Raw genomic sequence first — 112,983 nt, 5'->3', positions numbered from 1 at the left:
ACATCCCCGTCAGGGCCTCGTCACGCACACCCGGATGCCGGGCCAGGAGGCCGAAGGTCAGCAGGTTGTGCGTCTTGCCGCCGCCCATCGCCTGCTTCAGCAGGAAGACGCCGACGTCGTTCTTGCCCTCCAGTCTTTTGAAGCCCTGCTCCAGGAGGTCGCGCATCCCCTCGGTAACGTAGTTCTCGCGGAAGAAGTCGTGCGGATCGATGCGATTTTCGGTCAGATCGATGAGGTCGAGCACCGTGTCGCGGCGTTGCACATCGAACACCGACGGACGGGGCGTGACCAGGGAAGACAAGGAGATGTTCACAGCGGTTCCATTTGACACCAAGCCGGGGCACAGGGACGTCACAGGTGCGGCCTTCGGGTTGACCCTCCCCGCCCGTGGCCAGACACCATGGGGCCCCTTTCCCAACCATCAGTCGCCACATCACAGCATCGTGCGGCCGCTCCCGCAGCGGCCTTCGGGTCAGGACCCAGGGTTGGCCCGGCACAGGGAGAGACTGCTCGGGCCTGCCTTCCATCAGGCGATCTGGCACGCGTCTTCCCCCGTGCCGGGGCGACTGCGTCACAGGCGCCGCGCTGGAGAAGGAACTTGACCCGGTCTATTGCTTATGCCGGCCGGGAGCAGTCACCCGTTGCACCTGCACCACCGTCCCCGATCGCCGGGAGGCCAGGGTAGGCTCAGGGTGTGCGCTGCCACAGGCGCCGCCGCCAGGTTCAGGCCCTTCCGCGCGGCCTGACCCCCCTCCGGCTGCACCTTCCTGCGGCTCTGGACTGCCCGGACTGCGGGCCCTGGTCACCCCGCTGGAGTGAAGAGCGCCTGACGCCAGCGTTACAGCAGTGGCTGAGGGATCCTCTGCAGCGCGCCCTGCCGGTGGACACCGTGGCCCACCTCGCCGGGCTGTCACCCGCCCGGCTGCTGGTGCAGCAAGGACCAGCCACGCCCCAGCCGGCCGCTGGCCGATTGGGGAACCGCGCGCTCGTCTACGACGAGCTCTGGACCGCCCGGCGGGTCTGGTCCATCCTCGCCACGCCGGCAGGGCAGTTGATTGACCTCGCGGTCCTGGACCGGCGTACCTGGCAGGCCCGGGAAAAAGGAGCGGCAGACGCGCACCTGTTCCGGCGGGCCGAGACGGTGCATGACGCGGCCGCGCGGCAGGCGGTCCGGCTCCTCCGGGCGCACCCGGGACCGGACGGGCGGCAGGTCGCGCTGCACGTCGAGTACCCGGCCCTGCTGCAGGCCCTGCGCTGGCGGCCCGCCGCGCAGCCTTACACCGGCCCGCTGGACGACCGGACCGCGCTGAATGAGCACCGCTTCCGCTTCACGGCCGCGCCGTATGTGGTGCACGAATACCCCCGGCGAGGCTGGAGGGAGGTGCTCAGGACGGTCCGGGCGGCGCGCCTCGGGTCCGAGCAGGAGTTCGCGGCGCTACTCGAGCTGCCGCTGACGCAGTGGACCGCGCACCCGCTGTGGCAGCGCCTGAGGGCAGCCGGGCCAGGCGGCCAGAGTGCCGAGCATTACATCATGAGTGAGCTGCTCCGGGACGCCCTCCTGCTCAGGCGCCTCCTGCAGGGCCGACACGCGGAGGTCCGTGCCGCGCTGGACGGCGCGGAGGATCTGGTGCCCCGGCAGGAAGATGCCAGCCGACTGCTTGGCGCCCTGTTCGCCCGCCGGCCAGGGCTGAACACCAGCGGGGGCAAGCTTTCACCAGCGGCGCTCAAGCGCGAGCGGTTCTGGGAAATGCTTGACGTGGTGCGGCCACTTCTTGAGACCACCCTGGCCTTCCCTCCCCTGGCCACGCCGCGCCACCCGCAGCTGCGCCATGAGCTGGCGACACTCCTGAGAGACGCGCTGCACCTGAGTGCCCCCGACCAGCGTCTCCGGACCTTGGCGGCTCTACAGGCGCAGGAGGCGCTCCGAGGACGGGTCTGGCTGCCAGCCGGCAGGACGAGCCGAAAGCGCACATGGCGGACCTAGCTGTCCTTTGGGGGACTGCAGGGACCGCTGAATCAGGCCGTGCAGGTGTGACCTCGGCGGCAAGGAAGGAGCAGGGGACTTGCCCCTGCCACCTCCGCTCGGATAGCGGGCACGGTGTCGCCTCTGAGGTCGTCGGGCTGGGTGAGGCGAAGCCATTGCAGGAAGGTCAGGGCCACCATACACAGCACAGCGTGGTGATGTAGACCGGGCCAGGACCGGCCCTCGAAGTGGTCCAGCCCAACTTCGTCCTTCAGCTCTCGGTGGGTCAGCTCACACGCCCAGCGGAGAAAGGTGACTTCCACCCACCGCGACAACGGCGTGTCAGGGGGCAGAGTGCAGACGGAGTATTTGCGCTCCTCCCCTCGTTGCTGTTCCCCAATGATCCAGGCGGCTTGACCCGGCAGATGTTGACGGCGAGCGTATTCCTCCCCGTCGGCCAGGCGAACGTACTCAGCCGCCAAGCGTTCGGAGAGCGGGCCTTTGGTTCCATATCGCCACACCAGGTGCGGCCATGCAGCACCCGCCAGCACTTCTTCTACCGACGGTCGATCCTCGGACGGGGTCGAGTGCGCCGGTTTCCTGCCCCGGAAGGGCCGAGGGATGGGGATCAAGCGAACGTCCCTGGGATGGACCGTCTGCGTGCGGGTGATGTCAACCGACCACAGCGGTCCTCGCTCGGTGAGGGCTGCCGAACCTATGCCAAAGGTGACGCATCCGATCCAGCTCTTTCAGGGCCAGTCCGCACTTGGTCTGTAGCGGCTGGTGTACCAACGGCATCTCCGCCACCCCAAGCCCAGCGGGAACACTGATCCACTCCTGCAGCAAGAAGAGCCGTAGGGCGAGCGGAACCGGTAAGTCGTGCTGGGCCAACGTCAGGAGACGAGGCGTTGCAAGCGGGTCATCTTCCCGACCTGCCCAGAATATTGACGTGGGACGCCAGCAGACTTGCTGCCGAATTTTGTCAAGCACGTGTCGCCGCCGGTCAGCACGCCGCCCGTACCGCCGAGCATCTGCTACTGATCTTTGCGTAAATATGTAGCATATCCGTGTGACCGTGCCTCCCTGGCGGCCCAGCCGCCTCACCCGCAGTCAACTGGAAGAACGACGGCTCGCCGCTCAACCCGCCCTGAATGACCCTCGTCGCACAACCCGCGATCTGGCAGACCAGTTCGGCGTCGCTGAAGTCACCATCCGCGCTTGGCGAGCCCGGCTCAGACGGAACGGCGAGGAAGCGCTGCGCGCTTCCCGCGCCACCGGCCGACCCGAAAAGCTCACCGCCGCACAGCAGGAGGAGATCGGCCTGATCCTCGATGGTGATGCCCGATCACATGGCTTCGACACCAGCGGGTGGACCACACCGAAAATCCGGCATGTCATCGGCGTGACGTACGGCATCTGGCTCGATCGCGCGCACCTTTCCCGGAAACTGAAACGCTGGGGGTTCTCGTATCAGCGGCCCGCGGGGCGGGCCGTGGAGCGCAACGAAGACGACATCGCCACCTGGGTCCGCATCCACCGTGAGGCGCTGGGAAAAAAAAGTCACTGAGGGCGCCACGCTGGTGTTCTTGGATGAGAGCGGCTTCAGTCTGAAAACGACGAAGGTCCGTGCCTGGGGCCGGTGTGGACAGACCCCCATCATCCCGACCAGACTTCGCTGGGAGCACCTGTCCGTGATCGGTGCCATCACCACGGGCGGACAGTTTCTGCACCACACGCACCGCGGCGCGGTGCGTTCACCGCAGGTCGTGGACTTTCTCGAGCATGTCTTGCGTCACGTGGCCGGCGAAGTCGTGGTGGTGCTGGACCGGGCCATGATCCATCGATCGAAGGCCGTCCAGGCGTTCGTGCTCCTGCACGAACGCCTCTCTCTGGTCTACCTGCCGCCCTATGCGCCGGAACTGAATCCGATTGAGTTGATCTGGGCGGATCTCAAGCGGAACGTGGTGGGGAACTTCTGCGCAACATCGGTGACAGCGTTGAAGAAGCGATTGACAGTCGGGTGGCAGCGCATTCGGCGCAAAGGTTTGCCACTCGCCTTCATCCGAGGGACGCCCTTCTCGGCATCGTTACTAACTTAAGCAAGTATCAGTAGGTCCGTTGAGCAAGCAGGGGTTTTAGAAGCACGGTCAGCCAGGGGCTGCACACTTTCCCGGTGGACCGTGCCGCACCATTCACGAGGGTCGGGGACCCCCACCCCGAGACTTTGGGCAATTGGCCGTTCCAGACCCCGAGACTTTGGGCAATTGACCCCGAGACTTTGGACAATTGGACCAAGCTTGACCCCGAGACTTTGGCTCAGGAGTTGCACCTGCATAACGACGGGGAAGCGCTCCCAGCCGAGAAAATCTGGGAGTGTCTACGTCACAGATTCTGGGGGAGCGCGTCCGCATTCTGGCAGATGAGTTCCTGGCCGTTCCAACCACGTCCTACCAACAGCGCAGCCTGGAGGCTGCGCTGTCGATGTTCCTGGACACTGCCACCAAAACGGCGTTGCACCGCGCTGAGTTGGTCAGCAAAAGTGCGCTGAGCCGCCTCCTGAACGAGTACCCCTGGGATACGGCACAGGGTTGGGCCATCTTGCAGCGCGCCCAGTGGGACGCGCTGCTTGTCGCGGCCCGACGAAAACACCGCCCACTCCTGCGGCTGAGTGTCGACCTGACCAGCATCGAAAAAAAGGGCAGCACGCTGCCCTTCGTTCGCGTCTACAACGAGGTTCACGGCATCCATCTGGTCGTGTTGTTCGCCGAATACGGAGCGGTGAAGTTTCCCGTGGGGTACCGGGTCTACCGGGGCAAGGGGACAGCGACCCCAGTGACTCTGGCACGAGAACTTCTGCGAACCGTCCCAGACGCGATCCGTCGTCGATTCCGGATTCGCGTGTTAGCAGACAGCGGATTCGAATCCGCTGTCTTCCTGGATGAAGTCAGGCAGCTGGGCTTCGAGTTTGTGGTGGGCGTTCGGTCAACCCGGCGGACGATGCACCCAGGCGAGGTCACGGTGGCTGACTGTCCGCATGGAGGCTACATCGAATTGAAGAACTGGCCGCATGACCCGCTGGTGCTGGGTCGCGTCGACCGTGGAGACCGGGTGTTTCACGCGGTTTCTTCGGAACTGATGGAAGGCGACGAGGTGGTCGCCGAGGGGGCAAAGCGGTGGAGTGAGGAATCGTTCTTCAAGGAGGGCAAGCACCAGTTTGGTCTGGCGCAGTTCGCATTGCGAACTGCTGTGGGCCTGGATCGCTGGGTCCTGCTGGTGTTCCTGGCCTGGACACTGGCCATCCTGCACCGAGAGACCGGGATGACCCTGGAGGCGTGTGCTGCTCTGGCACTGATGACGGTCATCTGACTACTCTTCAAAACGGGTGACGGGCAGCAGAAAGTCGGCTCCTGTACGGTGTTTCTGCGATGAAAACCCCTGGGAGCCGACCCCCCACGATACCTTGCAGACTGCCCTGCGGTCTGCCTTTCCTCTTGATGCCCGCCGCCTGGTCGTCTTCACGGCCTTGGTCCTGGCGGTCATCCAGGCTCGTACGGTGGTCCTGTACAGCCTCAAAACCCACGTCACGTTGCCAGGCACGCTCACGGCCCGCTACCAGCGGCTGTGTCGCTTCGTCCAGTTTTCCTTTCCGGAGGGTCTCTTTCCCCGCTTCGCCCTTTCCTTCCTGCCAGAGGGTCCCTTGGACCTGATCTTAGACCGGACGAACTGGAGATTCGGCCAGCAGGACGTGAACATCCTGCTGCTCTCTGCAGTCTGGAATGGGTTCAGTCTGCCCCTGATGTGGACGCTGCTCCCACATGGTGGGGCGAGTGATTCCCGAACCAGGGAATCACTCGTGGCGCGCTTCCTGACCCTCTGCCCAGATCGGCCGGTCCGGTGCCTCCTGGCCGACCGCGAGTTTATTGGGCAGCACTGGTTCCGCTTCCTCGATCAACATGGCATCGCGCCCTGTATTCGACTCCCGGCACGCGCCACCATCGGCCAACACCGTCTGCCCGTGTGGGCCGTCTTCAAGAAGCTCCAGGTCGGTGAAGTCAGGGTCTGGCGGCGCCAGACCCTGATCTACGGGGTATCGCTTCGCGTCGCCGCGACGAAGAATGCGGCTGGAGAAACGCTTTACCTCGCGTACCGGGGTCACGTGGGGCCAAATCTTCGACGATACGCAGGGCGCTGGCAGGCAGAGAATCTGCACTCTGCCTTGAAAACCAGGGGCTTCAACTTGGAGGACACGGGCCTGACCCGCGCGGAGCGGGTGTCCACCCTATTGACGGTGGTCAGCGTGGCGTTCATCTGGGCCTGCGTGACTGGGGAGCTGCTGGCAAACAAGAAGGACGTACAGATCAAGAAACACGGACACCGTGCGGTGTCCGTGTTCCGGCTTGGCCTCGACCATCTCCAAGACCTGCTGCTGCACCCGTCCCCGTCGTCCTGGCGTACCCTGACGACTCTCATGCCGCGTTTTGAAGGGTAGTCAGGTTGCACCCACCAGGAGCCAATGCCGCGGCTGGGGCGACATCACGGGCCGTGAGTGAGTGGCGAACCCAGCACGGGACATGATTCAGACTCAGGCATCACCAGTGGGGAAGACCACCTCGGGGTGTAGGGCGGACCATGACCGGCTGTGCATGCGGACCAGGTCACCGTGGACAGGGCGGCCCAACCCGGACGACATCACGGAACGGTGAATGTTCGGGAGTGCGTCATGCTCGGGTACTGTCTCACGTCCCGGCATCCTGCCTCAGGAACGCCAAATCGACGCTCCGCTCCCTGGAAGGATGGGACGCCGTTGAGAAGGAAAGAGAAGTGACCTGTGAAGACCGAATCACCTCCCTGCCTGGTGCCGCAGCGAGTGGGTGCGCGGGGGACGCCGGGAACCGCCCGACCAGACGTGTTCGGGTCCGCAGTCAAGTCCAAGTGACTCGTGTGCGGGGGCTCCGGGTCGGAGGCCATCCCTGTCTCAGCGGCGCTTGTGAGGCCGGGAGCGTGCGGCGTCTCAGCGGTAAAGCCGGAACGCGACCCGGCGGGCGTTGGTGTACTCGCCGTAGGAATTGACGCAGGACAGGGTGAAGCGGCTCACTGCCGCCTTGACTTCTGCGCCGTCGGCCTGACCACAGCGCTCCTCGAGGCGGCGCAGGGCGGCCTCCGAGACGGTCGTCCCCGCTGCAAAGGTCATGGCTCTGGACAGCAGCGGCGTGAGGTAGGACCCTGGGTACAGGAGGCCGTCCTGGGCTCCCGACTCGAAGCCCACCGACGTCACCACGTTGTTCACCCGGATCACCGACAGGGTGGGCCCAGCTTCCGGGATTGCGCCTGGCCGTGTGGGGTGCTCCGGGGCCAGCGTGTACCGGAAATCGACCACGCCAGCGCCCAGCGGCTCGCGGGAACTGAGGCTGCACCGGTACTGACGGCAGAAACTGCTCTCGAAGAACGAACCCGTGGTCCCCAGCAGTGGCGCGGCACTCGCGGCGGAACCCAGGGACAGCAGCAGCAGGGCAACAGGCTTCATGACGGTTCCCACCCTACAAGACGAACGCCCGCGTGCTCGACGCACATTCGCCACCTTCAGTCCGGCTCGCCTCGAGGAGAGGACCGGCGGCCGAGGTCCCCGTGACGATTCGTTCAGAGGGACGCGGCTACAAGGGATGGATGTCCAGCCCCGCCACGCCGAACAGCTCCAAGCCTCCCCGCAACATGTGGAAGACGGTGGGGCTCGTGGTATTGGGCCTGTTCGTCCTGAGCCTGGTCCTGACGTACTGGGTCGGCTTCCTGCTGCTGCTGCTCGCTGCCGTGGCGTTGGGGAGCGCCTTTACGCCCCAGGGAATGGGCAGGCGGCCCCTCCTGCTCGGGGTGGGGGCCATCTTGCTGGTCGGGAGCCTCTGGGGATTCAACAGCACGCGCCAGCAGTTGCGGGCCGAAGAACGTGCACGGGTCGCCCAGCAGCAGCGCGAGGACGCCGCGGCCGCCCTGGAACGTGCGGCCGAGGAGCGGCGCGCCGAAGCCGAGCGAGAACGGATCGATGCCGAGTTGGATGCCGAGGACGCTGCCGGAGCGTCCTCCGGGTACACGTCACGCTCCACCTTCGAGACGGCGTGCATGAACCTGGTTCGGCAGCACACGGACGGGGAAGTGACGTCCGCGCGCTCGACCGAGTTGGACGGGGCATATGCGGCGGGCGTTCAGGTGGATGGGGGCGCAGAGAAGTACGGCTGCGCGATGGACGCGGCCACGGACGAGATCATCCTGATCAACCAGTCACGCTGAAGCGAATGCCCGAGGAGGACAGGCCCGGGGAGCGGCCGACTTGCGGCTCCTCTGGCCTATCCACGCCCATGACGACTCGCAGGCGGAGTGGCGACGCCACCGTGCATCCCGTGGTGTGGCAGGGGCAGGCGGTGGGCAACCGGAGTCTGGCCACTGCTATACCGGACGGTGGGCGAGCCTGAGCGGATGCTCCGCGCCTTGCACGCCTTCTTGCGGTACCGGGTGGACCACAGGTGCCCGGACGGGTGGCTCTCCACCCGGTGGAACCATGTGCACGCGCAGACGGCCCTCAGCCTAGAGACGTTGCCCTCCCGATGCGACCTGTATCTGCGTTCAGCCCCGACCCACCTCGGCAGGCGTGCGTCCGGCTGCCGAGGTGGGCACAGCCTGCGTCGGGGTCGGCGCCCCCGTCATGGGCACCGGCCGCCGCTTATGGTGCTCCCCTCATGTGTCGGTGGCCGCCGGCCGTATCACCCAGTACAGCGTCTTCTACCTGTAGAGGTCGACCACCACGGGCGTCTCGTCCACCAGCACGACGCGAGTGTGAGAAAATCCTCATTTGAGACAGGCCTCCCTTATACTGAGCGGCATCCATACACCTGCCACTCCTGAAGGAGGCTGGAAGCACGATGAAGTCAGTCTCGTTGGCTGTTCTCGGTCCGCCTCTTCTCCTTTCAGGCGATACGCCGCTGAATCCGCATTCCAGTAAAGCCATGGCGCTGCTCGCGGTTCTGGCGCTCGAGGGACCCATGCCCCGGGAGACGCTGGCCGCCCTGCTGTGGGAACGTGACCACCAGCATGCCCGCCTCAGCCTGCGCAATGCCCTGAGCACGCTGTGCCGCACCCTCGGCGACCACGCCGCCCTCGTGCACACCGGTCGGCACGAGCTGGGCCTGAACCGGGAGGCCTTGGTCCTCGATGCCGACCTCCTGGACAGCGCGGACCCGGCGACGCTCCTCGCCCTGTGGCGCGGTCCCTTCCTGTCGGGTCTGGTGATCCGTGACAGCGCCGCCTGGGACGACTGGCACTCCCGCTGGGACCTGCAACTTTCCCAGCGGTATCTCAGCCAGGCCCTGACGCTCGCGCGCGCAGCGCTGGAGGCCAGCCGGCCAGACGAAGCCGCGCACCTGGCCGAGCGGGCCCTGGCTCTCGACCCCCTGTCGGTTCAGGCGGCGCACCTGCTCATAGACGCCCGTCGACAGGCGGGGCAGACGAGTGCGGCCCGGCTGTTCCGAAGCGATTTCCTGAAGCGGTACGCGGCCGAGTACGGCAGTGCCCCCGACTTGCCGCCCCCGGAAGGCCCGCGGCCTCAGGTCCCGGTGGCGGGGCCTCCCGCCCACCACCTGCCCCGGGAACTCACGCCGTTCATCGGCCGGGCGGGTGAACGTGCCCGGGTGCACGACCTGGTGCACCGCGGCGCGCGGCTGATCACCCTGCATGGCCCGGGCGGCATCGGAAAGACCCGCCTCGCGCAGAGGGTGGCCTGGGACCTGGCCGAGCAACCGCGGGGCATTGAGCGTCTGCTGCTGCTGCCGTTCGAAACGTGCGCCGGTCCAGCCGAGGTGCCCGCGCGGCTCGCGGGCGCCCTGAACGTGCCCCTGCATGGAGAGCCGGATCCGGTGCGGGCGCTGGCGCGGCACTTCGGCCCGGCACGGGTCCTGGTGGCGCTCGACAACCTCGACGAGCTGCTGGAGGCCACGCCCTTTCTGCTGCGGCTGCTGGACGCGAGTCCGGGACTCACCCTCCTCGTCACCTCCCGGGAACGGCTGCGCGTCCGTGAGGAACACCTGGTGACGGTGGCCGGTCTGCCTGTGCCTGGCCCCGACGCGGCCGGGGAGATGTTCGACCGAACCGACGCCGTGCAGCTCTTTGTCGCCCAGGCCCGGCAGGTTGGCCCGTTCCACCTCACGGCACAGACCCGTCCCCTGGTCCGGCGCATCTGTCTGGCCGTCGGCGGTTCCCCCCTGGGTGTGGAGCTCGCGGCGGCCTGGACCGGGGTCTTGCCCTTGGAGGAGCTGGTCGGGCAACTGGAACGGGGAGCGCTGCACCTGGACTTTCCCCTGAAGGACGTACCGGACCGGCACCGGAGCCTGGGACACGCCCTGGACGCCTCCTGGCAGCGCCTCTCCCCGCAGGAACAGCAGGTGCTCGCCCGGCTGAGCGTCTTCCGGGGAGGCTTTACCTGGGACGCTGCCCGTGAGGTCGCCAGCGCGACTCCCGCCGTGCTCGCAGAACTGACCGCCAAGGCGCTGATCACCCTGCTGCCCGAGCACCGGTTCCGCTTCCATCCCCTGGTCCGGAACTTCGCGGCCGAGCAGCTGGGTGAAGAGGAGACCGCGCAGGTCGCCGCGCGGCACGCGGCCCACTTCAGGGCCACGCTGGACGGTCTCAATCGCCGGGCGGCAGGGGCCATCTCCCCGGAACTCGTCGCGCTGTTCCGGAACGAGGAGGCGAACGTCATGGCGGCCCTGCGCTGGCTGCTGGCCCGGCGGGCTTACCCGGACCTGGCCCGCATCGCCGAGCCGCTGCTGTGGGCCTATCCACTCATGGGCCGTTTTCGGGACGGCTTGGCCTTCTGTGAAGCCGTTCTCGCGCAGTTCGGCGACCGGGAGGAGGCCCGGGAAGCCCGGCTGTCGTACCTGATCGGCTACGCCTGGCTGACGCTGTTCGCCGGCGACGTTCCACGTGCCGTCGAGCTGGGCCGGGAGGTCCTGAACGACCTCGGGCAGGAAGACTCCCTGTTGCGGCTCCGGGCCCTGGACGGCTACGGACAGGCCTGTGGGCGGGCCTTCGAGCTCGCGGAGGCGCGCGGCACCCTGCTCGAGGCCCAGCACCTGGCCCGACGACTGGGTGATCCCACCCGGCTGATGCGGAGCCTGAACAACCTGGGGTTGATCCTGGCCTTGCAAGGCGCGGCGGAGGACGCCCGGCGCTGCCATGGAGAAGCGTACGCGCTGTACCGGTCCGGCCAGGTGCCGCCGGGCATGGACGTGATCTGGCTGCTGTCCAACATCGCCGTGGAGCGCATGATGGCCGACGACCTGCCGGGTGCCTGCCGCATGGTCCAGGAAGGGCTGGACATGACAGCCGCGCTGGGCCTGCGGGGGCAGGAGCCGATCTTGCGGGCGGTGCTGGGGCTGGCCCAGCTGGAGCTGCTGGTACGGGGAGAGGGCCGGGCCAGCCCCGGAGAACTGGAAGAGCAGGTGGAATCGGCCCTGGACCGGGCGGTGGCCAGCGGAGAGACCTTCGCGCGGGCGCTGCTGATGGGGGTGCGGGGAGCTCTGGCCCTGCGGCAGGAAGCCGTGGTAGACGGAGGCTCCGGGCTGCTCGGGGCCCTGACGTTCGCCTGGGAGACCCAGAACCTGCTCGTCTTCCACTGGCTCCTGCCCTACGCTCCGGTCGCCATGCTCCGGCTGGGAGACGGCGGGAGCGCTGCCCGGCTGCACACCTTCCTGACCGGGGACTCGCCCCTGGGAACCTGGAACCGCCGGCGGGCGGAGCGGGAGTGGGCCGGAGCGTCTGGCCTGCAGGAGGCGGACGGGTGCTCATTGGAAGCAGGCGGCAACCCGGGATCGCTCGCAGAGGTCGCCAGGCTCGTCCGTCAGGTGCTGGAGGCCCTGCCCGTCAGCCGGGTCACGCCGGCCTCCTCTTGAGCCGACCTCTGGGCGGGGCCGGAGGCTCCGGTGCCGGCCGTTGCCGCTCACCCTCATCTGGGCGTTCCGCTCGGAGCAGAGGGTGCGGCGTGGGGGCGAGCGCCACCGCCGCTTTGCTTTGACGCTTTCTTGACGCTTTTTTGACGCCCGCGCCTGAACAATCCTCTCATCCGCCGCACAGTGGATTGAGGAGCAACTCATGAGAGGAGAAGCGATGGGCACCGCAGTCAGTCTCTCCGTCCAACGGCGTTCCCTGCTGTTGTGGCTCTCTCTGGTGCTGGCCGGCGCGGGAGCCGCTCAAGCCGAGGACCGCGCCCTGCTCGTGGGCGTGGGTACCTACCAGGACGGCAGTACCCTGCTGGGCGGGAGCCGGGATCTGGACTCCATGCGCCAGATTGTCGCCAAGCTGGGCTTCGGGCCGCAGCAGATCCGGGTGCTGGCCGACCGGGCCGCCACCCGTCAGGGGCTGCTCGGCAGCATCCAGTCCTGGCTGGTCGAGGGCGTGACCGCCGGCGACCGGGTCCTGTTCTATTTCGTCGGACATGGCACCCGGTACACCGATCCGGCCGGCCAGAACGGGTGTTCCACGGGGCTGGTGCCCTACGACCTGGCCAACGTCGTCGGTGAGCGGGACCTGCAGGCCGCGTTCAACCGCGTGCCGGCGCGCGAGATGCTGGTAATCCTGGACAGCTGCTTCAGTGGGGTGAACTACCGGGGCGGTGCCGCGGCGGCCCCTGCCCGGGCCCTGCAGCCACGCTTCCTGGCCCGGTCGGGGACCATGGCCTGCACCACGGCGGTGAACATGACGCCGGACAACCGCATCAGCCGGATCCTGGGCCCCGGCAGGACGGACGCCCCCGCCACCGGCCGGTCCATCACCATGACGGCGTCCGCCAACAACGAGCTGGCCTTCGGCTCCGACCAGGGCGGACTGTTCACCCAGTCGCTGTACCAGGGTCTGGTGAGCCGGCCGGGACCGATCAGCTTCGCGGAGCTCAGGGAATTTGCGGCTCAACATGTCCGCAAGCTCTTTGCCGAACTGGACGTCTCGGGGTACACCGTCCCCACGCCGCAGCTGTTCGGCGTGCCGGAGTGGCTGCACAAAGACGTCTTCAGCTTCGGCCGCCTGTCGCAGCCGGCCACGGCGACGATTCCCTCGCCGGATATCCAGGCGGCCACCTCCGGCCGGGCGTTCCTGGACCGCTACCTGAACACCAGTGCCTTTGCCGTGGAGGTCCGCAGCAAGCAGGCGGCCTACCGTGACGGCGAGCCCATCGAGTACACGGTGGTCAGCTCCAGTGACGGGTACCTGAACCTGTTCGAGCTGGACGAACGCGGCGCGCTGACCCTGCTCTATCCCAACCGCTACGCACAGGCGAACAACGTGAAAGCCGGCGTGCCGCTGGTCTTCCCGGACCTGAGCCGGTACCGCATCGTGGCCGGCGCCCCGTACGGCAAGTCCCAGGTGGTGGCCCTGGTGAGCGACGCTCCGCTGAACTTCATGACCATGCCCGGCAGCCAGCAGACGGAGTTCCAGCTGTTCCTGAGTCTGGCGGACATTCAGCGCCTGGGCCAGCAGGCGCGCGCCAGCCTGATCCTGCCGGTCGCCACCGGGGCGCGGCATGGAGCCGGCAGCGTGACCATCGATGTGCGGCCTTAGGGGTGCCGCGGTCCTGCTGGCCGCCAGCCTGGGCCTGGCCGCCGCCTTACAGGCCCAGACTCGCCTGGAGCCGCAGGCCCTGACGGGCCTCGCAGTGGACGACCTCTCCCACCTGAGCGCCTGTCCGGACGGCACGTTGTTCGGGATGGGCCACCTGAGCCAGCCCTGGCAGGTCCGTCTGGGGGCCTCCCAGTCCCGGCATCCGCTCAAGGGCTACGTGGTCATCCGGCAGCCGGGCAGCCAGACCTTCGGGCTGTTCGCCGGCATGGAAGGTGAGCCGCTGGCCCTGGACTGCGCCGCGCCAGATGGCGAACCGAGCCTGTTCGCCGCGTCGCGTGATTCGGCGGGGGTCTGGTTGGCGCGGGTGCAGGCCCGCACCCGTGGGGTCGTCTGGCAACGCCCGGTGTTGCCTGCCGGCTCGGACGTGGATGACCTGACTGTGACCCCTGCCGGTGAGGTCTACCTGGTCGGGCACCGGGGCCCCGAGGGTCCGGCCGTCCTCGTGCGGGTGGCGGCCCAGACCGGCGTCCCGGTCACGACCACGGAGCTGCCGATCACCGGCCAGCTCCAGGAGCTCCAGGTCGCCCTGGGGGAGCGGTCCGTGTGGGTCGCGGGCCGGGTGGGGGTCCCGAACCGGCCGTCCGACGTGTTCCTGACGCGGCTCGACCCGGCCGTGCCCGGTCCTGGCCTGACCGTCACGCTGGGCAGCCCGGCCGAGGACGTGGTGGGCGACCTGGCGCTCACTGGTCGGCGGGTCTGCCTGGCCGGCTCCACGCACGGCACGCTGACCGCCGGGGACGGTGCGGGTACGGGGAACGCTCCGCAGGGCGAGGCCGACGCCTTCGTCGCCTGCTGGACCACGGAGGGCCAACTCCTGTGGGTGCGGCAGTGGGGCACTCCCCAGGCCGACGCGTACACCCGCTTGCTGCTCCGGGAGGACGGCGGAGTCGTGGCGGCCGGCTACACCGATGGCGCGGCGCTCCCGGTGAGGCCGCCGGGAGCCGGGGGGGGCAAGGACGCCCTGCTCGCCCGGTACAGCCCGCAGGGGACCCTGCTGGAAGCCTACCGCTACGGCCGGTCCGGCGACGAGACCTTCATGGCCCTGGTCCCCGCGTCGCCGGAGGGGCTGGTGCTGGCCGGCCGCAGCGGACCGGGAGCCTGGACCGTGGCCGTGGACGCGGCCCTGCAGGTGACGTCGGCCCTGCCCTTCGGCCGACTCGGCGACCCTTCCGTGTCCACGCCCCGCCCCTGATCCGCGGCCCCGCCGTGAAGGAGGATCCATCATGCGACAGACCCTGGTGCTGAGCTGCGCGCTTCTGTTCACGGGGGCCGCGTCCGCGCAGGTCACGGTGCCGCCGGGCAGCGCCGCGGCCGCCCAGCAGCAAGCCGGCAGCTGGGCCCGGCAGGCCGTGGAACTGGTCGTCAACCGGGGCCTGGTGGTGGGCTACCCGGGCGGTACCTTCAACTGGGCCTCGCCCGCTACCCGTCAGGAGGTGGCGGTGATGCTCGCCCGGTTGCTGGAGCGCTATCCCCTCGAGCGGCTGGAGACCCTGCTGAGCAGCGCGGAGCTCGACGTCCTGACGCGCGGCATCGAGGAAGCGCGCGCGGGCCTGCAGGAGCTGCGCACCCAGGTAACGGACCTGCTGGGAAGCGTCCAGGCGCTGCAGCAGCAGGTCAACCAGTTGCAGGGCCTGACCACCACCGCCCAGACCCTCACGGACGCGGCGGCCGCCCTGGGCACCCGTCTGGACACCCTGGAGACGCAGGCGGGCAGCACCCAGCTGGCCGCGGAGGCGGCCCAGGGGGCCGCGCAGAGCCTGAGCGGCCGGGTCGACACCCTGCAGAGCACCCAAGCCGACCAGGCGCGGCTGCTGACCGAGGCGCAAGGCACCTTGACCCAGCTGAGCGGCCAGTTGCAGCAGGACACCGCCGCGCTGACCGCCCAGCTGGGGACCCTGCAGGCCAGCCTGGAGCAGGTCCGCACCCAGTCGGGCACCCAGCTGGCCGCCCTGCAGACGGAGCTCGCCGGCCTGAACCAGCGCCTGCAGGCCCAGGAGGCCGTCACGGCCGAGGCGGCGCGCGTGCGTGCGGAAGCGGACGCGCAGCCCCGCTGGTATGTCGGGGTGGGCGGCTACCTGGTTGGCTCGCCCAGCAGCGGCGCGCAGTTCCGCGTCGTGGCTGGCAATGCCCGGCTGGTCGGCAACTTCGGCCTCCGGCTAACGGGGGACTTCGGTGGGCAGTCCGGGCTGGGCAGCGCCGCGTCCGTGCTGGGGACCTACACCGTGTCGTCCGGACCGATGACCGGCTATGTGGGGGTCGGTGCAGGCCGCAACTTCACCCGTCAGGAGACGTTCGGGGACATCACCCTGGGAGCGACCTACCAGTTCACCCGGCAGTTCGCGGTCTTCGCCGAGGGGCGGCAGATCTTCTCCTTCAACGTCAACCGGCATTTCGGCTCCCTGGCTTTCGGGATCCAGTACCGCTTCTAGCCGCCCCGGAGGAACGCCTGTGAACAGCCTGCGCCTCGTGACCCTGCTCAGCGCCTCCCTGGCCCTGCTGGGGGCCTGCTCCAGCCCCCCGCCCAACGCCGCACCCGTCATCGAGGACCCGCGCCTCCAGATCACCGGGGAGCGCCGCGTCGCCCTGTCTTTCCGCGCGGCGGATCCCGACCGGGACTCCCTCACCTGCAGCGTCAGCTGGGGAGACGGCACGGCTCCGCAGGCGGTGAGCTGCGCGGGTACGGACCTCACGCACATCTATTCGGCCTACGGCAGCTACCAGGTCACCGTGAGGGCGGCCGACGCGCAGACGAGCGCGCAGGAGACCCTCAGCGTGACCCTGCTGGAGGCCCCTCGCACGCAGCCGCGGATCGTGGCCTTCACGCGCGTGGCCCCGGGCACGGACGCCACCAGCCTGACCGGCACCGTCCGCCTGGTGGCGAACGACGGTGGAGCGGGCCAGGCGCTGACCTGCACGCTGAACTGGGGCGACAACACGCCGGACGAGCCGGTGCCCTGCGCCAACGACGTGGCGCTCACGCGCAGCCATCCCTACAGCGCTCCGGGCGACTACGCCGTGCTGCTGGTCGTGCGCGACAGCCAGGGGCAGGAGGTCACGCGGACCATCGGCGTCCGGGTGGGTGAGGTCCAGGGTCCCGTGAACGCTCCGCCCGTCATCCTGATGGAGCAGGTGCCCTCGACCCTTGACGCCGCGTGGCCGGTCCGAGTGCAGGTCGACGTGCAGGATCCGGAAAACGCCCCGCTGAGCTGCCGGGTGAACTGGGGCGACAACACGGGCTTCCAGACTGTGCCCTGCACCTCGGACGGGCGTCTGCTGCTCGACCACCTGTATCCGGGTCCTGGCGATTACGCGGTCCTGTTCGAGGTGGACGACGGCAAAAACAAGGTCAGCAAGACCCTGGGCGTCAAGGTGGGCCGGGCCGAGGTGCCTGTGAACGCTCCGCCGGCGCTCCTGATGCTGCAGGTGCCCTCGACCCTTGACGCCGCGTGGCCGGTCCGGGTCCAGATCGACGTGCAGGATCCGGAGAACGCCCCGCTGAGCTGCCGGGTGAACTGGGGCGACAACACCGGCTTTCAGACCGTGCCCTGCACGTCGGGAGGACGCTTGCTGCTCGACCACCTGTATCCGGGCCCCGGGGATTATGCGGTCCTGTTCGAGGTGGAGGACGGCCAGAACAAGGTCAGCAAGACCCTGGGCGTCAAGGTGGGGCGACCGCCTCAGTAGGTTGTTCCAGTGGGGCCGCCCCACCGGGCGGTCCTGGTCAAGGAGTCACCATGTACCGCTTCATCTTGACTCTCGGCGCCGGCCTCCTCTCCCTGGGCCTGCTGGCCCATGCCCAGCAGACCGCTCCCCCGAAGGCCCCCCTCAGCGCGTGCGAGCAGCTGTACGAGCAGAAAGCCTACGCGGACGCCGCGCAGGCCTGTGAACCGGTGGCCGAAGCCGGGAACGCCCAGGCGCAGCTGATCCTGGGGCTGCTGTACCTGGGCGGCCTGGAGGTGCCCGGCAATCCCCAGCGCGCGGTCGTCTGGCTGATGAAGGCCGCCGGGCAGAAGGTGGCCGAGGCCCAGTACCAGCTCGGGATGGCGTACCTCTCCGGCACGGGGTTGTCGGCACCGAACCTCGTGACCGGTGTGGAATGGCTGCTCAAGGCCGCCGAACAGCAGCACCCGGCGGCCCTCGCGGAACTCGGGAACTATTACACCAGCCAGCTGCAGGACTATGAGAAAGGCGCGAGCTACACCCGGCGGGCAGCCTGCCTGGGGAACGTCACGGCCCAGCGCAACATGGTCCGGATTCTGTACTACGGCATCGGGAACGTGAAAAATTGCCGCCAGGCCGCCTGGTGGGCGCGCCGCGCCGCGGAGAAAGACGAACTCTCGCGCTCCAACTACCGCATCATCACCAGCCGCGCGGACTGCCTGCCGGATGCCGCGTACAATCCGTGCGCCGGCTAGGAGCCCTGCTGGGCCTGTGCGCGCTGCTGGTGGGGGGCGCAGGCCAGGGGCAGGGCGAACAGCGGGGCGACGCCCTCACCCTGCAGGCCACCCTGCGCGCCCACCAGGCCCGGGTCAATGCCCTGGCCTTCAGCGCGGACGGGCACCTGCTCGCGACCGCGGGCGCGGACCGGGACGTCTACCTGTGGACGGCGGAGACGGGGGAACGCCTCCGGCGGCTGGACCACGACCACAACGTCACGGCCGTCGCCTTCAGCATCGGGGGCGAGCAGCTCTTCACCGCGGGCGGTGAGCAGATCCAGCGGTGGACCGTGCCGGGCGGCCAGGTGACCGGCGTCTGGCGCGAGCCGGCCGGCACAGTGACGGCCATGGCCGCGTCGGTCTCCGGTCACGTCGCGGTCGGGACCACCACCCGGGCTGTGGGCCTCTGGGACAGCCGCGCGGGCACCCGGCGTGAACTCGGTGGGCATTCGGGGACCGTGCGCGCCCTGCGGTTCACGCCGGACGGTGCGCGGCTGCTCAGTGGGGGCGACGACGGCACCGTCCGGGTCTGGGAGGTCGGCAGCGGCCGGTTGCAGGCCACCCTGGAGATCGGGGCGCCTGTCAGTGCCCTGGACCTGAACAAGGCGGGGGAGTGGCTCGCCGTGGCCACGCTCAGCGGCGTCACCGAGGTCTGGCGCTGGCAGGAGGCCCGCCGTGCCGCCCGCCTTCCGGGCGAGGCCGGCGTGGTGTCGGTCACGTTCTCTCTGGACGAGCGCCTGCTGCGGACCGGGAGCTTCGACCGGCAGATCCGGCTGTGGAACTGGCAGCAGCAGCCGCCCCGGCTGCTGAGCGCCGAGGCGCAGCCGGCGACCGTCACGGCCCTGACCTACAGCCGGGACGGTCGCCGGCTGGCGGTGGCGCGCTCCGCTGCCGACGACAGTCTGAACGCAGCGCTGTACCGCACCGAAGGGAGTCTGGTCCCCGGTCCCCTGCCGCCCGCCCCTGCCCCCTCGCCGGGCAGCCCGGCGAGTCCGGGCGCGGGGCGCCGGCTGTTCGTCCTGGGCGTGGGGGTGGAGGTCTTTCAGAGCCCGGCGGTGTCTGCCCTGAACTACACGGTCGACGACGTCACCGAGCTCGCCCTGCTGTTCGAGAAGGCGCAGAACAACCGACTGTACGGCCGCGTCGTCTCCCGGATCCTGCTCAACGCCGACGCCACGCGGGCGCGGATCCTGCAGAGCATGGAGGACATCGCCCGCGCTACCACGCCGCAGGACACGGTGTACGTGTTCTTCGCCTCGCATGGAGAAAACGAGGGCGACGAGTACTACTTCCTGCCGCATGACGTCCGCAGCGGCGACCAGGGCAGCGCCATCAGTGGCCGGGAGATGACCGAGTTCGTGGGCCGCATTCCCGGCCGGGTCGTCGTGTTCCTCGACACCTGCCACGCGGGGCGCATCGACCGGGTCAAGGACAGCAACCCGGCCGCCTTCATCGCCCGCGCCTCGCGGATCGTCGCGGCCACCCGGCCGGGAACGCCGGCAGACAAGGTCTTCCTGTCGGCGGCCGGGCCGGGCCAGCTGTCCAACGAGGCGCAGGGCCTGACGAACGGCTTTTTCAGCTACGCGCTGCTCGAGGGCCTGCGCGGCGGGGCACGCCCGGCGGCGCAGCAGCCCATCGGGCTGCTGGACCTGCTGGGCTTCGTGCAGCGGCGCGTTCCGGAACTCGTCGCCGCCCGCCCCGGCGCGGCGCCGCAGAATCCGGTGGCCACCGGTGCCCAGGACAACTGGCCGCTGATGCCCTGAGCCAGGGGGGCCGACCATCAGGCCCGCGTGAGGAGTGCAAGGTTCCCGGGGTTGGGCACGGGGGAGGCGCCTGAGCCTACGGAAAGCGGCAGGCTTCCCCTTGCCAGTGCTGCCGGATCAGCTGGTCCACCGCCCTGGCCTCTGCCTCACGCCCGGTGTCCAGGGCCAGGTAGGACAGCAGGGCCGGCGCGAACTCGGGGAGGGGCGTGGTCAGCAGCCGGTCGAGCGTCTCCTCCTGGCCGGCGGGTGGAATCGTCAGGGACCCCACCCGCACCACCGGGGTGCCGTACAGCAGTGTCCCGTCGGCACGCCACACCTCGAGCCGAGAGACGTTCATGAGCCGGGCCGCAGGAATGCGGAAGGTCGCGTCGGTGCCGCGGACCTGCGAGGTATAGGTCACGGTCCCCTGGGAGTTCAGCAGCCGCAGGGTTCGGGCGGCGTCGCCGGAGACCGGCAGCAGCAGCGCTGCGGGATGAAAGGGCTCTGGCAGCAGCAGCGGGGGCCTGCACCGGCTGGCCTCCGGGCCCCGGCTGCCGCCCGTGACCACGACAGGTGGGCTTCCCCGGTACCACTGCTGGACGGCCTCCGTGAGCTGCGCCAGGAGGTTCTTTGCCGCAGAGACCCGCACCGGCACCTGAACGCAATCGCCGGCCCGCAGGGGACGGACCTGCACCCTTCCGGCCCAGGAATACCGGAGGGTCACCTGGCCCTTGTCCCCGCAGACCAGGTCGCCTGCATGCAGGGAGCTGTCCCGGGTCACCCGGAGAGACCGCTCCAGGGTGACGCTCGGTGCTGGGGCATAGATCACGGCGGCCGCTCCGGCGCGGACCTCGACATACGGCACGCGCAACTCAGGGCGTGGGGTCGTGAGCAGGATCAGGGCCAGGGTCAGGTGCAGCATCGGAGTCTCCCTTCGGGGCGAACTGCCCCCGCAGCCATTGGGCCAGCTTCAGCACGACGAACGGCAGCGTGAGGTCCAGGAACAGGCCAGTGAAGTGGAGCAGCGCGGCGGCCAGCAAGACCAGCAGCGCTGTCGCCAGGACGAACTCGGCCGCCGGCAGGACCTGCTGCCGGAACCAGGGCCGGCGGCTCAGCCGGAGCAGGGACGATGCGGTGAGGTGGGCGCACCACAGGGCGAGGCCCACACCCAGGGAGACCAGGCCGACCGTGGGCCAGAAGTTCAGGGACTGCAGGCCACCAGGGTACGTCAGCCGGGTCAGGACCGCGTTGGCATGAATCAGCACGCCCGGCATGGGACTGGACGAGGCCGCCGTGCGGTGCAGGTCCTGGCTGTCGGCGTCGGTGCGCCCCACCAGGACCAGGGCATCCCGCAGTTCCAGACGCCGCTGCGGGGGTCCCGTGAGCAGCTGGCCGGCGGGAATCTGCGTGAACAGGTGCGGCCAGCTGCGGTGAAAGGCGATATGACGTCCGAGCCCCGACGTGACCTCCCAGGGCCGCGCTTCCCGGTCGTCCACCTGGGAGTCCACCGCCCCACTCGTGCAGTCCCGCTGCCCGGCCTGGATGCTGGCCAGGGCTTCTGCCGCCGAGGGTGCCCCTCTGGGCCGGGGCAGTCGGCGGACCACCAGGTCGTCCTCCAGCAGATGGGGCGAGACGGCGCAGAGGTGAGCGCCCGCCCCCGGCTCGGCCAGGTCCTGGCGGCCGAGCAGCCCGTTGTGAATCACCAGGATGGGGTACGCGCGGGGGGCACGGAGCTGCGTGAGCAGGCGCTCGTCGCCCCCCGATCGTTGCCCCGTCCGCTGACCCGCTGGCGCCGCGTTGCTTCCGAACCGCAGGTCCAGGTCGAGCAGCACGGCCCGGGGCTGGCCCACGCCGATGCGCTGCAGCAGCGTCGAGAGGGTGCCCCGATCGAAGACGTAGGAGTTCGGGCTGAACCGCTGCACGGCCGCGTCGTCGATGGCGACGAGCACCACCAGCGGCAGTCCTGGTACAGGCGCGGGCGCAGGCCATTCGTAGGTGACCCTCGACACCAGATCGAACATGCGGTCCGGTGCCCTCGTCACCAGCGCCGACACCGGCCCGAGGCACTGACAGGAGCCTGACCAGAGCAGCACGGTAAAGAGCACCATGAAAAGGGCCAGGTCGCGCGACGGGGAGAGCAACTGGAGCCATGAGCGCCGGGTGACGGGCTCCGGGGGGATGCTGTGCTTCATGCCAGTGACCTTGGGAACAGGGGGCACAACAAGCGGCGCGAGTGGACTGTGCGAACGGTAGGGACAGTATATGGGGTCAGCCTGCCGTCAGAGAGCGGGATGGAAGCTGCGCCCGGTAGGCCGTGCCGAAGCTCGGTCGCTGTCCGCCTCTTGGTCGGGGTGCCCCGGCGTCCGGGGCCGCGGGGCTGGGCACGGAGAGGGGCGGCCTTGCGCTGCGGCAGTCCCTCTGGCATGTCCGTACCCATGGCAATTCGCAGACGAGTCGGCGAGGGCACCGTGCATCCCGTGGAGTGGAAGGGGCGGGTGGTGGGCTACCGGGACCTGGCAACCTACTACGACCCGGGCGCGGGCAAGCGCCGGCGCAAGTCGGTCAGCCGCCGAACCCGGGCAGCAACGGAACGGGCGCTGCGGAAGTTGATCCGCACCCTGCCTCAGGGTCAGGGCCAGGCCCGTCCCAAGACGGCCCGTCCTCCCGCACTCCCACTGGGGGCCCCTCCCGGCTCCCTGCACGCCCTGCTGCTGCGCTGGCTGGACTACAAAGCGCGCGATGTCCGGCCATCCACCTGGCGGGGCTACATGCAGGCCCTGGAGCGTGTTCTGCCCAGCCTGGGGACCCGGCCCCTGGGACAACTCACGGTCCTGGACGTGGAAGACTTGGTCGGCCACCTCCAGACGGAGTCCGGTCCGCGCCTGGCGGGGCGGGTCCTGCATGTACTCCGGATGGCGCTGCAGCAGGCGGTGCGCTGGCAACTCGTTCCCGGTAATGTTGCGCAGCACGTCCGCAAGCCGCGCGTGACGCGGCCGGAACTGACGGTCCGGACCCCCGAACAGGCCGCGCGCTTCCTGGGGGCGGCCCGGGGACACCGGCTCCACCCACTGTTCGCCTTCGCGCTGCACACCGGCATGCGCCGCGGTGAGCTGCTCGCCTTGCAGTGGGGCGACGTGGACCTGGACGCCCAGGAGCTCACGGTGCGGCATAACCTGGTGAAAAACAGTGCCGGTCAGGACGTCGTCGGCGAACCCAAGACCGAGGCGGGAAGGCGCAGGGTCGCGCTCGCCGAGGACATCGTGGCGCTGCTGCGTGCGCACCACCGGCGCGAACACCGGGGGCGCCGGGCCCCGCGCCCGGCCGACTTCGTCTTCACCGCGGCCTCTGGCAACCACGTCCAGCACCGCCACCTGCAGCGCACCTTCCAGGCGCTGATGGACGGGGCCGGGGTGCCCCACATCCGCTTCCACGACCTGCGGCACACCGCCGCGAGCCTGCTGATCCGCCAGGGCGTGCCGGCCAAGGTGGTGGCCAACCGGCTGGGGCACGTGGATCCCACCTTCACCCTGAAGGTCTACACCTACGTGTATGACGACCAGCGGGCGCAGGCGGCGCTCAGCCTGGAAACGCTGCTCGCTCCGGTGTGGGGAGCCGGGCGCAGGCGCGCCTCAGTTCCTCCGGGGAGTGGCACGCGGGACGCGCCAGCCTCGAGCGGCTCCACGCCGCGCTGGGTGCGTTCCTGGCGGAGGCCCCGGAGTGGGCGCGCCAAGTAGTGCAGGAAGGCCTGGAGGACCGCTAGTAGCGAGGCACGTTGCGGGACCTGGGCGACGGCCTCACTCAGCCGCGCCACGGCGTGGGGCAGGTCAGGTGGCGCCAGGGGATATCCGAAGCGCCCCGTCACGTCGTGATCCAGCACCGCCGCCGTGGCCGACCAGCCCGCGTACGCAGCGTAGGTCCGGGTGAGGTGCGGCCGCGCCCTGGCGAAGCGCTCAGCGTCCGGCAGGCGCGCCCTCTTGACGTGCATGTTGTGGCCAGGATCACTGGGCACCAGGTTCCACAGCTCGCCGATCGGGTGCACCGAGACCGGGATGATGTGGTCGAGGTCGAAGCGGGTGGGGGAGAGGGCATGACCGGTCCAGGGGCAGAAAAAGTCGTGCCCTTCCAGCATCAGCAGCCGCACCTGGTGCCGCTCCCAGGTCAGGGGCGTGCGGGCCTCCGGGGACGCGCTCAGGCGAGCGAACACCTCCCCGCGCGAGACCGGTGGGTCCTGCGCCACCCGTTCCACGAACAGGCTCCACTCGTGCACGCACAGCGCCTCGATCCACAACGGCAGGGTCTGGAAGGTGCGCCACAGGGAAGCGGGGACCGTGAACGCCGTCTCCTCCAGACGCGTGCCGGGGAGCAGCTGACCCGTGAGCGTACCGGCCGGCGCGGGCGGGCCGAACACCTGGTGCTCGCCGCCTGGACCGGCGTAACGCACGGGTTGGCGTATCGCGCGCGCGAGGACGGCCAGGGTCAGGTCCGTCATGACCTGCAGTTGGGGGGGCAGCTACTCCCTCCCCGCCCGGTACGCCGCGAGCAGCAGCGCCCCTCCCGCCGGGTCCGGCCGGGTGTAGGGCAGGCCCTCCCAGGCTTCCCGCAGCCGGGTGAGCGCCGGGCGGAAGGAGACGTCCTGCCGTTCTTCTCCGTCCCGCCTGGCCCTGGGGCCCTGGTAGACCGGCCGCTCGCCCACGAAGCCCCAGTAGAAGACCAGCCAGCGCTCGGCCACCCGGCGCAGGGGCACCGCGACCTCGCCCTCCGCCTCCAGCGGGTACTCGAGGGCGAGGTCGTTCAGCGCCCGCACCAGGGCGAACTTGTAGGTGTTGCTCTTGGCCTCGTGGCGCAGCAGGGCGGCCAGCAGCGCCTGACCGTCACCCACGGTAGACCTGCTCGGCGTGGAACAGCAGCCGCTCACGGGACACCGGCCGGAAGCCGCGTTCGGGTGGGGCGAGTGCCTGGCCCTCCAGCGCGTAGTAGTGCCGGCCGTTGTCGAACTCCTCGCGGATCCGGGGACTGACGATCAGGCGGCGGTCGTCGGGGTCGACGGTGACGTAGCCCTGGTCGTAGAGCCGGTGCAGGTCGCTGCGCAGCAGCAGCCCGTTCTCGACCGCGTGGGGGCCACCCTGGGCGTAGGGCTGCACGTGCGCGGCTTCCAGCACCGGGAGGGTCTTCTCGCCGGTGACCGCGCAGCGCCGGGCGTAGGCCTCAGTGACCAGGGCCCGGAAGGCGCCCTGCCCCAGGCGCGGACGCACGGTCCGGGGAGCACCGAAGCGGGCGCTCACCGCCGCCTCGGTCGCGGGGAGAACCTCCAGGGCGTGATCCACCTGCGCCTGCAGCCTCTCGGTGACCGCGTCGAACAGCGCCCGGCCGTCGGCCTCGTCGGTGGCGTAGCCCTTGCCGACGACAATGTTGCTCTTGAAGGACTCGGGAACCGGGATCCACTGCTCCCGCGGAAAGAAGAACGGCTCGGCGAGCAGCAGGCAGGTGATCTCCGGGTTGGCGTGCGGCTCCAGGGGGGTGCGGCGGTAGTGGGCGATGCGCCGGCGCATGACGTCCTGATCGGGCACGCCGTTGGCCTCCCGGAAGGCGTCCCAGGCGAGGGTAAGGGGCAGCCGCACCGCGCGCGCGAAAAAGCCTCCGCCCACGATGAAGTGGTGCGGGGCGTGCAGCTTGAAGAGAAAGAGTTCGCCCTCCCCCAGGGCCCCGAAGCCCTGACCGCTGGGCCGCCAGAAGTTCACCTCGGTCAGGCCACGCTGCCCGGCGAGGAAGTGTTACCACCCGTCGTCGGTGACGCCGACGAAGATCCGCATGCCTCAGGGTAGGGCAAGAGAGCAGTGATGAAACTCGCAGGTCGGCGTCAGCACCCTTTGAAGCCGCACAGCTGCTCAACAATCTGCTCTGCTGATGTCCGTCACGACCAGTACGGCCTTTGCATGGTCGCCTGCTGTACGGGACTCTATAACCCTCAAATGACGCGCATCCGCTGGCAGTCCCGCGTTACCTGGCCCGAGACGACACCTGTGCGTGATCAGGTCAAAGTAAATGCGACCCTGAGTCCAACTTGGAGTAAGCGGAAGTTGCAACGTGACACGGACGACAGATCTCCGCCGTCAAGATAGGAGCGTAAAAGTAGAGCACACTGTTTTTTGGGCTTTGCGCTTCTCTTGGTTCACGCCCCAGCTCAGGCTGCTCCGCTGGGCACCAAAGGCAGCGTCGCCGTCAGTCCCTTCTGTAAGGCCTACCGGTGTCAGCTCATCAAGAAGAGGGGGAGTCAGCTCTACAGCGGCAAAGCTCCCCCTCTTGGAACACATCATGCTTACAGCCTTCCCGGCTTCAAGGGGATCGAACTCTGGACGGAAAGGCTGCCGGATGGCACTCTCATGCAAGCCGAACTGGTCATCGCGGGTGAAGTCTGGCACAAAGTGCCTGTGGCAACGCGGAAGAAGATGATTGACCTGATGGTCAGGGATTTTATGGGTGTTGCCCTCTGTACCGGACATCTTGCCTTTAAACTGCGCCTGGCACGTGAAACGGCATGCTCAGCAGCCTGATCAGCCCTGGTAATTCGGGCAGATTCCACCGCAGGGCATTGCACAGCTGCTCTGCGCCGTACCGCACCAGGCTCATGGCCGGGCGGCCATGAGCCTTCACCTTGATCGGGACGTGCGCTTGGAGCCATACGCCCACCCGCAGGCAACTGACCCAGGCCAGGATGACCAGCCCGAACAGCCGTTCTAGTCGGTCTGGTCGAGTGATACCGGTCCGCTCCAGGTCAAACCCGCGCACCTTGAGGCTGGCGAACGTGCACTCCACCGACCAGCGCGCCCGGTACAGGACGCAGGTGTCCCAGACGCTGAAATCCGTGGCGATCGCCACCAGGTCCCCCGCGGGGGACCTGGTGGCCACGACCTGCATCACCTCCCCGTACACGTTGGCCCGCTCGGCGAGGCACCGCACTTCTCCGACCTTCAGATCACCGAACCAAGCATCCACACGCAACTCGTCGACCACGGCGTTCTTCCTGATACGGATGGCGCGCTTGATGCCCTTCCGTCTCAGGAACCGGAACCACTCGCCGCCGATGAACTCCCGGTCGGCGACGAGGCCCTTCCAGCGGCCCGCTGGAAGGGCCTTCAGGAGTCGTGAGACCAGCTGGATCCGCCGGACCGTGCTGCTGTTGCCGTCGTGATCCAGGGCAGTCCAGACGAGTGGCACCGTGTAGCCGTGCAGGACGACGCCAAGCACCAGGAGATTCAGGGGCGACTCGCCGCGCTCCCACGTCGTGCGGTCCATGCTGAGCAGCAATTTCCCTGGGGGCAGCAGAGCCAGGAGGAAGGCCAGGAAGACGGACTCGGTGAGCTGAGGATCCCGGTACCCTCGTTCCACCCGGCGTCTCTTTGCGTCGAGGGAGCTGACTCCGGGCAGGTGGGCGCACAGGTCACTCTGGTTCACGCTTCGGGCCGTCACCATCGCGAAGATCAAGTCCACGACACGCTGCAGCGTGTCGTGGCGCGGGAAGGGCACGCAGGCTTTGAAGTGGCGGGTGAGTTCGATACGCTGGAGATCGGCGGGTTTTGGGATGGTCACACACTCAAAACACCGCCGTTTGTTGTGCCACTTCGCGACCGATCACACGTTCAGAAATTTTCCGTCCAGCACAGCTTCAACCTGAAGATGTCCGGTACAGAGCCTGAATCCTATCTAAGAGGAGAGGAAGTGGAACACGCGCCTCTCGTGCACATGTTCCACTTCTCAAAGCTGCTTGCCAACATCAAGCCGCCAGACCTGCCTGGAACTCCTGCCAAGGAAGGAGCGACTTGCATTCTGACTGTGCATGGTCATGAAGGCGAGATCCTATCTGGGGGGCTGTACCCCTCAGCGGCGACTGGAGGCCCCTTCCTGGCGATTCTGTGGGCAAGTCGAAAAAATGCCCTCCCAGACAGCTTTTTTCAGAGGTGTTTTTCGCCATGAAGCGAAATATCCGTTAATATTTCGGTTGAATCAGAACAAACCCTCCGTTGGAGCGGTTGTGTGAGAGGTCAACGTTCCCGAACTGACCCACGACCTCCAGCGTCGCGAGCCGTTCGGGCCGTGCTTGCCCGGACGGCCTACCATCCGGCGAGGTCGCCCTTGAGGTCGTCGACTGGGAGGGCCGCGTAGCCTTTGCGGGTGGTATCCACGCTCTCGTGCCCCAGGTGCGCCGCCACCCGCCCGAAGTCCTTGACCTGCCCCAGCAGCCGCGTCCCCGCATACTTCCGCCCCGGGTGAAAGCCCCGGAACTTCACGCCCGCCACCTTGAACGCCTTGCCCAGGTGATACCGAGCTGTCTCCGGATCCGAGAAGCGGAACACCCGGTCGGGACCCGTGGTGCGCAGCCCGTCGAGCTGCTCCGTGCCCCCGGGCCCATACAGGGCCCGGTAATCCCGTACCGCCCGCGCTAGCGACGTGCTCATCGCCACCACCCGGCTCTTGCGGCCCTTGCCCGACGTCACCTGAAGGCGCCGCGCGCCCTCGTCGAGTTCTTCCCACCTCAGCGCCAGGGCCTCGCTGATCCGTAAGCCCCCGTGGGCGGTCAGCAGCAGCAGCAACCGGGCCTGCACGTCGGCCACCTGCAGCACGTCGTGGAGTTCGTCGTCGGTGTAAGGGGGACGCTTAACAAGGCCAGGCGTGGGATCGCGGGGCACGCGGACATCCTGAAAGGGCGTGGCCTCGGTCGCTCCAGCCCAGCGCAGGGCCCGGTAGAGACAGCTGGCCGCCGCGACCCGTTGCGACACACCCGCCGGTGCCCGACCTTCCGCCAAGAGAGCATTGACGAAACTTTGACCGTCATGACGGCCCGGCCGCAGCAGACTGACGGCCTGAGTCTCGGCCCAGGTCAGGAATTGCCGCACGCCCCGAGCGTAGGCCGCGACCGTGTGGGGGCTGGTCAGGACACCCGAGGCGCCGGCGTGGCTGAGGTAGGCAGTGGTGAGGCTGACCAGGGAGGTGACGTCCTTTTCCCCAGCGGCCTGGACTGCCCGGCGCCGCAGCTCCTCGTCATGCAGGCTGGTCCACTCCCGGGTCCTGGCGAGGAGGTCCCCGCGGTACAGGGCCAGCTCTCCCCCACTCGGCTTGTCAGGCATAAGACCACTTATGCCTGAACAACTGTCAGAGGCTTCTGACGCTGTCCAGGGGTCAGCCAACCCTAGCGATCACCCGATGCCAGGGCTGATGGTGGTCGCGACACCGGAGGACGTGTTCCAACTGAACAGGCTCTCCTGCCGGGCCAGCGGCCAGGACGTTGGTCAGAAGCTGCAATTATTCAGCTGGCAAAGCAACTCTCAGCCCTCCCATCGGCGCCCTTGATTCAACGCTTTGCGCAGCAGCGCCGCGACAAGCTCCTCGGCACGGCGAGTGGTCCGAGCTTAGGGCTGCCCGGCCGAACCCCAGGGCGCCCATTCGCCCACAAGGTTCCGGGGAGGAGCAGCCCTCCAAGCCGGTTGGACACCTATGACCAGATCCTTCCTCGACCGCTAGGGCAGTTGCCGGATGGTATTCATCGGAAGGAACAGTTTGAGGGGCTGATCCCGGAAGGGGATGAAGCCCAGCCGGGCGTAGAGGGCCGCGACCTTCTCGTTCTTGGCGTCTAGAATAACCGCGTAGGACGCCACCGTCTCCGCCGCCCGCGCGGCCTGGCGCAGGGCGTGCAGGATCAGGTCCGTGCCGATGCCCTGCCCACGCAGGTCCCTGTGAATGGCGACGCGGCCCAGCAGGGTCACCGCCACCTGCGGGTAGGGAAACTTCCTGGCCTGGGTCCCGCTGAACACCTCCTGGCGCGGGACGCTGGCCGACGTCAGGGTGTAGTACCCCTGTACCCGGTCCGCCTCATCGACCATCAGGAAGACGGCCGCCTGACCCGTCTTCAGGTCCCGTTGTAGGCGGCCTTCTCTCAGGTAGGCGGTCAGATGCTCGTTTAGGCTCTCGAAGGCACGGGCGTCGTAGTCCGGGCTGAAGGGAACAACGCGGAAGCCAGTGGTCACGAACCGAAGCGTTCCCGGCTGCGGGCGGCGGCCTGCCGCAGAGCGTCGTTCGGGGCTGGCGGGTTCATCAGGGTGTCCATGAACAGCTGCTGGTCCGCCGTGGATAGCCGCAGGGTGCGGTGGGCCTCGAGCGTCTCCAGCGCGCGGCTGTACGCCGCCTGGATGACGAAGTCGCTGAGGGACAGGCCCTGCACGGCGGCGGCCGCCCCGATCGTCTCCTTCTTTTCCGCGTCGATGCGCGCCTCGAGCCTCTGAAGTTTGGCTGCACTCGTCATGGCTCCCTCCTGTTCTTATTGTACGGCATTTTGCCGTACAATCATAGGCAGTACTTCGAGGTGAGGCTGACCAGCCTCTGGGCGGCTGGCTCACCCGGAAGTAGGACTCCGCAGCGTTTCTCCAGGGCTGCTTCGGGTGGGCACCACCTCCCGTAACACTGCCGCCGCCCATTCCGGTGCCGTTGCAAGGAAGGTGCCGAGGGCCTGATGGAGTTGCTTCAGGGCTTCCAGCCCCTGTCCCAGGTCGGTTGCCGAGGTGGGACAGGGGCTGGGGCCATGTCCCTCGCTCCCCGTCTCCAGGAGGTCTGCCAGGGACAGAGCCCCCGCCGCCCGTTGGTCGTCATACAGGTGCGTGTACACCTTCAGGGTAAAGCTGGCGTCGGCATGCCCCAGCCGGTCCGCCACGACTTTGGGCGGCACGCCCCGGCGGATCAGCAGGCTCGCCGCCGTGTGCCGCAGGTCGTGGAAGCGCAGCCGCGGCACACCGGCCTCCTCCATCAGCGCCCGGTACGTCCGGTCGAGGTGACGGCCCTGCACGTGATTTCCAGAGGCCGCTGTAAAGACCAGGTCAGTGGGACGTGGGACGCGCCTTCCCCGCTGTTCCCGCCGTGCGTGCTCCTTCAGCAGGTCAACCGTGTCCCCAGCCAGCAGGATGCGGCGATGCCCGGCGTCGGTCTTCGGCTGTCCGATGCCGTAGTGCCCGGACGCGTCCTTGACCAGGTTGTGCCGGACGGTGATCTCACGGCCTTCCAGGTCCACGTCTCCCCAGTGCAGGGCCAGCAACTCGCCCCGGCGCATCCCGGTGCTCAGGGCCAGCGCAAAGAGGGGGTAGAGGCGGTGCCCCTGCGCCACCTTCAGGAACCTCGCGGCCTGGGCCGGAGTCCACACCAGCGTCTCCTGCCGGACCACCTTCGGCTTGCGGACGTTCTCTGCCACGTTGAGAGGCACGAGTTGCCAGCGCACCGCCTGCCGCAACGCCATCCGCAGGATGTGCAGCGACCGTCCGGCTCCACGGGGGCCGTTCTGTCGGTGCAGGGTCTGCACCATCTCCTCGACCTCGAGCACCTGAAGCCCGACCAGGGAACGCGCTCCGAGGGTGGGGAGCACCGGGAGCAGGGCATGGACATACGTGCGGTAGGTGGAGGGCCGCACATCGCGTTCCTTGTAGGCCAGCCAGCGCAAAAGGAACGCATGCAGGGAGTCAGGCTCCCTGGCTGGCGGCAGGGCGGGGGGAGTGGCCGTGCGGCGCCTCACCGGCTTCGCCTTGGGGAGGGTGCGCAGCAGGGCCGCGAGGGCCCGTTCCGCCTCCACGCGGGTCTTGCGGCTCACGGACCGGCGGCGCTGCTTTCCGGTGACGGGATCTTTGTAGCTCGCCAGCCCCCGGTAACTGACGATGCGGCCCTTAGAGGCTGCCAAGAACCCTAGTACAGCGTTCATTTAATACGAATGGCTTCGTAGTGCCGTCCTAGCGTCCGGCGGGCGACCTGGGTGGAGAACTGCCAGTTGAGGGTGACGCCCGCGCGTGAACGCGCTGCCACCCAAGCCTCGACTTCCGACCGAAGCCGTTCCAGCACTGGAATACGCCGGTTCAAGCACTGCCGCTGAAGGGCACTGAATTCCAGTTCTGCCATGTTCAGCCACGAGGCATGTTTGGGCGTGTAGACCCACTCGAAGCGGCCCACCAACCGGTGGGCCGCCTGTGGCGACATGAACTTGTAGAAACTGCCGCCGTGATGCGTATTGAGGTGGTCCTGAACCAGGGTGATCTGGACGGCTGCTGGATAGGCCCGTTCCAGGTTCTGCATGAAGGCGGTGTACTCCTCGGCGGTCCGTCGGGCACAGACCTGGACAAACCGTCGGCCTGTTTTCGGCTCGACGGCCAGCAACACAGCCGCGCTCCCAAAGCGCTGGTATTCGTAGTCTTGTTTGGCGACTCGCCCCGGTTCCGATGGAACCGGGGCCATGACGTCACCGATCAGGAAGCAGGGTTGCTCATCGAAGCACAACACGGGAAAACGGTCGTCGTAGGGCCGAGAGTACACGTCCAGAACGCGTTCCATCTCGCAGAGGAAATTCGCCGTCAGGTGCGCGATGCACCACTGCCTTTTGCGGTGCGGCTGGACCGCGTTTTTTTCAGAATGTAGAACACCGTCGACGGAGCGATGTGGTCGACCAAGTTCAGCTCTACAGCCTTCTCTGCCAGCAAGCGAATACTCCATTGTGCGTGACCTTCGGGCGCCTCACTGCACGCCAGCGCGGTGATGGCCGCCCGGTCTTTGCCGTCGAACTTCGCGGGTCGCCCCGTATGCGGCGCATCGAACAGCGCCGCGTCCAGTCCCCCCAGGGCAAAGCGTTTTCGGGTCGCTTGCACCATCTGGACGCTGATACCGAGGGCGTCCTTGATGGCCGAGTCCGTGACCTGTCGATGGGCCAGCAGCAGAATCCGGGCGCGGGTCATGACCCGCGCCTTGCCACTGCCCTTCATGGTCATGCCGTGCAGAGTCTGTTCTTGCTCAGCACTCAAAGTCACTGGATAGCGAAGAGGACGGCTCATACCTCACTATGACAAATTCAAAAACGCTGTACTAGCTGTACTTCGGGGATATTCAGGGGCCGCTGAATAAGGCGGTGCAGGTGTGACATCGGCGGCAAGGAGGTGGCAGGGGCAAGTCCCCTGCCACCTCCGCTCGAATGGCCGGAATGGTGTCGCCTCTGAGGTCGTCGGGCTGGGTGAGGCGAAGCCATTGCAGGAAGGTCAGGGCCACCATACACAGCACGGCGTGGTGATGCAGACCTTGCCAGGACCGGCCCTCGAAGTGGTCCAGCCCGACTTCGTCCTTCAGCTCCCGGTGGCTCAGCTCACACGCCCAGCGGCGCTTGGTGACTTCCACCAACCGCGACAACGGCGTGTCAGGGGGCAGATTGCAGACGTAGTATTTGCGCTCCTCACCTCGTCGCTGTTCTCCGATGATCCAGGCGGCTTGACCCGGCAGATGTTGACTGCGAGCGTACTCCTCCCCGTCTGCCAGGCGAACGTATTCAGCCGCGAAGCGTCCGGAGAGCGGGCCTTTGGTTCCATGTCGCCATACCAGGTGCTGCCATGCAGCACCCGCCAGCACTTCTTCTACCGACAGTCGGTCCTCGGATGGGGTTGGGTGCGTCGGTTTCCTGCCCCGGAAGATCCGAGGGATGGGGATCAAGCGAACGTCCCTGGGATAGACCGTCTGCGTGCGGGTGATGCCGACCGACCACAGCAGTCCTCGCTCGGTGAGTGCCTGCCGGAACCGGGCGTTCACGCCGTACCCCGCATCCGCCAGAACCATGCCGAAGGTGACGTGTGGACGCACCCGGTCCAACTCTTTCAGCGCCAGTTCGCACTTGGTCTGTGGCGGCTGGTGTTCCAACGGAACACCAGCCGCCCTGAGCCGAGCGGGATCGTTGGTCCACTCCTGTGGCAAGAAGAGCCGTAGGGCGAGCGGAACCGGCAAGTCGTGCTGGGCCAACGTCAGGGAGACGAGGCATTGACAGGGGGTGATCTTCCCGACCTGCCCGGAATACTGACGGGCGACGCCGACAGACTTGGTGCCGAACTTTGTCAAGCAGGTGTCGTCGATGATCAGCACGGCGTCTTTGCCACCCAGCATCTGCTGAGCCCGCTGAGCGAGCAGGGTTTCCAGGGGTTCGGTCAGCCAGGGGCTGTCGGTGATGAACTGCTGGAGATGGTCCTCTTTCCCGGGCGCCACGACGGCAGCCAAGGGCTGCATGCTTTTTCGGTGGACCGTGCTGCACAATCCACGGACGTACAGAGGCGCCCAGGTCCGCTGGGCTCGGTGGCGAAAATGCACCAGAAAGGGCGCAAACCAGGTAGGGAAATGTCGGGTCCAGCGAGGCAGAGAACGAGCCATAGCACAGGGGCCAGCATCTCGGATGCTGGCCCCTGTGTCCCCTCCCTGAATATTCCCGAAGTACAGCTAGAGGCTGCCAAGAACAGGGACGAACTCGAGGGGCGTGGCTCTGAGAACAGCAGAATGGGTGGGTGACGCGGCGAGGCTACCCCAGCGACGTTGACGACGACACCTACTTGTTCCTGCTCCCGTACCTGCTGCTCAGCCGTGCGGATGCAGGTCAACGGAAGTACCCCATCCGGGATGTCCTGAACGCCTTGCTGTGGATGGCCCGCACGGGGGCGCAGTGGAGCTATCTTCCAAACGACTTTCCTCCTGCGGAGACGGTGCGCCAACAGGCGCACCGTTGGTTCGTGGCAGGCTGCTTCGAGAATGCCGCCCACGACCTGCGAATCCTGGCCCGGGTGGAGCAAGGTCGAGATCCCGAGCCGTCCGCGGTGGTCATGGACAGCCGAACCCTCCAAAGCACACCTGAAAGCGGTCACCGTGCGGGCTATGACGGGGCCAAGAAGCGCAAGGGCACCAAGGTTCACCTCGCCGTGGACACCCTGGGACACGTGCTGGCTATCCTCACTTCCCCAGCCAACGAACAGGATGCGTATGCTGGCCAATCCGGCACCCGCTGCTGGAGTTATCCGGCCTCCAGGAATGGAGTTATCCGGCACCCTCCCAGCCAACGGACGAGCTGTCCCCATTATGAAAGGCTGACCGTCTCCGGGGTCAACTTCCTGCTCTTCTTTCTGAGGCTTTCTCCCCGAAGTTCGATCCGGTAGGCGTGATGCAGGACGCGATCCAAGATCGCGTCCGCCAGCGTGGGATCTCCCAGATTCGCGTGCCAGGCCGGGGTCGGGAACTGACTGGTAATGATCGTCGAAGCCCGTTCATAGCGGTCATCCAGTGACCTTGCCCCTGTTTCCGGTGCCAGTCTGATTGCAAATCGAGCAGCAAACTTGGAGGCACATGAAAGGCAAACGGTACACCGAACAACAGATCCTGGACATCCTCGGGCAGCTTGAGGCAGGCACGCCGCTGAGCGATCTGACGCGACTCCATGGAGTCGCGATGACGACCATCTACCGCTGGAAAGCCAAATACGGTGGGATGACCAAAGACGAGACCCGCAAGTTTCGCCAGTTGGAAGCAGAAAACCAGCGCCTGAAGAAGTTGGTAGCGGATCTGTCGCTCGACAACGCCATGCTGAAGGAGGTGGTGGGGCGAAAGTGGTGACGCCTGGGACGTCGTCCCAGGCGCAGACGCCCCTCAAAAAGCAGATGGTGACCCTGCTGCGGGATTCTTTTGCGGTCAGCGAACGTCGGGCCTGCCGGGTCCTGGGCTTTTCCCGGACCACGCAAAGACGGAACAGCCCCAAAAGGGAAAAAGACCAACGCCTGGTCGAGCGTCTCCGCACACTGGCCCGAGAGCGACCTCGGTTCGGGTACCGGCGGATTCACCTGATGCTGGGTCGAGAGGGCGAGACCGTCAACCACAAGCGCGTCTACCGGATCTACCGGGCTGAAGGGCTGGCCGTTCGAAAGAAGGAGCGCCGCAAGCTCAGTGTAGGAGAGCGACAGCAGAAACCTGCGGTTTCTGCGCCCAATCAGCGGTGGAGCCTCGACTTCATGTCGGACCAGCTGGCCTCCGGGCAGCGGTTTCGGGTCCTGAACGTCGTGGATGACTTCACCCGGGAGTGCCTGGTGATGCACGTCGGGACCTCCATCACCGGGCATGACGTCGTCCGCGCTCTGGAAGCGGTGGTCCGCTTCCGGGGGGCACCGCAGTCGATCACCACCGACAATGGCCCAGAGTTCGCGGGCAAGGGCCTGGATCTCTGGACCCATGGGCGTGGCATCACGCACACCTTCATCCGGCCGGGGAAGCCCGTCGAGAACGCTTACATCGAGAGTTTCAACGGCCGTGTCCGGGACGAGTGTCTGAATCTGCACTGGTTCCAAAGCTTGGATCAGGCACGCCTGATCCTCTCTGCCTGGCGCCAGGACTACAACGCCGTCAGGCCGCATACCTCGCTCGGTGGACGGACCCCGAACGAATTCGCCCGCCTCGAACAGGCGGGCTGAGGTACGCTGACTTTTGCAAATCGGCTGGTACCGCAATTGGGGCACCCTCATCGCTCAACTCCATTCGAGTCAGTTGGAAGAGGGATTCGCCGAGCGTCTGCGTGAGGCAGGCCTCGCGTTTGTCGAACAGTATGCCCTGGGTCCCTACGTCGTGGATCTGGCCTTTCCGCAGGTACGGCTGCTTGTGGAGGTGGACGGCGAGGCGTATCACGCTTCTTCCAGCGCCCAGGCCAGGGATGACCGCAAGGACGCGCTGGCCGCCTCAGAGGGCTGGCAGGTCATCCGCGTCCCACAGTTCATGATCGAACATCATCCAGAAGAAGCGGTCCGAACCGTGGTCGAAGCCTATCTGCACGGCCGATAGCGGTGGTCAAACGGGCTGCTGCACCCGCATATTCGCCACCAAGGCTGTCGGCAGCCCCACATATGGCAGCTACGCGACGACGCTCCTCAAGCTGTTTCGCAGCGATATCGGCGAGCCCCTCGTTGCCGCTGCCACGTTCGACCGGGACTTGCTGCTCTTGAAATGCTCCGGCACCCGAACCTCGTGCGCGAAAAACGCTCGTTCCACATCAGCCATAGCCCCTGCCTGGTCCTGGAGTACGTGCCTGGGGAGACGTCCCTGGCTTCCCGCATTGCCTCTGCGCGCCAACGATGTATGGCAAAGATAAGGGGAAGGAAGACGGTCCCGACCGAGGTGGCGTGGGCTTTCAATGTGATTGCCTCGGCTTAAGCAGCCATGCTCTCGCTCCAGGTGACCAAGGCTCGGGACACCGCAGTTCCTTCCAGTTCGGAAGCTGGGGACCTGCTCGAGCCAAACACTTGCTTAACACAACGCCGCTACCTTGACCCCAGAGGCGAATGATATGCACAAGACTCTTTCGGTGATCCTCACTGGCACGCTCCTGAGCACGCTGGCATTTGCGCAGCCGCCCAGCCTGTCCCCCAACCCTGCGCTCTTGGGGGGCGTGAGTCCCCAGCAGGCCCTCAAGCTGGCGAACACCTGGCGGGCCCAAGGCGGACTGCAAAGCTACGTGACCCCCGAGGCCGTCCACTTCACCTTTCCGGACGGTCAGAAGCGGGCCATCGCCCTTCCCAAAGGGCAGATGGTGGTGGCCATCGCGCCCTATATCACCAAGACCCACCCCTGCAAGACGCACTTCACCTCAGGCTGCCAGGGCGAGTTGGTCAACACTCCAGTCAAGGTGCACGTTACCACCCGCACGGGCAAGACCGTGCTGCAAAAAACCGTCAGGACCCTCGACAACGGCTTCCTGGAACTGTGGCTCGACCGCGGCCAGCAGTACAAGGTCACCTTGACGGCTCAGGGCAAGACCACCCGGGGCACCCTGGCCACCCTGCCCAGCAGTGACACCTGCGTCACCACACTCCAGTTGCGTTAGGCGCCCAGCCATCAGATCAGTCCAGCCTTCTGGCCGTCCCAGGCGTCCAGCGTCCGCCCCCTTGTCTCGATTCCCGCCCCGAACGCCTTTCTCCGGTTACACGCTGAGTTCGGGCTCACCAGAAGAAGCCATTCCCCTACCCCTGGAGGTCGTCTTCATGTCACATCGTCCCCCCCTGGCCCTTTTCCTCACGCTGTTGACTCTGTCCAGCTCTGCCCTGGCAGGAGGGACCTCAGCCCCACAAGGCACCCTCTGGATCGCGGATGAAGTCAGCGGCAGCCTGACCGTCGTGGACGCGGGCACGAACTGGGTCCGGGCCACCTTGAGTGGCGTCCCCGCGCCGCACAACGTCCAGCTCTCCCCGGACGGGAAGAGCGCCTGGGCAGTCCTCGGCCAGAACGCTCAGGCCGTCAAGATCGATGCCGTCTCCCTGCGGGTGGTGGGCACTGTGGCTACCGGTGCGGGGCCCGCACACGTCATCGTCAGCCCGGACGGCCAGCGGGCCTACGTGACCAACGGGGAAGCCGGCAGCGTCTCCATCCTTGACGCCGTGGCCATGAAGCCCCTGACCACCGTGAAGGTAGGCTCCCACCCCCACGGCCTCAGGCCCAGTCCGGATGGGCGCTGGGTGCTCGTCGCCAACACCGGATCAGGCAGCGTGAGCTGGATCGACACCCGCACGGCTCGCCGGGTCGCCGACACGCCCGTCGGCAAGGCCCCGGCCCAGGTCGCCTTCGCCCCGAACAACCGGGTGGCGTACGTGACCCTGCGGGACGAGAACGCGGTGGCCCGCATCGACGTGGCCACCCGCAAGGTGCTGGGCAAGGTAGCGGTCGGCCCCGGCCCCATCCAGCTGACGGTGACGCCGGACAACCGCTTCGTGCTGGTGGCCAACCAGGGCACTCCAGAGCGTCCCGGAACCACCCTCTCGGTGATCGACGCCGCGAAGTTCAGGGTGGTGGCGAACATCACCACCGGAGCGGGTGCCCACGGGGTCACGGTCGACCCGACCGGCCGCTTCGCCTACGTGACCAACACCTACGCGAACACGCTCTCGGTGGTGGACCTCGCTGCGCGCCGGACGGTCGCCCAGATTCCCACCGGCCGTGGCCCGAACGGCGTGAGCTTCTCAGCCCTGCGTCCCACCGTGACGGGCGCGCGGAACCTCGCATTGGGCGAACCTGCTGGGGATGATCACGACAGCCACCACTGAAGCTTGATGGAGCACGCCCCATCCCAGAGGGTGGGGCGCTTCTTTTGCTGCGTTCAGGCCTCAGCCACTGCCGGGCGGTCGAAGCGCAGCCGGTTCAGCGACAGGGCGTTGAGCGTCACGATGACGGTGCTGGCACTCATCAGCAGGGCGGCCCACTCCGGGCGCAGCAGGACACCGTACGAGGGGTACAGTACGCCCGCGGCGAAGGGGATCGCCAGGACGTTGTAGATGGCGGCCCAGAAGAGGTTCTGCTTGATCTTGCCCCGGACGTGGCGGGCCAGGGCGATGCCAACGGCCACGCTCGCCGGGTCACTCTTCACCAGGACTACGTCGGCGGTCTCCACCGCCACGTCTGTTCCCGCTCCGATGGCTATGCCTACTTCCGCCTGCGCGAGGGCAGGCGCGTCATTCACACCGTCGCCGACCATCGCCACCTTGCGGCCCTGCCCCTGCAACTCCTGAACCTTTGCGGCCTTCTGCTCGGGCAGCACGTCCGCGATCACCGTGTCCATGCCCAACTGCCGGGCGACCGCCTCTGCCGTGTGTCGGTTGTCGCCCGTCAACATCACCGTCTGCACGCCCAAGCGGTGCAGTTCCGTGACCGCCACCCGCGCCGACTCGCGGATGGTATCCGCCACCGCCACGACGCCCAGCGCCTGCCCGTCCGCAGCCACGTACATCGCGGTCTTGCCGTCCGCCGCCAGCCCGTCTACCTCGGCCGGAAGAGCTCCGACGTCCACCCCTTCCCGGTCCATCAACTTGCGGTTGCCGATGAGTACCCGCTGGCTCCCCACCGTGGCGGCGACGCCGTGTCCGGGAATGCTGTCAAAGGCTTCGGGGCGCTGGACCGTGACACCCCGCGCCTGCGCACCCTTCACGATGGCCTCAGCCAGTGGGTGCTGCGAGGGCTGATCCGCCGAGGCCGCCAGGTGCAGCAGGTCGGCTTCGCTGACCCCACGGGCGGGGACCAGGTCGGTCAAGGCAGGCTTGCCCTCGGTGAGCGTCCCGGTCTTGTCGAAGATCACGGTGTCCACGCCCGCCGTCCCCTCCAACGCCGTCGCGTTCTTGAACAGCACACCCTCCCGTGCCCCCTTGCCCACCCCCACAGTGATGGCGGTGGGCGTGGCGAGGGCCAGCGCATCCGGGCAGGCAATGACGACGGTGGAAACAGCAGCGGTCAGCGCGAACACGACCCCGGCGCCCAGGAAGGACCAGACCAGAAAGGCGATCAGCCCGCTGCCCAGGGCGACGAACACCAGGTACTTGCCCGCCGTGTCGGCCAAGCGCTGTGCCGGGGCCTTGCTGGCCTGCGCGTTTTGCACCATCTGCACGATGCGCGAAAGAGCGGTGTCCGCGCCGACCGCCGTCGCCCGGAAGTGGAAGGCTCCGTTCTGGTTGACCGTGCCGCCGGTGACCCTCGCCCCTGCGCTCTTGGCGACGGGAACCGGCTCGCCGGTGATCATGCTCTCGTCCACGTAGGAAGTGCCGGAGACGACCTCTCCATCCACTGGCACCCGGTCGCCGGGGCGCACGACGATCTCGTCACCCACGATGACCTGCTCCAGCGACACTTCGACTTCCTGCCCGTCCCGTATCACCCGGGCCGTGGAGGGAGCCAGTTTCAGCAACGCCTCAACCGCTCTCCCTGTGGCGAAGCGCGAGCGCATCTCCAGCCAGTGCCCGGCCAGAGAGAAGGTCGTGAGCATCGCGGCGGCCTCGAAAAAGACCTCATCGGTGCGTAGGAAGAGGGTGGCCCAGACCGAGTAGACATAGGACACCAGGATGCCCGTGGCGATCAGGGTCATCATGTTCGCCTCGCGCCGCTTGAGGGCACGCCAGGCGGCGGAGATGAACGGCCAGCCGCCCCACCACACCACGGGCGTGGATAGGATCAGGCCGAACCAGCCCATCGAGAGGCCGAAGGGCGGCGCTGCCGTGAACCCCAGCAGCTCGCCGATCGGGGAGTACAGCACGATGGGAATGGTCAGCAGCAGCGACACCACGAAGCGGCGCAGCATGTCATTCACCATCTCCGCACCGTGTCCGGCGTGCTCATCGTGGCCCGTGTCCTCGGTCGTGCCATGGCCACTGTGACCGTGCCCCGCAGAGGCCGGACGGCTGCCCGTCATGGCGGCGTGGTCATGCCCGGCCTGGTGCGTCCCCAGGGCATCCGCTTCCCTAGCGCCTTGATGGTGCCCACCGGGAGCCGCTGCAGTGGCCCGCATGGCGGCATGATCATGCCCCGTGGGCTCGTGGCCCATGCTGGGATGCCCGGGCTGCGCAGTGGATGGTCGGCACTCCTCGCACACGCAGTCATACCCGGCGGTATGCAGGCGGCGGCGCAGTTCCGCCTCGCTGACCGTGCCCGGATCATAGCCGAGGTGCGCAACAGCACGTGTGCGATCAATATGCACGCTGTGCACCCCCTGAATACCCGAGAGACTGCGCTCAAGGTCAGCGAACTCCGAACCGTCATAACAGTTCCGGAACGCCACCTCCAGAATGGCCGAGGTTCCCGCATGGTTCCCGGTGTGGCCGTGATGATGCGTCTCGTGATGTCGTGTCATGTGTGCTCCTGCTTTCCTTCTTCTCGCTCACGGCATGACTGCCCCGTACCCTGAGGTCCGAGAGAGAGTTCAGACTCTGGAAAATGAGTCGTCTTGGTTGTGGATGACGGGGGACATGATCATCGTGCCTCCTGAAGAGGGCCAGCCTGCTGCGGCAACCTAAGACACCCTCTGGTCTTTCGCGAATAGAGCGTGGACCGTGACCTGTCACCCTTCTCAGGGGTGAGGAGGCCGGGTGGCGCCAGATGGGATGACCAGGGGCGGACCAACGTGCAGTCTGTTGTCTCCTGCTGGGGCGATAGCCGTGACGGGGGAGGGGCCTGTTGGCGTCTACCTCCGCATTTACCCTAGATCCTCCCTGGGGGGATGTCAAGGAAGGGGGCAGCGAGCGAGCGTAAATGTCGACAGTTATGCGCCATTAATTAGTTACCCCCTGAGGGAGGTTCAACCTTAAGAGCAATCCGTCGCTCCTGGCCTCTCCTACCAGGGGGAGGGAGGTGGACTCTTCCGCAAGCATGTAGGGCGGTCACCTCGCCTGAGGTGACCGCCCTACATCCGGCCCTTACTGGCGGGTGCGCAACCAGTCCTTGAAGTCGTGCATCTCGTCAGCCTGCATCATGATGATGCGCTGGGCGAGACCAAGTACTGCATCACTCTGAGCGTTCTGTAGGGCGATGTTCGCCATCTCGTTGGCCGAGCCGTGGTGCGGCACCATCATCTGCAGGAACGTGACGTCCGAGCTCTGCGACCGGGTAATCATCTGCATCATCATCGTCATCATTCCGGACATGGTCTGGCGCATCCGGTTCTGCCGCGCCGTGTCCACGCCGCCCAGACGACGCAACTCCGCCTGCATTTCCACGATCTCCTTTTGCTGATCGTCAATGATGCTCTGCGCCCAACCAGCCACCAGGGGATCACGCAGCCGAGGCAGGGCCGCTCGGCTCATCTCGATGGCGCTCTGGTGATGCGGAATCATCATGGACAAAAACGCCCGGTCAAAGGCTGGACCTGAGAGTCGCCGCAGGTCTTCCAGCAACGGCTGCATCCGGGCGTGCATGTCCATCTGCGTCTGCATCGTCGTGGCCATGCCCACCACCGTGCCGCCCTCATTGCCCCCCGCTTGAGCCACGCTGGCCGGGAGAGCCATCAGGCCCACAATCAGCAGCAGGCGCTTCATGCGGTCATCTTGGCCAGGAGTTCCTGGCAGGCCTGCTCGCAGCGGCGGCAGCTCTCGGCGCACACCGCGCAATGCTGCATGTTCATGTCCCGTGCATGCATCTCGCACTCGCTCCCGCACGCCTGGCACGCTACCAGGCAAGCCTGAAGCTGAGCGCGTAACACATTCGGATCAGGCTGGGTCAAGCGCGACAGCACCCGGCCCGTTGTTCCGCAGACGTCGGCACAGTCGAGGTTCAGGCGAATGCACCGCACCAGGTGTGCCAGGTGGCCTTGCTCACCCAGGCACGCGTCGGCGCAGGACGTGCAGATCTGAGCGCACTCGAAGCACGCCTCAATGCACGCGCGAAGTGCCTCCTGATCAAACAAGGCGCTGGGTTGCGGGTGGGTTTGCAGCATGGCCTGAAGATGGTGCGTCATGGCGAATCCTCCTGGAAGCGAGTGAGGCGGTGGACGAAAAGCGGCGTATAGACCAACAGTGCTGCCCAACCACGTGCCAAACAGGGCGTGGCCCTCAGCTGGTGCCGTTCCCGGCGGTTGGCCGTGAGGTCAACGTGTCAGCCGCGTGTAAAGGTTTCCTGAGAGCGGCGTTCTTAGAGAGATCACGCGAGTCCCATACGGCCTTGCCGCATCATGGGATAGCCACGGAGGCTTAACACAACGGCAACACAACTCCTCTACCGTTGGGCACGTGAAGCCCCTGCGGATCCTTCTGCCCGGCGCACTCCTCGGCTCAGCCGTCGCCGCGCCCTACAGCCAGCAGACCAGCTTCGGCCGTCCGTCTCCCCTGATCCAAGCGGCGCAGAAGCAGACCAGTATTCCGTCCAGCTGGCAGCCCCTGCCGAGCGCCCGGCAGGGAACGTTGGAAGGCGCAGTGGTCGAAGTCGCGCCCTTCAACGAGTTGATTCCCAGTTGGAACGTGACAGGCCCGGCCACCAGTGCCGTCGCCGTGCAGGTTCGCGTACGGCGTCCAGACGGCCGCTGGACGCCGTACTTCAGCTTCGGGACCTGGAGCGCGGCAGGAGCCCGCGCGAGCGCCCGGGTCAGCCGCACGGCCGACGGCACGGTGAACACCGATACCCTCACCCTGCCCTTCCGCGCCACGGCCTTTCAGTACAAGGCCACGCTCGGTCCAGGCCTGAAAGCTCACCTGCTGTCCTTCAACACAGCAGATACCGCCCTGCGGTTCGGGGGGCAGGGACAGGCAGGACAGGCCCAGGTTTGGAACACCGTGCTGAAGGTCCCCGGTCTCTCCCAGATGATCTACCCGAATGGTGGCCCTATCTGGTGCAGCCCGACCAGCGTCAGCATGATCCTGGGCTTCTGGAACCGGCCCGTGCGGGTGCCGGACGCGGCCCAGGCAACGTACGACCGCACCTACGACGGGTTCGGCAACTGGCCCTTCAATACCGCGTACGCCGCCACCCAAGGTCTCCAAGCGCTCGTCACGCGCCTGGGCAGCCTGCGAGACGCCGAGGCCTACATTGCCCAGGGACTCCCCCTGGCGCTGAGCGTGCGCTTCAAGGCGGGCGAGTTGCCCGGCGCGCCCCTCTCCTGGTCGAACGGCCACCTGTTGGTCCTCACCGGGTTCGACGCCCAGGGCAACCCCGTGGTCAACGACCCCGCCGCCAGAAACGACGCCGGCGTCAAGCGGACCTACCCGCGCGCCGTGTTCGAGCGGCTGTGGCTCAACCATGCGGGCGGCATGGCGTACGTGATGGCGCCCCGCCCCTGATGGTGACTGCGAAAGGTTCGACCATGCCTGACCTTCTCCGACTTGCCCTGCTCCTGGCCTGTTCCACTGGCGTCGCCGCGGCTCAGGCACCGCAGAACAACCAAGAGCCCCTCTCCATCGAGCGCATGCGCGCCCGCTCGTACCCTGGCAGTGCCCTGACGACCCGCCAACCACTCTCGCCCGGCGCCAACTACCGGCGCAGCGTCGTGTCCTACCAGTCTGACGGCCTGCGCATCAACGCGCTGCTCACGGTGCCCAGCGGGACCCCCCCGAAGGGAGGTTGGCCCGCCATCGTCTTCAACCACGGCTATATCCCCCCGCAGCAGTACCGCACGACCGAACGGTACGGGGCCTACGTGGACGCCTTTGCACGTGCAGGATTCGCCGTCCTGAAGCCCGACTACCGGGGGCACGGCGCTTCCCAGGGCGAGCCAGCGGACACGGCGTACTGGTCCCCCGAGTACACCACGGACGTCCTGAACGCGTTCGCCTCCCTCCAGAAACTCAAGGGGGTGAACCCGGAACGGATCGGGATGTGGGGTCACTCCATGGGCGGACATATCACCTTGCGGGCCATGGTGATCAATCCCGGCATCAAGGCGGGCAACATCTGGGCAGGCGTGGTGGGGCCGTACGACCTGATCTTTAGGGACCTGCCTCGTTGGGGAAGCGGCTCCACCCGGGATGATCCCCAGGCGCGGATGCTCGCCAAGTACGGCACGCCGGAGCGCAGCCCAGCCCTCTACCAGGCCATCTCCCCGAACTTCTTTCTCAAGGACCTCAAGGGGCGTCCCTTGCAGCTGCATCACGGCACGGGCGACACGCATGTGCCCATCAGCTTCTCGCAGTCGCTCGCGGCGGGGTTGAAGGCCGCGAAACAGCCCCACACGTTCTTCTCCTACCCCGGGGATGATCACAACCTCAGCCGCAACCTCGGCGTGGCCCTCCGGCGGTCCGTGGAATTCTTCAAGAAGACCCTTTAGCGCGGCCACAGCAGATACGGCTGCAGTCAGGAACACCCATGAACCAGTCACACTCCAGGTCCAGCGCTCCTGCCCTGCCCAGCCTCGTGCGGGCGGCGTGCTTTGTGGCGACCGCCCTCCTCTTCGGGACAGCCGACGCCTACACCGTCAAGCCAGGCGACACGCTCTACCGTCTCGCGCAGCTTCACGGGACGACCGTCGCTGAACTTATCCGCCTCAATAGCCTGACGAGCACCACCCTGGAGGTCGGGCAGACCCTTCGCCTTCCGGGCGTGAGCACCGCGACAGCCAACGCGTCTGTTCCAGGTACAGTGCCTTCCCGCATAAGTGGGGTCACCGTCAACGCGCCCGCCACCCTGCGAATGGGGGACGCGTTCATCCTGCGGCTGAGCGGTCCGGGAGCTGCGCAGGCCACCGTGCGCTTTCTCAGCGAGGCAGGCGAGGACGTACGTCTGCCGGGAGAGCGTCTGACGCCCATCCCCGCAGGAAATGAATTCATCGTACTGGGGCGCGTCGTCCTCGGGAAAAACACCCCCGTGGTGTACGAGATCCAGGTAGGGCAGGACGTGCTGCAAGGCCGCATTCCCGTCACCGGACTGCCGCAGCCTCTGCAACGGCTCAACCTGCCGCCCCGCATTGCCAGCAAGCTCGAAGACCCCGCCCGAAAGGCTGAGGACACCGCCGTCGAACAGGCCTATGCCCGGCGAACGGCGCAGGCGTGGTCTCGTCCCTTCCAGCCCGCAGCGGCTGTGCGGGCGCAAAGCAGCGCCTTCGGACAACCGCGGACCTATGTCGCGAACGGGCCGGTCGCGTACCACTACGGCACGGATTACCTGGCCCCGGCAGGAACGCCCGTGATGGCCGTGAACGATGGAACGGTCGTGGTGGCGGGCATGTACCCGGTGCGCGGGGGTCTGGTGGTCATTGACCACGGGGCGGGACTGACCAGCCTGTACTTTCACCAGCGTGCCGTGACGGTCAAGGTCGGGCAGAAGGTCACCCGGGGGCAGAAGGTGGGTGAGGTGGGCAGCACCGGACTGAGCACGGGCGCCCACCTTCACCTGGAGATGCGGGTGCGCGGCGAGGGCACCGACCCCGCTGGGTGGATGAATCGTCTCTGGCCAAAGTAAGCAGGAGCGGGAAGGCAACAGAGGAGGCTGAGCCAGCGGACGCATGCTGGAATGGGGCATGGCGCGCGCCTCCCGTACCCTGAACCCCCTGCACTTCGAGGATCTGGAACCCCACCGGTTTGAGGATCTCGTCCGGCAACTCGCCTACGATTACCGTGCCTGGAGCAGCATCGAAGCCAGCGGATGTGGGGGCGCGGACGACGGCATCGATATCCGCGCCTTCGAGAGCAGCGTCGTGCCCGAGGTGCTGGATGAGGAGGAGGACGAAGCTCCTCTTGGGTTGCCCACGCCAGGGCGCCTCTGGATCTTCCAGTGCAAGCGGGAAAAGCGCATCACGCCGAAACAGGTCGAGCGGTATGTCCAGGAGAGCATCACAGGAGAGCAAGTGCCCTACGGCTTCATCCTGGCTGCGGCCTGCGACTTCAGCAAGAAGTCCTATGACGCCTTCCGCGCTGCCCTGGTAGGGACAGGCGTGCAAGAGTTCCACCTGTGGGGGAAGGCAGAATGCGTACGCTGGCGTAATCCGGCGGGGGTCGCTGGAGTTATCCGGCACCTTCCGCTGGTCTAATCCGGCACCCTGCGCTGGTTGATTCCGGCACCCTCCGGTCGCGGACGAGACTCCCCTGGTCATCCTTGCAGGATGACCAGAAAGCGAGCGTCCATGCGAAAAATCAGGGAAGTCTTGCGGTTGAAACTGGAACTGAAGCTCAGTGACCGCCTCATTGGACAAAGCGTCCAACTCGCCCGCAGCACCGTGCAGGATTACGTCGCACGCGCTCAGCAAGCGGGGCTGTGAGGGTGCCCCAATTGCGGTACCAGCCGATTTGCAAAAGTCAGCGTACCTCAGCCCGCCTGTTCGAGGCGGGCGAATTCGTTCGGGGTCCGTCCACCGAGCGAGGTATGCGGCCTGACGGCGTTGTAGTCCTGGCGCCAGGCAGAGAGGATCAGGCGTGCCTGATCCAAGCTTTGGAACCAGTGCAGATTCAGACACTCGTCCCGGACACGGCCGTTGAAACTCTCGATGTAAGCGTTCTCGACGGGCTTCCCCGGCCGGATGAAGGTGTGCGTGATGCCACGCCCATGGGTCCAGAGATCCAGGCCCTTGCCCGCGAACTCTGGGCCATTGTCGGTGGTGATCGACTGCGGTGCCCCCCGGAAGCGGACCACCGCTTCCAGAGCGCGGACGACGTCATGCCCGGTGATGGAGGTCCCGACGTGCATCACCAGGCACTCCCGGGTGAAGTCATCCACGACGTTCAGGACCCGAAACCGCTGCCCGGAGGCCAGCTGGTCCGACATGAAGTCGAGGCTCCACCGCTGATTGGGCGCAGAAACCGCAGGTTTCTGCTGTCGCTCTCCTAGCTGTACTTCGGGAATATTCAGGGAGGGGACACAGGGGCCAGCATCTCGGATGCTGGCCCCTGTGCTATGGCTCGTTCTCTGCCTCGCTGGACCCGACATTTCCCTACCTGGTTTGCGCCCTTTCTGGTGCATTTTCGCCACCGAGCCCAGCGGACCTGGGCGCCTCTGTACGTCCGTGGATTGTGCAGCACGGTCCACCGAAAAAGCATGCAGCCCTTGGCTGCCGTCGTGGCGCCCGGGAAAGAGGACCATCTCCAGCAGTTCATCACCGACAGCCCCTGGCTGACCGAACCCCTGGAAACCCTGCTCGCTCAGCGGGCTCAGCAGATGCTGGGTGGCAAAGACGCCGTGCTGATCATCGACGACACCTGCTTGACAAAGTTCGGCACCAAGTCTGTCGGCGTCGCCCGTCAGTATTCCGGGCAGGTCGGGAAGATCACCCCCTGTCAATGCCTCGTCTCCCTGACGTTGGCCCAGCACGACTTGCCGGTTCCGCTCGCCCTACGGCTCTTCTTGCCACAGGAGTGGACCAACGATCCCGCTCGGCTCAGGGCGGCTGGTGTTCCGTTGGAACACCAGCCGCCACAGACCAAGTGCGAACTGGCGCTGAAAGAGTTGGACCGGGTGCGTCCACACGTCACCTTCGGCATGGTTCTGGCGGATGCGGGGTACGGCGTGAACGCCCGGTTCCGGCAGGCACTCACCGAGCGAGGACTGCTGTGGTCGGTCGGCATCACCCGCACGCAGACGGTCTATCCCAGGGACGTTCGCTTGATCCCCATCCCTCGGATCTTCCGGGGCAGGAAACCGACGCACCCAACCCCATCCGAGGACCGACTGTCGGTAGAAGAAGTGCTGGCGGGTGCTGCATGGCAGCACCTGGTATGGCGACATGGAACCAAAGGCCCGCTCTCCGGACGCTTCGCGGCTGAATACGTTCGCCTGGCAGACGGGGAGGAGTACGCTCGCAGTCAACATCTGCCGGGTCAAGCCGCCTGGATCATCGGAGAACAGCGACGAGGTGAGGAGCGCAAATACTACGTCTGCAATCTGCCCCCTGACACGCCGTTGTCGCGGTTGGTGGAAGTCACCAAGCGCCGCTGGGCGTGTGAGCTGAGCCACCGGGAGCTGAAGGACGAAGTCGGGCTGGACCACTTCGAGGGCCGGTCCTGGCAAGGTCTGCATCACCACGCCGTGCTGTGTATGGTGGCCCTGACCTTCCTGCAATGGCTTCGCCTCACCCAGCCCGACGACCTCAGAGGCGACACCATTCCGGCCATTCGAGCGGAGGTGGCAGGGGACTTGCCCCTGCCACCTCCTTGCCGCCGATGTCACACCTGCACCGCCTTATTCAGCGGCCCCTGAATATCCCCGAAGTACAGTTAGAGGCTGCCAAGAACCCTAAGCAAAAAGTGGCGTGAGGTTGTGGCAGAGCAGAATGCAGGCGGCGAGGAAGTGGAACCCAACCAATGTGGAGGGAAGGCGTTCCAGATCTCGGCTCAGCCTCCGGAAGCGTGCCAGCCACGCAAACGAACGTTCAACCACCCAGCGTTTCGGAAGCAGGATGAACCCCTTGGTCGCTTCTGGACGCTTCACGACGACCAGCTCGACGCCCGCATCCGTCGCGTCTAACGCGGTCTGGACTCCCGTATACCCTTGATCCACGAAGGCGACTTCCACCTGTGCTCCGGTGGCTTCCTGCACCTCTAGGCACAGGTCTTTGACCTGTGCCCTGTCCTGTTCGTTGGCTGGGGAAGTGAGGATAGCCAGCACGTGTCCCAGGGTGTCCACGGCGAGGTGAACCTTGGTGCCCTTGCGCTTCTTGGCCCCGTCATAGCCCGCACGGTGACCGCTTTCAGGTGTGCTTTGGAGGGTTCGGCTGTCCATGACCACCGCGGACGGCTCGGGATCTCGACCTTGCTCCACCCGGGCCAGGATTCGCAGGTCGTGGGCGGCATTCTCGAAGCAGCCTGCCACGAACCAACGGTGCGCCTGTTGGCGCACCGTCTCCGCAGGAGGAAAGTCGTTTGGAAGATAGCTCCACTGCGCCCCCGTGCGGGCCATCCACAGCAAGGCGTTCAGGACATCCCGGATGGGGTGCTTCCGTTGACCTGCATCCGCACGGCTGAGCAGCAGGTACGGGAGCAGGAACAAGTAGGTGTCGTCGTCAACGTCGCTGGGGTAGCCTCGCCGCGTCACCCACCCATTCTGCTGTTCTCAGAGCCACGCCCCTCGAGTTCGTCCCTGTTCTTGGCAGCCTCTAGCTGTACTTCGGGGATATTCAGGGGCCGCTGAATAAGGCGGTGCAGGTGTGACATCGGCGGCAAGGAGGTGGCAGGGGCAAGTCCCCTGCCACCTCCGCTCGAATGGCCGGAATGGTGTCGCCTCTGAGGTCGTCGGGCTGGGTGAGGCGAAGCCATTGCAGGAAGGTCAGGGCCACCATACACAGCACGGCGTGGTGATGCAGACCTTGCCAGGACCGGCCCTCGAAGTGGTCCAGCCCGACTTCGTCCTTCAGCTCCCGGTGGCTCAGCTCACACGCCCAGCGGCGCTTGGTGACTTCCACCAACCGCGACAACGGCGTGTCAGGGGGCAGATTGCAGACGTAGTATTTGCGCTCCTCACCTCGTCGCTGTTCTCCGATGATCCAGGCGGCTTGACCCGGCAGATGTTGACTGCGAGCGTACTCCTCCCCGTCTGCCAGGCGAACGTATTCAGCCGCGAAGCGTCCGGAGAGCGGGCCTTTGGTTCCATGTCGCCATACCAGGTGCTGCCATGCAGCACCCGCCAGCACTTCTTCTACCGACAGTCGGTCCTCGGATGGGGTTGGGTGCGTCGGTTTCCTGCCCCGGAAGATCCGAGGGATGGGGATCAAGCGAACGTCCCTGGGATAGACCGTCTGCGTGCGGGTGATGCCGACCGACCACAGCAGTCCTCGCTCGGTGAGTGCCTGCCGGAACCGGGCGTTCACGCCGTACCCCGCATCCGCCAGAACCATGCCGAAGGTGACGTGTGGACGCACCCGGTCCAACTCTTTCAGCGCCAGTTCGCACTTGGTCTGTGGCGGCTGGTGTTCCAACGGAACACCAGCCGCCCTGAGCCGAGCGGGATCGTTGGTCCACTCCTGTGGCAAGAAGAGCCGTAGGGCGAGCGGAACCGGCAAGTCGTGCTGCGCCAACGTCAGGGAGACGAGGCATTGACAGGGGGTGATCTTCCCGACCTGCCCGGAATACTGACGGGCGACGCCGACAGACTTGGTGCCGAACTTTGTCAAGCAGGTGTCGTCGATGATCAGCACGGCGTCTTTGCCACCCAGCATCTGCTGAGCCCGCTGAGCGAGCAGGGTTTCCAGGGGTTCGGTCAGCCAGGGGCTGTCGGTGATGAACTGCTGGAGATGGTCCTCTTTCCCGGGCGCCACGACGGCAGCCAAGGGCTGCATGCTTTTTCGGTGGACCGTGCTGCACAATCCACGGACGTACAGAGGCGCCCAGGTCCGCTGGGCTCGGTGGCGAAAATGCACCAGAAAGGGCGCAAACCAGGTAGGGAAATGTCGGGTCCAGCGAGGCAGAGAACGAGCCATAGCACAGGGGCCAGCATCCGAGATGCTGGCCCCTGTGTCCCCTCCCTGAATATTCCCGAAGTACAGCTAGAGGCTGCCAAGAACAGGGACGAACTCGAGGGGCGTGGCTCTGAGAACAGCAGAATGGGTGGGTGACGCGGCGAGGCTACCCCAGCGACGTTGACGACGACACCTACTTGTTCCTGCTCCCGTACCTGCTGCTCAGCCGTGCGGATGCAGGTCAACGGAAGTACCCCATCCGGGATGTCCTGAACGCCTTGCTGTGGATGGCCCGCACGGGGGCGCAGTGGAGCTATCTTCCAAACGACTTTCCTCCTGCGGAGACGGTGCGCCAACAGGCGCACCGTTGGTTCGTGGCAGGCTGCTTCGAGAATGCCGCCCACGACCTGCGAATCCTGGCCCGGGTGGAGCAAGGTCGAGATCCCGAGCCGTCCGCGGTGGTCATGGACAGCCGAACCCTCCAAAGCACACCTGAAAGCGGTCACCGTGCGGGCTATGACGGGGCCAAGAAGCGCAAGGGCACCAAGGTTCACCTCGCCGTGGACACCCTGGGACACGTGCTGGCTATCCTCACTTCCCCAGCCAACGAACAGGACAGGGCACAGGTCAAAGACCTGTGCCTAGAGGTGCAGGAAGCCACCGGAGCACAGGTGGAAGTCGCCTTCGTGGATCAAGGGTATACGGGAGTCCAGACCGCGTTAGACGCGACGGATGCGGGCGTCGAGCTGGTCGTCGTGAAGCGTCCAGAAGCGACCAAGGGGTTCATCCTGCTTCCGAAACGCTGGGTGGTTGAACGTTCGTTTGCGTGGCTGGCACGCTTCCGGAGGCTGAGCCGAGATCTGGAACGCCTTCCCTCCACATTGGTTGGGTTCCACTTCCTCGCCGCCTGCATTCTGCTCTGCCACAACCTCACGCCACTTTTTGCTTAGGGTTCTTGGCAGCCTCTAGCGCGGCGGCCGGAACTCGAACACGTGGCCTTCCGGGTCACGCACGGCGAGAACGCCGCCTTCCTCCACATGGGGCAGCCCGGCAGCCTGCACCCGGTCGCGGACCTCCTCCACCCGGGCGTAAAACTGGGCGTAGACGTGGTCGCCGCCGAACATGTCGGCCAGTCCCACCTGCGGGTCCCAGGCGTACAGCCAGCGCCGGGGGGTGCCGTTCCCGTCGGGTTCGGGGTCTGGCCCCAGGGTGAACTGCGCGAAGTCGCGGTCGGGCTGTTCCTTGGCGAAGGCAAACCCGTAGGCGCGGGGCAGCCGCTCCTTCATCGCCGGGTAGTCCCCGAAGGCAAGCGCCACCTCGCGCAGCCCCAGCACGGGCAGGGCGTGGGGGCCGCGCTCGCCGTCCTCCGGCGTGGGGGGGTAGGTCGGTCGCCGCTCGTCGGCAAGGTCCACCCCGCGCAGCTCCAGCCCGTGTCCGAAGGGGTCGAAGAAGTACACGGTGGGGTCGGGCCGCTCGGGGGTGCCGAGGTCGATCTCCTGCCAGGGCAGGCCGTGTTCGTCCAGCAGGGCCTTGCAGCGGTCCAGCTCGTGGGGGTGAATCTGCCACGCGTAATGCAGGTGCGAGGCCCCCTGCGCGTGCAGGGGCGCGAGCCGGGGGTCGTTCGGCTGCCGGGTGACCGGCTTCCAGAGGGTCAGGGTCTGCGCGTCGTTCACCCGGAACTGGGCCACGCCCCGCTCCTCGTCGTGCTCCAGCAGGGTCAGACCGAGGACCTGGGTGTAGAAGCGCACCCCGCGCGGCAGGTGGTTGACCTCCAGCGTGACGCCCGCGAGGTCGAGGATAGGGGAAGCCATGCGGGCAGCGTACTCCGGCGGCGGGCGAGGGTTTGCTAGACTCGGTCTACCGAAATCCTGAAGTGTTGACCGCCGCGCCGGAGTCACCGGCCCCGGCTCCTCTCCTGCCCTCCCGGAGTGCCTGCCATGACCCAGCCTGCCCCCCTGACCCCCACCCAGCGCCGGACCCTGCGGGCGCTGACCGACACCTTCGTGCCCGCGCTGCGGCGCTCGCCCGACCCGCACCGCTTCTGTGCGACCCCCGGCAGCGCGACCGGAGCGCCCGACCTCGCCGCCGAGGTGCTGGCCGGGTTGCCGGAGGCCGAACGCCGGGACGCCGAGCGCCTGCTGGACGTGCTGGACCGCATGGGCCTGCGCCCGGAGACACCGCTGGCGCTGCGCGAGGGGATGCTGCGGGGGCTGGCCCGCCTCAGCCCGCCCGCAGCGCAGGGCCTGGGCAACCTGCGGAAGTTGCTGCTGATGCTGACCTACGCGCACCCCGGCGGCGAGGGCACTCCGAATCCCTTCTGGCGGCAGTTCGGGTACGCCGGGCCGACCTTCACGGGGGCGTCCACCGAGCGCGACGTGGCTACCCTCACCCCGGAGGAGGGTGAGACGCTGGAGACCGACGTGGTGGTCGTCGGCTCCGGGGCCGGGGGCGGGGTGATCGCGGGTGAACTGTCGGCGGCGGGCCTGCGGGTGATCGTGCTGGAAGCGGGGCGGCAGCACGCCGACGCCGAACTGGGCCGCTCGGAACTGTGGGCCTACCAGAACCTGTACTGGCGCGGGGGCTTTACCCCGACCGCCGACGGGAACGTCTCGCTGATCGCCGGGCGCACCCTGGGCGGCGGCACCACCGTCAACTGGATGAATTGCGTCCGCACGCCCCCCGAAGTGCGGCGCGAGTGGGCGCTCGCCGGGCTGAACGGTGTGAACGGTCCCGAGTTTGACGCCGATACCGACGCCGTCATGGAGCGCATCGGCGCGACCGATCAGGCCAGCGAGTACAACGGCACCCACGTGCGGATGCTGGAAGGAGCGCTGCGGCTGGGCTACCGTCACCGCCGGGCGTACCGCAACGTGGACCTCGCCCGGCACGACCCCCGGCACGCTGGGCATATCGGCTTCGGGGACGCGACGGGCGCGAAGCAGAGCACCCTCAAGACTTATCTGAAGGACGCCGCAGCGCGGGGCGCCCGCATCGTGGAGGGCGCAACCGCCGAGCGCCTCCTGACCGAAGGTGGACGGGCGGCGGGGGTCGCGGTGACCGTGCAGACGACCTGTGGCGCCCGCCAGGTCACCGTGCGGGCGCCACAGGTCGTCGTGGCGGGGGGATCGCTGGAGACGCCCGCCCTGCTGCTGCGCTCGGGGCTGGGGGGGCCAGCGGTGGGCAAACACCTGCACCTCCACCCCTGCGGAGCACTGACGGGCACCTTCGCGGACGAGCAGGACGCCTGGTGGGGCGCGACCCAGGCGGCCATCGTGGACGAGTTCGCGGGCCGCACCGAGGGCTTCGGCTACCTGATCGAGACGAGCCAGTACACCACCGGCCTCTTCGCCTCGGCGGCCGCGTGGCCCGGCGGCGCGGCGCACAAGACCCTGATGGCCGACCACGCCCGCAGCGTGACCCTGATCCACCTCACCTGCGACCGGGGGAGCGGCGAGGTGACCTTGGACGAGCGCGGCCAGCCCCGCGTGACTTACGCGGTCACCGATCCCCTCGACGTGGAGAACTACTGGCACGGGCAGGGCACGGTCGCCCGGATTCTGGCGGCGGCGGGCGCCGAGCGCATTTCCGCGCTGGCCGACGGGGTGCAGCCCTGGACGCGAGGCAAGGACCTCGAAGCCTGGATCGCCGGGCTGCGCCGACTTCCCATCGGGCGCGGCGGGCACGCGGTCTTCAGTGCCCACCAGATGGGCAGCGCCCGCATGGGCCAGGACCCGCGAACCAGTGTGGCCGACCCGCGCGGCGAGCTGCACGGCACACCCGGCGTGTGGATCGGGGACACGAGCGCCTTTCCCACCTCCTCGGGCGCCAACCCGATGGTCAGCGTGATGGCGCTGGCCCGGCGCACGGCCCGTTTCATCTCGCAAGAGGTGGGGGCGTCGGCGGGGCGGAGGCCGGAGGCGGTGACGGCAGGCTCGAATGCATAGCGGAATGTCTTTTGCCCTCTCCCTGGGGTGAGGGGCGCCTTCCCCATCCCCCTAGACAACTTGCCTTAAGCTGCGGCCATGACCTCCTCCCCCACTCCTGACCGGCCCGCCCCGGACCGGGACTCACCCGAACAGGCCCGGTTGGACTTCACCCGCCGCCTGAGTTACGGCGACTACCTGCACGTCGACACGCTGCTCGCGGCGCACCAGCCTGTGACGGACGCGCACGACGAGCACCTCTTCATCACCGTGCACCACGTCTCGGAGCTGTGGCTCTCGCTGATCGTGCGCGAGCTGCGGGCGGCGATGGACCAGCTCGCTGGAGGCATCACCGACGCGCCCCTCAAGGGCCTCACGCGGGTGGTGCGGGCGCAGGAGCAGCTCACAGCGGCCTGGGAGGTGCTCAAGACGATGACCCCGGCGGACTATCTCCAGTTCCGCTGGGCCTTCGGGGAGGCGTCAGGCTTTCAGTCGGCGGGCTACCGGATGGTGGAGGTGCTGCTGGGCAACCGTAACCCCACCCTTTTGAAACCCCACGCCCACCGCCCCGACCTGCATGGGCCGCTGGAGGAGGCGCTGCACGCCCCCAGCGTGTACGACCTGACCCTGCGCCTCGTCGCCGCCCGTGGCCTCCCCATCCCGCCCGAGGTGCTGGAGCGCGACCCCACCCGCCCGCACGAGGCCCACCCTGCCGTGCTGGAGGCGTGGCTGACCGTCTACCGCGACCCCGAGCGCTACTGGGACCTGTACGAGCTGGCCGAGAAACTGCTCGACGTGGAGGACAACTTCCGGGCGTGGCGTTTCAATCACCTCACCACCGTCGAGCGGACCATCGGGTTCAAACGTGGCAGCGGGGGCACCAGCGGGGCAGGGTACCTGCGGCGGGCGCTGGAGGTCGTGCTGTTTCCCGAGTTGTGGGACGTGCGAACGAATCTGTAGCGGCCAGCAAAAAGCCCCAGCGCAGGGCTGGGGCGGAAGGGTGGGACCAGAGCTCAGCCGACCGTCGCGGGCTCGGGAGCGGTCTTCTGCCCGGTCAGCTTGCGGTGGGTGGCGAGGGCCTGGGCCACCACCTGGTCCATGTTGTAGTAGCGGTAGGTGGCGAGGCGGCCCACGAAGGTCACGTCCGTGCGGGCGTCGGCAAGGGCTGCGTACTTCTTGTACAGCTCCTGGTTCTCGGGACGCGGCACCGGGTAGTAGGGATCGCCCTCGGCGCGAGGGTACTCGTACACGACCGAGGTGTGCTTGTGCTCCTGCCCGGTGATGTACTTGAACTCGCTGATGCGGGTGTATCCGTAGTCGTTGGGATAGTTCACCGTGCCCGTCGGCTGGAACACCTCGCGGGCGTGCGTCTCGTGCACGAATTCCAGGCTGCGGTAGGGCAGCTTGCCGTAGCAGTGGTCAAAGAAGGCGTCCACCGGCCCGGTGTAGATCATGTGCCCGAAGGGGATGAACTCCTGAATCTCCCGGTAGTCGGTATTCAGCATGACCTTGATGTTGGGGTGCGCGAGCATGTTCTCGAACATCCGGGTGTAGCCGTGCAGCGGCATCGCCTGGTAGGTGTCCGCGAAATAGCGGTCGTCGCGGTTGGTGCGGGTGGGCACGCGGGCCGTTACGGAGGCGTCGAGTTCGCTGGGGTCCAGCCCCCACTGCTTGCGGGTGTAGCCCCGGAAGAACTTGTTGTAGAGGTCGCGCCCGACCTTGCCTACGACCACGTCCTCGGAGGTCCGCACCTGATCGACCTTCTCGGCAACCGAGGCGAAGAACTCCTCGACCTGAAAGGAGGTCAGGTTCAGCCCGTACAGCCGGTTCACCGTGTCGAGGTTGATCGGGATGGGCAGCAGTTGCCCGTCCACGCTCGCAAGCACCCGGTGCTCGTAGGGCCGCCACGCGGTGAAACGCGAGAGGTAGTCGAAGACTTCCTTCGAGTTGGTGTGGAAGATATGCGGGCCGTAGGGGTGAATCAGAATGCCCGCGTCGTCGTAGCAGTCGTAGGCGTTTCCGCCGATATGCGGGCGGCGGTCCACGATCAGGACGCGCTTTCCGTCGTTGGCGAGGCGCTCGGCGAGCACGCTGCCCGCGAAGCCCGCGCCCACGATGAGGTAGTCGAAGCCGTTGGAAGTCACGGGGGCCATGCTAGCGCTGCCGGAGAACGCCTCAGTCATCGGCGACACCGGCCAGGGCGCTGTCGGCCTGCTTCTCGGCGGCTGCCCGCTCGATCAGGGCGCTCATGTCACGCCAGGTGCGGTCCCACGAGAGGGTGGAGAGGTGCGCGTCGGCGCGGGCGCGGCGCTCCTCCCCGGCGGGCGTGAGGCGCTCGGCGAGGGCCTCGGCGCAAGCGGCCTCAAAGGCGTTCACACCTTCGGCGATTCGCACGAGGTCCTTCTCCCCGTAGGGACGCACCACGTCGCGGATGGGCGTGGACACGACGGGCACGCCCGCCGCGAGGTACTCGGGCGTCTTGGTCGGGCTGATGAACTCGGTCGCCTCGTTCAGCGCGAAGGGCAGCAGCGCCACGTCCCAGTGGGCGAGGTAGGTGGGCAGTTCGCCGTAGCCTTTCATGCCGAGGTAGTGCAGGTTCTCGCCGCGCGGCAGCCCCTCGGGGTCGATCTTCACGACCGGCCCCAGCAGCACGAACTGCCACTCTGGGCGGCGGCGGGCGAGTTCCCCGATGAGGTCGATGTCGAAGCGCTCGTCGATCACGCCATAAAAGCCCAGGCGGGGATGGGGCAGGTCCCGCTGGTCGGGGGCATCCTCTGGGGTCTGGCGGGCGCGGGCGAAGTGCTCGACCTCCACGCTGGAGGGAAAGGGGTGGGCTCCGGCATGCCGCTCGCGCTTGGCTTCATACAGGCGGTACCCGCCGGTGAAGACGAGGTCGGCCTGCTCGAAGAGCTGCTCCTCGCGCTCGCGCAGCTCGGGCGGGGCGCCCCTGAACTGGGCGAGTTCGTCCATGCAGTCGTAGACGGTCACGCGGGGGGTGAGGCCAGCCGTGATCGGCAGCTCGTAGGGCGTGTAGACCCACAGGTCGTACTCGCTCAAGCCCTGCTCCCCCACCAGCCCACACAGCAGCCGGGCGGTCCGCGCCTGCGACTCGGCCGGGCCGTGGCCTTCTTCGATGTAGGGCTTGACCACGGTGACGCCGCTGGGGTCCTCGTGCAGTTCGAGGTGGTCCGCGTGGGCACCGAAGACCGGCTCCTCGATGTAGTACACCCGCCGGGAACGGGCTGCCCGCGTCATCAGGTGCTGGGGCCGCTGAAAGACAAAGTCCCACCGCAGGTGGGCGATGACCAGCAGGGCAGGCGCGGCCAGACGGTCGGACAGTGGAGTCATGGATAGATTCATGTGGAGCCCTCCCCAGGATGGGAAACAAGAAAGGAACGGCTGTGCGCTCAGACAACGGGCACAGCCCGCAGGAACCCCGGCAGCGCTGGCTGCCTCCCTGCGTATGTTGGCGGGGGAGCGTCCCGTGGGTGTCTGGTCGCTCTCGCCTTCGCCATTCGCCAGCACGCGGAAATTTGCGTGTGGGGACAGGCACATTCTAGGGTGCCCCACGGTGAAGCGGCCAGAACAACCCTGGAGAAAAACTTCATCCGGCTATGTAAAAGTCCACAAGAAAGCTTCAGGTGACTCTCAGAAAGCCGGGGTCCCCCGGCGGGTGTGGAGCGCCGGGACAGTACGCTCATGAGCGCATGAGCTCCCCAGACCGCCGCCGTTTCCCGCCGCCGACCTTGCCAGAGGCCGCGCGGGGACCAGCGTCCGAGGAGGTGCGCCGCCGACTTTACCTCGCCGCGCTGGGGGTGGGGGCCGCCGTGCTGGCGCTGGTGTGGCTGCTGACGTGGCAGCGGGGTCCCTACGACCCTTACGTCCTGTACGTGCACCCCCTGCTGCTGCTGATGTGCCTGTGGACGGCCGCGTGGCTGCTGGGGGGACGGCCGCTGGTGGTGGCCGAGCGGGTGGTCTTTGTCGCCAACGTGCTGGCGATCGCCGTGCAGATGGCCCTGGCGTTGATCGCGCCCGAGGACGCCGCGCTGGGGCTGGCGAGTGCGGCCTACTGGATGCTGGTCGCGCTCTCGATCCTGAGTTACCTGCTGCTGAGTGCGCGGGGCGCCCTGCTGGTGTCCGCCGGGATGTACCTGCTGAGCGTGGCCCTGCCCTGGACGGGGCTGGCCCTGCGCGGGCGCGGCCCCGGTGACCTGCCCGAACTCGTGCGGGTGCAGCTCACCTGCGGAGCCATCCTGGTCCTGCTGCACGGGCTGGCGTGGTACCGCGAACACTTTCTGCTGGAACGCGGGGAACGCCTGACGCTGGAGGCGCTGGCAAACACCGACGCCCTGACCGGGCTGCCGAATCGCCGCGCCCTGTACGGGGCCGTCGAGCGGCTGCTGAACGCTGCGGACCAGGGCAAGCCCGCCTGCCTGATCCTGCTCGACCTCGACCACTTCAAGGGAATCAACGACCGGTACGGCCACAATGCCGGGGACGCGGTGCTGGCCCAGGCGGCCACCCGGCTCCGTGAGCGCCTGCGCGGGGGCGACACCGTGGGGCGCTGGGGCGGTGAGGAATTCCTGATCGTGCTGCCGGGGGCCGACGCAGCGGGAGCCGAGCAAGTGGCCGAGAGGTTGCGCCGGGAAGTCGGCACCCTCCCCTTTCCCGAGGTCGGCCCCGTGACGGCCAGCCTGGGGGTGGCCCAGGCCGAGCCCGGCGACGACCTGGGCCGCTGGGTGGCCCGCGCCGACGCCGCGCTCTACCGGGCCAAGGTGGCCGGGCGTGACCGGGTGTGCGTGGGCGGCCCACCTTCCGAACCCGTGTCCGGCTGACCGCTAGGCCCCCGACAGTTCGCGCCCCAGCCACGCCGCCGCCCGGTCCAGCAGGTGGGCCGCGGCGGGCGAGAGGGCCGTCAGGTTGACGAAGCCGTGGATCATGCCGGGGCCAGGCAGATGCTCGGCGCGGACACCCGCCGCCCGCAGCGCCTCCACGTAAGCGGCCCCCTCGTCGCGCAGGGGGTCGAATTCGGCGGTCATCACCAGGGCGGGCGGGAGGTCGTGCAGTTCGGCGGCATGAAGCGGGGAGACATGGGGGTGTGCGCCGTGGGCGGCGTCCGAGAGGTACATCTGCCCGAAAAAACGCATCCGCTCTTCGGTCAGGAAATAGCCCTCCGCGTTCTCACGGCGGCTGGGGTAGCGGTCCGTATTCACGAAGTCGGCCGCCGGGTAAATCAGGAGTTGGGCACGGATGGGCGGGCCACCGTTGTCGCGGGCCATCAGGGTGCAGGCGATACACAGGCTCGCCCCCGCGCTGTCCCCCGCCAGGGCAAGGCGGGAGGTGTCGGCCCCCAATCCCCCCCCGTGCGCGGCGGCCCACGTCAGCGCGGCGTAGGCGTCCTCCACCCCGGCGGGGAAGCGGTGTTCGGGCGCGAGGCGGTACTCCACGCTCAGCACGGCGGTCTGGGCCACCGCGCAAATCTCGCGGCACACGCTGTCGTGCGTCTCGATGGAGTAGGCGACGAAACCGCCCCCGTGGAAGTAGATCGTGAGGGGGTGTGGCCCCTTCCCCTCCGGCGTATATAGCCGGGCAGGCAGGTCGGAGGCCGGGCCGGGAATCGTCAGGTCGCGCGTTCCGGCGATTCTCACCGGTCGCCTCGGCATCCGTGCGGCGTTGGCGACCACGGCGGCCCGCATCTCCTCCAGGCCGGAGGGCTGGGGGGCGGCGGCCATCTGAAGCAGGATTTCCTTGAGGTGGGGGTCGAGGGACATGGGTCTCCTTTAGCGCCAGGACGAGAGGTCGGCGGTGAGGTGCGCCGTCTCGTTGAAAGAATCGAGGCTCGCCCGTCCCGCGCCGTAGGTCAGCCGGGTGAGGCTGCCGTTGCGGACGCGCCAGTTCAGCGTGAGGGCGGATTCGTCGGGGGCGCGGAGCACCGCCGCGACGGTCACCCCGATCACGCCGCCGGAGGTAAAGGCGAGTACGGTGCGCCCGGACGGCCCCGCCAGCAACTCGCGCAGGAAGGCGTGGACGCGGGCGCGGAACTCCGCCCACGGCTCCACGTCCGCGTGCGCGACCTCGCCGCGCAGGTAGGCGGCGGCCAGCGGTTCGAGCATCCGCTGGAGGTGCCGGTTGCGGTCGGGACCCTGCCGCGCGGCTTCGGACGCCCGCAGCAGGGTGTCGAAGCCGGGGTCGCGGGCGGCCAGCAGCGGCGCGAGGGTGCGAATCAAGCCGTCTCCGTCGTACTCGGCCAGCCGGGGGTCGGTGACGGGGTCCGGCCAGACGCCGCCCGCCGCCTCTGCCGCGAGGCGGGCGCTCTCGCGCTGGCGCACCAGGGAACCGGAGACCACGTCGGTCGGTTCCAGGCCGGACTCGGCCAGGTATGCGCCCACCGCACGGGCCTGGGCCTCCCCCAGCGGGGACAGGCGGTCGGTGTCGGCCTCGAAGGGGGTGGCCTGCCCGTGCCGCACGAGGATCAGGGTACTCACGCGGTCCCCCGGCGAAGGCTCAGGCTTTCACGACGCTGATGGTGCCGCCCGATTCCAGCACGGCGAACTTCACGTCTGAGAGCTGGGTGACGCCCGCCTCGCGCATCTTGCTCTCCAACGTGGCGCGGGCCACCCGCGAGCGGCGCATCGCGCCTTCCTGCACCTGCCCGTTTTCGACAAGCACGACCGGGGAATTGTCGAAGGTTTCCTGCACGGCCTCCGACCGCGCCCCCCATGCCGAGATGCCCCACTGCGCCAGCACCAGCACAAGCAGGCTCAGCGCCGACTCGACGATGGAGTTGCCCAGAATGGCGCTGGCGACCAGCGACCCCGCCGCGATGTTCACCAGAAAGTCGAAGGAGGTAAAGGACGCGAAGGTCCGCGAGCCGAAGGTCCGGGCCAGGACGATCACGTACCCCAGCAGCAGCAGCGAACTCAGGACGATCCGCAGGATCAGCCGCAGCGACCAGCCGCCCTGCGGCGTCAGGATGTCCGTCAGGACCGACCAGAACAGTTCCATGCGGGCAGCGTAGGCTCCCCGCAGCAGAAATGCCGTTCAGGAAAGGGTCATGCCCCTGCCTCCCACTCACGCCCCCCCACCGCCGACCTCCCGAATCCGCCGCCACGCCTCCCCGATCAGCCACGCGGCCTGCCCGCCCAGCGGCGCGAAGCGGGGGTCTCTCGTCTGCCCGGCGCGGTAGCGGGCGTAGATCTGCTGGACAATGACCGCGAGCTTGAAGTGCCCCAGCACCTCGTACCACGCCACGTTCGACACGTCCCGCCCGCTGCGGGTGGCATAACGCTCCAGAAACTCCTCGCGGCTCAGGAACCCTGGAGCCGCTGCCCCGACGCGGTTCTCGGCTCCGCCCGGCTGCTGGGGCATCGTCCAGTAGGTCAGGGTCAGGCCCAGGTCAGCGAGGGGATCGCCCACCGTGGTCATCTCCCAGTCCAGCAGGGCGACCACCCGCGCGGGGTCCGCCGGGTCCAGCATCAGGTTATCGAGCTTGAAGTCGTTGTGGACGAGGGTATGGGCGGATTCGGCGGGCGTGTTGGCGGTCAGCCAGGCGATCACGTCCTCGTCGTGCAACTCGTCCACGGGGGGCAGGTCGTCGGTGCGGGCGCGGCGCCAGCGTCCCGCCCAGCCTTCCACCTGCCGGGCGTTGAAGCCCTCGGGCTTGCCCAGGTCGCGCAGGCCCGCCGCGCCGATGTCCACCGCGTGCAGGTCGGCCAGCGTGTCCACCAGCGCCTCCGAGAGCTGCCGGGGGGCGCCAGGCAGGGCAGCGTATTCCGGCGGTAACTTCGTCCGCACGACCACCCCGCGCCGCCGCTCCATCAGGTAGAAGGGCGCTCCGATGACGGCGGGGTCCTCGACCAGCAGCACGGGTGCGGGCGCGACGGGCAGCACCGGATGCACCCGCGAAAGCAACCGGTACTCGCGCGGCATGTCGTGCGCCTTGGCCGCCACCGGGCCGAGGGGAGCGCGGCGCAGCACGTACTCCTGATCGCCCAGCCGGAGAAGATACGTGAGGTTGGAAAAGCCTCCGGGGAACTGCTCGACCTCCAGCGCGTCCACATCGCCCTCCACCTCCCCGCGCAGCGCCTCCTTCAGCGCGTCCAGCGGCAACTCCTCGCCGGGGCGCACGGGCGCGGTGTCGGGACGGGTCACGCGTGGCCCTCGGTGCGGGGGGCGTCCTCCGAGGGCTTCAGGAACGCCTGCTTTCCCATCAGCAGCGCCATCGCCTTTTCCCGCAAGCGGCGCATGCCGCCGATCCAGCCGTCGTAGTCGGCGGCCTTCTTCTGAAAGGACTGAAGAGTGGTCGGGTGCGTGGTGATCAGGAAACCGTCCCGCCGCAGCACCTCCAGCGTCTTTTCCACCAGCTCATCGGTCGTGATCGCCGTCTGCTGGAGGATGGGCGCGTTCTGGATCATCGGCGTCCAGACCCCTTCCGGGCAGAGGGCGGACACCTTGATCCCCCGGTCGGCGTAGGTGATCGCCAGCCACTCGGCAAAGGCGAGCGCCGCGTGCTTGGTGACCGCGTAGGGGGCCGAGTGCAGTTCGGTGAGCAGGCCCGCCGCCGACGCCGTGTTCAGGAAGTAGCCCTCGCCGCGTTCCAGGTAGTGCGGGAGCAGGTGCCGGGCGGCCCAGACGTGGCTCATCACGTTGACCCGGTGGATCAGGTCCCACTGCTTGTCGGGCGTCTCCGGCCCCTCGCCGATGGCGATGCCCGCGTTCGAGCAGAAGAGGTCGATGCGGCCCTCCTGCCCCAGCACGTCCGCGATCAGGGCCTGAATCTGGTCCTCTTGGGCCACGTTCGCGGGCACGAAGCGGGCACCGATCTCGGCGGCCTTCTGTGCCCCGACTTCCGCGTTGAGGTCGGAGGCGATGACGGTCGCGCCCTCCTGCACAAAACGCGTGGCGAGCGCGAGGCCGATGCCGGAGGCGGCGCCGGTGACGACGATGATCTTGTTCTGGAAGTCCATGGGTTCTCCTTTTGGTGGTACTGGATTCAGGTACTATAAGACCGTGAATACCCGTCAGCGCCGCACTCTGGGGCGGGTCTTCGAACAGCCCACCCGGAGTGACGTGGCCTGGACAGACGTCGAAGCGTTGTTCCGGGCGCTGGGGGCCGACATCACCGAGGGAAACGGGAGCCGGGTGCGGGTGGCCCTGAACGGCGTTCGCGCGGTCTTCCACCGTCCCCACCCGGAAAAGGAAACGGACCGGGGGGCGCTGGTGAGCGTGCGGCGCTTTCTGGAGAATGCAGGGGTGAAGCCATGATGGAATACAAGGGGTATATCGGCACCGCCACCTTCGACGACGCGGCCGATCTGTTTCACGGCGAGGTCATCAATCTGCGCGACGTGATCACCTTTCAGGGGCGCAGCGTGGACGAGTTGCGGCAGGCTTTTCGCGAGAGCGTGGACGATTACCTGGCCTTTTGCGCCGAGCGGGGTGAGGAACCGGAACGGCCCTTCAGTGGCCGCTTCAACCTCCGTATCAGCCCCGAACTGCATGCCCGCGCCGTCGCCCGCGCCCGCAGCGAGGGCCTGAGCCTCAACGCCTTTGTGGAACGGGCACTGGAGCGGGTGACCTGAGCTGAAGGCGATGAGGTTCAACTGTCCCCCAACCGCCGCAAGAGTGCCCCTTTCCGGCTGAACACTCTCACCGTGGCCCGCGTGAACGACATCCGGAAATACCTCGGTGGAATCAGCGGGCTTTTGCATCTGCTCAAGGCGGTTAGCAGCCTCATCCTTTTGCTCCGCCTACCGCCGCCGCAGGTCCACGCCCCGCGCCCGCAGTTCTTCCTTAGCCACCGTCTCGGTATGGACGATGTCGGGGCCGTCGGCGAGGCGCAGGGTGCGGGCCTGGGCGTACATCATGGCGAGGGGGGTGTCCTGGCTGACGCCCGCGCCGCCGAAAATCTGGATGGCGCGGTCGATCACGCGCAGGGCGACGTTAGGCGCGACCACCTTGATCGCGGCGATCTGGCCCCGGGCGGCCTTGTTGCCCACGGTGTCCATCATGTGCGCGGCCTGGAGGGTCAGCAGCCGGGCCTGGTCGATCTCCATGCGGCTGTGCGCGATGGCCTCCCGCACGTGCTGGTGCGCGGCGAGCGGCTTGCCGAAGGCCACCCGCTGGCTGCTGCGCTCCACCATCAGCTCCAGCGCCCGCTCCGCTTGCCCGATCAGCCGCATACAGTGGTGGATGCGGCCCGGTCCCAGGCGGCCCTGCGCGATCTCAAAGCCCCGGCCCTCGCCCAGCAGGATGGAAGAGGCGGGCACACGCACGTCCTCGAAGGTCATCTCGGCGTGGCCGTGCGGAGCGTCGTCGTAGCCGAAGACGGTCAGCATCCGCTCGGTCGTCACGCCGGGCGCGTCCATCGGCACCAGGATCATGGACTGCTGGAGGTGGCGCTCGGCATTGGGATCGGTCTTGCCCATGAAGATGCTGACCGCACAGCGCGGGTCGCCCGCCCCGCTCGTCCACCACTTGCGGGCGTTGATGACGTACTCGTCGCCGTCGCGCCGAATGCTGGCCTGGATGTTCGTCGCGTCGCTCGACGCCACCTCCGGCTCGGTCATGGAGAAGGCGGAACGAATTTCGCCGTTCAGGAGAGGCACCAGCCACTGCTCCTGCTGCTCGGGGGTGCCGTAGCGGGCGAGCACCTCCATGTTGCCGGTGTCGGGCGCGTTGCAGTTGAAGATCTCGGGCGCCCACCACACCCGGCCCATGACCTCGCACAGGGGGGCATATTCGAGATTGGTCAGGCCGGGGCCGAACTTGCCCTGCGGGTCGCTGGCGGGCGGCAGGAAGAGGTTCCAGAGGCCTTCCGCCCGCGCCTTCGGTTTCAGGTCCTCGATCAGTTGCACGTGCTCCCAGCGGTTGCCCTCATTCACTTGGCGGTGAAATTCGGCCTCGTTGGGATAGATGTGCTCGTCCATGAAGGCGGTCAGCCGGGCGTGCAGGTCGCGGGTGCGCGGGGAAACGTCGAACATGGTCATGGCAGTTCCTCCTGGGGATGCAGGGGACGAAAGGTGGCCGCCTTGCCCTCAATGCCCAGCAGCACCTCGTGGGCAGGGCCGCCGTCCTCGCGCCGGACCGTCAGCCCCAGCGCGAGAATCTCGTCGAGCAGCGCCTCGGCGCGGGTCATCAGGGTGGGGTCGGCGTCGTGGGCCAGCTCGTCGGTCAGGCGGGCTTCCTCGTCGAAGAGGTGGCGGTAGGGCGCGAACGCCTCGGTAGGCTGGAAGTCGCAGTGGAGGGCGAAGGAGTCCGTGTGCAGGAGAGGCATCCGCGCGAGCAGCACGCCGTCCCGCTCCAGCAGGTAGGTGGTCACGGGCGCACCTGCGAGATCGGCACGCGGGCCAGCGTGTCGCCGTGCAGCGAACTCAGGATCAGGTGGTCGCCGTGGGGCAGCACCTGGGTGACGTAGCCGTAACTCTGCGGCCCGCTGCCCTGCGCGAAGGCGACGGGGCGGCCTTCCAGATTCAGCGCGACGAGCATGGATTCCTCGGGAAGCGGAAGCTTGGTGCGTTCGGCAATCCGGGCAACCACCCGCCGCAGCCAGGGCTGACGCGCGGTGGCGTCCAGCAGCGGCGAGCGGCGGCTGGGGAGGGCGACCCAGAAGGTCGCCACGCCGTCGAAGCGCACGTTGTCCGGGTAGCCGGGGAGAGAATCGGCAAAGACCTCCAGCGTTCCGGCCTTGTCGCCCACCAGCCACAGCCGGTGCACCCTGGGTCCCCCCGTCTCGGTGACGAGCAGATACGCCCCGTCCGGCCCCAGCGCCACGCCGTTGGGAAAGTTCAGGCCCCGCGCCAGCACGACCGTCTCGCCCGTCTCCAGGTCGTGCCGCAGCACCCGCCCGTGCCCGCCGTGTTCCAGCAGGTCGAGGAGTTCGTGCGGCCACCCATACTCGCTCGACGCGTCAGTGAAGTAAACGAAGCGCCCCGCCCGGTCCACGTCGAGGTCGTCGGTGAAACGGAAAGGGACCCCCTCGGCTTCGGTGGCGAGCACCTCTACCTCTCCCCCGTTCAGCCGCACCCTCAGCAGCCCCCGCAGCGCGTCCGCGACGAGCAGGGAGCCGTCAGGGTGGAAGCGCAGGCCCAGGGGCCGCCCGCCCGTGTTCGCCACGACCCCGGGCTGGGTACCGTTCGGTTGAAAACGGACGATGGCCCCGCCACCAAAGCCACTGTAGAGGCGGCCCTGAATATCCACCGCGACCGATTCGGGGGAGGTCTGACCGGGCACGGGGGCGAACCGCTCCGCCGTGTCCAGCCGCCCGTTGTCCGCATACGGCCCGCCCGTCCGCGAGGGGGTCAGGCCCGGCCCCTCCCAGGCCACCGGACGCACCCGCGTGGGCGCGAGGAGCAGCCAGCCCACGCCCGCGCCGAGGGTCAGGCCGAGGACGGTGCGGAGTCTCACGCCCCACCTCCCGCCGGGGCCACATCGGCCACGACGATGGTGCCCAGCGCGGTGGCGACGAGCTTTTCCTGACCTCCCTGCACGGCGAAGATGTCGCAGCGGGTCACGGCCTGCCGCCGGGTCGCGCTCACCACGCTGCCCCGCGCGACGAGGGCCTCGCCCACGCCGGGCCGGAGAAAGTTGATCTTGAACTCGGACGTTAAAACGCTGGGGCCGAGCGCCGCCGCCCCCATAAAGGTGAGGGCGATGTCGGCCAGCGCCGCCTGCACGCCCCCGTGCGCGAAGCCGTGGTGCTGGGTCAGTTCGGTGCGGAAGGGCACCCGCACGACCACCCCGTCGGGGGCCATGTGCTCGACCCGCGCCCCGACCAGCACGCTGAAGGGCTGCGAGTCCAGCACGCTCTGGGCGAAGGCGACCGCCTGCGGCCCCTCCAGCGCGGTCACAGGTACACCCGCATCACGGTCTCGGCGGTGGCGGCGGGTTTGTCACTGCCCTCCAGTTCGATGGTGTTGGCGACGGTGAGTTGAGCGTAACCGGGACCGTCCTCGACGCTCAGCAACGTCGCGCGGTTGCGTAGGCGGCTCCCCACGGGCACGGGCGCGATGAAGCGCACCCGGTTCAAGCCGTAGTTCACCACCATCCGCACGCCGCCCAGCGCGGGAAAGCCGCCCCCGGTCATAAAGTGCCCCGCCAGCAGTGAGAGCGTCAGGAAGCCGTGCGCGACTGGGCCGCCGAAGGGCGTCTGCGCGGCCCGCACGGGGTCCACATGGATGAATTGATGGTCGCCCGTCGCGTCGGCGAACCCGTTCACCATCTCCTGCGAGACGGTCACCCACTCCGAGAGGGCGATCTCCCCGCCGAGGCGGGCGCGGAGGTCATCGAGAGTGATCGGGGTCATGGCTTCTCCTCAAATCGCTGTAATTCCGCCGTCCACCGCGATGTTCTGCCCGGTCATGTAGGCCGAGGCGTCCGAGGCGAGCAGCAGCGAGAGGCCCTTGAGGTCCTCCGGTCCTCCCAGGCGGCCCAGCGGCGTGTAACCCAGGATGGTGTCGCCGCCGTATTCGAGGGTGCCCTTCGTCATCTTGGTGGGGAAGTAGCCGGGGCAGATCGAATTGACGGTGATGCCGTACCGCGCCCACTCGGCGGCGAGGGCGCGGGTCATGTTCACGACCGCCCCCTTGGACGTGTTGTAGGCGAGCGTGCCCGCCATGCGGGGGCTGTTGCCGCGCAGCCCGGCAACCGAGGCGACATTGATGATGCGGCCCGCTCCCGCCGGAATCATGCAGCGCTTGCCGACCGCCTGCGTGAGCAGAAAGAGGCCGTTCACGTTGAGGTTCATGACCTTCTGCCACGCCTCGAAGGGATGCTCCTCGGCGGGAGCGCCCCAGGTGGCCCCCGCGTTGTTCACGAGGATGTGGATGGGGCCGACCTCGCTGTGGATGCGCTCGACGAGCGGCTCAATGGTGCCAAACTGCGAGAGGTCATGGGCGTAGACGTGGGTGGTGATGCCCAGGCCGGTGAGGTGCGCCTTCGCCTCGTCCAGCTCGTTCTGCTTGCGGGCGGTCAGGACGACGGTCGCGCCGTATTCGCCCAGCGCCTCGGCGATTTGCAGGCCGAGGCCGCGCGAGCCTCCGGTGATCAGGGCGACTTTGCCAGTCAGGTCAAACAGGTCTTTCAGGGCCACAGGGCTACCTCCGGGAGAATGGGTTGTGACGTTCGCCCCACGATAGGCAAAGTGTACGTGCGCGTCAATTTTGAACGCGCAGGGATACTCGCGCCCGGAGTGGGCAGGCGGGGTCTGGGTGCAGGCCCGTGGGTACCTCCTGCAAGGGGAAAAGGGGCAAGCCCCATTTATCCAGCCGGGGCTTGCTCGGGGAGCGGACCCCGCACACTGAACCATGTCGAGGCGACTTCTTCTTTCCGTCCTGACCGCCCTGACCCTGGGAGGCGCGGCCTCCGCCCAGGTCACGCTGAAGAACATTCGTCACGAACCGCAGGGCCGGGACAACTGCGGCCCGGTCACGGCGATGACGATTGCGGGCTACTACGGCACCCGCCTGACGCAGGCACAAGCGGCGAACGCCCTCAAGGACTCGGCGAGTGACCCGCAGGTCACCAGCGTGGAGCTGGCGAACTATCTGGGGCGCTTTGGGCTGCGGAGTGTGATCCGGTACGCGGGCACGCCCGAACTGCTGCGCGAGCTGCTGCGGCGCGGCTTTCCGGTGGTGGTGCAGCAGCGGCTGCGGCCGGGCAGCGCGGTGGCCCACTTCCGCACGGTGTATGGGTACGAGGGAGGCCGGTTTCTGACCTCCGACCCCCTGCGCGGGGCGCGGCTGTGGCTGACCCAGGCCGAGCTGATGGACCTGTGGCACTACTACAACGGCGAGTACATGGTGACGTACCCACCCGCACGGGAGGGCGAGGTCCGCGCCGCCCTGGGCGAAAGCTTCAGCGCCGCCGGAAACTGGCAGCTCCTGCGGCGCATCGGGGAGAGCAACGTCAAGGCCCGCCCGAACGACCCCTACAACTGGTGGGGGCTGGGCAAGGCGAACCTGCGACTGGGCTTTGTCAAGGCCGCCGCCGACAACTTCGCGCGGGCGGCGAACCTGGGGGTGCCTACCCTGTACTACCTCTACCGGCAGGAGGCGTTCGAGGCCTGGAGCCAGTCGGGCGACCACGACAAGACGCTGAAGTACACCGTGCAGGCGCTCAAGATCGACCCGCAGAGCAAGGAGTTGCTGCGCTTCCGCAACCAGGCGCGGGCGGCGCTGGGCGGATAAAGGGCCGCACCCGGTCAGGCTCCGCAGTACGCTGAGCCATGTCCTCCCGCACCCCCTTCCGGCTGCGCTCCGGCCTGCTGACCCTCTGCCTGCTGCTGGGGGGTGCGGGGGCCGAGCGCACCGTCGCGCCGACGCCCCTGTACGCCAGCCCGGACCTGGGGGGCACCCCCGTGCAGACCCTCCCCTCCGGCACGCCGCTCGCGCCCATCGAGCGGCGGGAGGGGCGACCTGGGGAGAAACCCGTGCTGGCCGTGCTGGCGGGTGACCGGGTGCTGTACGCCCGCGCGGGGACGGTGGCCTACACGGACACGGGGGTCAACCTCATCGGGCGCGAGAGCTACTTCGGCTACATATCGCCGCAGCCGAGCGGACAGGCGGCTTCACTGATCCTGACCCGCAACCTGGAGAGGGCGGAGGGCCGGGTGACCGCGTGGCAGGTGCGGGTGCTGCCGCTGGACGCCGCGCGGTTGGACGGGGCGGGGCTGAACCCGACTCCCCCACCTCGGGTGACGGGTTCGGCGGTGCGGACGCTGACCGTCAAGGCGAGCGGCGAACGCACCGAGGTCGACCTGGGACGGCTCGTGCCGGGGCTGTACCTCGTGGCGACGGCGCGGGCGGACGCGCCCTCCAAACCGCTGGCGACCGCCGTGTTGCAGGTCACCGACCTCGCCCTGACCACCCTCACCACGCCGACCGGGGTGGAGGTCTGGGCGACCCGGCTGGACACGGGCGCCCCCCTGTCCGGCGTGCGGCTGGATGCGGTGGCCCTGCGCCCGCCGAACGAGGAGGAGCAGCGGCGGGAGGGGGCCTGGCGCTACCGCCCGGCGCGGGTGCTGGCTCCGGTCACGACCGACGCGCGGGGCTTTGCCCGCCTAGGGCTGCGGGACGGCGAGCGCCTGTGGCTGCGCGGGCGGGTCACGCTGGGCGGGGCCACGCACCGGGCCGTGCTCGGCGTGGACGACTACGGCCTGGGGGCAGGAACGCCGGAGCGGGCGCGGGCCTACCTCCAGACCGATAAACCGGTCTACCGCCCCGGCGAGACGCTGCAGGGGCTGGCCGTCACGCGCTCGCTGGGCGCGGGAACCCGCACCCCCTGGCGCGGAGCGCTGACCGTGCGGCTGGTGTCGGGGCCAGGGGACGTCCTCGCGCAGGCCCGCGTGACCGCGAACGCTTCCGGCCTCGCCCGCTTCTCCTTCCCGCTGCCCGAGGGGGTCCGTACAGGCGAGTACCGCCTTGAGGCCGAGTTGCCCGCTGCGCCCAGCCCGGCCAACCCGAAGCCCCTCCCCGACGTGAGTTCGGTGCCCGTACGGGTGCAGGCCTTCGTCAAGCCGCAGTTCACGCTGGACATGACCGCGCCGCGCGAGGTCGTGACCGGGGCCAGCGTGCCCGTCACCGCGCGGGCGGAGCGGTACGAGGGGGGCGGGGCCAACGTGCCCGTCGAGTTTACGTTGCTGGGCGGGTCGGACCAGTCGGAACTGTGGCCGGGGGCGGTGCCGGGAATCAGCGGGCGGCCCGACTTCGAATGGATTTCGCCGGACACGTGGCGCAGTTCGGCCTTCCTGACCGTGCCCCAGGACCGCGCCCCCGCCGCCCGACTCCAGACCCGGCAGGGGACCGGCACGGTGAACCTGCCCCTCACGGCCCCGAACGGCCGCCCCCGCGACCACGTGGTCATCGTCCGCGCCCGCGACGAGTACGGGCGCGACGTGCTGGCGAGCGTGCCCGTCACGGTGCATCCGGCGGGGTTGCGGCTGGAGCTGCTGCGCTGGCCCAGGCTGACGGGGGGCCGGGCAAGTGCCACCCTGCGCGTGCGGGCAGTGGGACCGGGCACGCCCCTGCCCGGCCGCGCGGTGACCGCCACGGTGGTACGGGTCTGGCAGGAGCGGGTGGCCCAGGGCGGGCGCATCGAGTACCGCGAACGGCAGGCCACCGTGCAGACGCAGACCCTCCGCAGCGGGGCGGGCGGCACGCTGACGGTCACGGCGCCCGCGACCGGGTCCGGCAGCTACACCCTGCGGCTGGAGGCGAGGGACGCGGCGGGGCGGGTCACCCGCTCCAACGTGAGCCTGGGCTACGTGCCGGAGCCGTCCACCCAGGCCCCCGGCGTGCGCTTCACGCTGGCGCTGGACCCCGACCGCGACACCTACGGGGTGGGCGACACGGCCCGCCTGACCCTGCGGACCACCCTCCCGGTGGGCACCCCGGTGCGCCTGACCGCCGCCGCCGAGGGCCGCCTGACCACCCGCACGGTGCGCGTGACGGGCCGGACCCAGACCCTGACCTGGAAGGTCACCCCCGACCTCTCGCCGGGCTTCACCGTGCAGGCGACGGCGGTGGCCGGGGCCGAGAGCGTGCGGGCCGGGACGCCGCTGCTGTACGTGCCGCGTTCCGACCGTCAGCTCGCGGTGACGGTGAAGCCCTCGGTTCCGCAGGCCCGCCCCGGCGAGGAGGTCACCCTGAGCGTGGACACCCGCGCCGGGGGCAAGGGGGCGAGCGCCCTGGTCACGCTGGCGGTGGTCAACGAGGCCGTCTACGCCGTGGCTCCCGATCCCAGCCCCGACCCGTGGCGCTTCCTGTGGGGCGCCACCTACCCCCGCGTGGAGGTGCGCTCCAGCGCCGGGGCGCCCGCCGATGGGGGTGGGGGCGGCGGGGCGGACCAGAACGGCGCTCCACTGCGGCAGGACCTGCGCGAGGTCGCCTATTTCGGGGCCGTGCAGACCGGGGCGGATGGCCGCGCCCAGGTCAAGGTGAAGCTGCCCGAGGCGCTGGGCCGCTACCGGATCACCGCCCGCGCCTTCACCGGGTCGGGCGGGGCCGGGGACACCCGCGCTGGAATCACGGCGGCCCTCCCCTTCGCCGTGCGCCTGACCGGGCCGCGCGTGCTGACCCAGGGGGATGTGGGCAGCGCGTACCTGGGCGTGCAGGACCGCACGGGGGCGAAAGCTGCCCAGGTCGCCCTGACGGTGGGCACCGACGTGCTGACCCGCGCCCTGACCCTGAACGGCGGGGACGCGGTGGCGCGGTTCCCGTTGCAGGCCCCGGCATCGGGCCAGAAGCTCCCGCTGGAGGCGCGGGCGACCTCCTCCAGCGGCAAGGCCGACGCCCTGCGCCTGACCCTGCCGCTGCGCCCGGCCGGGCCGCGCACCCGCCTGACCCGCGAGGGGACACTGACGACGGCAAGCACGCGAACGGTGGACTTCGGGGTGCCCTCCGGCGAGCAGGCCGAGGCCCTGACCCTCACCCTGGCGGCCACCCCCCTGCAAGCGGCACTGGCCGACCTGGACGCCTACCTTGCCGACCCCACCCAGCGCTGGATCACCACCGACGCGGTCGCCGCCCGGCTGCGGGCCAACCTCGACCTCGTGGGGCTGGCGGGACCGCTGGGCTGGCCGGACGTGCGCGAGCGGGCGCTCTCGCAGGCGCGGCGCGACCTCGCCACGCTGCTGGCGCTGCGGCAATTCGGGGGCGAGAACGGCGCGGGCTGGAGCTGGACTGCCCAGGGTCCGGTGACCGGCGAGCAGACGGCGCACGCCCTAACCGCGCTGGTGGGAGCCAAGGGCGCGGGCCTGACCGACGCGGCCACCCTGCGCGGCGCCGTGGACGCGGCGCGGGGCCTGCTTGGAAAGGCGAGCGCCGGGGACCGCGCCCACCTCGCCTCGGCCCTCGCCCTCGCTGGGGACATGGCTCCGGCGCTGAGCTTGGCCCGCTCCGGCGGTGTGCGGGAGGCGGGGGTACAGGCTCAGCTCGCCGCCGCGCTCGCCCCCTCCCCGGCGGCGGGGGCACGGGCGGCGGCCCTTTCCCTCTACCGGGCAGCGCGGGCACAGGCGGAGCGCACTCCCGACGGCGGCCTCCTCCTCGCGGACGACGTGACCGCCACCGCGCACCTGCTCGACGCCGCGCAGGCGCTGGGGCAGACGGCGGACGCGCCGCTCCTCCTGCGGACGCTGCTGGACCGCCGCACAGGAGGCGCATGGGAGGGACCACTCGCCACCGCCGCCGCGCTGGGGGCCTTGCGGGAAGCAGTGGCGGGAGAGACACGCCGCCCGACTACCCGCGTGACCGTCACGCAGGCCAACTTCACGCGCGACCTCACCCTCGGCCCACCCGTGCGGCTGTCGCTGCCGTCGAGTGGGGCAGCATCGCCCTTGGGCCTCACCGCGAACGGTCCCCTCGCCTACCGGGCCGAACTCGACGCCCGGACGGCGGGGAGCAAACCCGCCGCCCTCTCCCCCATCGTCGTGGAGCGGCGCTACGACCGCTCACGGGTGGAGCGCGACGGGCTGGTCACGGTGACCCTGACCCTGCGGACCCCGGTCGCCCTGCGCCACCTGCGCCTCACCGATCCCCTTCCCGGCGGGCTGGAGGCGGTGGACGACCGCCCCTTCGCCTTTCCCGGCGCGGTGGCGAGCGCGGGGCAGACGGCTGCGGCGTGGGCCGACCGCTCGCTGTATGACGACCGGGCGGTCTTCTACCTCGAACGCCTCCCGGCGGGCGTGACCACCGTGCGCTACCGCCTGCGGGCGCTGGCCCCCGGCACCTACACGGCCCCCGCCCCCCGCGTGGAGTCGGCGTCGGGACTCCCGCCCGCGCAGGGACAGGCGCAGCGGGTGGAGGTGGTGGAGAAGGAGTGAGCCTGGCTGGAACCTCTGTCCCCTTTCCCCCGTACCTGACCGCATGAAACTGCGCTCCATCCTCCGCAACGTGGCCCGGCAGGAGGCGGCCAGTGTGGGCGAGGCCGCCCGCCGCGCCGCCGAGTCCCTGCGACACGACCCGCGCGTGCAGGACACCGCCAGCCGCCTGAAGGCCCGCGCCGGGGACCTCGGCGGCAGCGCCCGCGCCCGCGCCGACGAGCATCTGGAACGCCTCATCGAACGCCGCCACACCCGCCCCGGCGTGTCCGTTCCCGACGAGGTGGCCGCCGCGCTGGCCCAACGCCGCCGCGAGCGGGAGGCGCGGGTGGCGATGGCGCGGGCCAGGACCGCCCTGATCGCGCAGGGCGAGACGCCCGAGCAGCGGCGGGTGCTCACGCTGCTGGCCGATTCGACCCCCTGGGCGGGCGGTCAGGCTGAGGCGGTGCGCTATACGGGGCTGCTCGACCGCCTCGCCCCCTCCGGCGACCCCGCCGCCGAGATGGCGATTCACCGGGCGCTGTGGACGCTGGCCGAGCGCCGCGTGCTGTCCGTGTCACCGCACGGAGAGATCACGGCGTGTGAGCTGCCCGTAACGGTGGAGGTCCAGGGCTAACTCCCCGCCCGCTCTCCCATCCGCTCCAACGCCTCCTCCAGCACTCCGTCCGCCAGTTCGCGGGCGCGTCGGGCCAGGGCGGCAGTTTCCTCGCGCAGGGCCTGAGCTTCAGTGTCGGGCAGCCGAGAGAGGTTGGCCTCCACGGTCACGCGGGCGGCGTCCACCGCCCCGGCAAGGAGGCCCGCCCCCGCGCCCACGTCGCTGACGACCAGCGTGGGCGAGAGCGAAAGCGCTTCGGCCGCCCGCTCCAGCACCCGCACCCCAGTCTGCGCGAGGTCGAGGGGCACTCCGGCGGCGCGGCGGGCGGCGTCTTCCAGCGCGGCCTCCCGCTCGGCGGCCTGTTCCGGCGTCTCGTCCGGCTGTCGGGCAGCCTCCACGAAGCGCCCGAAGGCCCGCGCGTCGGCCTGCCCCAGCGTCTGGAGGTGCTCGCGCTGCCCGGCCAGCCAGGGCAGCAGGGCGCGGCGCTCCGGGTGCGCCTCCTCGCGCCAGGACCGCTCCAGGGCGATGTTCAGCACCATCTCCATCAGCGCGACCCCGAAGGCCGCCGCCACTGCCGCCGCCGCTCCGCCCCCCGGCGTGGGGTCGCCGCTCGCCGTCCGCGCGAGGAGGTCACGGGCCGTCTCGTCCCAGAACTGCGCCATAGGGGAACTCTACGCGACCGTCCCGGCTGACGACCCAAAAAAAGCCGCCCCCACGTAGGGGACGGCCCGGTCAGAGGAAAAAGCTTACAGGTTGCCCTTGAGGGTGCTGGCGACCTTGAAGGCCACCTTCTTGCCCGCGGGGATCTGGATCTTCTCGGAGGTGCCGGGGCGCACGCCGGTGCGGGCAGCGGTGGCCTTGACGCTCAGGGTGCCCAGGCCGGGCAGGCCCACGCTCTGGCCGCTGCGGATGGCGTCCACGACCACGTCGAGCATGGCGCTGACGGCTTCCTCGCTCTGCTTCTTGGTCAGGCCGGTCTTCTCGGCGACCTGCTCCACGAGCTGGGTCTTGGCGACCTTGCCGGTGCGCTCGCTGCCAGCCTCGGCGTTGCCGCTGCGGCCACGGGTCGCGCCGCCGTTGCCACCACGGCTGGTGGTGCCTTCGGACTTCTTGCTGGCCGCTGCCTTCGTCGTCTTCTTCGTCATGGCGTGCAGCATGACATATGTGCTGGAAGGCGAAAGGGGGGGGTATTCAGCGTCCAGGCCCTCCAGCACGCATTTCCTCCAGCCACAAAACCTGAAACGTCGGCTGGCACGAGGTTTTTCAGAAAGTCCATTAAGTCACGTTTAAGGCCGACCACCCCCATTGACCCCCGCCCAGCGCGGCTCCCAGGGCCTCTAGCGCAGCACCACGGTCTTGACGTAGGTGAGTTCCTCGACCGAGGCGCGGGCACCCTCGCGGCCGAAGCCGCTGTCTTTGATGCCGCCGTAGGGCATCTGGTCCACCCGGAAGGTGCTGGGGTCGTTCACGATCACCCCGCCCGCCTCGATGTCGCGGGCGGCTTCCAGCGCGTGCTGAAGGTTGGTGGTGAACACGCCCGTCTGGAGGCCGTAGCGGCTGCGGTTGGCGGCGGCGATGGCCTCCGACCAGCTCGCGGCGCGGGAGAGGACGACCACCGGGCCGAAGGCCTCCTCCGCGACGAGGTGCGCGTGTTCGGGCACGTCCTCCAGCACGGTGGGGGGCAGGATATTACCCTGGGGGGTGCCGCCCAGCAGCAGGCGGCCCCCGAGGGACTGCGCCTCCTCGATCCAGCCTCCCAGCCGCTCCAGCGCCGCCGCCCCGATCAGCGGTCCCACGTCGGTCGCCTCGTCGAGGGGGTCGCCGCACACCAGCGACCGGCTGGCCTCCAGAAAGACCTCGCGGAAGCGGTCATAGGCGGCCTCGTGGACGATCAGGCGCTGGGGGTGGATGCACACCTGCCCCTGATAGGCGAAGGAGACGGCGGCGAGCGCCCGCGCGGCCCCCTCCACGTCGCTCTCGGCGTCCACGAGGTTGGCGCTGTTGTTGCCCAGTTCCAGCACGACGGGCTTGAGGCCGCTGCCGCGCTTGATGCTCTCGCCCACGCCGGGACTGCCGGTAAAGGTCACCAGCGAGATCTCCGGCGCCGAGGTCAACGCCGCGCCCAACTCCGCGCCGCCGTGCAGCACGCTGACCGCGCCGGGCGGGAATCCGGCATCGCGCAGCAGCTCGGCCAGCAGGTTGGCGGTGAGGGGCGTCTGGGGCGCGGGCTTGAGAATCACCACGTTGCCGCCCGCGAGCGCCGGGCCGACCTTGTGCAGCGCGAGGTTCAGCGGGAAGTTGAAGGGGCTGATCGCCGCGATGATCCCGCGCGGCTCGCGGCGGGTAAAGCCCATCCGGCCCTCCCCGAAGCGGCTGGCGTCCAGCGGAATCCCCTCGCCCGACAGCCGCAGCGCCTCGTCGGCGGCGAAGGACAGGTTCTCCACGCTGCGGGCGACCTCGACCCGCGAGGCCTTGAGCGGCTTGCCCGCCTCGGCGGCGATGGTCCGGGCGAAGAGGTCGGCCCGTTCGGCCAGCAGCGCGGAGGCCCGGCGCAGGCCGCCCGAGCGGCGGTGCGCGGGCCAGCGGCGGTATTCGCGGAACGCCTCCCCCGCGAGATCGAGCGCCCGGCGCAGTTCGGCTTCCCCGGCGCGGGCCACGTCGTAGAGCGCCTCCCCGGTGTAGGGGTGGGTCACCCGGTCGGTTTGCGCGGTCATGACGGTCTCGCCCCCGATCAGCAGGGGCACGCGGGTCAGGGTGGTGGTCATGGGGTCACTGTACGGCGAGCGGCCATGAGGCGTGGGCCTGCCGCACCTTCACCGGGCTTCTGCGCTCCCAGGAACGAGAACAGCGCCTGCCCCCTGATAACCGGCAGGCGCTGATCCGGCGTGGTCCTCCCTCAGCCCCGCAACAGCTTGACCGCCCGTACCACGTCCTGCGGGGTGATGGTCTCGCCCGGATGGGCACGGCAGCCCGAGGCGTACTGCTCCAGAATCGTGTCACCCGTGGCGTCGAGCGCGCTGCGAATGCCTGACAGCAGGGTCAGGATGTCGTGGCAGTCGCGGCCCTCTTCGATCATGCGCTGCAGGCCGCGCACCTGGCCCTCGATGCGGCGCAGGCGGTTGAGGACCTTCTCGTCAGTGGCGCTCAGGGGAGCAGGGGTGGGGGTCATGGGACTCCTTGGCGAGGGGAAAGGACAGCGAGGACCGGAACCGAGAGATCAGACCTAATATACCCCCCCAGGGTAGCAAGGGCCAGCCCAGGGGGCACATTCCGGGCGGAACCGAGAAGCAGCCCCGTGGGGGTCGGCCAGTCAGCCGCAGACGGGACGGTCCGCCTCCGGCCGCTGAACCACGCGCCGGGCCAAGCCCCTGCCCAGCGTCGGGCAGCGGGGCGGAGGTGCCGAGCGCTGAACCGGACCGGCCAGATACCCCCAGGGGGTACTTGACGGGATACCAGGGGGGGATATACGGTGCGGGCAGGTCAGGAGGACATCCATGTACTTCAAACGCTTCTACGACACGGACCTCGCGCAGGCGTCCTACATGATCGGCTGCCAGAAGACCGGCGAATGCCTGGTGGTCGACCCGGTCCGCGACATCTCGCCGTACCTCGCCGAGGCGCAGGGCCAGAAGCTGCGCGTCACGCATGTCACCGAGACGCACATCCACGCCGACTACCTGTCGGGCAGTCGCGAGCTGGCGAAGGCCACCGGAGCGAAGCTGCTGCTCTCCGACGAGGGCGGTGCGGGGTGGCAGTACACCTACGACGACGGCAACCGGGTCAAGCTGCGTGACAGCGACACGTTCATGGTGGGCAACGTCCGCATTCAGGCCCTGCATACCCCGGGCCACACGCCTGAACACCTGAGCTTCCTGATCACGGATACTCCCCGTGGCGACGCACCCAGCATGATCCTGACCGGCGACTTCGTGTTCGTGGGCGATCTGGGCCGCCCGGACCTGCTCGACGAGGCGGCGGGGGGTCAGGACACCCGCTTTATCGGCGCGAGGCAGATGTTCGCCTCGTTGCGCGACAAGTTCTTGACCCTGCCCGATTACGTGCAGGTGTGGCCCGGTCACGGGGCGGGAAGTGCCTGCGGCAAGGCCCTGGGCGCGGTACCCACGACCACCGTCGGCTACGAGCGGGCGCTGAGCTGGTGGGGTCGGCTGGTGGAGGCGGGAGACGAGGAAGGCTTCACGCAGGAACTCCTCGCGGGCCAGCCCGACGCCCCGCTGTACTACGGCCGCATGAAGCTGGACAACCGCGACGGCCCCGCCCTGCTGGGGGAGGTGCAGCCCTTGGCCGAGCTGAGCGCCCAGGACGTGAAGGCGCGGCTGGCTGCCGGTGCCCGCCTGATCGACACCCGACCCAGGGAGGAGCATCAGGCCGGGGCGCCCGTGGGCAGCGTGAACATCCCCGACGGCGGCACGCTGGAGACGTGGGCGGGCTGGCTGCTGACCCCGGAGCGCGAGCTGATCCTGCTGGCCCCCGCCGACCGGGCCGAGGCCCTGCGCCGCCAGCTCTGGATGGTGGGGCTGGACCGCGTGACGGGCTTTCTGCCCAGCGCCCAGGGTCTGGACACGGTTCCCGCGCAGCCTATCCCCGCGGCCAAGCTCGGTTCGCACCCGGACGCGCTGATCCTCGACGTGCGGGCGAAGACCGAGTACGAGGCGGGCCATATTCCCGGTGCCCGGCAACTCCACGCCGGACGCCTCCCCTGGCGGCTGGACACCCTGCCGCGTGACCGCGAGATCGTCGTGCACTGCCAGGGCGGGGCCAGGAGCGCCGCCGCCGCCAGCCTGCTGCGGGCCGAGGGCTTCGACGTGCTGGAACTCGCCGGGGGCTACGAGGCCTGGGCGAAGGCGCAGCACGAGACCGTCTGACGTTTACCCAGTGGAGGTGGCGTCCCTGGGACCGCCTCCGCTTCTGCTGAAAGGAGCTGGCCATGACCTACCAGGACCTCTTCACCACGGAACTGGAAAGCAAGCAGCGTGGGGGCGCCCGCCTCGTGGACGTGCGGGAGCGCAACGAGTACATCCAGGGACATATCCCCGGTGCCGCCAACCTGCCCCTGAGTGAACTGGTCGGGCGGGAAAGCGAGATCGGGCCGAACACCGTCCTGATCTGCGCGAGCGGGAACCGTTCCTCGCAAGCAGCGGCTTACCTCGCCTCCCAGGGCAAGACCGGGCTGATGAACCTCTCCGGGGGCACCGCCGCCTGGGTGCGCGAGGGCCGCGAGATTCGGGGCGGCGAGCAGCCATGATCTTCGCCTGGATCGGTGCCGCCCTGATCGGGCTGAGCCTCGGCCTGCTGGGGTCGGGCGGCTCGATCCTGACGGTGCCCGTGCTCGTCTACCTCGTGGGCGAGCCGGAGAAGCTGGCGATTGCCGAGTCGCTCGCCATCGTGGGCGGCATCAGCCTGATGGGCGCCGCTCCCTACGCGCTGAAACGGCAGATCGACTGGCGCTCGGTGCTGTGGTTCGGCGTTCCCGGAGTCGTGGGCACGTACCTGGGCGCTGCCCTGAGCGTGTACCTCAGCGGCGTGGTGCAGTTGCTGCTCTTCGCGGCTGTGATGCTGCTCGCCGCCGTGATGATGTGCCGGCCCCCGAAAGCCCAGCCGGAAGGCCAAGCGGTCCCCCCGCGCTCTCCCCTCAAGATCGGAGCGGAAGGGCTGGGCGTCGGTGTGCTGACCGGGCTGGTGGGCGTGGGCGGGGGCTTTCTGATCATCCCCGCGCTCGTGCTGCTGGGCGGACTGCCCATGAGCCTCGCGGTGGGGACCAGCCTGCTGATCATCGCCGCCAAGAGCTTCGCGGGCTTTGCCAAGTACGTGACCGTGCTGGCCGAGCAAAACCTGTCCATGCACTGGAACCTGATCCTGATGTTCACCGCCATCGGAGTGGCGGGCAGTTTCCTGGGGGCACGGGTGAGCCGGAAGGTGTCCAACGAGGGCCTGCGAAAAGGCTTCGCCGCGTTTCTGATCGTGATGGGCGTGTACGTGCTCGCCACCAACGTGCCCAGGGTGCTGCCCCCGCCCCCAAGCACAGGAGCGCACGTGCCCCGCTGACGTTCCCCCCTCCCCCCGGCCGCGACTGCGCCGCCCCCGGCTCTCGCGGCCCGCCTTCTGCTCCGCTTCTTCTGATGCTTCCGAGGTTGCCCCAATGACTGAACTGCTCGGCTTCCTGCGCTCGCCCTGGCCCTGGTACGTGGGCGGCCCCCTGATCGGCCTGACGGTGCCGCTGCTGCTGTGGCTGGGCAACAAATCGTTCGGCCTCTCCTCGAACCTGCGCCACGCCTGCGCGATCCTGCTGCCCGAGTCCGTCAAGCCCGGCTTCTTTCGCTACGACTGGCGGAGGGAACGCTGGAACCTGACCTTCGCCGCCGGGCTGGTGCTGGGCGGCTTTGTGGCGGGCGGACTCCTCGCCGATCCGGACCCCGCCCGCCTGAGTGCCGCTGGCGTGGCGTCGGTGCAGGCGCTGGGCGTAGAGGTGCGGCCCGGCCTGGTGCCCGCCGAGCTGACCGACCTGTCCAACCCCGGCGCGTGGCTCTTGCTGGCCTTTTCCGGCCTGCTGGTGGGCTTCGGGACCCGCTACGGCGGCGGCTGCACCTCCGGGCACGCGATCACGGGACTCTCGACCCTGCAAGGCCCCTCGCTGATCGCCACGGTGTCCTTTTTTGTGGGGGGCATCCTCAGCGCGAACCTGCTGCTGCCTGTCCTCCTCGGGGTGATCCTGTGACGGTCCGGCCCATTCCCGGCGTCCACACCGGGCCTTCCTCCACCACCCACGCCGCGACCGGGCTGCTGGCCTACCTGCTGGCCGGGCTGTACTTCGGGGTGGTCCTCGTCAAGTCGGAGGCGGCGAGCTGGTACCGCATTCAGGAGATGTTCCGCTTCGAGGCCTTTCACATGTTCGGGTTGATCGGCTCGGCGGTGCTGACGGCGATGGTCACCACGGCGCTCTTGCGGCACTTCGGGGTCCGCAGCCGTGAGGGACAGGCGATCACCGTGACCCCCAAGGAGCCGGGCTGGCGGCGCTACGTGCTGGGCGGCCTGACCTTCGGGGTGGGCTGGGGACTGGTGGGCCTGTGTCCGGGGCCAATCTTCGTGCTGCTGGGCGCCGGGGTGTGGCCCATCCTGATCGTGCTGACTTTCGCGCTGCTGGGGACCTATCTGTACGGGGCGCTGCGGGACCGGCTGCCGCATTGAAGCATAAGCCCGAAGGCGAAGGTCCTTCAGGTGTGCTTCGCCTCCGTCTATGCGGGACTTTCGGCCAGGAAGCAGCGGGGACCCCCGCCCGGGACGCCCAGGTTCGGCGGACTCCTGCGCCGGGAAGGGCTAGACTGGCCGCGCCTTTCCCCATTCCCGGCACTCAAGGAGCGCGATGTTTCTCTCGGTCGTTATCGTCAGCAAGGGCCGCCCGACCATCCTGGCCGGAACGCTGGCGTCGCTGGACCGCCAGACCCGCGCCCCGGACGAACTTCTCCTCGTGGTGACGGGGGAGGCAGACCTGCCGCAGGGCGTGCGGGAGCGGCCGGACCTGCGGCTGCTCTTCTCGGCTCCCGGCATTCCCCGGCAGCGCAACCACGCCCTCGACCACCTCTCCCCACAGTCGGAGGCGGTGGTCTTTCTCGACGACGACGTGGAACTGGCACAAGATTACCTGCGCCGGACCGAGGGCTTTCTGGTCACCCACCCTGGCGTGGCGGGCTTCAGTGCCGTGCCGATTCTCGACCGGGCCGAGGAAGGGTTGCTGCCGCGCGAGCGGGCGCGGGAGGTGCTGCGGACATGGTCTGCCCCGCCGCCCCCGGTGCGCCCCCGGCTGGGCCTGTACGGCTGCAACATGGTGGCCCGCACAGCCCCGGCCCAGTCAACCCGCTTCGACGAGCGCCTCGCCCTGTACGCCTATCTGGAAGACCTCGACTTCGGCTCACGGCTCTCGCGGTGGGGCCAGACGGTGGATTACAGCGGCGCGCGCCTGATTCACCTCAGCACCCCCTCGGGCCGCATGTCGGAAACGCGGCTGGGTTTCGCGCAGGTCATGAATCCGGTGTACCTCTGGGCAAGCAAGCGGGCCATTCCGGGCACCGAATGCCTGCGGCTGATCGGGCTGTCGCTGGGGCTCAACGTGCTGAGTCTGCTGGGCATCGACCGCCGGTTGCGAATCACCCACGCGGCCACCGACCGCCGCGAGCGGCTGCGGGGCAACCTCGCGGCCCTGCGCTTGCTGGGGCGGGGCGTGATCGACCCCGCGGCGGTGCGCGACCTCTGAGCGGCTGTTTCAACAGGGCCTCACGCCTCACAGCAGAGGACAGAGGGTGGCAACCTCGGGTTGTCGGCCAGAGCATAGAAGGACGGTCTCCAGGAAACGGCGCCCCAGGTGCCTCCCCGAACGCCCAAGGCTCTCCTTCACTTCGCTCGCCCGGCTGCGCCGCTTTGCCGGTCCGCTCGGCCAACCACCGCGGAACACCACCGCCTCCTTGGGGCCGATGCTTGATTGCACCACGCTCTGAGCGGCTGTTTGAAAAGTCTGCCAGCGTTTACCGCCTTCCCGATGGTTCCGGGGGGTGCTCCATCTCTCACAGGGGGCCGTGCGGCTCGCGCTGTGAGAGGCGGGGCGGCCGCCCCACACCACCCCCACCGTCTCACCCCGGCTCATGAAGTGACCTTAAGGTGGCAGCCATGTGGAAACGTCTGCTCGCGTCCGGGCTGCTGGTGGGCACGGTCAGTGGTTGCGCGCTGGTGGCGCAGTTCGCCGGCCCGCACCGCCAGCAGGTTCCTGCTGCCCCCGTGCGGCTGGCCCCCGACCCCACGCTGCTGGCCCGGCCCTCCACCGAGATCGGCCACCGCGCCGACGGCACCGTGCTGGTGGAAGGACGGCCTTTCTTTCCGCTGGGCTTCTACCACGTGTCTTGGGCGGGGGGCGGCACCATAGATGGGCGGCGCGAGGACCTGCGGCGGCTGAGCGAGGCGGGTTTCAACCTGATGGTGACCGAACCCATCAACGACCGCGACGTGAGCGACTTCGAGCAGACCCTGAACGCCGCGCAGCGCAGCGGGGTGTACGTGCTGAGCTACGGCCTGGGCGACGCCGCCGTGAAACGGGTGGGGCACCACCCGGCGGTGCTGGGCTTCAAGCTCGCGGACGATAGCAACGCCCTCGTCAAGCCCGAGGAGGTCCGGCGCCGACACGCCCAGTTCAAGGCCCTGTCCCCGGAGAAGTTGACCTACATCAGCCTGTCGGTGGGCTATGACCGTCCCGAGACGGCCTATTTCGGCGTATCCGACATGGTGGGCAACCAGAGCTACCCGGTCGGCAATGACGACATCGCGGTGACCTACCGGGTGATGCGCTCGGCGGTGGCGAGCGCTCTGGCGCGGCGCAGCGTGCCGGTCGCCAACCTCCAGACCTTCGCGTGGGGGGGTCAGCCGCTGCCCAGCGAGACCGAGCTGCGCAACATGACCTATCAGGCGCTGATGGCGGGGGTCAAGGGCATCGTGTATTACGCCTACCGCTCGCGCGAGGTGGACCTGGGCCGCGAGCCCCGGCTGTGGCGGGCCGCCGGGACGCTGGCGGGCGAGATCGCCCAGCTCTCGCCCGCCCTGCTCGACGGCGAACGCCAGGAACTCAGCGACGGGAACGCGGGGCGCCCGGTGGTCGTGCTGCTGCGGGGGCGCGGCGGGAACTTCCTGCTCGCGCTGAACAACAGCCGGACCAAGGCGCAGACTGTCCGCGTCTCGCTGTCCGGGGTGCCGGGAGGCTGGCAGGTTCTGGCAGGCCAGGGATCGGCCCTGACCCGGCGGGGCTCGCAGGTCAGCGGCCAGCTCGCCCCGTTGCAGGTCGTGGCCTACCGGCTGGGCGGGCGCTGAGCCTAGCGCAGCTCCAGGTGCAACCGGCGGCGCTCGGCGTCGGAAACCACGTAGTACCACACGCCCCCGATCTTGCGGTTTACCCCGCGCACCGTCTCGGTCTGCGGCCGCTCGGTGAGGTAGCTGTGCCGGGTCCGCAGCCGCACGACCTCGGTGGGCGAGAAGTTGGTGCGGAGGTCACCCTGGAGGCGCTCAAGCAGGGTCTGGAGTTCGCCCGTCGAGCGCTCTCCGAGTTCGGCCATCAGGCTGCGGACGACCTCCTGCTGCCGGGCGTTGCGCCCCAGGTCGCCGCGCGGGTCTTGCTTGCGCATCCGGGCGTAGGCGAGGGCCTGCTCGCCGCTGAGCCGCACCGGACCCGGCGTGAAGCTCTGGCCGTCCAGCGTGAAGGCGAAAGGCGGGTTGACCGTCACCCCGCCGACCTCGTCGATGGCGCGGCGAAAGCCTCCCAGGCTGATCTCCACGTACTTGTCCATCGGCAGACCCAGAAAGCGTTCGATGGCCTCGGTTTGCAACCGGGCGCCGCCGTGGGCGTAGGCCGCGTTGATCTTGACGGTGCCGTGCCCCGGCAGGTTGACCCGCGTGTCGCGCGGCACGCTGAGCAACGTCAGCTGCCGCGCAACCGGATCGAGGGTCAGCACCAGCAGCACGTCGCCCCGGCCGCTGCCCAGTTCCTCCTGGTCGGTCCCGATCAGCAGGAGGTGCAGCCGCGCCGTCGTCTCCAGCCGGTCGCTGAACCAGCGGGGCGCGACCGGGGGCGCGGGGGCCGCCGGAGCCGGGCGGGGTGGGGGGAGGAAGCCACCGGGGCCGCGGGAGCGGGCGCCGGGGCGGGGCGCGGGGCCGATGGCGGGGCGGGTTCAGGCTCCGGCGCGGGCGGAGGGGGCGCAGCGGGCTTCTGCGCCGGAGTCGGCTCAGGGGTCGGGGCACGCTCGGGAGCTGGCGCCTCTTCCCGCGCCGGGGAGGGTACGGGCTTGGGCGCCGGGTCCCTGGACGGCTGGGCGGACGGCGGCGGCTCCGGTTGGGGTTCGGGGTCGGGGTCCGGCTGAGGCTCTGACGCCGCTGCCGCCCTGGGTTCTGCGGGGTCCGGGGGCAGGTAGCGGCCCAGCGAGACGGGACGGTCCGGGTCGGGGGGCGGCAGGTCCGCGAAGACGGGGTCGTCGAGGACGCCCGGTGGGGGCGGGAGGCCGTCGCCATCGAGTTCGTGGTACACGACGTGCCCAACCGCCGAGACCCGCTCGTGGGTGAGGTACAGGTAGCCGCCCCCGCCCCCGCCCACGGCCAGGGCCAGCAGCACAGTTCCGGTCAGCCAGCGGCGGCGCACAGGGGCACTATAGCCGGGGGGGGCACCGGGGCGTGTCGGCGGCCCCCCTTCCACCTCTCCCGGTGAGGTCAGGGTATCTTGCACCGACCTGCCCATGCCGACCTCGCCGCCTCCCCCCCCTCCGGTCTCCCCCGCCCCAGCGGCTCCCCAGCGCCGGGTGGGCTTGCGGGCGGGGATGGCCTGGACCCTGCTGGGCCAGGGGGCATACGCGGCGGCCCAGTGGGCCACCGTGGCGCTGCTCGCGCGGCTGGGCAGCCCGGAGGCGGTCGGGCAGTACACCCTGGGGCTGGGGCTGGTCAATCCCCTCTTCCTGCTGCTGGGGCTGCAACTGCGCAGCGTGCAGGCCACCGACGCGGGCGAGGCCCGGCCCTTCGGGGAGTATTTCAGCCTGCGGGCGCTGACCATGCTGCTGCTGCTGCTCGTCACGGTGGGGCTGGCGGCGCTGTATCCGCAGGTGGCGGGCGTGGTCCTGTGGCTGGGGCTGGCCAAGGCGCTGGAGGGCCTGAGCGACGTGACCTACGGGCTGATGCAGCGCCAGGAACGGCTGGACTGGGTGTCGCGGTCTGGCCTGCTGCGCGGGGTGCTGGGCCTGGGGCTGCTCGCGGCCCTGTTCGCGGCGACCGGGAGCGTGACCCTGGGCGCGGCCGGGATCGCCGCAGCAGGGCTGGCTGTGCTGGTTTTTCATGACCTTCCGCTTGCGCGGCGGCTGGCGCCGGGGGGCTGGTGGACCCGGCACATCCCGGCCGACCTGCCCCGGCTCGCGTTGCCGCTGGGGCTGGTGATGGGACTGGTGTCGTTCGGTACCACGCTGCCCCGGCTCTTTCTGGAACACGCGCACGGCAGCGCGGCGGTCGGAGTGTTCTCGGCCCTGAGCCACGTCACGGCGGCAGGCAGCATCGTCGTGGTGGCCCTGGGCACCGCGCTCACCACCCGGCTCTCGCAACTGTTCGCCGCGGGCGAGCGGGCGGGCTTCGTGCGGCTCACGCTGGGACTCACGGGGGCGGCGGCCCTCTTCGGGGCGGGCCTCATGCTGCTGGCGCTGGTGGCCGGAGGACCGCTGCTGGGCCTGCTGTATGGCCCCGACTACGCCGCCGAGGGCCGCGCGTTCGTGTGGCTCACGCTGGGCGGGGCGCTGAGTTACCTCGCCTCCTGCGCGGGCTTCGCGGTGACGGCGGCGCGGCGCTTCCGCGAACAGCTTCCCCTCTTCGGGGCCGTAACCGTGATTCTGGCACTGGCCTGCGCGTGGCTGATTCCCCCCCACGGCGTGATCGGGGCGGCCTACGCCGGGCTGATCGGGGCCGGAGCGCAGCTCGTGGGCAGCGGGCTGATCGTGGCGGGAGCGTTGCGGGCCGGGCCTGCGGCGAGTGCCTCGCCTCCAGGAGACCTATGACCCAACCCCCGACCCTTACCCCCCACCGCCCCCTGCGCATCCTGCACCTCACCGGCACGCTGGACCGGGGCGGCATCGAGAGCTGGCTGGTCAACCTGCTGGCACACCTTCCCCCCGCCGAGGCCCGCATGGACGTGCTGGTGGCCTCGCCCGGTCCCCGGCCCGGGGACCTCGACCGGCTGGTGTGGGGGCTGGGGGGCCGGGTCTTTCACGCCCCCTCCACCCGGCGGCCGCTCGCCTTCGTGGCCGCGCTGCGGCGGCACCTGCGCGAGCACGGTCCCTACGACGTGGTTCACAGCCATATCCACCATTTCGGGGGCCTCGCGCTGCTCGCGGCGCGGCTGGCCGGGGTGCCGGTGCGGGTGGCGACGAGCCACCTGGATTCCCGGCGCGGGGACGCGGCCGCCGGGCAGGGCCGCCGCCTGTACCTGCGGGCGATGGGCGCCGCGCTGGGGGCGGGCGTGACCCACCGCCTCGCGGTGAGCGAGGAAGCGGCCGCCGCCCTTTTCGGTCCGCGCTGGCAGGAGCGCGGCACCCGGCTGGTCACCCTGGGGGTCGATCTGGACGCGGTGCGGGCGGCACGGGGGGAGGCCGGGACTATCCGCCGCGAGCTGGGACTGCCCCCGGGCGAACCGGTGATCGGCCACGTGGGCCAGTTCCGGCCCCAGAAAAACCACCTCTTCCTGCTGGACGTGTTCGCGGCGTACCTGCAGCGGCATGGCCCCGCGCAGCTGCTCCTCGTGGGGGACGGGGGGGAGCGGCCCCGCACCGAGGCGCGGGTGCGCGAGCTGGGATTCTCGGAGCGCGTCCACCTCGTCGGTTCGCGGCCCGACGTGCCCCGGCTGCTGTGGGCGATGGACGCCTTCGTCTTTCCCTCCACCCACGAGGGCCTCAGCCTCGCGCTGCTGGAGGCTCAAGCGGCGGGACTCCCGGCGGTGGTGTCGGACGGGGTGCCGCTGGACCGCCGAATGCAGCTGGAGACGGTCGAGGTGCTGGGTCTGGGGGCCGGGGAGGCGGCCTGGGCCGACGCGGTCGCCCGCGCCCTCGCGCGGGGCCGGGCAGTGCCGGAGGCGCCCGACTTCGATGTCGCGCGGACCTCGCGGGAACTGCTGGCGTTCTACACGCAGGCCGCGCGGCAGGCAGAGTGCCGATCTCCATGAGTCTGAGCTTGCCCAGCTCCCGGCGGGCCGACCCGGTGCCCCTGCTCGCCTCGCTGCTGGAGCGGGCGGTTGCCGCGCTGCTGGGGACCTATGTGTTCGTGCAGTGGTTCGGCCCGCCCCTCCTCGCCGCCGGGCCGAGCTGGGCGCTGTGGCCCAGCCTCGCCGATCTGCTGCTGTGGGCAGCACTGGGACTGGGGCTGCTCTACCGCCGCCCGCCCGCGCCGGGGCACCGAGCGGTGTGGCAGGCGCTGCTGCTTGTCGGGGGCCTGTCCCTGCTCTCCTTCGCGCTGCTGCTGGTGCTGCGTGACCCCGGGCTAGGCGCCGCCCTGCCCTTCGGCCTCTTTCAACTGTACAAGCTGGCGCAGACGCTCGCCGCCTTCTGGCTGGTGTCGCGGCTGCCGCTGACCGACCCGGCCTTCGCGGGCACCCGGCGGCGCTGGGGCACGGCCGCGCTGCTGTCCTTCGGGCTGATGGTGGGGGGCGTGGTGTGGACCACCTTCTCGCCCGCCGTGCCGGAGGCGCTGGGGCAGGTGCTGCCGCGCGGGCAGGGGGTGGCCGGGCCGTGGGAAGGCTTTTACCGCCACTACGAGCAGGGGCTGGGGGCCATCGGGTACAACCACGGGCACGTCGCGGCGATGGTCCTGCTGGGCGGTGCTCTGGCGCTGCTGCTGCGGCCGGGGCGCTGGACTCCCTGGGTGCTGGGGGGCATCCTGGTGGCTTCCTTCCTGTCGGGGTCACGGGCAGGTTTCGCGGGGGCGGCGCTGTTCGTGCTGCTGCAGGGGTTCCGCACGCCCGTCCTGGCGACCGTGGCCCTCACGGTGCTCGCCGCCGGGGCCGTGGCCGCGAGTCCCTGGCTGGGCGCGGAACTCGGCGACCTCGTCTCGCGGCAATCCACCCTGCTGGAGGCCACCGAGGCGGGGAACCTCGCGGGCCGTACCGACATCTGGGCGGCGTACCTGCAGGCCCTCGCGGCCGAGCCGCTGCGGCTGCTGATCGGCAGCGGCTTCGGGTCGGGGGTGGGCAACCTGGGGGCCTACGCCCACCTGCTGCCCCTGCAGGTGCTCTACGAGACGGGGCTGGCGGGCCTGACCGTGCTGGGGTTGCTCTTCGGGCTGCTGTTCGCGCGGCTGCGGCGGGCCGGAACCCACGCGGCCGGGGTGGGCACCCACCTGCTCGCGGCGCTGTGGCTCACGGCCATCACCACCGACACCTTCTATCCCAACTCGGCCTTCGGGTCCTTTCTGCCGCTGCTCTCCCTCACGCTGGCGCTCGCGCTGGCCCGTGCCCCGACCCCCCGCCCTTCCCCCTCCTGAGGAGTCTGTTACCTTGCGCGTCTGCATCGTCCTGGAACACCGCTTCGTCCACACGCCCGACGGGGCCACCTACGACAACGGGCAGGCCACCTACGCCCACTTCCGGCGCTACCTGAGCGCCTTCGAGGAGGTGCAGGTCGTGGCCCGGTCGCAGCTCCTGGCGCACCCGAGGCCGGGCGACCGCCGGGTGGATGGGCCGGGGGTGCGGGTCGCGCACGTGCCCTACTACGAGGGACCCGGCGGGCTGCTGCGGCGGCTCGGCCCCGTCCTGGGAAGGCTGCGGGCGGTGCTGGAGCCAGGGGACGCGGTGATCGTGCGGCTGGGCGGCGTACTGGGCCACCTCGCGGCGGGGGTGCGGGCAGTACAGGGGCGGCCCTACGCCGCCGAGGTCGTCAACGACCCCTTCCTGGGCTTCGCGCCGGGACCCGGGCGGCGCGGCCCCCTGCGCCCCCTGTTCCGGGCGCTGATGACGGGGCTGACCTGGGGCCAGGTCCGGGGGGCGGCGGCCGTGCAGTACGTGACGCGCGAGGCCTTGCAGCGCCGCTACCCGCCGGGAGCCGGGGTCCCTGCCTTCGGGGTGTCCGACGTGCATCTGCCGCCGGAGGCGTTCGTCCCGGTCCCGCGCACCTTCCAGGAGCCAGCCCGCCGCGCGGTGCTCGTCGGGGCGCTGGAGCAGCCGCACAAGGGGGTGGACGTGGCGCTGGAAGCCCTGGCGGCTGTGCGTGGGGCCGGGATGGACGCGCACCTCACCGTGGTGGGAGAAGGGGGACTGCTCCCCGGGCTACAGGCGCAGGTCCGCGCCCTGGGGGTGGCGGACGCCTGCACCTTTGCCGGGCAACGCAGCACCCCCGCCGAGGTGCGGCGGGACCTCGCGGCGGCGGAGCTGTACCTGATGCCCTCGCGCACCGAGGGGCTGCCCCGTGCCCTGCTGGAGGGCATGGCGCAAGCGCTCCCCGCCCTGGGGTCGGACGTGGGGGGCATTCCCGAACTGCTCTCCCCGGACGCGCTGGTGCCCCCCGGCGATGCGCCCGCCCTGGCCCGTCTCTGGCACGCCCGGGCCTCGGACCCCGCGTGGCTGACCGCCCAGAGTGGGCGCAACCTCGCCCACGCCCGCTCCTACGCCGACGACGTGCTGGACCGCGAGCGGGGGCGCTTTCTGCGGGCCGTGCGGGAGCGGGCGGCGCGGTAGGCGGGGGGGGACAGGGTCAGGCTCCGTATCATGCCGTGTGTCCCGACTCCCCCCGCTGCGAATCCTCTACACGACGACCACGCCCATCGCGGCGCTGGCCTTCTTCGCTCCACACCTGCGGCACCTGCGCGGGCAGGGCCACGACGTGCACCTCGTCACGCCGCCCGAACCCGCCGAACTCGTCGCGCGGGCGCAGGCGGGGGGGGGCGCGACCTTCCACCCCCTCCCGATGGCCCGCGAGATCTCGCCCCGGCGGGACCTGCGAGCACTGGCGGGGATGCTGGGCATTTTGCTCCGGGTGCGCCCGCAGATTCTCAACTTCTCCACGCCCAAGGCCGGGCTGCTGGGTGGGCTGGCGGGCGTGCTGACCGGGGTGCCGCTGCGGGTGTATTTCATCCACGGGCTGCGCTCGGAGACGGCGGCGACCGGGGCGCTGGCGCGGCTGCGCCCGCTGCTGCGGCTGATCGAGCGCCTGACCTGCGCCTGTGCCCACGAGGTGCTGTGCGTCAGCGAGTCCAACCGCGCCGAGGCGGTCGCGCTGGGCCTGGTGCCCGCGGGCAAGATCCGGGTGCTGGGCGCGGGCAGCCCGGCGGGCCTGAATGTGGACCGCTACGCGCACCCCGACCCGCAGGCCGTCGCCGCCGCGCGCGCGGAACTCGGGCTGCCCGAGGGCACGCCGGTCGTGGGCTTCGTGGGCCGCCTCGCCCCGCAGAAGGGGACCGAGGAACTGCTGCTGGCCTGGGAGGAGGTGCAGCGCCGCCTGCCGGGGGCGCGGCTGCTGCTCGTCGGCACGCCCGACCCCGCCAATCCCCTCTCGGGGCGGGCGCTGGACGCCTACCGCCGGGTGCCCGGCGTGGTGCAACTGGACTTCGAGGCCGACATGAGCCGCCTCTACCCGCTGATGACCCTGCTGACCCTGCCCAGCCGTCACGAGGGGCTGGGCATGGTCGTGTTGGAGGCGGCGGCAGCGGGCGTCCCGGCGGTCCTCACCGATGCCCCCGGCGTACGCGACGCGGGGGTGCCGGGGGAAACCTGCCTGCAGGTGCCCACCGGGGACGTGCCCGCCCTCGCCGAAGCGTTGCAGCGCCTGCTCACCGCCCCCGCCGAGGCCCGGCGGCTCGGCGAAGGCTCGCGGCGCTGGGTGCGCGAACAGTTCGACGAGCGCCACGTCTGGGCGCTGTGGGACGAGTTCTACGCGGAGGCCTGGGGGCGGCGACAAGCGGCCCGCCGGGCGCGGCGCCCCCTGCTCATCGCCGCCGGAGCCACCCTGCTGCTGGGGCTGGCGCGGAGCCGCCGCTAGGGGGGCCAGGTCTCCTCGCGCCGCTCTAGGTCGCCCGCCCCCCGCACGACCTCGGCGGCGAGGCCGTAGGCCGGGTCGTAGGGTCCGGTCCAGACCAGCGCCCAGCCGCGCGCCTCGGCGTGGCCGCCGTCCACCGCCCGCTGCGCCTCGGTGGGCGTCAGCCACGCGGCGTAATTCAGGGCGCCGCGGGGCATCCGGCCCGTCTCCCGGTAGGCGGCGATCACCGAACGGGCGTGGTCGTCGTAGGGAATCAGGACGGGCAGCGACGTGCCGGGGCGGGGGCGCAGCTCGGAGGCGAAGGAGGCGTAGTCCAGGCCCTCGCGGTGCGCCCGCAGGGCACCGGCCCACCCCGAAGGCCCACCGGGAAACAGCGCCGCGTCGTAGGCCCGCTGCTCCCGGGGACCGGGCAGGCTGTGGTCCCCCTCCAGCAGACCGCGGGTCACCTCCAGTTCGCGCCGCCAGCCCTGCGGCACCGCCACGTCGCGCAGGCGGCAGAGGTAGAGGTGCCGCCGGGTCAGCGCCGCCGCCTCCACGACGTGGGGCAGCGGCGAGGTGACCTGCCAGACCGTCTCGAAGGGACCCGCCGCCGCCGGGGGCAGCGAGGTCGCCACCACCCGCACCGGCTCGCCCCGCTCGCGGGCCTGCGCGAGCGCCGCGACCTGACCCGCCAGATGCACCGGGCAGAGGCTGGTCGAGAGCAGCACGCTTCCCGGCCACAGCCCCGCCAGCCGCGCCGCGCTCGCCCGCGAGGGCAGCAGCGCCAGCGTGTCCCCAGTCTGACGGGCGAGGTCGGCGGCCAGCCGGGTGAGCGACGTGTCGCGGGCGCTGAGCCGGGGCGGCGGCGTGGCCCGCCCCGCTGCGGTGGCAACGGGCAGGGGCCGGAACGCCGTGGGCCAGCGCCGCTCCACCCCCGGCAACCCCACCACGGTCCAGCCGAAGAGCCGCGCGGCGTCCGCAAGGAGTTCGCCTACCGTCTCCAGCAGCCCGGCGGGCAGGGTGTGCAGGCCGTCAAGCAGCAGCGGCCCCGCGAGGAGTTCCGCGAGGTCCGGCAGGTCCCAGCTCCAGGCTGCCCCCAGGGTCCGCACCACGTCCTCCAGCACCTCTACCTGCAGCGGGCCGGACTGCGCCGCGCCCAGCCGGGCCGCCGCGCCGGGCACGCCCGCCCGGGAGGTGAGCGCGAGGGTCAGCGGGGTGCCCGCGGCCGCGCCCAGAACCTCCAGACCGGCCTGCTGGCGCACCTCCTCATGGGCCTCGGCGGGCAGCACCCACAGGCCCGGCGGTAGCCCCACCGGGGCGGGCACGGGCGGGGGACCGGGCCTCAGCAGAGCCGAGGCCAGCACCCGGACGAACACCTCCCGCTCGCCCGGGGACAGCGGGGGAAGGATGAGGGCGGGTGCGAGGGGCAAGGGCGCGGGCACCGCACCCACCGGCCCCTGGGCGAGGACCCGCGCGGCGTCGGCGTCATCGAGCAGGCCCCCGCTGCCCGCGAGCAGGGCGCGGGCCAGCTCAGGCTCCCCAGGGCCGCCGCGAGCCGCGCCGCCTCCAGCCCGTCGCCGCCCGCGCAGGCGACCAGTGCCCGGCCCCGGTCGACAAACGGGGCGAGGGCCACCGCGCCGCGCCCGGTCACGGCGTGACCTCGGCGGGGCGCTCGGCGCGGCCAGGCGAGGCGTAGGCGTAGGCGTAGCCCGCGCCCGAGGCCACGTCCCGGTGGCGGTTGACCACGAAGCCCAGCAGCCGCACCCCCAGCCGCCCGGCGTCCTCCACCAGCCGCTCCAGTGGGGCGCGGGGGGCCGAGGCGTCGGTCACCAGGATCATGCCGTCGAGCCGCCGGGCCAGTGCCAGCGTGTCCGCGATCTTGAGGGCCGGAGGGGTGTCGATCAGCGCGAGGTCGTAGGCGGGCAGCAAGCGGCGAATCTCGGCCTCGAACACGGCCGGGTCCAGCCGGGTCGCCCGTGACGACAGCAGCGAGACCCCCGGCGCCACCTCCGCCCACAGCCGGAAGTCCCCCGCGAGGTCCTGCGGCGCGGCGCCGCTCCCGGTCAGCCAGTGGGTCTCCTGGGTATGGCGGAAGACATCGGCGTCCACCAGCAGCACGCGCAGGCCGTGGCCCGAGAGGCTCAGCGCCAGCCCCGCCGTCAGGGTGCTTTTGCCGTCGGCCACCCCGGCACTGGAGACGACCAGCGCGGCCCGCTCGCGTCCGGCCAGTTCGGCCAGCACCCCCACCCGCACGAATTCCAGCTGCTCCCGGAAGACGCCCTGCCGCGCCCACCCCAGCCCGCCGCGCGTTCCCCGGCGGCCCGGCAATGGCGGCAGGCTACCCAGCACCGGCAGGCCCAGCCCACGCAGGTCCTCGGGGCCGCGCACCCGGGGGCGCAGGCTGTCGAGCAGCGAGAGGCCCAGCACGCCGAAAAAGAGGGTCGCCCCGAACACCAGCAGCGCGTCGCGCAGCGGCCGGGGAGCCACCGGATTCTGCGGCCGGACCGCTCCCGCAAGCGCCGAGAGCGTACCGCTGACAGTCTGCTCCAGCACCTCGACCTGTTGCAGCCGCTGCACCACGTCCCCGCGCAACCGCTCCAGGGTGCGCTCGTCGAGTGCGGTGGGCGCCGCCGCGATCCGGGCGGTCAGGTCGTCGCGCTCGGTGACCAGATTCTGCCGGGCACGCACGATGCCCCCCAGTGCCCGCTGCCGGTCCCACTCCAGCAGCGCCCGTGCAAAGGCGTCGGCACCGCCCTGGGCCAGTTCCGGCGTGGGCGCCCGCACCGCGATCTCGTAGACCCCCGCGAAGTCCTGGTTGACCTGGGCGGTCAGGGTCACGCTGCGGCCTTCTCCGGCGCTCGCCTCGGCCCGCAGGCTCCCCAGCAGCTCGCGGCGGGCGGGGGACTCGGGAACCGTCCGGCGCAGGTCCGTGAGGGCCGCCTGCCACACTGCCGGGGAGCGCAGTGCCCGCTCCACCACAGCGGGGGGCAGCGGCGGCGCTGTGACCAGCGTCTGGACAATCACCGAGTTGCCGCTGCCGGTGGGCAGGGCAGCCACACTGGCCGATCCCTCATACACCGCCGGGCGGCTGCCCGAGAGCAGGTAGGTCAGGCCTGCGAGCAGCAGGGCCGTCGCAATCAGGGGCAGGGCCGCGCGGCGCAGCACCCGCAGCAGGGCGGTCAGGTCGAGGTCCTTGGGCTGGTCAGTCGGCATGGGGGTCCTTGGGAGCGAGGTCGGGGCGGGAGGAAATCGGCCGTCATGCTACCCCGGCCGGGACCTCTTCTCCTCCTCACCTGGTTGGGGGAGGGAAAAAAGGGCACGGCCCCCTTGCTCGTCACGTGACGAGCAACCCCAGCTCGGCCACCCGCCGCTCCCAGAGGCCCCCCGATTGACGCCCCGCGGCGGGCGGGCTAGCTTCGGCCCATGCGGCGCTCTCCCGGTCCCGTCCGCCTGCTTAGGCGGATCCTGCTGGCCGCGCTGGTCCTGGCTCCAAGTGGGGCGGGGGCGGCCCAGATCACGGTCTTCGCGGCGAGCAGCCTCACCGACGCCTTTACCGAGATCGGCCGGGTCTTCGACGCCCGCACCGGGCACCGCACCCGTTTCAACTTCGCCGGGTCGGCCAGCCTGCGGACCCAGCTCGAGCGGGGCGCGCGGGCCGATGTATTCGCCAGCGCCAGCGTCAGCCAGTACGCGCCGCTGCGGTCGCGGGGGCTGGCCGGACCGGAGACCCTCTTCACCCGCAACCGCCTGACGGTCGTCACTCCAGTGGAGCGGCCCCTGACGGGGGGCCTGGCGGGGCTGGCGCGGCCGGGGCTGCGGCTGGTGGTTGCCGGGCCGGAGGTCCCTGCTGGGGAAGCCACCGCCCGGACCCTGGGGCGGATGAGCGCCTCGGGACGCTACGGCCCGGACTTCGCCCGGCGGGTGCAGGCCAACGTGGTCAGCGAGGAACCCAACGTGCGGCAGGTGGCCCTCAAGGTGGGTCTGGGCCAGGCCGACGCCGCCTTCGTCTACCGCTCGGACGTGACGCCGGGGCTGCGGGGCAAGGTGCGGACCTATGCCCTGCCGGACGGGGTCAACCCGCCCGTCGCCTACCCCATCGGGGTGCTGAAGGACAGCCGGGAGGCGCAGGCCGCGCAGGCCTTCGTCCGCTTCGTGCGCTCGCCGGAGGGCCAGCGCATCCTGATTCGCTGGGGCTTCCTACCCGCCCCGTGAGCCGCGCTCCGCACCCGGTCCCAGTGCTGCTCAGCGCCCTGATGGCGGGCCTGCTGCTGCTGCCGGTCCTCGCTCTGCTGCTGGAGGCCCTGAGGCCGGCGGTGGGGCGCACCCTGGAGACGGCGGCGGTGCGGGACGCGCTGCGGGTGAGCGCCCTCACGACCGGCACGGCCCTGCTGGTCACGCTGACCCTGGGCACCCCGGTCGCCTACCTGCTCGCGCGGCGGCGGTTCGCGGGCAAGGGCCTGCTCGATGCCCTGCTCGACCTGCCGATGGTCCTGCCCCCGGTCGTGGCGGGCGTGGCGCTGCTGCTGGCCTTCGGGCGGGACGGTCTGCTGGGGCGCCCGCTGGAGGTCGCGGGCATCGACCTCGCCTTCACGCCGGGGGCGGTGGTCCTCGCGCAGGTGTTCACGAGTGCGCCCTTCTACGTCCGCGCGGCCCGCGCAGGCTTCCTGGCCTTCGACCCCGACGTGGAGGGAGCCGCGCGGGTGGACGGGGCCGGGCGCTGGGCGCTGTTCCGGCGGGTCACGCTGCCCCTTGCCCTTCCCTTTCTGCTGGAGGGCGCGGTGCTGGCCTGGGCACGCTCGCTGGGCGAATTCGGGGCGACCCTGCTGTTCGCGGGCAGCCTGCAGGGCGAGACGCGCACCGTGCCGCTGGCGATCTACAGCGCCGCCGAGAGTGACCTCGCCCCGGCGCTGGCCCTGAGCGCCCTGATGGTGGCCCTCGCCTTCGGGGTGCTGTTCACCCTGCGGCTGATCGCGGGGCGGCGATTGGTTCCCCCACAGTGAGGGGAGGCGGCCGGGTGGTAGCGTCCGGGCATGACCTCAGTCAACCCCGTGGTGGACGTGTACTTTGACTTCCTGTGCCCCTACGCCTGGCGCGGCTTGGAGCTGGCCGAGGTGCTGCGGCAGTCCGGCGAGGGGCGGTTCCGGCTGCGCCATTTCTCGCTGGTGCAGGGCAACCACCCCGAGAACCCCGACCGCAAGGCCCCGACGTGGTGGCTGCACCGGCAGGAGCCGGATAATGGCAGCCCCATGCAGCAGGGGAGCCTGCGGGCCTTTCTGGCGGCACAGGCGGCGGCCCGGCAGGGCGAGGAGGCCGCCTGTGCCTTCACCCTGGCTCTCTTCCGTGCCCGGCACGAGAATCAGGCGGAACTGGACGCCCCCACCGTGGAGGCGGCGGCCCGGACGGCAGGCCTGGACCTCGAGCGCTTCACCGCCGATCTCACCGACGACGCGGCGCTCCGCGAGGCTCTGGGCCGCGATCTGGCCGACGCGGCACGGCTGGGCGTCTTCGGCACCCCCACCTTCGCCTGGCCCCAGGGTGGCCCCGCCGCCTACCTGCGCTTCGCCACCCTGACCCGTGAGCCGGAGGCGGCACGGAACCTGTGGGCGCTCTACACCCAGGTCCTGCACTCGGAGGCCACCATCGAGACCATCAAGCGCCCCCGCTGACCCCCACCCGAACCGGGGCCGAGGGCTGGAACACTCGGCCCATTTTTGGTGCCCAGACTAGCGATACCTTTGGTCCGTTTTGGCCCCCAGATCGAGTGATGCAGGTTACAAAGTAGACATTTTAGACTCAGGTCTAACTAGCGATACCTTTGGTCCGTTTGGGAGGGTGATTCTGCTTTTTGGCGTCCAGAACGCATTTCCGCACTAGCGATACCTTTGGTCCGTTTGGCAAAAAACTAGCGATACCTTTGGTCCGTTTGGATTCTGAAAACTAGCGATACCTTTGGTCCGTTTGGGGCTTTTTTGCCGTATGAGACGGCATTCTCTCAAAAATGAGAGCGAAACGCCCCTAAATCCGTACTCCGAACCCGGAATAGCGATACCTTTGGTCCGCAGGGGGTCAAAACTAGCGATACCTTTGGTCCGTTTGGGGCCAAAATAGCGATACCTTTGGTCCGTTTTTGCCGAAAAATGCCGTCCAGGACGCGAAGTGGGGTCTGCCTTGTTGTTGTTCTTTTATATCTTTTACAAAGAAAGGAACAACACTACATGCGTCCAGCGAAAAAACCCAACCAGGTCACCCTGCTCGACGAACGCAACATCGCCCGTCTGGGCATCGTCAGCATCCAGACTCGCCTGAGTTCCGAGACCCGCTGGACGAGCGAGTTCCAGATCGCCGACCGCCGCTTCCGGGTGGAGGGCCGTTCCGCCGACGGCCGCCCGCGCGGTGGCGACACCAACGTCATCCTGGGCATCGAGACCCTGTTCGCCCAGAAGGGCATGCCCGAGGACAACTGGCTGCACACCTCCGCCTACGAGCTGCGCGAGGCCAGCTTTCTCGTCAACAACGGCAAGAACTACCACCGGCTGCGCGAGTCGCTGCTGCGGCTGTGGTCGACGGGCTTCATCGTCAGTGAGGGCTGGGTGGCCGATACCGGCCGCACGACCTGGGCGAACCAGACGCTGCGGCTGATCGACCGCATCACGTACTGGGACCAGAGCGAAGGCGCCGACCCCGACGCTGACCGTGCCCGGCAACTCGTCCCCGACGCGACCCTCAGCATCAAGCTGGGCGATCAGCTTGCCGCGAGCATCCGGGCCGGGTACACCCAGGCCCTCGACGGACGGTTGCTGCACCAGATCGAGCAACCGCCCGCGCGGGCCTTGTACCGATTGCTGGAGGCGCACCGGTACCGCGAGACGGGCGTGCGGTCCGACAGCGTCACGGCAGGCCTGGACGACTGGCGGGCCGCCTGCGGGATCAGCGAGGGCAAACCGTCGCGGGTGATCCGTACCCTGGAGGAAGCTCACCAGGAACTGATCGCTCAGGGCTATCTCGAGGGCGTGGAGACGAGCGGCGGGCGGGGAGCCACCCACATCACGTACCGCTTCCGAACGGAGGGCACGCCCGACCCTGCGCTGGTGCAGGCCCTGCGCGAGGCAGGCGTGTCGGCCCCTCGTGCCAACGTCCTCGCCAAGCAATACCCCGACCGGGTGGAGGAGGCGATCGCCTTTCTGCGGCTGCGGCGCAGCACCAGCCCCACGCCCATCCGCAATCCCGGCGGCCTGATCGCGGATTTTCTGGAGCATCCCGAGAAGTACACTCTGCCCGAGGAGGCAGTGCCTGCTCCCCATGTCGACCCGGATGAGACCCGCGCCCGGCAGGAAAGGCAACAGGAAGCCCAGGAACGGGCCGCGCAGCAACAATTCGAGGAGGAGCAGCAAGTTCTTCTTGCTCTGCCTCCTGGGGGCCAGTGGGAGGCCGCAGAGGCCACTTTGCGGACCCTGCTCCGCCGCCGTTTGCGCGAGGGCGAGTGGAGCGCCCTGGAAACGGCCTGCAAAACGGGGACCCTCTCGGCGACCAGCCTGGTGCGCGAGGCCAGCACGCACGCGGCCCGTGGCGCCCTTCCCGAGTTCGTCAAGGGGCTGCGCGAGCGCCTGGCAGAGGGGGCATGAGCCTCACCTTCCAGGCCCCGCAGGGTAGGCTGGGCGGGATGCGGACGCTGACCTTCTTCAACCACGCGGGCGGCGTGATGAAAACCAGCCTCACGCGGGACGTGGGCCACAGCTTGGCACGGTCGGGCCTGCGGGTGCTTCTCGTGGACCTCGATCCGCAGGCCAACCTCACCGACTGGCTGGGGGTCACGGGCGTCGGGCAGGAGCAGACCGTGTTCGCCACGGCGACGCGCGGCGAGCCCCTCCCCCTCCCCGTGCGGGTCCACGACCTCGCCCTGATTCCCAGCGACGTGTCGCTCGCGCTCGCCGAGGGGCAGATGATGGGCGTGGTGGGAGCACACCTGCACCTGCGCCAGGGACTCCAGGCGATCGCCGGAGATTACGACGTGGCCCTGATCGATAGCCCCCCCAGCCTGGGGCAACTGTCCATCTTGGGGGCGTTGGCCGCCGATCACCTGATTGTGCCCGTACCGACCCGCCAGAAGGGCATGAACGCGCTGGCGGGCCTCTCGGAGGCGATGGCGACCTACCGCAAGCTGCGCCCGGACCTGACGGTGGCCCTGTACGTGCCCACCCTGTACGACGCGCGGCGCTCGCACGACCGCGAGGCGCTCGCGGCCCTCCAGGGGATGCTGCGGCCCCTCGCCAGCCCGATCCCCGACCGGGGCGCGGTGTGGAACGACAGCGCGAGCGCCGGGCAGCCGGTGGGCGTGTATGCGCCTGGCTCCCCCGTCCACCGCGACGTGGAGCGGGTGACCGCCGAGATCGCGGGGGCGGTGGGGCTTCCCTACCCCGGCCCAGGGGTGGACGCGTGACCCGCCGCCCCCGCCCGGCGATCGGTGCGCGCCTCAGCGGGCTGGTGGAGGGCGTGGAGGCCCTGAGCCAGCCCGCCACGACGACCCTGCCGCTGGACGCCCTCCAGCCGGGCCAGTTCCAACCGCGCGTGCAGTTTGCCCCCGAGGGATTGGAGGCGCTCGCCGCCAGCATTCGCGAGCAGGGCATTTTGCAACCGTTGCTGGTGCGCCCTCTGCCCGGCGCTCGTTACGAGATCGTGGCGGGTGAGCGGCGCTGGCGGGCCGCCCGGTTGGCGGGACTGGCCGAGGTGCCCGTCTTGCAGCGCGACCTCAGCGACGAGGGGGCGCGGCTGGCGGCGGCGGTGGAGAACCTCCAGCGCGAGAACCTCAATCCGCTCGAAGAGGTCCGCGCCCGCCTGGGCGTCGCCGCCGCCACGCTGGGCCTGACGCCCGACGAGGTGGTCCCCCGCCTCTTCGCCCTCGACCGCCGCCCGGAGGACGATCCGGGGGCCGTGGAGCGGCTGGACACCGTCTTCGGGGCGCTGGGGCGCGAGAGCTGGCGGTCCTTCGTGAAGAACCGGGCGGCTCTGCTCTCCCTGCCGCAGGACGTGCAGGCGGCCGTCGAGGGTGGGCTGGACTACCGCAAGGCGCTGGTGATCGGACGGGCCGAGGACCCCCAGCGCCGCGCCGAACTGCTGGAGGCCGCCGCCGACGGGGCCACCGTGCAGGCCCTGCGCGAGGCGGTAACCTCCCCCCGCCGTGCGGACGCCGACCCCGCCCGCGCCGTGGCCCGCCGCCTCACGGATCGCCGGACCCTGGCCGCCCTCGACCCGGCCCGCCGCCGCAAGCTGGAGCGGCTGCTGGGCCAGATCGAGGCGCTGTTGGACGGCCATTAGGCCCTGCTCGTCACGTGACGAGCAACTCCGGTTCTGGGTCCCGTTCGGCCCGGCGGCGCACCTGCTCGGACGTGAGGGGTTCGCCGTGGCCCGGCAGCACCAGCCGGGGGGCGAGGTCCACGATGCGCCGCAGAGTCCGGACGGCCTCCTGCTGGTCGGCGTTGTAGGCCGCGCGGGGCAGGTGGGCTCCGTCGGGGCCACCCACCACCGCGTCGCCTGCCACGAGGACTCCGTCCCGTAGCAGCCCGATCTGCCCCGGCGTGTGGCCCGGCAGCGCGACCACCTCCCACCCCGCTACCTCCTCACCGGGATGGATGGACCGGAGAGCCTGGGCCGGGACCTTAGGGTGCAGGCGCGAGACGACCTGCCCGACTTCCGGGCGGCCCGCCGGGTAGGGGAGGTCGTGGACCTCGCCCGTCAGGTACGGGTGCTCCGGCGCGTGGGCGAGGACGGGGAGGCCACGCCGCGCCGCGAAGGGCGCCCCGCCCGCGTGGTCGATGTGATGGTGGGTCAGCACCACCGCGTCGGGCCGAAAGCGGGTCAGCAGCCGCGCCAGCCGGGGCAGGTGGGCGAGCGTGCCGGTATCGACCAGCAGGCGCCCGTCGGGGCTGTCCAGCAGGTAGACGTTGGCATAGAGGGGGAAACGCCGGACAAAGGGCGGCAGCTTCAGCGTCACCCGAGGTCGTCCTCCGCTTGCCCCTCCGCCGCCTCCAGCGCCGAGCGCAGGACCCCGCCCCCCCCCGGCACGACCGCGTAGTCGCACAGGGCCAGGAAGGGGGCGTCGCTGGCCGCCGCGCTGACGCCCAGGCGCAGGGTGACCTCCTCCGGGAGCTGTTCCAGCACGTAGTTGACGGCACTCTCGGGGTTGATCTCGCGGGGCAGCAGCACCAGTTCCCCCGGCTCCTCCAGCAGCCGCAGTTCGCCCGCGAAAGGTCCCTCCTCCAGCCACGCCCGCCACTCCCGCGCGGCCGCCGCCAGGGCCGGGGCCACCCCGTAGGGGTGCCGCACGGTGACGCGCAGGGGCAGCCCACCGCGCTCGTGCAATTCGGCCTCGGTGCCGAGCTGGCCCAGCATCCCGATGTGCTGGGCCGCCTGGTGCGCCAGCCGCAGCGCCTCCCCGCGCTCGGTCAGCGTCTCGCGGCTCAGGCGCCGCCACGCCGGGTCCTCCTCGCCGTCGGGGGTCAGCACGACGGCCCCGTGGCGCAGAATCTGCCAGGAGGTGAAAAGAGCCGGAACATCCAGCAATTCCTCCTCGTCCAGTCCGGTCACGGGAATCAGGTCGGCCCCGACGCTCAGCAGGCCCGCGAGCGCGGCGGGGGCCTCCGAGGTCTCGGGGTCGTCGGGACCGGGACGGGTGAGAAGTCCAGCGGGGTTGACGAAGGCGACGATCATGGGGGGCACTTTACGCCCCCATCGCCCTCAGCGCGGACGCGGCGCGGGGCGGTCTGGGAAGGCCGCTGCATACCGCTCCAGCCCCCGCCGCACCGACGCCTCGGCCTCCTGCCGCCCCCCGATGTGGGCGACCCGCACGTCGCGCTGGAGCTGGTCCTGGTAGACCTCGAAAAACCATTTGAAGCGCTCCTGATCGTGCCCCGGCAGGTCTCCAAAGGTATGGAACGCCTCGCAGGACGGGTCGTCCACATGCACGCAGATCAGCTTGTCGTCGATCTGCCCCCGGTCCTCCAGCTTGACCACCCCGATGGGCCGCGCCCGCAGCACTGCGAGGGGCACCACCGGGTTCTGCATGACCACCAGCGCGTCCAGCGGGTCGCCGTCCTCGTCCAGCGTGCGCGGCACGAAGCCGTAATGCGCGGGGTAGGGCACGGGCGGCGTCAGGATGCGGTTGACCGCGAGCACGCCGTACTCGCGGTCCAGTTCGTACTTGGTGGTGTCCCCGCGAGGCACCTCCACGACGACGCGCAGCAGCGCGGGTGGGTTCTCTCCGGGGGGCAGGTCGTGCCAGGGGTGCATAGCGGGCGGATAGCGGTCCGCTCTATCCCCCCAGGTAGCTCGCCCCTAGCGTCTCGTCCCGCGCCAGCTCGTGCGCCGGGCCGCTCAGGCGCACCTGCCCGGTTTCCAGCACGTAGCCCCCGTCGCTGATGGCGAGGGAGGCGCGGGCGTTCTGCTCGACCAGCAGCACCGTGACGCCCTCGTCGCGCAGGCCCTGCACGATGCCCAGGATGTCGCGCACGATCAGCGGCGCGAGGCCGAGGCTGGGCTCGTCCAGCAGCAGCAGGCGGGGCCGCGCCATCAGCGCCCGGCCGATCGCCAGCATCTGCTGCTCGCCGCCCGACAGGGTGCCCGCCAGTTGGCGGCGGCGCTCCAGCAGGCGCGGAAAGCGGGCATACACACCGTCGAGATCGCCCCGCCACCCACCCCGCCGCCGGGTATAGGCCCCGAGTTGCAGGTTGTCCGCCACCGTCATGGATGCGAAGAGGTCGCGGCGCTCGGGGACCAGCGTGATTCCCCGCGCGACCCGTGCCTCCAGCGGTACTCCACGCAGCGATTCGCCCGCGTAGATCACCTCACCCGCCGAGGGGGTCAGCACGCCCATCACCGAGTTCATCAGCGTGGTCTTCCCCGCCCCGTTCGCCCCGATCACGCTCACGATGTGCCCGGCGGGCACCTCGACGCTCACGCCGCCCAGGGCCTCCACCCGGCCGTAGCGGGTGTGCAGACCACGCACCTCCAGCAGCGTTTCTCCAGAGGGCCGGGCCGTCATGCGACCTCCTCCCCGCCTACGTCCACACCCAGGTACGCCTCGCGCACGGCGGGATGGGCACGAATCTCGGTGGGACTGCCTTCGGCCAGCTTCTCCCCGTAATTCATGACCACCAATCGGTCCACCAGCCCCATCACGAGGTCCATGTCGTGCTCGACAAGCAGAATGGTCACTCCTTCCGCCCGCAGCCGCCGCAGCAGGTCCGCGAGGTCCATCTTCTCGCCGTAGCGCAGCCCGGCGGCGGGCTCGTCCAGCAGCAGCAGGGTGGGGTCGGCCACCAGTGCCCGCGCGACCTCCAGCACCCGCTGCTGCCCCAGCGCGAGGTTTCCGGCGAGGGTGTGCGCCAGTTCGCCCAGCCCCACCCGCTCCAGTTGCCGCAGCGCCTCGTGTTGCAGGGCCGCTTCCTCCGCCCGCTCCAGGTGCAGCAGGCTCGCCAGCATCCCTGCCCGGCCCCGCGCGTAGCCGCCCATCATCGCGTTCTGAAGGAGGGACAGTTCGGGCAGCAGATGGACGTGCTGAAAGGTGCGGCTCAAACCCAGCCGGTGAATCTGCCCCGCGCTCAGCCGGGTAATGTCGCGGCCCATGAAGCTGACCCGCCCAGACGTGGCCGGATTCACCCCGGTCACGAGATTGAACATGGTGCTCTTGCCCGCCCCGTTCGGCCCGATCAGGCCCAGGATTTCCCCGGCCCGCAGCTCGAAGGACACGTCGTTCACCGCCCGCAGGCCGCCGAACTGCTTGACCGCGTGCTCGACCGACAAGAGCGGTGTGCCCGGCGCAGGCTTCTCGCGGGCCGGAAGGCGGTCCCGTTCGGGCAGCAGGCGCACCGGGGCCTGGGGCAAGACCCGTTCCAGCAGCGGCCACAGGCCCCGCCGCGCGAATTGCAGGGTCAGGATGACCAGCACGCCGAACACGATCACCTCGAAGTTGCCCTGCGCCCCGATCAGGCCCGGCAGCGCGTCCCGCAGCCACTCGCGCAGCCCGGTGATCAGCCCCGACCCCAGCAGCGCCCCCCACACGTACCCGGAGCCGCCCACCACCGCCATGAACAGGTACTCGATTCCCGCCTGAAGGCTGAAGGGCGTGGGGTTCACGAAGCGCTGGCTATGCGCGTAGAGCCACCCGGCCAGCCCCGCCATCAGCGCCGCGAGCACGAACACCTGTACCCGCAGCCGGAAGGCGTTCACGCCGAAGGCCTCGGCCACCAGCGGTCCGCTACGCAGCGCCCGCATCGCCCGTCCGGTGCGGCTGGAGAGCAGGAACTGGGCACCCAACGCGGTCAGTCCCAGCGCGAGCAGCGCAAGATACGCGAAGGTGCGCGGCGAGGTGAGGTCCAGCCCGAACACCGAGAGCGAGGGGATGTTGGTCAGCCCGGTAAAGCCCCCCAGCGCGGGCGTATTGCCGAAGACGTAATACAGGCTCATGCCCCACGCGATGGTCGCCAGCGGCAGGTAATGCCCCTGCATCCGTAGCGTCATCAGCCCCAGCAGCCACGCGATTAGGCCCGTGACCACCAGCCCGGCGGGCAGCGCCAGCCAGGGGCTCCACCCCGCTTGGGTCGTCAGGATGGCCGTCGTGTACGCCCCCGCCCCCATGAAGGCCGCCTGCCCGAAGGAGGTCAGCCCCACGATGCCCGTGAGCAGCACCAGGCCCACCGCCACGGTCGCGAAAATCAGGATGTTGACGAGCAGCGTGACCTGAAAGAGGGGCAGGATCAGCGGCAGCACGAGCGCCAGGGCCACCGCGACGACCGACAGGACGAACCGCGCGTTCATTCCTCGTCCTCCGGAATGTGGCGGGTGGTCAGCGAGCGCCACAGCAGCACGGGCAGGATCAACGTGAACACGATGACCTCCTTCCAGGCCGAGAGGCTGAAGGACGCGAAGCTCTCGATCAGGCCGACGAGCAGCGCTCCCGCCGCCGCGAGCGGGTAACTAACCAGACCGCCGATGATCGCCCCGATAAATCCCTTGAGGCCGATCAGGAAGCCCGAGTCGTAGTTCATCGCCACGCTGGGGCCGATCATCATGCCCCCCACCGCGCCGATCAGCGCCGCCAGCGTAAAGGTCAGCGCTCCCGCCGACGCCGGACTGATGCCCACCAGCCGCGCCCCCAGGCGGTTGACGGCGGTGGCCCGCAGCGCCTTGCCCGCCATCGTGCGCTCGAAGAAGAAGAACAGCCCCAGCATCAGCCCCGCCGAGAGCAGGATCACCAGCAGGCTCTGGTTGCTCAGGGTGACCTGCCCCAGCGTGAGGTTGCCCCCCGCGAAGGGCGGCGTGCGTGACCCCTCCGGCCCGAAGAAGACCAGGGCCAGCCCCGTCAGCGCGAGGTGCAGCGCCACCGACGCGATCAGCAGGACGAGGACGGTCGCGTCCCGCAGCGGCTGGTACACCGTGCGGTAGAGCAGCGGCCCGAGCGGGGCGACCAGCGCCAGCGTCAGCAGCGCCTGCGCCCACAGCGGCCACCCCAGCGGCGCGGCCCATGCGGTCAGCGCCCACACCGCCGCCCCCACCCCGGCAGCCCCGGCAAGCGTGAGCAGCCCCCGGCCCGCCTGCCCACGCCGCACCTGCGAGACAGCTTCCATCACCGCCGCGAGGGCCAGCAGCCCCAGCAGCAGCCAGAGAGTCCCCGGCACCTGCCCCAGTTGCAGCGAGGCCAGCGTCAGCGTGCCGAACACCACAAACTCGCCCTGCGGAATGAACACCACCCGCGTCACGGCGAACACCAGCACCAGCGCGAGCGCGAGCAGCGCGTAGACGGCCCCGTTGGTCAGCCCGTCGGCAGCCAGGATGGGAAAGATGGTGGGGTCAAAGATGCCCATAACACGGCTCCATGCGGCACTCCTGCGGAGGGAAAGGGAAGCTTGGGAGGGGACCTTCAGGCGACCTTCAGATTGTGGAGGCCTTCACGATAGAGGCTGACGCACCCCCCAGCAACCGACTGATTGGACAGTATCGATGTGATATCATCTTGATACGCACCGACCGCTCCCCGGTGCCTGGAGGTTGTCATGAGTGAACTGGAAAGAGCGCCTGCCACCGTCGGCCCCGCTGGGGGCGTCTCCCCTGTTCCTGGCGTGGCGAGCGCCGAGCGTGCCGCCTTCGGGCTGCCGGGGATTCCCAGCGTGCTGCTGTGGCTGGTGCTCGCGGGCCTCGCCGCCTGGCTGTGGCTGGGGCTGGGCCTCGTGGTCATTGCCATCGTGCTGGGCGTGCTGCTCCTGATCGCGCTGGCGGGCTTTTTCATCGTGCAGCCCAATCAGGCCAGCGTGATCACCCTCTTCGGGCGGTATGTGGGCACCGAGCGGCGCAACGGCTTTTACTGGACGAATCCCTTCACGCTGCGCAAGAACGTCTCGCTGCGGATTCGCAACTTCAATTCCGAGCGCCTCAAGGTCAACGACCAGATGGGCAACCCCATCGAGATTGCCGCCGTGATCGTGTGGCGGGTGGTGGACACGGCCCGCGCGGTCTTCGACGTGGAGGACTATTCCGAGTTCGTCGCCATCCAGTCCGAAACCGCCCTGCGGCACCTCGCCGCCGGGTACCCCTACGACGACTACGACGGCCGCACCCTCTCGCTGCGCGGCAACCCGGATGAGGTCTCCGAAGCGCTGGGCCGCGAGCTTGACACCCGGCTGCGGCACGCGGGGGTGGAAGTGCTCGAAGCGCGGCTCTCGCACCTGGCCTATTCGCCCGAAATCGCAGGTGCGATGCTTCAGCGCCAGCAGGCCAGCGCGATCATCGCGGCGCGGCAGCAGATCGTGCAGGGCGCGGTGGGCATGGTCGAGATGGCCCTGCGCGAACTGGAAGGGCAGGAGATCGTTCACCTCGACGAGGAGCGCAAGGCGCAGATGGTCAGCAACCTGCTCGTCGTGCTGACCAGCGAGCGCGGCACCCAGCCTGTCGTCAACGCGGGCAGCCTGTACTAACGGGGGGCCGCCAGATGCCCGCCCGCCCGAAGAAGAATTTCCCGCTGCGCATCAGCCCCGACCTCTACGCCGCCTTAGAGCGCTGGGCCGCCGACGACCTGCGCTCGGTCAATGCCCAGATCGAGTTCCTGCTGACCCAGAGCGTGCGTCAGGCTGGACGCCTGAAACCTCCCCCGGAGCCGGAAGACGCCCCGGCCTCCACCGACGACTGACCAATGACCCTCTCCCAGGGTGAGAGGGCCTCGCGCAGCGAGGGGTGAGGGGGCGTGCGACCACCCCAGCCGCCCATCTGGAGCCCCCTGGCCTAACCCGGACGCACGGCGAGGAAAGACCCCTCACCCCGCTGCTCCGGTCGGCGGCCTGCCTGGCCCCATCCCCACCTCGCCTCCCATCTCCCCCGCCCCGATGCGGCATACTGGCCGGGTTTGTCTGTGAAGTCGGCCCATCCTGGCAGAACAGACCCCCACCGCAGGCAGACAGTTTCGCGGGCGCGGAGAGCCAGTCGCTGCGGCGGCTGAAGCGTTCCCCACATTCCCACCCGGCGCCCTCTCCAGCGCCGCGCCCCGCCGCGAGCCTCCCGGTTCGACCGGCGTGTTCTGCCGACAGGACCCCTATGACTTCTTCTCACATCAAAGACCGCCCCGCCCCCACCTCCCCGGCCGACTGGCACAAGTGGTTGGGCGAGCGCACTCCCACGCCCGTGCAGGCCGGGGCGATTCCCGTGCTGCTCGCGGGCCGCGACGTGATCACCACTGCCCGCACCGGCAGCGGCAAGACACTCGCCTTCCTGATTCCCGCCGCCGCGCGGGGCATCGGCATGAAGCCGACGCGCGGGATGCGCCCGGAAGTGCTTGTCGTGACCCCGACCCGCGAACTCGCGGTGCAGATCCGCGACGTGGCCCGCGAACTCGGGATGCCTGCCGGACGCATCACCGGGGGCATCACGCCCAACCAGACCCGCACCGAGGCGAGCGGCAAGGGCGTGATCGCCGGAACGCCGGGCCGCCTCAAGGACCTGATCACGCGCGGCGAACTGTCCCTGGCGGGGCTGCGCTACGTGGTGCTCGACGAGGCCGACGAACTGCTCTCGCTGGGCTTCCTGAAGGACGTGGGCGACATCCTGCGCTCGGCGCAGAAGGCGGCAGGTCAGGAGCTTCAGATCGCAATGGCCTCGGCGACCTTTCCCGCCGCGATCCGAGAGGTCGCCGAGCGCTTCATGCATTCGCCCGAGCGCATCGACATCGCCCCCGCCCGCGCCGCCGAGGCCCCGCAGACCGGGGACGTGTTGGGCGGGGCGACCGGGGCCACCCACCTCCTGCTGCACACCACCCGCGAGGACGTGCTGCGGGTCGCCGCCGACCACGCGCGGGAAGCGTTGCGGGCGCCCGGCGGCTGCGTGGTGATCTTCAGCCGGACCAAGGCCCTCGTCAAGCGGCGGGCCGAGCGGCTGAATGAGCTGCTGCCCGGCGAGACGGTCACGGCCCTACAGGGCAACATGGACCAGAAGAAGCGCGAGCGCACGATGGACCTGCTGCGCTCGGGCGACTCGCGGGTGCTGGTCGCCACCGACATCGCCGGGCGCGGCATCGACCTGCCGGAGGTGCGGCTGGTGATCCACATGGACGTGGCCTCGACCTCCGAAGACCACGTCCACCGCTCGGGCCGCACCGCCCGTGCCGGGCGCCCCGGCGTGAACCTCGTGCTGCTGATTCCCGAGCAGCGCGAGCTGTGGCGCAATGTGCGCCGGGGCCTGCCCGCCGCCCTCCAGCCGCCCCTGACCCCGCAGGAGGGTCAGATCGACCGGTCGATTCAGGAGAAGCAGGGCCAGGGCAGCGGCAACGGCGTGCGTGGAGGCGGCCAGGGACGCGGGCAGGGACAGCCCCGGCCCCCGCGCGAGTCCTCCGGCATGCACGCCCACAGTCGCCCCGAGCAGGGCCAGAAGCGGGCCGCCAAGCCGCACCCGCACGGCGCCCAGCGGCTCGACGCCGGCACCGGGGCCGGGCGGGTAGGGCCGCAAAAGGCGCGGCGTCGGCGCTGACCCCAGCAAGGGCGGGAGGGACGATCAGCGTCCCTCCTGTTTTTTTGCTCGTCACGTGACGAGCAGATGATGCCTTTGATGGGTCTCACGGTCCGCCCGCTGCCCCGGCCACCCGCTCAGCCGGGTGCTCCCCTAAGGCTGCGGCGGGCGGGGGCGCAGATGGGTCAGGCGCTGCCACAGGGGCCGGGTCTGCAGCAGCGACTCGGCCTCCTGCCCGGAGAGGTCGCTCAGGAAGGGAGCCAGTGCCCTGCCCCACGCCTCGTCTATCTCGGCGCGGGTGGCGACGGCGCTGGGGCTGGGGTAGAGGCGGGTGCTGCGGCGGTCGCGCTCGTCGGGGCGCCGCACGATGAGGTCCCGGGCGGCGAGGCTCCGCAGGGTCACGCTGACATTGCTGTGCTGCAACCCCAGGTCCCGGGCGATCTCCGAGACGCTGCCGCCCGGATGCCGGTGGATGTGCCGCAGGACCTCGACCTCCGAGGGGGGCAGGGGCACCGCGCTGGTGGCATGGTCCGCGAGCCGCCGCAAGGCCCAGTAAAGGTCCTGAATGGTCTGCGTGAGCAGGTGCTCAGCAGGGGCGTCGTCCTGGGACATGGGGTCAGGGGAGCGGGGCGGCGGGGGGGCGCCCGCCGACGTCCGGCTACTCAAGGAAACCGTGGAGGGTGCGGGTGCGGCCCTCGTGGTACTTCAGCTTGCGCAGCGCCTTGCTCTCGATCTGCCGCACGCGCTCGCGGGTCACCTGCAACACCCGGGCCACCTCCTCCAGCGTGTGTTCATGACCGTCCGCCAGGCCGTGTCGCATCCGGATCACCCGCGCCTCGCGCTCGTCGAGTGCCCCCAGTGCCCGGGCCAGAGCGTCACTCAGCAGGGCCTGATTCGCGTTCTGGGCTGGTGAGGCGAACTGCTCGTCCGCGATGAAATCGCCCACGAAACTGTCCCCTTCGTCCCCGACGGGCGCCTCCAGCGAGATCGGGTCCCGGCGCAACTTCTGCACTTCCTCGACCTTCCCGGTGTTCCAGCCCGACCCCATCGCCTCGGCGAGTTCGGCGTCGAGCGGCTCGCGCGACAGTTCCATCTCCAGGCGGCGGCTGGTCCAGCTCAGCTTGTTGATGGTCTCGACCATGTGCACCGGCACCCGGATGGTGCGGCCCTGATCGGCGAGGGCACGGGTGACCGCCTGACGAATCCACCACGTCGCGTACGTACTGAACTTGAAGCCCCGGCGATACTCGAACTTCTCGACCGCCCGCACCAGCCCGAGGTTGCCCTCCTGAATGAGGTCCAGCAACCCGACCCCGCGTCCGGCAGACCGTTTGGCGATGGACACCACCAGCCGCAGGTTCGCCTCGATCAGCGCCTGCTTGGCCGCCGACCCGTCCTCGACCTGATGCTCCAGACGGCGGCGCTGACGCTCCCCCAGGTCGGGTGCGGCCAGCCGCTGACGCGCCTCCTCGCCCTCCGCATACCGCCGGGCGAGGTCGACCTCCTCGGCCACGCTGAGCAGCGGTATGCGGCCGATCTCGTTCAGGTACTGCCGCAGCGAGTCGCCCTGGGGCGCGGCTCCCGGCGTGGGAGTTTCCCGCTCGTCCTCGTCCTCCTCCTGCGCGGCGTCCGGCTCCGGATCACTCGCTTCCGGGTCGTCCGGTTCAGCCTCTGGGTCGGGCTGGAACTCCGCCTCGTCCCCCTCGTCGCCGGGGTCCAGGGCCAGGGTCCGGTCGGGCGCCCAAGCGTCGGGGGACCCCACCCGGCCCCGCTGCGGAGTACGGGTGCGGCGGTCGCTGGTAGAGGAGGGGGGAGTGGACTGGGTCGGCATGGAAGTCTCCCTGGGGACCGGGGTGGGCGACACCGTCCGGGCCATGAATGAGGACGAGCGTGGGGGCTGGGCACGGAGGGGGGCGTCAGACGCCTGGCCCCCTCCGCACCTTCTGGCCTCTACGAAAACCCCGG

102 protein-coding genes and 6 pseudogenes (1 of these 108 only partly in view) are annotated in these 112,983 nt (G+C 69.5%); 55 read left to right on the top strand and 53 right to left on the bottom strand.

The window, feature by feature from the left end:
* Positions 1-313: the start of a DUF499 domain-containing protein gene (locus C3K08_RS17170; protein ID WP_234009276.1), read on the bottom strand. Its footprint begins 2,765 nt before the window's first position; 313 of the gene's 3,078 nt are visible here — the first part of the coding sequence; it begins with the start codon at positions 311-313; its stop codon lies beyond the left edge, outside the window.
* Between the two features lie 576 nt (positions 314-889).
* On the opposite strand from C3K08_RS17170, the gene C3K08_RS17165 reads away from it, so the two are divergent.
* Positions 890-1,984 carry a hypothetical protein gene (locus C3K08_RS17165; RefSeq protein WP_158680062.1) on the top strand — a complete coding sequence of 365 codons (1,095 nt, stop codon included), beginning with the start codon at positions 890-892 and terminating at the stop codon, positions 1,982-1,984.
* Between the two features lie 32 nt (positions 1,985-2,016).
* Here C3K08_RS17165 and C3K08_RS18155 read toward each other — a convergent pair whose 3' ends face one another.
* Positions 2,017-2,595 (bottom strand): hypothetical protein, encoded by a 579-nt coding sequence (locus C3K08_RS18155; RefSeq protein ID WP_158680061.1) that lies wholly within the window; start codon positions 2,593-2,595, stop codon positions 2,017-2,019.
* Positions 2,596-2,856: 261 nt separating this feature from the next.
* A complete protein-coding gene (locus C3K08_RS18990) occupies positions 2,857-2,994 on the bottom strand; it encodes a transposase (protein WP_158680060.1) in 138 nt (45 codons plus the stop codon).
* Positions 2,995-3,038: 44 nt separating this feature from the next.
* Between C3K08_RS18990 and C3K08_RS17160 the strand changes: the two genes are divergently transcribed.
* The 3 genes and pseudogenes from C3K08_RS17160 to C3K08_RS17150 all read left to right on the top strand — a co-directional run bounded on the left by C3K08_RS17160 (position 3,039) and on the right by C3K08_RS17150 (position 6,452).
* Positions 3,039-4,062 (top strand): IS630 family transposase gene (locus tag C3K08_RS17160; protein ID WP_234009296.1). Its coding sequence is split into 2 segments (ribosomal slippage): positions 3,039-3,494 and positions 3,496-4,062, totalling 1,023 coding nucleotides; the frame shifts between segments, so codons are not numbered across the junction.
* A 274-nt stretch (positions 4,063-4,336) separates the two neighbouring features.
* Positions 4,337-5,311: pseudogene (locus C3K08_RS17155) on the top strand (transposase); the annotation flags it as partial.
* A 77-nt stretch (positions 5,312-5,388) separates the two neighbouring features.
* A pseudogene (locus C3K08_RS17150) lies at positions 5,389-6,452 on the top strand (IS4 family transposase).
* 522 nt (positions 6,453-6,974) lie between these two features.
* On the opposite strand, the gene C3K08_RS17145 reads toward C3K08_RS17150, so the two are convergent.
* Entirely contained in the window at positions 6,975-7,487 is a 513-nt protein-coding gene (locus C3K08_RS17145) for a hypothetical protein (RefSeq protein ID WP_104992643.1), read from the bottom strand.
* 140 nt (positions 7,488-7,627) lie between these two features.
* On the opposite strand from C3K08_RS17145, the gene C3K08_RS17140 reads away from it, so the two are divergent.
* The 8 genes from C3K08_RS17140 to C3K08_RS17105 all read left to right on the top strand — a co-directional run bounded on the left by C3K08_RS17140 (position 7,628) and on the right by C3K08_RS17105 (position 19,814).
* Positions 7,628-8,242, top strand: coding sequence for a hypothetical protein (locus tag C3K08_RS17140; RefSeq protein WP_158680059.1), 615 nt, complete (start codon positions 7,628-7,630; stop codon positions 8,240-8,242).
* A 713-nt stretch (positions 8,243-8,955) separates the two neighbouring features.
* Positions 8,956-11,895, top strand: a complete 2,940-nt coding sequence (locus C3K08_RS17135; protein WP_158680058.1) for an NACHT domain-containing protein — start codon at positions 8,956-8,958, stop codon at positions 11,893-11,895.
* 214 nt (positions 11,896-12,109) lie between these two features.
* Positions 12,110-13,555 (top strand): DUF4384 domain-containing protein, encoded by a 1,446-nt coding sequence (locus C3K08_RS17130; RefSeq protein ID WP_158680057.1) that lies wholly within the window; start codon positions 12,110-12,112, stop codon positions 13,553-13,555.
* On the top strand, positions 13,542-14,807 hold the full coding sequence (locus C3K08_RS17125; protein ID WP_104992639.1) for a hypothetical protein: 1,266 nt from the start codon (positions 13,542-13,544) through the stop codon (positions 14,805-14,807). Before C3K08_RS17130 ends, C3K08_RS17125 begins: the two co-directional genes overlap by 14 nt.
* Positions 14,808-14,838: 31 nt before the next feature.
* The gene (locus C3K08_RS17120; protein ID WP_104992638.1) at positions 14,839-16,044 is read left to right on the top strand and encodes an S-layer homology domain-containing protein; all 1,206 of its coding nucleotides are present in this window, start codon (positions 14,839-14,841) and stop codon (positions 16,042-16,044) included.
* A gap of 19 nt (positions 16,045-16,063) precedes the next feature.
* The gene (locus C3K08_RS17115; protein ID WP_104992637.1) at positions 16,064-17,299 is read left to right on the top strand and encodes a PKD domain-containing protein; all 1,236 of its coding nucleotides are present in this window, start codon (positions 16,064-16,066) and stop codon (positions 17,297-17,299) included.
* 50 nt (positions 17,300-17,349) lie between these two features.
* Entirely contained in the window at positions 17,350-18,030 is a 681-nt protein-coding gene (locus tag C3K08_RS17110) for a tetratricopeptide repeat protein (protein WP_104992636.1), read from the top strand.
* A complete protein-coding gene (locus C3K08_RS17105; RefSeq protein ID WP_158680056.1) occupies positions 18,018-19,814 on the top strand; it encodes a caspase family protein in 1,797 nt (598 codons plus the stop codon). The genes C3K08_RS17110 and C3K08_RS17105 overlap by 13 nt, the downstream gene beginning before the upstream one ends.
* Before the next feature lie 76 nt (positions 19,815-19,890).
* Here C3K08_RS17105 and C3K08_RS17100 read toward each other — a convergent pair whose 3' ends face one another.
* Both C3K08_RS17100 and C3K08_RS17095 read right to left on the bottom strand, forming a co-directional pair.
* A complete protein-coding gene (locus C3K08_RS17100) occupies positions 19,891-20,715 on the bottom strand; it encodes a hypothetical protein (protein WP_158680055.1) in 825 nt (274 codons plus the stop codon).
* Entirely contained in the window at positions 20,666-21,985 is a 1,320-nt protein-coding gene (locus C3K08_RS17095) for a CHASE2 domain-containing protein (protein ID WP_104992633.1), read from the bottom strand. Before C3K08_RS17095 ends, C3K08_RS17100 begins: the two co-directional genes overlap by 50 nt.
* A gap of 243 nt (positions 21,986-22,228) precedes the next feature.
* Between C3K08_RS17095 and C3K08_RS17090 the strand changes: the two genes are divergently transcribed.
* Positions 22,229-23,527 carry a site-specific integrase gene (locus C3K08_RS17090; RefSeq protein WP_158680054.1) on the top strand — a complete coding sequence of 433 codons (1,299 nt, stop codon included), beginning with the start codon at positions 22,229-22,231 and terminating at the stop codon, positions 23,525-23,527.
* Between the two features lie 776 nt (positions 23,528-24,303).
* Here the strand turns inward: C3K08_RS17090 and C3K08_RS18330 are convergent.
* Complete coding sequence (locus C3K08_RS18330) at positions 24,304-24,672, bottom strand: hypothetical protein (RefSeq protein WP_199777067.1); 369 nt, start codon at positions 24,670-24,672, stop codon at positions 24,304-24,306.
* Complete coding sequence (locus tag C3K08_RS17080) at positions 24,665-25,531, bottom strand: HNH endonuclease (protein ID WP_234009275.1); 867 nt, start codon at positions 25,529-25,531, stop codon at positions 24,665-24,667. The genes C3K08_RS18330 and C3K08_RS17080 overlap by 8 nt, the downstream gene beginning before the upstream one ends.
* A 408-nt stretch (positions 25,532-25,939) precedes the next feature.
* Here C3K08_RS17080 and C3K08_RS18145 point away from each other — a divergent pair, with 408 nt between their 5' ends.
* A complete protein-coding gene (locus C3K08_RS18145) occupies positions 25,940-26,344 on the top strand; it encodes a hypothetical protein (protein WP_158680053.1) in 405 nt (134 codons plus the stop codon).
* Here the strand turns inward: C3K08_RS18145 and C3K08_RS17075 are convergent.
* The 8 genes and pseudogenes from C3K08_RS17075 to C3K08_RS17040 form a co-directional block, all read right to left on the bottom strand.
* Positions 26,301-27,263: an IS4 family transposase gene (locus C3K08_RS17075; protein ID WP_104991882.1), complete on the bottom strand. Its 963-nt coding sequence runs from the start codon at positions 27,261-27,263 to the stop codon at positions 26,301-26,303. The genes C3K08_RS18145 and C3K08_RS17075 overlap by 44 nt on opposite strands.
* A gap of 638 nt (positions 27,264-27,901) precedes the next feature.
* Entirely contained in the window at positions 27,902-28,915 is a 1,014-nt protein-coding gene (locus C3K08_RS17070) for a site-specific integrase (RefSeq protein ID WP_104992631.1), read from the bottom strand.
* 390 nt (positions 28,916-29,305) lie between these two features.
* Positions 29,306-29,812 carry a GNAT family N-acetyltransferase gene (locus tag C3K08_RS17065; protein WP_104992630.1) on the bottom strand — a complete coding sequence of 169 codons (507 nt, stop codon included), beginning with the start codon at positions 29,810-29,812 and terminating at the stop codon, positions 29,306-29,308.
* A complete protein-coding gene (locus C3K08_RS17060) occupies positions 29,809-30,087 on the bottom strand; it encodes a DUF1778 domain-containing protein (protein WP_104992629.1) in 279 nt (92 codons plus the stop codon). The genes C3K08_RS17065 and C3K08_RS17060 overlap by 4 nt, the downstream gene beginning before the upstream one ends.
* Before the next feature lie 90 nt (positions 30,088-30,177).
* Positions 30,178-31,503, bottom strand: a complete 1,326-nt coding sequence (locus tag C3K08_RS17055) for a site-specific integrase (RefSeq protein WP_158680052.1) — start codon at positions 31,501-31,503, stop codon at positions 30,178-30,180.
* Positions 31,504-31,520: 17 nt separating this feature from the next.
* Entirely contained in the window at positions 31,521-32,306 is a 786-nt protein-coding gene (locus C3K08_RS17050; RefSeq protein WP_104991621.1) for an IS630 family transposase, read from the bottom strand.
* A pseudogene (locus tag C3K08_RS18705) lies at positions 32,246-32,545 on the bottom strand (helix-turn-helix domain-containing protein); the annotation flags it as partial. The pseudogene C3K08_RS18705 and the gene C3K08_RS17050, both read right to left, overlap by 61 nt.
* Before the next feature lie 148 nt (positions 32,546-32,693).
* A complete protein-coding gene (locus C3K08_RS17040) occupies positions 32,694-33,992 on the bottom strand; it encodes an IS701 family transposase (protein ID WP_104989851.1) in 1,299 nt (432 codons plus the stop codon).
* A gap of 131 nt (positions 33,993-34,123) precedes the next feature.
* On the opposite strand from C3K08_RS17040, the pseudogene C3K08_RS17035 reads away from it, so the two are divergent.
* Positions 34,124-34,588 (top strand): annotated as a pseudogene (locus C3K08_RS17035) (transposase); the annotation flags it as partial.
* A 98-nt stretch (positions 34,589-34,686) separates the two neighbouring features.
* On the opposite strand, the pseudogene C3K08_RS18700 reads toward C3K08_RS17035, so the two are convergent.
* Positions 34,687-34,890, bottom strand: a pseudogene (locus C3K08_RS18700) (ATP-binding protein); the annotation flags it as partial.
* Positions 34,891-34,952: 62 nt separating this feature from the next.
* On the opposite strand from C3K08_RS18700, the gene C3K08_RS17025 reads away from it, so the two are divergent.
* The 4 genes from C3K08_RS17025 (at position 34,953) to C3K08_RS17010 (ending at position 38,683) form a co-directional block, all read left to right on the top strand.
* Positions 34,953-36,067 (top strand): IS3 family transposase gene (locus tag C3K08_RS17025; protein ID WP_234009238.1). Its coding sequence is split into 2 segments (ribosomal slippage): positions 34,953-35,202 and positions 35,202-36,067, totalling 1,116 coding nucleotides; the frame shifts between segments, so codons are not numbered across the junction.
* Between the two features lie 13 nt (positions 36,068-36,080).
* Positions 36,081-36,431, top strand: a complete 351-nt coding sequence (locus tag C3K08_RS17020) for an endonuclease domain-containing protein (protein WP_104992627.1) — start codon at positions 36,081-36,083, stop codon at positions 36,429-36,431.
* Positions 36,432-36,933: 502 nt separating this feature from the next.
* A complete protein-coding gene (locus C3K08_RS17015; RefSeq protein WP_104992626.1) occupies positions 36,934-37,470 on the top strand; it encodes a CueP family metal-binding protein in 537 nt (178 codons plus the stop codon).
* 157 nt (positions 37,471-37,627) lie between these two features.
* Complete coding sequence (locus C3K08_RS17010) at positions 37,628-38,683, top strand: beta-propeller fold lactonase family protein (RefSeq protein ID WP_104992625.1); 1,056 nt, start codon at positions 37,628-37,630, stop codon at positions 38,681-38,683.
* Between the two features lie 53 nt (positions 38,684-38,736).
* Here the strand turns inward: C3K08_RS17010 and C3K08_RS17005 are convergent, their stop codons facing one another.
* The 3 genes from C3K08_RS17005 to C3K08_RS16995 all read right to left on the bottom strand — a co-directional run bounded on the left by C3K08_RS17005 (position 38,737) and on the right by C3K08_RS16995 (position 42,849).
* Positions 38,737-40,908, bottom strand: a complete 2,172-nt coding sequence (locus C3K08_RS17005) for a copper-translocating P-type ATPase (protein WP_369848629.1) — start codon at positions 40,906-40,908, stop codon at positions 38,737-38,739.
* 904 nt (positions 40,909-41,812) lie between these two features.
* Positions 41,813-42,430, bottom strand: coding sequence for a DUF305 domain-containing protein (locus tag C3K08_RS17000; protein WP_104992623.1), 618 nt, complete (start codon positions 42,428-42,430; stop codon positions 41,813-41,815).
* Positions 42,427-42,849 carry a four-helix bundle copper-binding protein gene (locus tag C3K08_RS16995; protein WP_104992622.1) on the bottom strand — a complete coding sequence of 141 codons (423 nt, stop codon included), beginning with the start codon at positions 42,847-42,849 and terminating at the stop codon, positions 42,427-42,429. The genes C3K08_RS17000 and C3K08_RS16995 overlap by 4 nt, the downstream gene beginning before the upstream one ends.
* A gap of 271 nt (positions 42,850-43,120) precedes the next feature.
* Between C3K08_RS16995 and C3K08_RS16990 the strand changes: the two genes are divergently transcribed.
* The 5 genes from C3K08_RS16990 (at position 43,121) to C3K08_RS18140 (ending at position 47,073) form a co-directional block, all read left to right on the top strand.
* On the top strand, positions 43,121-44,164 hold the full coding sequence (locus C3K08_RS16990) for a peptidase C39 family protein (protein WP_104992621.1): 1,044 nt from the start codon (positions 43,121-43,123) through the stop codon (positions 44,162-44,164).
* 23 nt (positions 44,165-44,187) lie between these two features.
* Positions 44,188-45,147 (top strand): S9 family peptidase, encoded by a 960-nt coding sequence (locus C3K08_RS16985; protein ID WP_104992620.1) that lies wholly within the window; start codon positions 44,188-44,190, stop codon positions 45,145-45,147.
* A gap of 38 nt (positions 45,148-45,185) precedes the next feature.
* Positions 45,186-46,277, top strand: coding sequence for a M23 family metallopeptidase (locus C3K08_RS16980; RefSeq protein ID WP_104992619.1), 1,092 nt, complete (start codon positions 45,186-45,188; stop codon positions 46,275-46,277).
* A 58-nt stretch (positions 46,278-46,335) separates the two neighbouring features.
* Positions 46,336-46,845, top strand: a complete 510-nt coding sequence (locus C3K08_RS16975; protein ID WP_158680051.1) for a restriction endonuclease — start codon at positions 46,336-46,338, stop codon at positions 46,843-46,845.
* Between the two features lie 72 nt (positions 46,846-46,917).
* On the top strand, positions 46,918-47,073 hold the full coding sequence (locus C3K08_RS18140; RefSeq protein WP_158680050.1) for a hypothetical protein: 156 nt from the start codon (positions 46,918-46,920) through the stop codon (positions 47,071-47,073).
* A 47-nt stretch (positions 47,074-47,120) separates the two neighbouring features.
* On the opposite strand, the pseudogene C3K08_RS16970 reads toward C3K08_RS18140, so the two are convergent.
* Positions 47,121-47,618, bottom strand: a pseudogene (locus tag C3K08_RS16970) (IS3 family transposase); the annotation flags it as partial.
* 87 nt (positions 47,619-47,705) lie between these two features.
* On the opposite strand from C3K08_RS16970, the gene C3K08_RS16965 reads away from it, so the two are divergent.
* Positions 47,706-49,004 (top strand): IS701 family transposase, encoded by a 1,299-nt coding sequence (locus C3K08_RS16965; protein WP_104989851.1) that lies wholly within the window; start codon positions 47,706-47,708, stop codon positions 49,002-49,004.
* Positions 49,005-49,040: 36 nt separating this feature from the next.
* Here the strand turns inward: C3K08_RS16965 and C3K08_RS16960 are convergent, their stop codons facing one another.
* The gene (locus C3K08_RS16960; protein WP_104992617.1) at positions 49,041-49,838 is read right to left on the bottom strand and encodes an IS5 family transposase; all 798 of its coding nucleotides are present in this window, start codon (positions 49,836-49,838) and stop codon (positions 49,041-49,043) included.
* A gap of 82 nt (positions 49,839-49,920) precedes the next feature.
* Entirely contained in the window at positions 49,921-51,219 is a 1,299-nt protein-coding gene (locus tag C3K08_RS16955; protein WP_104989851.1) for an IS701 family transposase, read from the bottom strand.
* Between the two features lie 131 nt (positions 51,220-51,350).
* Here C3K08_RS16955 and C3K08_RS16950 point away from each other — a divergent pair, with 131 nt between their 5' ends.
* Complete coding sequence (locus tag C3K08_RS16950; RefSeq protein ID WP_104989958.1) at positions 51,351-52,148, top strand: IS5 family transposase; 798 nt, start codon at positions 51,351-51,353, stop codon at positions 52,146-52,148.
* A gap of 15 nt (positions 52,149-52,163) precedes the next feature.
* Here the strand turns inward: C3K08_RS16950 and C3K08_RS16945 are convergent, their stop codons facing one another.
* Positions 52,164-53,009 carry a VOC family protein gene (locus C3K08_RS16945; RefSeq protein ID WP_104992616.1) on the bottom strand — a complete coding sequence of 282 codons (846 nt, stop codon included), beginning with the start codon at positions 53,007-53,009 and terminating at the stop codon, positions 52,164-52,166.
* Positions 53,010-53,135: 126 nt separating this feature from the next.
* Between C3K08_RS16945 and C3K08_RS16940 the strand changes: the two genes are divergently transcribed.
* Together C3K08_RS16940 and C3K08_RS16935 are read left to right on the top strand one after the other, a co-directional pair.
* Positions 53,136-55,142, top strand: coding sequence for a GMC family oxidoreductase (locus C3K08_RS16940; protein WP_104992615.1), 2,007 nt, complete (start codon positions 53,136-53,138; stop codon positions 55,140-55,142).
* A gap of 78 nt (positions 55,143-55,220) precedes the next feature.
* Positions 55,221-56,081, top strand: coding sequence for a tryptophan 2,3-dioxygenase (locus tag C3K08_RS16935; protein WP_104992614.1), 861 nt, complete (start codon positions 55,221-55,223; stop codon positions 56,079-56,081).
* A 53-nt stretch (positions 56,082-56,134) separates the two neighbouring features.
* Here C3K08_RS16935 and glf read toward each other — a convergent pair whose 3' ends face one another.
* Complete coding sequence (gene glf, locus C3K08_RS16930; RefSeq protein WP_234009274.1) at positions 56,135-57,274, bottom strand: UDP-galactopyranose mutase; 1,140 nt, start codon at positions 57,272-57,274, stop codon at positions 56,135-56,137.
* A gap of 22 nt (positions 57,275-57,296) precedes the next feature.
* Positions 57,297-58,469, bottom strand: coding sequence for a glycosyltransferase family 1 protein (locus C3K08_RS16925; protein WP_199777066.1), 1,173 nt, complete (start codon positions 58,467-58,469; stop codon positions 57,297-57,299).
* A 359-nt stretch (positions 58,470-58,828) separates the two neighbouring features.
* Between C3K08_RS16925 and C3K08_RS16920 the strand changes: the two genes are divergently transcribed.
* Complete coding sequence (locus C3K08_RS16920) at positions 58,829-59,956, top strand: diguanylate cyclase (protein ID WP_104992611.1); 1,128 nt, start codon at positions 58,829-58,831, stop codon at positions 59,954-59,956.
* Between the two features lie 3 nt (positions 59,957-59,959).
* Here C3K08_RS16920 and C3K08_RS16915 read toward each other — a convergent pair whose 3' ends face one another.
* The 5 genes from C3K08_RS16915 to C3K08_RS16895 all read right to left on the bottom strand — a co-directional run bounded on the left by C3K08_RS16915 (position 59,960) and on the right by C3K08_RS16895 (position 64,087).
* The gene (locus C3K08_RS16915; RefSeq protein WP_104992610.1) at positions 59,960-60,892 is read right to left on the bottom strand and encodes an alpha/beta hydrolase; all 933 of its coding nucleotides are present in this window, start codon (positions 60,890-60,892) and stop codon (positions 59,960-59,962) included.
* A gap of 9 nt (positions 60,893-60,901) precedes the next feature.
* Positions 60,902-61,606 (bottom strand): histidine phosphatase family protein, encoded by a 705-nt coding sequence (locus C3K08_RS16910; protein ID WP_104992609.1) that lies wholly within the window; start codon positions 61,604-61,606, stop codon positions 60,902-60,904.
* Between the two features lie 19 nt (positions 61,607-61,625).
* Entirely contained in the window at positions 61,626-62,126 is a 501-nt protein-coding gene (locus C3K08_RS16905; RefSeq protein ID WP_104992608.1) for a DUF421 domain-containing protein, read from the bottom strand.
* Between the two features lie 66 nt (positions 62,127-62,192).
* A complete protein-coding gene (locus tag C3K08_RS16900) occupies positions 62,193-63,272 on the bottom strand; it encodes a phosphotransferase family protein (RefSeq protein ID WP_104992607.1) in 1,080 nt (359 codons plus the stop codon).
* The gene (locus tag C3K08_RS16895) at positions 63,269-64,087 is read right to left on the bottom strand and encodes an SDR family oxidoreductase (protein WP_104992606.1); all 819 of its coding nucleotides are present in this window, start codon (positions 64,085-64,087) and stop codon (positions 63,269-63,271) included. Before C3K08_RS16895 ends, C3K08_RS16900 begins: the two co-directional genes overlap by 4 nt.
* Between C3K08_RS16895 and C3K08_RS16890 the strand changes: the two genes are divergently transcribed.
* Both C3K08_RS16890 and C3K08_RS16885 read left to right on the top strand, forming a co-directional pair.
* A complete protein-coding gene (locus C3K08_RS16890) occupies positions 64,086-64,385 on the top strand; it encodes a type II toxin-antitoxin system HicA family toxin (RefSeq protein WP_104992605.1) in 300 nt (99 codons plus the stop codon). The genes C3K08_RS16895 and C3K08_RS16890 overlap by 2 nt on opposite strands.
* Positions 64,382-64,702, top strand: coding sequence for a type II toxin-antitoxin system HicB family antitoxin (locus C3K08_RS16885; RefSeq protein ID WP_104992604.1), 321 nt, complete (start codon positions 64,382-64,384; stop codon positions 64,700-64,702). Before C3K08_RS16890 ends, C3K08_RS16885 begins: the two co-directional genes overlap by 4 nt.
* A gap of 168 nt (positions 64,703-64,870) precedes the next feature.
* On the opposite strand, the gene C3K08_RS16880 is transcribed toward C3K08_RS16885, so the two are convergent.
* The 6 genes from C3K08_RS16880 to C3K08_RS16855 are packed head-to-tail and all read right to left on the bottom strand — an operon-like array spanning position 64,871 to position 69,210.
* Positions 64,871-66,109, bottom strand: a complete 1,239-nt coding sequence (locus C3K08_RS16880) for an acyl-CoA dehydrogenase family protein (RefSeq protein WP_104992603.1) — start codon at positions 66,107-66,109, stop codon at positions 64,871-64,873.
* Positions 66,106-66,441, bottom strand: coding sequence for a hypothetical protein (locus C3K08_RS16875; protein WP_234009272.1), 336 nt, complete (start codon positions 66,439-66,441; stop codon positions 66,106-66,108). Before C3K08_RS16875 ends, C3K08_RS16880 begins: the two co-directional genes overlap by 4 nt.
* Positions 66,438-67,526, bottom strand: coding sequence for an SMP-30/gluconolactonase/LRE family protein (locus tag C3K08_RS16870; RefSeq protein ID WP_104992602.1), 1,089 nt, complete (start codon positions 67,524-67,526; stop codon positions 66,438-66,440). Before C3K08_RS16870 ends, C3K08_RS16875 begins: the two co-directional genes overlap by 4 nt.
* Positions 67,523-67,969, bottom strand: coding sequence for a PaaI family thioesterase (locus C3K08_RS16865; protein WP_104992601.1), 447 nt, complete (start codon positions 67,967-67,969; stop codon positions 67,523-67,525). Before C3K08_RS16865 ends, C3K08_RS16870 begins: the two co-directional genes overlap by 4 nt.
* Positions 67,966-68,424, bottom strand: coding sequence for a MaoC family dehydratase (locus tag C3K08_RS16860; RefSeq protein WP_104992600.1), 459 nt, complete (start codon positions 68,422-68,424; stop codon positions 67,966-67,968). The genes C3K08_RS16865 and C3K08_RS16860 overlap by 4 nt, the downstream gene beginning before the upstream one ends.
* Positions 68,425-68,433: 9 nt before the next feature.
* Positions 68,434-69,210 (bottom strand): SDR family oxidoreductase, encoded by a 777-nt coding sequence (locus C3K08_RS16855; RefSeq protein ID WP_104992599.1) that lies wholly within the window; start codon positions 69,208-69,210, stop codon positions 68,434-68,436.
* Between the two features lie 214 nt (positions 69,211-69,424).
* Between C3K08_RS16855 and C3K08_RS16850 the strand changes: the two genes are divergently transcribed.
* From C3K08_RS16850 to C3K08_RS16840, 3 genes are read left to right on the top strand one after another with little or no spacing between them, the layout of a single operon-like run.
* Positions 69,425-70,306, top strand: coding sequence for a C39 family peptidase (locus C3K08_RS16850; protein WP_104992598.1), 882 nt, complete (start codon positions 69,425-69,427; stop codon positions 70,304-70,306).
* Between the two features lie 38 nt (positions 70,307-70,344).
* Positions 70,345-74,937, top strand: coding sequence for an MG2 domain-containing protein (locus tag C3K08_RS16845; protein WP_104992597.1), 4,593 nt, complete (start codon positions 70,345-70,347; stop codon positions 74,935-74,937).
* 43 nt (positions 74,938-74,980) lie between these two features.
* Positions 74,981-75,550 (top strand): hypothetical protein, encoded by a 570-nt coding sequence (locus C3K08_RS16840; RefSeq protein WP_104992596.1) that lies wholly within the window; start codon positions 74,981-74,983, stop codon positions 75,548-75,550.
* Here C3K08_RS16840 and C3K08_RS16835 read toward each other — a convergent pair.
* From C3K08_RS16835 to C3K08_RS16820, 4 genes are all read right to left on the bottom strand, one after another.
* Positions 75,547-76,191 carry a cyclodeaminase/cyclohydrolase family protein gene (locus C3K08_RS16835; RefSeq protein ID WP_104992595.1) on the bottom strand — a complete coding sequence of 215 codons (645 nt, stop codon included), beginning with the start codon at positions 76,189-76,191 and terminating at the stop codon, positions 75,547-75,549. The genes C3K08_RS16840 and C3K08_RS16835 overlap by 4 nt on opposite strands.
* A gap of 84 nt (positions 76,192-76,275) precedes the next feature.
* Complete coding sequence (locus C3K08_RS16830; protein ID WP_369848627.1) at positions 76,276-76,674, bottom strand: HU family DNA-binding protein; 399 nt, start codon at positions 76,672-76,674, stop codon at positions 76,276-76,278.
* A gap of 192 nt (positions 76,675-76,866) precedes the next feature.
* Entirely contained in the window at positions 76,867-78,294 is a 1,428-nt protein-coding gene (locus C3K08_RS16825; protein ID WP_104992593.1) for an aldehyde dehydrogenase family protein, read from the bottom strand.
* Positions 78,295-78,425: 131 nt separating this feature from the next.
* Positions 78,426-78,698 (bottom strand): metal-sensitive transcriptional regulator, encoded by a 273-nt coding sequence (locus tag C3K08_RS16820; RefSeq protein WP_104992592.1) that lies wholly within the window; start codon positions 78,696-78,698, stop codon positions 78,426-78,428.
* Between the two features lie 325 nt (positions 78,699-79,023).
* Between C3K08_RS16820 and C3K08_RS16815 the strand changes: the two genes are divergently transcribed.
* The 7 genes from C3K08_RS16815 (at position 79,024) to C3K08_RS16785 (ending at position 85,393) form a co-directional block, all read left to right on the top strand.
* A complete protein-coding gene (locus tag C3K08_RS16815; protein WP_104992591.1) occupies positions 79,024-80,412 on the top strand; it encodes a rhodanese-like domain-containing protein in 1,389 nt (462 codons plus the stop codon).
* A 62-nt stretch (positions 80,413-80,474) separates the two neighbouring features.
* Positions 80,475-80,792, top strand: a complete 318-nt coding sequence (locus C3K08_RS16810; protein WP_104992590.1) for a rhodanese-like domain-containing protein — start codon at positions 80,475-80,477, stop codon at positions 80,790-80,792.
* Positions 80,789-81,592, top strand: a complete 804-nt coding sequence (locus C3K08_RS16805) for a sulfite exporter TauE/SafE family protein (RefSeq protein ID WP_104992589.1) — start codon at positions 80,789-80,791, stop codon at positions 81,590-81,592. The genes C3K08_RS16810 and C3K08_RS16805 overlap by 4 nt, the downstream gene beginning before the upstream one ends.
* 94 nt (positions 81,593-81,686) lie before the next feature.
* Positions 81,687-82,262 carry a YeeE/YedE family protein gene (locus tag C3K08_RS16800; protein WP_104992588.1) on the top strand — a complete coding sequence of 192 codons (576 nt, stop codon included), beginning with the start codon at positions 81,687-81,689 and terminating at the stop codon, positions 82,260-82,262.
* Entirely contained in the window at positions 82,259-82,732 is a 474-nt protein-coding gene (locus C3K08_RS16795) for a DUF6691 family protein (RefSeq protein WP_104992587.1), read from the top strand. Before C3K08_RS16800 ends, C3K08_RS16795 begins: the two co-directional genes overlap by 4 nt.
* A 175-nt stretch (positions 82,733-82,907) precedes the next feature.
* Positions 82,908-83,795, top strand: coding sequence for a glycosyltransferase family 2 protein (locus C3K08_RS16790; RefSeq protein ID WP_104992586.1), 888 nt, complete (start codon positions 82,908-82,910; stop codon positions 83,793-83,795).
* A gap of 410 nt (positions 83,796-84,205) precedes the next feature.
* Positions 84,206-85,393, top strand: coding sequence for a hypothetical protein (locus C3K08_RS16785; protein WP_104992585.1), 1,188 nt, complete (start codon positions 84,206-84,208; stop codon positions 85,391-85,393).
* Positions 85,394-85,395: 2 nt separating this feature from the next.
* Here the strand turns inward: C3K08_RS16785 and C3K08_RS18695 are convergent, their stop codons facing one another.
* Positions 85,396-86,040: an LCP family protein gene (locus C3K08_RS18695; RefSeq protein ID WP_234009271.1), complete on the bottom strand. Its 645-nt coding sequence runs from the start codon at positions 86,038-86,040 to the stop codon at positions 85,396-85,398.
* A gap of 41 nt (positions 86,041-86,081) precedes the next feature.
* On the bottom strand, positions 86,082-86,711 hold the full coding sequence (locus C3K08_RS18690) for a hypothetical protein (protein WP_234009270.1): 630 nt from the start codon (positions 86,709-86,711) through the stop codon (positions 86,082-86,084).
* Between the two features lie 94 nt (positions 86,712-86,805).
* On the opposite strand from C3K08_RS18690, the gene C3K08_RS16775 reads away from it, so the two are divergent.
* From C3K08_RS16775 to C3K08_RS18845, 5 genes are read left to right on the top strand one after another with little or no spacing between them, the layout of a single operon-like run.
* Positions 86,806-88,101 (top strand): lipopolysaccharide biosynthesis protein, encoded by a 1,296-nt coding sequence (locus tag C3K08_RS16775; RefSeq protein WP_158680048.1) that lies wholly within the window; start codon positions 86,806-86,808, stop codon positions 88,099-88,101.
* Complete coding sequence (locus C3K08_RS16770) at positions 88,098-89,261, top strand: glycosyltransferase (protein ID WP_104992582.1); 1,164 nt, start codon at positions 88,098-88,100, stop codon at positions 89,259-89,261. Before C3K08_RS16775 ends, C3K08_RS16770 begins: the two co-directional genes overlap by 4 nt.
* Positions 89,258-90,574 (top strand): O-antigen ligase family protein, encoded by a 1,317-nt coding sequence (locus C3K08_RS16765; RefSeq protein ID WP_104992581.1) that lies wholly within the window; start codon positions 89,258-89,260, stop codon positions 90,572-90,574. Before C3K08_RS16770 ends, C3K08_RS16765 begins: the two co-directional genes overlap by 4 nt.
* A 13-nt stretch (positions 90,575-90,587) precedes the next feature.
* Positions 90,588-91,763 carry a glycosyltransferase gene (locus tag C3K08_RS16760; RefSeq protein WP_104992580.1) on the top strand — a complete coding sequence of 392 codons (1,176 nt, stop codon included), beginning with the start codon at positions 90,588-90,590 and terminating at the stop codon, positions 91,761-91,763.
* Positions 91,764-91,800: 37 nt separating this feature from the next.
* Positions 91,801-93,063 (top strand): glycosyltransferase, encoded by a 1,263-nt coding sequence (locus C3K08_RS18845; RefSeq protein WP_304529223.1) that lies wholly within the window; start codon positions 91,801-91,803, stop codon positions 93,061-93,063.
* On the opposite strand, the gene C3K08_RS16750 is transcribed toward C3K08_RS18845, so the two are convergent.
* Complete coding sequence (locus tag C3K08_RS16750) at positions 93,060-94,469, bottom strand: hypothetical protein (RefSeq protein WP_158680047.1); 1,410 nt, start codon at positions 94,467-94,469, stop codon at positions 93,060-93,062. The genes C3K08_RS18845 and C3K08_RS16750 overlap by 4 nt on opposite strands.
* A 217-nt stretch (positions 94,470-94,686) precedes the next feature.
* Positions 94,687-96,252 (bottom strand): lipopolysaccharide biosynthesis protein, encoded by a 1,566-nt coding sequence (locus tag C3K08_RS16745; RefSeq protein WP_104992578.1) that lies wholly within the window; start codon positions 96,250-96,252, stop codon positions 94,687-94,689.
* A 210-nt stretch (positions 96,253-96,462) separates the two neighbouring features.
* Between C3K08_RS16745 and modA the strand changes: the two genes are divergently transcribed.
* From modA to C3K08_RS16715, 6 genes are all read left to right on the top strand, one after another.
* Complete coding sequence (modA, locus tag C3K08_RS16740) at positions 96,463-97,251, top strand: molybdate ABC transporter substrate-binding protein (RefSeq protein WP_104992577.1); 789 nt, start codon at positions 96,463-96,465, stop codon at positions 97,249-97,251.
* The gene (locus C3K08_RS16735) at positions 97,248-98,039 is read left to right on the top strand and encodes an ABC transporter permease (protein ID WP_369848625.1); all 792 of its coding nucleotides are present in this window, start codon (positions 97,248-97,250) and stop codon (positions 98,037-98,039) included. Before modA ends, C3K08_RS16735 begins: the two co-directional genes overlap by 4 nt.
* Positions 98,040-98,069: 30 nt before the next feature.
* Complete coding sequence (locus C3K08_RS16730; protein WP_104992576.1) at positions 98,070-98,705, top strand: DsbA family protein; 636 nt, start codon at positions 98,070-98,072, stop codon at positions 98,703-98,705.
* Between the two features lie 549 nt (positions 98,706-99,254).
* A complete protein-coding gene (locus tag C3K08_RS16725; RefSeq protein ID WP_158680046.1) occupies positions 99,255-100,661 on the top strand; it encodes a replication initiator protein A in 1,407 nt (468 codons plus the stop codon).
* Positions 100,662-100,699: 38 nt separating this feature from the next.
* The gene (locus C3K08_RS16720; protein WP_104992574.1) at positions 100,700-101,476 is read left to right on the top strand and encodes a ParA family protein; all 777 of its coding nucleotides are present in this window, start codon (positions 100,700-100,702) and stop codon (positions 101,474-101,476) included.
* A complete protein-coding gene (locus C3K08_RS16715) occupies positions 101,473-102,351 on the top strand; it encodes a ParB/RepB/Spo0J family partition protein (RefSeq protein WP_104992573.1) in 879 nt (292 codons plus the stop codon). The genes C3K08_RS16720 and C3K08_RS16715 overlap by 4 nt, the downstream gene beginning before the upstream one ends.
* Positions 102,352-102,361: 10 nt before the next feature.
* Here the strand turns inward: C3K08_RS16715 and C3K08_RS16710 are convergent, their stop codons facing one another.
* Genes C3K08_RS16710 through C3K08_RS16685 form a run of 6 tightly spaced genes read right to left on the bottom strand, consistent with a single transcriptional unit; the run spans position 102,362 to position 107,894 of the window.
* On the bottom strand, positions 102,362-103,027 hold the full coding sequence (locus C3K08_RS16710; protein ID WP_104992572.1) for an MBL fold metallo-hydrolase: 666 nt from the start codon (positions 103,025-103,027) through the stop codon (positions 102,362-102,364).
* Positions 103,024-103,743 (bottom strand): hypothetical protein, encoded by a 720-nt coding sequence (locus C3K08_RS16705; protein WP_104992571.1) that lies wholly within the window; start codon positions 103,741-103,743, stop codon positions 103,024-103,026. Before C3K08_RS16705 ends, C3K08_RS16710 begins: the two co-directional genes overlap by 4 nt.
* Before the next feature lie 27 nt (positions 103,744-103,770).
* A complete protein-coding gene (locus C3K08_RS16700) occupies positions 103,771-104,322 on the bottom strand; it encodes an inorganic diphosphatase (protein WP_104992570.1) in 552 nt (183 codons plus the stop codon).
* 22 nt (positions 104,323-104,344) lie between these two features.
* The gene (locus tag C3K08_RS16695; protein ID WP_104992569.1) at positions 104,345-105,073 is read right to left on the bottom strand and encodes an ABC transporter ATP-binding protein; all 729 of its coding nucleotides are present in this window, start codon (positions 105,071-105,073) and stop codon (positions 104,345-104,347) included.
* Complete coding sequence (locus tag C3K08_RS16690; RefSeq protein ID WP_104992568.1) at positions 105,070-106,848, bottom strand: ATP-binding cassette domain-containing protein; 1,779 nt, start codon at positions 106,846-106,848, stop codon at positions 105,070-105,072. The genes C3K08_RS16695 and C3K08_RS16690 overlap by 4 nt, the downstream gene beginning before the upstream one ends.
* Entirely contained in the window at positions 106,845-107,894 is a 1,050-nt protein-coding gene (locus tag C3K08_RS16685) for a branched-chain amino acid ABC transporter permease (protein WP_104992567.1), read from the bottom strand. The genes C3K08_RS16690 and C3K08_RS16685 overlap by 4 nt, the downstream gene beginning before the upstream one ends.
* A gap of 189 nt (positions 107,895-108,083) precedes the next feature.
* Here C3K08_RS16685 and C3K08_RS16680 point away from each other — a divergent pair, with 189 nt between their 5' ends.
* From C3K08_RS16680 to C3K08_RS16670, 3 genes are all read left to right on the top strand, one after another.
* Positions 108,084-109,001, top strand: a complete 918-nt coding sequence (locus C3K08_RS16680) for an SPFH domain-containing protein (RefSeq protein ID WP_104992566.1) — start codon at positions 108,084-108,086, stop codon at positions 108,999-109,001.
* A 14-nt stretch (positions 109,002-109,015) separates the two neighbouring features.
* Positions 109,016-109,213: a hypothetical protein gene (locus C3K08_RS16675; RefSeq protein ID WP_104992565.1), complete on the top strand. Its 198-nt coding sequence runs from the start codon at positions 109,016-109,018 to the stop codon at positions 109,211-109,213.
* Between the two features lie 401 nt (positions 109,214-109,614).
* Positions 109,615-111,039, top strand: coding sequence for a DEAD/DEAH box helicase (locus tag C3K08_RS16670; protein ID WP_104992564.1), 1,425 nt, complete (start codon positions 109,615-109,617; stop codon positions 111,037-111,039).
* Between the two features lie 132 nt (positions 111,040-111,171).
* Here C3K08_RS16670 and C3K08_RS16665 read toward each other — a convergent pair whose 3' ends face one another.
* Complete coding sequence (locus C3K08_RS16665; RefSeq protein WP_104992563.1) at positions 111,172-111,630, bottom strand: MarR family winged helix-turn-helix transcriptional regulator; 459 nt, start codon at positions 111,628-111,630, stop codon at positions 111,172-111,174.
* Between the two features lie 46 nt (positions 111,631-111,676).
* Positions 111,677-112,849, bottom strand: a complete 1,173-nt coding sequence (locus tag C3K08_RS16660) for a sigma-70 family RNA polymerase sigma factor (RefSeq protein ID WP_104992562.1) — start codon at positions 112,847-112,849, stop codon at positions 111,677-111,679.
* Between the last annotated feature and the right edge of the window lie 134 nt (positions 112,850-112,983).

This window comes from Deinococcus sp. NW-56, from assembly GCF_002953415.1.
In the GTDB taxonomy this organism is placed as follows: Bacteria; Deinococcota; Deinococci; order Deinococcales; family Deinococcaceae; genus Deinococcus.
This window is presented reverse-complemented; position numbering and strand designations above follow the sequence as displayed.

Coding starts and splice junctions, on each gene's coding strand:
- C3K08_RS16945 (WP_104992616.1), bottom strand. CDS start 53,009: ATGGCTTCCCCTATCCTCGACCTCGCGGGCGTCACGCTGGAGGTCAAC.
- C3K08_RS16730 (WP_104992576.1), top strand. CDS start 98,070: ATGACCTCAGTCAACCCCGTGGTGGACGTGTACTTTGACTTCCTGTGC.
- C3K08_RS16820 (WP_104992592.1), bottom strand. CDS start 78,698: ATGACCCCCACCCCTGCTCCCCTGAGCGCCACTGACGAGAAGGTCCTC.
- glf (WP_234009274.1), bottom strand. CDS start 57,274: ATGGCCCCCGTGACTTCCAACGGCTTCGACTACCTCATCGTGGGCGCG.
- C3K08_RS16915 (WP_104992610.1), bottom strand. CDS start 60,892: ATGTCCCTCGACCCCCACCTCAAGGAAATCCTGCTTCAGATGGCCGCC.
- C3K08_RS16980 (WP_104992619.1), top strand. CDS start 45,186: ATGAACCAGTCACACTCCAGGTCCAGCGCTCCTGCCCTGCCCAGCCTC.
- C3K08_RS16920 (WP_104992611.1), top strand. CDS start 58,829: ATGAGCTCCCCAGACCGCCGCCGTTTCCCGCCGCCGACCTTGCCAGAG.
- C3K08_RS16790 (WP_104992586.1), top strand. CDS start 82,908: ATGTTTCTCTCGGTCGTTATCGTCAGCAAGGGCCGCCCGACCATCCTG.
- C3K08_RS17000 (WP_104992623.1), bottom strand. CDS start 42,430: ATGAAGCGCCTGCTGCTGATTGTGGGCCTGATGGCTCTCCCGGCCAGC.
- C3K08_RS16890 (WP_104992605.1), top strand. CDS start 64,086: ATGGGTTCTCCTTTTGGTGGTACTGGATTCAGGTACTATAAGACCGTG.
- C3K08_RS16705 (WP_104992571.1), bottom strand. CDS start 103,743: ATGATCGTCGCCTTCGTCAACCCCGCTGGACTTCTCACCCGTCCCGGT.
- C3K08_RS16660 (WP_104992562.1), bottom strand. CDS start 112,849: ATGCCGACCCAGTCCACTCCCCCCTCCTCTACCAGCGACCGCCGCACC.
- C3K08_RS16675 (WP_104992565.1), top strand. CDS start 109,016: ATGCCCGCCCGCCCGAAGAAGAATTTCCCGCTGCGCATCAGCCCCGAC.
- C3K08_RS17040 (WP_104989851.1), bottom strand. CDS start 33,992: ATGGCTCGTTCTCTGCCTCGCTGGACCCGACATTTCCCTACCTGGTTT.
- C3K08_RS16880 (WP_104992603.1), bottom strand. CDS start 66,109: ATGACCATGTTCGACGTTTCCCCGCGCACCCGCGACCTGCACGCCCGG.
- C3K08_RS16665 (WP_104992563.1), bottom strand. CDS start 111,630: ATGTCCCAGGACGACGCCCCTGCTGAGCACCTGCTCACGCAGACCATT.
- C3K08_RS16835 (WP_104992595.1), bottom strand. CDS start 76,191: ATGGCGCAGTTCTGGGACGAGACGGCCCGTGACCTCCTCGCGCGGACG.
- C3K08_RS18990 (WP_158680060.1), bottom strand. CDS start 2,994: ATGCTCGGCGGTACGGGCGGCGTGCTGACCGGCGGCGACACGTGCTTG.
- C3K08_RS16685 (WP_104992567.1), bottom strand. CDS start 107,894: ATGGGCATCTTTGACCCCACCATCTTTCCCATCCTGGCTGCCGACGGG.
- C3K08_RS16720 (WP_104992574.1), top strand. CDS start 100,700: ATGCGGACGCTGACCTTCTTCAACCACGCGGGCGGCGTGATGAAAACC.
- C3K08_RS16860 (WP_104992600.1), bottom strand. CDS start 68,424: ATGACCCCGATCACTCTCGATGACCTCCGCGCCCGCCTCGGCGGGGAG.
- C3K08_RS16695 (WP_104992569.1), bottom strand. CDS start 105,073: ATGACGGCCCGGCCCTCTGGAGAAACGCTGCTGGAGGTGCGTGGTCTG.
- C3K08_RS16765 (WP_104992581.1), top strand. CDS start 89,258: ATGAGTCTGAGCTTGCCCAGCTCCCGGCGGGCCGACCCGGTGCCCCTG.
- C3K08_RS16965 (WP_104989851.1), top strand. CDS start 47,706: ATGGCTCGTTCTCTGCCTCGCTGGACCCGACATTTCCCTACCTGGTTT.
- C3K08_RS16925 (WP_199777066.1), bottom strand. CDS start 58,469: ATGACTCCACTGTCCGACCGTCTGGCCGCGCCTGCCCTGCTGGTCATC.
- C3K08_RS16845 (WP_104992597.1), top strand. CDS start 70,345: ATGTCCTCCCGCACCCCCTTCCGGCTGCGCTCCGGCCTGCTGACCCTC.
- C3K08_RS16690 (WP_104992568.1), bottom strand. CDS start 106,848: ATGAACGCGCGGTTCGTCCTGTCGGTCGTCGCGGTGGCCCTGGCGCTC.
- C3K08_RS16975 (WP_158680051.1), top strand. CDS start 46,336: ATGGCGCGCGCCTCCCGTACCCTGAACCCCCTGCACTTCGAGGATCTG.
- C3K08_RS16955 (WP_104989851.1), bottom strand. CDS start 51,219: ATGGCTCGTTCTCTGCCTCGCTGGACCCGACATTTCCCTACCTGGTTT.
- C3K08_RS17005 (WP_369848629.1), bottom strand. CDS start 40,908: ATGCGGGCCACTGCAGCGGCTCCCGGTGGGCACCATCAAGGCGCTAGG.
- C3K08_RS16670 (WP_104992564.1), top strand. CDS start 109,615: ATGACTTCTTCTCACATCAAAGACCGCCCCGCCCCCACCTCCCCGGCC.
- C3K08_RS17095 (WP_104992633.1), bottom strand. CDS start 21,985: ATGAAGCACAGCATCCCCCCGGAGCCCGTCACCCGGCGCTCATGGCTC.
- C3K08_RS16830 (WP_369848627.1), bottom strand. CDS start 76,674: ATGACGAAGAAGACGACGAAGGCAGCGGCCAGCAAGAAGTCCGAAGGC.
- C3K08_RS16725 (WP_158680046.1), top strand. CDS start 99,255: ATGCGTCCAGCGAAAAAACCCAACCAGGTCACCCTGCTCGACGAACGC.
- C3K08_RS17075 (WP_104991882.1), bottom strand. CDS start 27,263: ATGGTGACGGCCCGAAGCGTGAACCAGAGTGACCTGTGCGCCCACCTG.
- C3K08_RS16850 (WP_104992598.1), top strand. CDS start 69,425: ATGTCGAGGCGACTTCTTCTTTCCGTCCTGACCGCCCTGACCCTGGGA.
- C3K08_RS16905 (WP_104992608.1), bottom strand. CDS start 62,126: ATGGAACTGTTCTGGTCGGTCCTGACGGACATCCTGACGCCGCAGGGC.
- C3K08_RS17130 (WP_158680057.1), top strand. CDS start 12,110: ATGGGCACCGCAGTCAGTCTCTCCGTCCAACGGCGTTCCCTGCTGTTG.
- C3K08_RS17140 (WP_158680059.1), top strand. CDS start 7,628: ATGTCCAGCCCCGCCACGCCGAACAGCTCCAAGCCTCCCCGCAACATG.
- C3K08_RS16805 (WP_104992589.1), top strand. CDS start 80,789: ATGATCTTCGCCTGGATCGGTGCCGCCCTGATCGGGCTGAGCCTCGGC.
- C3K08_RS16815 (WP_104992591.1), top strand. CDS start 79,024: ATGTACTTCAAACGCTTCTACGACACGGACCTCGCGCAGGCGTCCTAC.
- C3K08_RS17090 (WP_158680054.1), top strand. CDS start 22,229: ATGGCAATTCGCAGACGAGTCGGCGAGGGCACCGTGCATCCCGTGGAG.
- C3K08_RS16895 (WP_104992606.1), bottom strand. CDS start 64,087: ATGGACTTCCAGAACAAGATCATCGTCGTCACCGGCGCCGCCTCCGGC.
- C3K08_RS17120 (WP_104992638.1), top strand. CDS start 14,839: ATGCGACAGACCCTGGTGCTGAGCTGCGCGCTTCTGTTCACGGGGGCC.
- C3K08_RS17100 (WP_158680055.1), bottom strand. CDS start 20,715: ATGCTGCACCTGACCCTGGCCCTGATCCTGCTCACGACCCCACGCCCT.
- C3K08_RS16680 (WP_104992566.1), top strand. CDS start 108,084: ATGAGTGAACTGGAAAGAGCGCCTGCCACCGTCGGCCCCGCTGGGGGC.
- C3K08_RS17135 (WP_158680058.1), top strand. CDS start 8,956: ATGGCGCTGCTCGCGGTTCTGGCGCTCGAGGGACCCATGCCCCGGGAG.
- C3K08_RS17010 (WP_104992625.1), top strand. CDS start 37,628: ATGTCACATCGTCCCCCCCTGGCCCTTTTCCTCACGCTGTTGACTCTG.
- C3K08_RS16940 (WP_104992615.1), top strand. CDS start 53,136: ATGACCCAGCCTGCCCCCCTGACCCCCACCCAGCGCCGGACCCTGCGG.
- C3K08_RS16810 (WP_104992590.1), top strand. CDS start 80,475: ATGACCTACCAGGACCTCTTCACCACGGAACTGGAAAGCAAGCAGCGT.
- C3K08_RS17125 (WP_104992639.1), top strand. CDS start 13,542: ATGTGCGGCCTTAGGGGTGCCGCGGTCCTGCTGGCCGCCAGCCTGGGC.
- C3K08_RS17015 (WP_104992626.1), top strand. CDS start 36,934: ATGCACAAGACTCTTTCGGTGATCCTCACTGGCACGCTCCTGAGCACG.
- C3K08_RS16825 (WP_104992593.1), bottom strand. CDS start 78,294: ATGACCACCACCCTGACCCGCGTGCCCCTGCTGATCGGGGGCGAGACC.
- C3K08_RS17145 (WP_104992643.1), bottom strand. CDS start 7,487: ATGAAGCCTGTTGCCCTGCTGCTGCTGTCCCTGGGTTCCGCCGCGAGT.
- C3K08_RS16995 (WP_104992622.1), bottom strand. CDS start 42,849: ATGACGCACCATCTTCAGGCCATGCTGCAAACCCACCCGCAACCCAGC.
- C3K08_RS16775 (WP_158680048.1), top strand. CDS start 86,806: ATGCCGACCTCGCCGCCTCCCCCCCCTCCGGTCTCCCCCGCCCCAGCG.
- C3K08_RS17060 (WP_104992629.1), bottom strand. CDS start 30,087: ATGACGAGTGCAGCCAAACTTCAGAGGCTCGAGGCGCGCATCGACGCG.
- C3K08_RS17070 (WP_104992631.1), bottom strand. CDS start 28,915: ATGCCTGACAAGCCGAGTGGGGGAGAGCTGGCCCTGTACCGCGGGGAC.
- C3K08_RS17050 (WP_104991621.1), bottom strand. CDS start 32,306: ATGGAGTATTCGCTTGCTGGCAGAGAAGGCTGTAGAGCTGAACTTGGT.
- C3K08_RS16935 (WP_104992614.1), top strand. CDS start 55,221: ATGACCTCCTCCCCCACTCCTGACCGGCCCGCCCCGGACCGGGACTCA.
- C3K08_RS16800 (WP_104992588.1), top strand. CDS start 81,687: ATGACTGAACTGCTCGGCTTCCTGCGCTCGCCCTGGCCCTGGTACGTG.
- C3K08_RS16770 (WP_104992582.1), top strand. CDS start 88,098: ATGACCCAACCCCCGACCCTTACCCCCCACCGCCCCCTGCGCATCCTG.
- C3K08_RS16785 (WP_104992585.1), top strand. CDS start 84,206: ATGTGGAAACGTCTGCTCGCGTCCGGGCTGCTGGTGGGCACGGTCAGT.
- C3K08_RS16745 (WP_104992578.1), bottom strand. CDS start 96,252: ATGCCGACTGACCAGCCCAAGGACCTCGACCTGACCGCCCTGCTGCGG.
- C3K08_RS16985 (WP_104992620.1), top strand. CDS start 44,188: ATGCCTGACCTTCTCCGACTTGCCCTGCTCCTGGCCTGTTCCACTGGC.
- C3K08_RS16840 (WP_104992596.1), top strand. CDS start 74,981: ATGAAACTGCGCTCCATCCTCCGCAACGTGGCCCGGCAGGAGGCGGCC.
- C3K08_RS16885 (WP_104992604.1), top strand. CDS start 64,382: ATGATGGAATACAAGGGGTATATCGGCACCGCCACCTTCGACGACGCG.
- modA (WP_104992577.1), top strand. CDS start 96,463: ATGCGGCGCTCTCCCGGTCCCGTCCGCCTGCTTAGGCGGATCCTGCTG.
- C3K08_RS17110 (WP_104992636.1), top strand. CDS start 17,350: ATGTACCGCTTCATCTTGACTCTCGGCGCCGGCCTCCTCTCCCTGGGC.
- C3K08_RS18140 (WP_158680050.1), top strand. CDS start 46,918: ATGACCAGAAAGCGAGCGTCCATGCGAAAAATCAGGGAAGTCTTGCGG.
- C3K08_RS16700 (WP_104992570.1), bottom strand. CDS start 104,322: ATGCACCCCTGGCACGACCTGCCCCCCGGAGAGAACCCACCCGCGCTG.